The sequence below is a fragment of the Litoreibacter sp. JB4-2 genome, from assembly GCF_055693445.1.
Genome location: NZ_CM146334.1, coordinates 169,878 through 282,731, shown reverse-complemented (window position 1 = coordinate 282,731; position 112,854 = coordinate 169,878). Strand labels below are relative to the sequence as shown.

Here is a 112,854-nt window from a genome sequence, read left to right as displayed (position 1 = left end):
CATGTCGCTAACGACCTTTCGGGGTGTCGCAAAAGATGCATTATTTGACGGTATCAACCGTTGACCTTGAACTGATTTTCAGGCGCAATGCGCGCTCAAGCTAGGGAAAATCGGGACATATCTTACAAAAATTCGCGCCGCCGTCGTGTCGTAGCAGCGGTAAGCGCACCCAGATTGACCAAAAACCGTCACTGTCCAACAGGGAGAAAGACATGACAAAGCACACCACCTTTTCGAAGCGGGTGCATCCGGTAGCCGAGATGTATCGCGACGAATACAAGGCCGGCCACATGGACCGGCGCGAATTTATGACACGTGCCACCATGCTCGGCGTCACATCCGTCGCGGCTTATTCAATGATCGGCGCCACGCCAGCCAAAGCAGCGGCCCACGCACAACAAGGCGGCACGCTGCGGATGGAAATGGAAGTCCGCGCGCTGAAAGACCCGCGCACCTATGACTGGACGCAGATCGCCACCTACACAGCCGGTTGGCTGGAGTATCTCGTAGAGTACAATTCCGACGGCTCGTTCGAGCCAATGCTGCTGGAAAGCTGGGAAGTGAACGACGACGCAACCGTTTACACTTTGAACGTCCGCAAGGGTGTGAAGTGGAACGATGGCTCTGATTTCACTGCCGAAGACGTTGCGCGCAACATCGAAGGCTGGTGCGAGAAAGACGTTGAGGGCAACTCGATGGCGGGCCGTTTCGCTTCCTTGATCGATGCCGATACCAACAAAGCCACAGCTGGCTCCATTGTTGTGCAAGACAGCCACACCGTTGTGCTGAACCTGCCGGTTCCAGATATCACACTGATCCCGGGCATGGCTGACTACCCTGCCGCGATTGTGCCAGCAGGATTTGACGCAGCAAACATGCTCGGCAACCCGGTCGGTACAGGCTACATGCTGCCAGATGGCCATGAGGTTGGCGTTGCAGGTGCATTGGTGCGCAACGAAGGCCACGAATGGTGGGGCTATGCGGCTGGCAAAGGCGGCTATCTCGACCGGATCGAATTCATCGACTACGGCACAGACCCCGCAGCCCACGTAGCCGCTTATGAGGCCGAAGAGGTCGACATGAACTGGGAAAGCCAGGGCGAGTTTATCGACGTCATGAACAGCCTGGGCCTTGTGCATTCCGAAGTGACTTCGGGCGCGACCCTGGTGATCCGCACCAACCAGCTGGCCGAAGACGACAATGGCAACAAGATCTACGAAGACAAGCGCGTGCGCAAGGCGATTGCCATGGCCTGCGACAACGAGCTTATCCTAGAGCTTGGTTTGGCCGGTGTCGGCGAAGCTGCCGATAACTGCCACGTGGGCCCCGTCCACCCAGAATGGGATCCTTCCGTTGGTCGCATCCCATACGATCCGGCTGGTGCCAAGGCCCTGATGGAGGAAGCAGGCTACGCCGACTTCGAGCACGAGCTGATCTCCATCGACGGCGGCTACCGCATGGACAGCACCGACGCCGTGGCAGCCCAGCTGCGCGACGCGGGCATCAACGTCAAGCGGACCATCATGCCGGGCTCGACCTTTTGGAATGACTGGTCGAAATACCCGTTCTCCTCGACCAACTGGAACCACCGTCCGCTTGGCACGCAAGTGCTGTCGCTGGCCTACCGTTCTGGCGAAGCATGGAACGAATTTGGCTGGTCGAACGCCGAATTCGACGCGTTGCTGGCCGAGGCCAACTCGATCGCGGATGTTGAAAAGCGTCGCGAGGTGATGGGCAAAATTCAGGCCATCATCATTGAGGAAGGCGTGACCATCCAGCCCTATTGGCGCAAAATCTCGCGTCACCACGTGGAAGGGCTGGTCGGCGTCGACATGCACATCGCCTACCTGCCACAAATCTATAAGTGGGGCTTCGCAGCCTAAGCTTACACCCTGATTTGGGCCGCACATGATTGTGCGGCCCTTTTCACATCTGGGATGGTCACTCAAAAAAAGCGCGCCATAAGAGCCGCAGACCGCCGGACAAACACACCAACGGGGAAATCTCATGGGAACCTTCTTGCTCCGTCGCGTCGGCGTGATGCTGCTGACGGCGTTGTGCCTGACCTTCATCGTGTTCTTCATGACCACGCTCTACCCGAACCTTGAAAAGCTGGCCAAAACCGCAGGCAACTTCCGCATGTCGGATGAGGCCGTCGCATCTTGGCTGGATAAGGAAGGCTATAACGAGCCGATCTTGAAGGGTTACGGGCAATGGCTTGGGGTGCTGCCGGGCCACGTCTTCACCGATGATGAGGGGGTTACCACCGGGGCCTGTATCCGACCTGGCACCGACCCGGCAGATGCCCCGACCTTTTGCGGCGTCCTGCAAGGTGATTGGGGGCAGTCTGTGACTTTCAAGGACGACGCGGGATCGCTCATTGCGACGCGTCTTGGCCTCACCGGTTGGTTGGCCTTGGGCGCCTTCGCGGTGATGATCCCCGCTGCCCTGATCGTGGGCATTCTGGCGGGGATGCGCGAAGGATCGCGGCTGGACCGGTCGCTCTCGACCTTTTCCATCGCCTCCTCCGCCACACCCGAATACGTCTCGGGCGTGATCTTCATCGCCGTTTTCGCCGCCGCCGCATCGCCGCTGAATGTCTGGCTGACCGATATAGGGGTCTTGGGCAAGGAAGGCTGGATCGCCGGCAAAACGCTGCTCAAGGGATCGGCCACGTCGGCCATGAAAGACATCACATGGGCCAACTTCACCCTGCCCGTCGCGACCATCGCGCTTTACGGCGTGGGCTATATCGCGCGGATGACGCGCGCCTCCATGGCCGAGGTCATGACCGCGCAATATATCCGCACGGCGCGCCTGAAAGGCGTGAACTTCCGATCTGTCGTGCTGAAACACGCGCTGCGCAACGCGCTGATCGCGCCCTTCACGGTGATCATGCTGCAATTCCCGTATCTGCTGACGGGCGTTGTGATCACCGAGACGCTGTTCAATTACAAAGGCTTCGGCTGGCTTCTGGTGCAAGCTGCCTCGACCAATGACATCCAGCTGTTGCTGGGCTGCTCGGTGGTCGCCGTCTTCGTTGTTCTGGTCACCCAGCTGATATCCGACATCGGCTACGTGTTCCTGAACCCACGCATCAGAATGTCTTGAGGGGAGAATAGTCATGGACCCATTGACCTGGACAGGCAGCCTCGGCAGCTTTTTGAACCCGCTCTTCTTCTTTGCCTTCTTCGCCTTCGTCGTGTCGGTGCTGGGCTTTGTCTTGTTGAACATCGTCAAGCCGGAGCCGCAAATCCGCGCCGTGAACTCGCAGATGGCACTGGAAGCCGCAGGCGGCCCAAGCCACCTTTTGGGCATGGCGTTGCGATACAGCTTCTTCGCGATCCTGGCGCTCATCGTGATCTACCTGCTCGCAGGCATCGTCACGCCTTACGGCTACGCCGGCATTGTGGGCGAGGTCGGCGCACGCTTCCTGCCCGTCTGGGTGGCATTGGTGCTGACCTTCGTCTTGTCGATCATGTTCAAGCGCAAGCTCGGACTCTACGGCAAGCTCTTCGATTCAATGATCGGGATGGTCGGCTTCGCGCTTGTGATGTTCTGGGTCTATACCGCCATCTTCGCCGGGCTCTTTGATATGATCATTACCCATCCGGTTTTGGATCAGGTGTCCGGCATGAAGAACAAGGTCCCCGGCACCCCACTACGCGCACCGGAAGAAGGTGAATTCCCGCATTACCTGCTGGGCGGCGACACGCTGGCACGCGACGTCTTCTCGCGCATGGTGTTTGGGGCCACCTCCGTGCTGGTCATCGCACCGGCAGCAACAGCCTTCGCCTTCATGGTGGGCATCACATTGGGGCTGCCCGCAGGCTATTATGGCGGTCGGTTCGACACCATCATCAGCTTCATCGCCAACCTCGTTTTGGCCTTCCCGGTCATCTTGCTGTTCTTCTTGTTGGTGACACCAGAAATCCGCGAATACGTTCTGTTCTCGCTCTTTGGCAATCAGGTGACATTTCCGAAATTCATGGCCGCCGTGCTGTTCGCCTTCCCGATCGTGTTCCTGCTGGTGCTCTGGCAATCGCGCTTTTACACTCAGCCATCCAAGCGCAACCTCTATGTCGGTCTGACCGTCGCCATTGGCGGATACATCTATCTTGGACTGGCTTGGGATGCGGATCCTTTGGGCTACATATCGCTCGATAGCGGCGTCTTGATCGTCTTCGTCTCCGTGGTCTTCGTGAACGCGCCGACAGTGTTCAGGATCGTGCGGGGATTGGTACTGGATATCAAAACCCGTGACTATGTCGCCGCTGGGCAAACCCGTGGCGAAGGTCCGTGGTACATCATGCTATGGGAAATCCTGCCCAACGCGCGTGGGCCGCTGATCGTCGATTTCTGCCTGCGCATCGGCTACACCACAATCCTTCTGGGCACGTTGGGCTTCTTCGGTCTGGGGCTGAGCCCTGAAAGCCCGGATTGGGGCACAACCATCAACCAAGGCCGCAGATTGCTGGGCGTCTACCCGCACCCGGCTATCGTCCCCGCGCTTGCACTGATGAGCCTCGTGCTTGGCTTGAACCTGCTGGCCGACGGCCTGCGTGAAGAGTCGTTGAAAGACTAGAGATGGCGCAGCTTCAGAACCTAAAAACAAAAATAGTTAACAGCGCGTCGGCACGCGCTGTCACGACAGGGTGTGTACGCCCTGTGTACGGGTTGTGTACGCCCGAATTTGCGACAAAAGGAAAAGGTTAATGGCAGAGAAAAAGGCATATGACGGCCCCATTCTGGAGATCGATCAGCTCTCCATTTCCTTCTTCACACGGCTGCGCGAAATCCCGGCGGTGATGGATTTTTCCTGCTCTGTCCTGCCGGGTGAGGCAATGGGTCTGGTCGGCGAGATCCGGGTGCGGTAAATCCACCGTAGCCCTTGGCGTCATGCAGGATTTGGGCGTCAACGGGCGCATCGTCGGAGGCAACATCAAATTCAAAGGCGAAGACCTTGGCGAGATGTCGCTTGAGCAGCTCAGCAAAATCCGTGGCTCCGATATTGCCATGATTTATCAAGAGCCTATGGCAAGTTTGAACCCCGCCATGAAGATCGGCAAACAGCTGATGGAAGTCCCAATGATCCACGAAGGCGTCGGCGAGAAAGAGGCCTACGCCCGCGCCCTCGAAGTGGTCACAGATGTGAAACTTCCTGACCCCGAACGCATGCTGAAAAGCTACCCGCACCAACTGTCGGGCGGGCAACAACAACGCATCGTCATCGCCATGGCCTTGATGTCAAAACCGTCCCTGCTGATCCTTGATGAACCCACAACCGCGCTAGACGTGACGGTGGAGGCCGCTGTTGTCGAACTGGTCAAAGACCTCGGCAAAAAATACGGCACCTCGATGCTTTTTATCAGTCATAACCTAGGCTTAGTGCTTGAGACCTGCGACAGACTTTGCGTGATGTATTCGGGTGAAACGGTTGAAACAGGACGCATCAACGACGTGTTCGACAAGATGCAGCATCCCTACACGCAGGCGCTGTTCCGGTCGATCCCACTGCCCGGTGCCGATAAGAATTCGCGCCCGCTGGTGGCGATACCGGGCAACTTCCCCCTGCCCCATGAACGCCCACCGGGATGCAATTTCGGACCCCGCTGCGACTATTTCGAAGAGGGTCTGTGCAATGAAGACAAACCCATCTCAATGTACCCGGTTGAAGGCGGTGACCGCCACGAAACCCGCTGTTTGAAATTCCAGGAAATCGACTGGAACGCGCCTCTTGAAATCGAAAGGAAAGGCGAAAAAGCAGCCCCCGGAAAAGTCGTCCTCAAGATGGACAACCTCAAAAAATACTACGAAGTAGCGGCCAATGCGATGTTCGGCGGCGGCGACAAGAAAGTCGTCAAAGCCAATGAAACCCTCAGCTTTGAGGCGCGCGAATCCGAGACCCTCGCCATCGTCGGCGAGTCAGGCTGCGGCAAGTCCACCTTCGCCAAAGTTCTCATGGGACTGGAAACGGCAACAGACGGTGAAATTCTGTTAGACAACCAAGCAATCGGCGACATCCCGATTGAGGATCGTGACACCAAAACCGTCTCAGACGTGCAGATGGTGTTCCAAAACCCGTTCGACACGCTGAACCCGTCGATGACCGTCGGCCGCCAAATCGTGCGCGCCTTGGAAATCTTCGGCATCGGCAACACGGAGGCCGCCCGCGAACAGCGCATGCTGGAGCTGCTCGATCTGGTGAAACTGCCACGCGAGTTTGCAACCCGCATGCCGCGCCAACTTTCAGGTGGTCAGAAGCAACGCGTGGGCATTGCGCGCGCTTTCGCCGGTGACGCGCGCATTGTTGTGGCTGATGAACCTGTCTCCGCGCTTGACGTTTCGGTACAGGCCGCCGTGACCGATCTGCTGATGGACATCCAGCGGGAGAATAAGACGACGCTGCTGTTCATATCGCACGACCTATCGATTGTGCGGTATTTGTCGGACCGTGTGATGGTGATGTATCTGGGGCATGTGGTCGAAATGGGCGCGACCGATCAGGTCTTCCAGCCGCCCTATCACCCCTATACCGAGGCTCTGTTATCCGCTGTGCCTATCGCGGATACGTCTATTGAAAAGCAGCATATCGTTCTGGAAGGCGACATCCCGTCCGCGATGAACCCGCCCCCCGGCTGCCCGTTCCAAACGCGCTGCCGCTGGAAGGATCAGGTGCCTGACGGTCTTTGCGAAAAAGACCTGCCACCGGTACGCCATCTGGCGGAAGGCCATCAGGTCAAATGCCACCTTGCCGATGACATTCTGGCGCGCATGGAGCCGGTAATCAAAATCGCGGCGGAATAATCAGGCCGGCGCAATCTTTGGGTGGCGCGATATACGTGCCCCCCATGCCATCGTCGGCTTTTCAACCGCAAGAAAGCTGAGCGTCGCGGCCACAAGCGTCACTGCAAACACCACCAGAAAGGTCCAATGCCGGTCCCAGCCGCTTGGCAGGTCCAGCAATTGCAGGACCATGACATGCAGCAGATAGACAGAATAGCTGATGGTGCCCACGAAGATAAATGGCGTGCTGCCCAAAATCCCGGTGCCGCGATGCCCCAAGATCATCAACATGGTTGAAACGCCCACAACGGGCCGCATGTAGGGCAAGCCTGCGCAAAACGCGAAACACAAAACCAGCGCGCCCGACCAAAAGGCGAGCGGCGCCCATTTGCCCATCTTGTCGCGCCACATCATGCACAGCACGCCCATCAGGAAATATGGCCCGTAACTGGTCGGAAACCACCGCGCCGCCCGGGCGGTGCCAGTGTGATCGAGGATGAATTTCGTGGTAAAGGCCAGCACGATCAAGCCAATCATCACCCAAACCGCCTGTTTCCAACCATAGAGCCGCTCGATGATCAGGGGCAGCAGAAGGTACCAGAAGACCTCAATCGGGATGGTCCATTCCACACCAAGGATTGAGTTGGCAATTTTGTAGTCGAACATGCTTAGCAGCGCGTAATGCATCAAGACGTTGTAGCTATCTATCGGCACGTCGAAGTAATCGGCCCAGTAATTATAGGGGGCCAAACCGGTCGCCATCAGCAAGATCGCAAGCGCCAGCACGAAGAAGTAAAGCGGCAAAATGCGCGCCAAACGGCGCACCAGATAGGCCATGTAATTTGGCGCGGCAGCATAGGACACGGCGACGGAGAACCCCGAGATCACAAAGAACATCTGCACGCCCGAAAAGCCAAGCGAGGTGATGTTCGCGCCAACCCACCCCAAATCACGCAGCCCGCCGGTGTGAAACATCATGACCATGACCGCCGCGATAGCGCGCAGGCCGGAAATGAAATCCGTGTCACCGTACCGGCGCAGAAAGGTAGCGTGTCCGCTAGAGCCCATAGAGCGCCCCGAATTTTTCGTCGAGATAATCCAGCAACGGCGCTTCCGTGGGTTCAAACCCGCAGGCATGGATGATCGTGTCGCGGGGTTCCCGCAACCCGCCGAATTTCTGTAGGTTCTCGCGTAACCAGCGTGTCGCAGGACCGGTATCGCCAACGGATAATTCATCATCCAACCCCGGGACCGCAGCGCGCAACGACTGATACAAACAGCCCGCATAGACATTTCCCAGACTGTAGGTCGGGAAATATCCAAACAACCCGAAAGACCAGTGCACATCTTGCAGAACGCCATTGGATGGCTGATCCACAGCGACGCCGAAATCGCTTTCAAACCGGTCGTTCCATGCGGCTTCAAGATCAGCGACCTCAAGATCGCCCGCGATCAATTTGCGTTCCAGATCAAAGCGCAACATGACGTGAAGGTTGTAGTGCACCTCATCCGCCTCGGTGCGGATATAGCCCGAGCCCACACGGTTCACGACGCGGTAGAATGAGTCCTCATCCGCCACGCCGAAATCGCCGAACTGATCGCGCATTTTGCCATAAATCCAACCGGTAAAGGCGCGTGAGCGACCCAGCTGGTTTTCATAAATCCGGCTTTGGCTTTCATGGACCCCCATCGACACGCCGGACCCCAGCGGGGTCAGCTGGTAGGCCGCGTCAATTCCTTGTTCATAGCAGGCATGGCCCACCTCATGGATGGTCGAATAGAGGCAATTGAACGGATCGCGCGGGCTAGTGCGCGTGGTGATCCGCACATCCGTGCCGGACCCAGAACTGAACGGATGCACCGCCTTGTCGATCCGGCCAATCGTCAAATCATAGCCAAAGCTCTGCGCAAGCATCTTGGTCAGCGCCATCTGCCCGTCCTCGTCGAACGCATGATCCAACGGCGCGGGCGCCTCAGCGTCCAGAACGCGTGCACGCAGATCGACCAACCGCGGCCGCATCCGGTCAAACATCGCCGCCAGCTCTGCGCCGGTCATCCCGGGCTCATAATCCTCCAACAATGCATCATAGGCGTCGCCGCCATCCGCGAGGCAAGCGGCCTCTTCGCGTTTCAGGCGGATCATCTCGGACAAGACTGGCGCGAATTTGGCGTAGTCATTCTCCGCCCGCGCTTCTGCCCAGATCCCCTGCCCTTTTGAGGTATGACGCGCCATGGCCGTCGCCAGATCAGCCGGAATTTTCACCGTCCTATCATAGCGCCGCCGGATAAGCCGCAGGTTAGCACGGGCGACATCGGTGTCAGCCACAGCCGTCTCCAGCAGATCGCCGACCACCGGGTCGGTGCGGCGCGCGTGCAGCACTTCCTCCATAGCAGCCATTTCTTCAGACCGCAGGTCAGCGGCGCCAGCAGGCATCATCGTTTCCTGATCCCAACCCGTGCGCCCCGCGACGGAGGACAGAGCCTGCGTGACCCGCTCATAGGCCATCAAATCATCATATGCGCTCATCGTCTTAGCCTCGTTTCACGGTTTGGGCGGTTGGGTACATTGCGCGGAACCGGGCACGCAGGATCAGACAAATCAAAGCAACCGCGCCCAGCTGGTGGGCAATCGCCAACTGCCATGGGGCTGCGTAAAGGATGGTCCCAATGCCCAAGACCATCTGGCCAAACAGCATCACCATTACCCAATCAAAGGCCTGCTTGGTTGCCAAATTGCCCGACCGGCGGGAAACACGCCAAACAACCAATCCGAAAATGAAAACAAGGTAGCCCAGCACCCGGTGGTTGAACTGCACCAATGCCTCACCTTCGAAGAAGTTGCGCCACCACGGCTCAAACTCAAACGCGAGCGTTGGGAACACATCGCCGCCCATCAGCGGCCAATCCGTATAGGTGCGCCCGGCATCATTGCCCGCGACCAAAGCGCCAAGAATGATCTGCAGATAGCTCGCATGCATCAACCCGGTGACCATGCGCTTGAGCTTCGGCTCGCCATTGCGGCGAGCCTGCATCAAGTCAGCTTCCGGCCTGCCAAGGCGCAGCACGTACCAACAGATGAGCCCGAGGATGATGAAGGCCAGCCCCAGATGCGTAGCCAAACGGTAGGGTGCAACATCAAGCATTCCGTCTTCAAGGCCGGAGGATACCATCCACCAGCCAATGAACCCCTGCAATCCGCCAAGCGCGCCCAACAGCAACAGCCGCCCGTTCCAGCCGGTTGGGATTTGGCGTCTTGCGGCGAAGTAAGCAAAGCCCAGGGCCCACACCAAACCGATCACGCGGCCCAGCTGCCGGTGGCCCCATTCCCACCAATAGATCACTTTGAACTCGGCCAGTGACATGCCCGCATTCTGTTCCTGGTATTCCGGGATTTGTTTATATTTCTCGAATTCTTCGGCCCAGACTTCCGCGCTCATTGGCGGGATCGCTCCGGTCACGGGCTTCCATTCGGTGATCGAAAGACCGCTATCTGTCAGCCGCGTTAGGCCGCCCACGGCGATCATCACAACCACCAGCGCAAACAGCACCATGAGCCAACCGCGTATCGCGCCGCGCGCGCCCGGGGACTTTGCGCGGTCGATCACGCCTGCCTGCGCCTGCGGTTTTTCAGCGCTGTCGACCTCTTCAAAGATGGAGCGTTTCTGTGCCATATCAGCCTCTTATCTCTTTGTGCTCAACCTAGTCCTGCGGCACGGTGGCGGCAACTAATCGTCACGGGTTTTCCAGCGCACGAATTGCCGCAGCATACCGTGGAAAATCTGCACGTCCTGCGGGGTCAGCGGCATGCGCGACAACATGTTGCGCAAATGCAGTTTCATCGATGCGGCCTTCGTTTCGGGAAAGAAGAAGCCTGCGGTCTCCAGCCTTTGTTCGAAATGGTCGTATAGCTTTTCAACCTCCAGCTGCGACGCACTTGCGACTTTCGGAACCTCAATGACGCCCGCCTCCGATTGGCGGCGCCATTCATAGGCGGTCAGCAGCACGCATTGCGACAGGTTCAGGGAAGCAAATCCCGGGTTCACCGGGACCGTGACAATCGCATTTGCAAGCGCGATATCGGCGTTTTCCAATCCCGAGCGTTCCGCCCCGAACAAAACGCCCACGCGCTTGTCGTCTGAGATCAGGGCGCGGGCCTCCCCCATGGCCTGTTCCGGCGTGACGACGCGTGTGGTCATGTCGCGGGGCCGCGCCGTGGTGGCATAGACATAATCCATGTCGCCGATAGCACTGGCAGTCGTGTCAAACACCCCCACCTTGTCGAGCACCTTCGCGGCGCCTGACGCCGTCGCCGTCGCTGCAGGGTTCGGCCACCCGTCGCGCGGCGCGACCAGACGCATATGCTCGAGCCCGAAGTTCAACATGCCGCGCGCCGCCGCGCCGATATTCTCGCCCATTTGCGGGCCAACCAGTACCATCACGGGTTGCGGGCCGCCCCAGTTGGGTTGCGCCTGATGATCTGTGCCTGACATGCCTATTCCCTCAGTGTTGCGCGGGGTTTACGCCACCGGGGCAAAGGCGCGCAATGCCCTTGTGAGGCGCCGTGGCGGCTTGTAAGACAAGCCAAACAAAAGGCAAAGCCCATGACCGATGCGACCGACGACCAACAGGTCCCGCAAATCTACTTGATCACGCCCTCTGATTTTGAGCTGTCGAGCTATCCCACGCAGCTGGCGCGCATCATGGACAACGTAGATATCGCATGCGTCCGGCTGGCATTGGCCGCCACTGACGAGGATGATGTCAGCCGTGCCGCCGATCTTTTGCGCGAAACCTGCCACGCCCGTGATATCCCACTGGTGTTAGACAGCCATGTGCGCCTGGTCGAAAAACTGGGGCTGGACGGGGTGCATCTGCAAGACGGCGCGCGCACGGTTCGCTTCGCCCGAAAGGAGCTGGGTGCCGATGTCGTTGTCGGGGCCTATGCCGGCACCTCGCGTCATGAGGGAATGAATGCGGGCGAAAGCGGCGCGGATTACGTGGCACTGGGCCCGCTTGGCGATACGGGTCTTGGCGACGGCGCCTTGGCACAAAAAGAAGATTTCGAGTTTTGGTCCCAGATGATCGAATTGCCCATTGTGGCCGAGGGCGGCTTGACGCTGGACAATGTTGAGGCCTTCGCGCCGTTTACCGACTTCTTCGCCATCGGATCGGAGATTTGGAAGTCAGATGACCCGCTGACGGCCCTTAAGGCTCTGACAGCGCCGCTGGTTTAACACCGGCACGCACAGCGTCCTCACAGACGGCCGCAAGCGTTTTTCTATCGGCATAATCAGCGACGCGCAGCGGTGGGTGGTAGACCACCTCGATATGCCCCTGCCGCGCAGCACCTAGCGTTTGCAACAAATGCGGCGCGAAATCCATATCGCCCCACCAGCCGTAAAACCGTGGCGATTGGTCAGCAGGCGCGGAGTAGCTGACGGAAACCGGCTGAATATAACAAATATCGCGCAATTCGGGTGCGAAGAATGCCGCGAAGAGCGTCGATTTAAATGGTAAAACACGACGCCCGTCGCTGCTGGTTCCTTCTGGGAAAAAGAGCAGCTTGTGACCGGCTTGCAGGCGTTGTTCAAACAGCGCTTTCTGACGCGCAGCGTCCTGCCGGTCGCGACGGATAAACACCGTCCCAACGGACCGCGCAAGCGCGCCAATACCGGGCCACTTTGCCACCTCAGCTTTGGAGACGAAATAGAGCCGATCAACTGCATTAAGCGAGAAAATATCGAGCCAGGAGGCATGGTTCGCCACCACCCCACCCTTTTGCTTCATCGGCGCGCCCTGTGCGCGAAACCCGATACCCAGAATCCGCAGCCCATTGCGGCACACAAATCGCGTGATGAAGGGTGTAATTGGTCGGTTTAATCCAAAAAACGGTTTTTCGACCAGTCGCAGCGCCAGCAAGATCAGCACACCGACCAAAACCAACAAAGCCAAAGGAACGCCGCGCAACACCGCGCGCGTATAGCCCGCTGGCCCCAGCGGCGCGATTTCTGCCTCTGGCACATCGTTCCACGTCATCGCCGCGCCCGCGTGTAAAGATCACGATGCTTGGCCGACATCTGCGCAGTGTCCATCACCAGGCAGACATCAATCGTATTGAAGTCATGATCCACAAAGGCGCCCTCGCCGACCACACCGCCGAGGCGCAGATAGGCCTTTATCAGGGCGGGCGTGTTTTTGATGGCGTGGGGGCGGTCGATCTCGGATTTCGGCAGCAAATCCATGCTTTGAAACGCTTTGGATCGCGGGCGCAGCTCGGCGGGCGCAAGATGTGAATGATGCAGGTTGGACAACGCATGCGCCAAGGGCTTTACGTCCGTGCCATGAAAGCTCGCCACGCCAAACAGGATTTCAATCTGATGGGTGGTGACGTAGTCCGCGAGCCCTTGCCACAGCTGAAACATCGCCGTGCCCCCCGATGTTCCGCCTCTACGCAGGACCGTCCCAATTCCAAAAGTTTCCGGCCCGAAGACTTCAATGCCGTTAGGTCATATTCAGTTTCGCTATAGTAGCGCCCGGCTTTCGCGCAGGCCTCATCTCGCAGGAGGCGATATACCCCAACCACATGGTCAAACTGCGCGGCATCGCGCGCCGGATTCACCAAGATCAGCTGGTCCATGAACGGGTCAAACGCGTCGCGCTCAAACCGCCCCGCATGGTCAACCAATGCGCCATCACCGCCCAGCTCTTCGACGAAGACCTTGTAGCGCAGCCGCTCCGCTCCGCGCAGATCCGGCTCCGCGCAGGCAAGGCGCAATTCAAGTTCCGGCGTCATCGGCACGTTAACGCCCGAACTTTGGGATTTGGGTGCCCAGTTCGAAATTCGCCTTGTCGGGTGCCTTGCGCAGTTGGTAGCGTCTGGTCATGAAACGATCTCTGTTTCTCTTTTTATTTCTTAACCAATAGGTTGCTCGATCGTGAGCACAACTTGAAACCCGTTTATCGTCACCTTGCCTTGATGCTCGAAGTTAACTGTAATTTTACCATTTATGTTGGATTGAACCTGTCCAAGCCCCCAGTCGGGCGCGCCCGGGTGGCGCACCAGCATACCCGGCTCCAAAAGCGAGTTTAATTCTTCCATTATGGCACAACCCCTCGGAACTGACCTGATGACCACGAATATTAAAGACAGCGCGGCTCTGCTCGGCTCACGCATTTGCCATGACCTTATCAGCCCTTTGGGCGCGATCAGCAATGGGGTGGAGCTTTTGTCAATGACCGGCGCTGCCAGCTCGCCCGAGATGAAGCTGATCGAAGAAGCCGTGGCGAGCGCAAATGCGCGGGTCAAATTTTTCCGCGTGGCCTTGGGTGCTGCGAATGGCAACCAGATGATGGCGCGCGCCGAAATTCTGAAACTGCTTGATGGCTGCTATGGCGGCGGGCGTCTTGTTGTGCGTTGGGGGCCGTCAGCTGACCCTAGCCGCACGGAGGCAAAGACCGCGTTGCTGGCGCTCATGTGTTTGGAGACCGCCCTGCCCCAAGGCGGCGAAATCGTCATTGCCGAGGAACGGGGAAATTGGCAAATGCAGGCCTACGGCCCATCTGTGCGCTACGATGCCGGGCTTTGGAACATTTTGACGCGCGGCGCTGAGGAGGAACTGCCTTCCAGCCAGGTGCAGTTCCAGCTGCTGCATGACGCGTTCCAACAGATGCAGCTGTCACCGCTTGTCGGGCATTCGGACAGCGCGGTGTCGCTGCGCTACTAAAGCGCGACCAGCCCGTCGCGGAACCGGCGCATATTGGCTTGATAGTTCTCAGCAGATTTTATCAGTGACGCGATTTGAGCGGCATCAAGGTCACGCACCACCTTACCCGGTGAGCCCAGTACCATGGTGCCATCAGGAATGGTTTTGCCTTCGGTGATCAGAGCGCCTGCGCCGATCAGACAGCCTTTGCCAATCACCGCATTGTTCAAAATCGTGGCCCCCATGCCAATCAGGGAACCAGCCCCAATCGTGCATCCATGCAGCATTGCCTTATGGCCAATCGTGCAATTCGCGCCAATCGTCAGCGGACAGCCGGGATCCGTGTGCAACACGCAGTTTTCCTGAATATTGCTGCCCGCACCCACGGTGATCGGTTCATTGTCGCCGCGTATCGTCACGCCAAACCAAACGGAGGTCGCGGTTTCAAAGATCACGTTCCCGATGACGTTTGCGTCTGGGGCAACCCAAAAATCTCCATCTTCCGGCGTTACCGGGCTGTGCCCATCAAGGCTGTAAAAAGTCATGTATTCCGCTCCACAAATTGAGTGTTGAGATCGTCAACAAAGCCTTCCAGCCCCGATTGACGCGTCCGACGCAAACGCTCCGCGGTCAGGATCGCCTTGAGTTGCGCCTCGCTGTCGGGCAGATCGCGGTTGATGATACAGTAATCATATTCGCGCCAATGGCTGATCTCATCCGCGCTCTTCGTCATCCGGTTGGCAATCACTTCGTCACTGTCCTGAGCTCGACTGCGCAGGCGCTGTTCCAACTCCCCAATCGACGGCGGCAATATGAAGATCGTAACCACATCGCCGATCAGCGCGGCCTTGTCTTTGATCTGCTGCCCACCCTGCCAGTCGATGTCAAAAATCACGTCTTTGCCATTGTTCAGCGCGGTTTCAACCGGGCAAAGAGGGGAACCATAGAAATTTCCAAACACTTCCGCATGTTCAAGCATTTCGCCATTGGCGACCATCTGTTGAAAGGCCTCACGGGTCCGAAAAAAATATTCGCGCCCATCTACCTCGCCGCTGCGTGGGGCGCGGGTGGTGGCAGAGACGGAGAAGCTGATCGTCGGGTCCCAGGTCATCAACCGCTTGGATAACGTCGATTTTCCTGCCCCAGAGGGCGATGACAGGATGATCGGGATGCCGCGCCGTTGTGCCATGATTACTCCACGTTCTGGACTTGCTCGCGCATCTGATCAATCACCGCCTTGAGGTCAAGCCCCACGCGCGACAACTCGGTCGAGCCCGATTTGGAACAAAGCGTATTCGCCTCGCGGTTGAATTCTTGCATCAGAAAGTCGAGCTTGCGGCCCACTGCGCCAGGCTGTTCCAGCAAGGCGCGCGCCGCGTCGACATGCGCCAAAAGCCGGTCTATTTCTTCGGTCACATCGGCTTTGACGGCCAAAAGCGCCAGCTCTTGCGCCACGCGGTCCGGATCCGCGCCATCCACATTGCCCAACACGCGCGACAGGTTGGACTTCAGTGTTTCAGCCATTTGATCCTTGCGCGCCTCCGCCAAAAGCGCGGCTTGTTTGGTTAGGGCGGCGACGTCTGACAAGCTTCCCTCCAGAACCAACGCAAGGGCTGCGCCTTCTGCTTTCCGCATCGCAACAAAGGCGTCCAAAGCGCTATTCACGCTGGGCAATATCGCCTCAAAACTTGGCCAATCATCGCTGTCATCTGTGCCATTCATGACGCCGCGCAGGCCCAAAACCTCCGCAGCCGAGGTCGGGCGCATTTCCAGCCCCGCGGCCGCAGCGCTGTCTTGCACTTGCTTACAGGCCTCCATAGCACGCTGCAGGGCGTCTTCGTCCAATTGTGACGCTTGGCTATTGCGGTCTTGTTCAACCCGCAGCGTGGCGTTCACATTGCCCCGGTGCAGCTTCTTCTGAATGTGCGCCTTAAGCTGCTGATCAATGCCGACCATTTTCTCAGGCGCGCGCACCCGCACGTCGAGGCCTTTTGCATTCACGCTGCGGACTTCAAAGGTCCAGGACAACCCAGGCTGGGCGCCGGTTTCCGAGGCGAACCCGGTCATGGAATGAAGCATCACGCGTTAACCCTTTAACGGTTTAGAACATGCAATTTCTTTAAAAACTGCGCTATTAAGAACATGTTAAGTTTTCGCAACGATGGTTCACAAGAGCTAAGGTTAATAAGACCTAAACGTTGCGGAACGAATGACAGGGCCCCGGTGGGGTGGGCCTTATATTTTTGAACCGCGAGGAAACATATGTCCGGGCCAACCCATGGCACACCTGATGCCCCCGAGAATCTCGTCCCATTTAGGACACATAGAAAAGAGATGACTCAAACCGCTCAAAGCCACATCCGCGCGCATTGGGAAGATATGCGCGCCGGACGCAAGATGCCGTTGCGCTCGGAAATTGATCCGCGTGAAATGTCGCCCTTTCTTTCCAACTGCTTTATTTTGCACCAGGCCAGCACCGGCGACGTCCGCTTTCGCCTTGCGGGTATGGCACTGAACGACCTTATGGGCATGGAATTGCGCGCTATGCCGCTGCGCTCGCTGATTGTGCCGGAAGAGCGCGCGACTTTCAGCGCCATCCTAGAACAAGCCTTTTTGGAGCCTGAAATTCAGGAATATCGCCTGATCTCGGAACGCCCCGGCACCGCACCAATGACAGCGCAAATGTTGATCCTTCCCCTTAAGGGCGATTTCCCAAATTCGGACCGCGCCATGGGTTGCCTGACGACTGAAGGCCCAGCTGGTATCCCGCCACGCCGGTTCCGTATCGAAGACGTTTTACGCACGTCGCTCAACACGGGCATGATGAGCCGTGAGCCCGAGATGCAACGCAAAGCCGCGATGCTGGAACCCGCAGGGTTTGCCGAACAGCAACAACCCTTCACGCGTGAGACCAAAGTGCCTTACCTGCGTGTCGTAGAATAGCGCTATTGGCACACAAAAAGCCCCGCTAAGCAGCAGCTTGCGGGGCTTTTTTTATGTCTTTTGGTTCAACTAGATAGCGGCGCGACGCGCCTCCGCCCGGTTGGACAGCTCTTCAGCAACCAAGAAAGCCAGTTCCAATGATTGTGACGCGTTCAAACGTGGATCGCACGCTGTGTGGTACCTATCCGACAGGTCCTCGTCTGTGACTGCACGGACGCCGCCGGTGCATTCGGTCACATCCGCGCCGGTCATCTCGAAATGTACGCCGCCGGGCACCGTGCCTTCTGCTTTGTGGACACCAAAGAAGTCCTGAACTTCGCGCAACACAGAATCGAAAGGCCGGGTTTTGTAGCCGGAGGCCGCTTTGATCGTGTTGCCGTGCATCGGGTCGCAGGTCCAAACCACGTTGGCGCCTTCTTCCTGCACCGCCTTGATCAAACGCGGCAGATGCTCGCCGACATTCCCCGCCCCGAAGCGCGCGATCAGGGTCAGACGCCCTTCCTCATTGTTCGGGTTCAGCGTGTTCATCAGCGATTTCAGATGCCCGCTGGTCATGGTTGGCCCGCATTTCAGCCCAATCGGGTTCATCACGCCTTTGGCAAATTCAACATGTGCGCCGTCCGGCTGCCGCGTGCGGTCGCCGATCCAGATCATGTGGCCGGAGCCCGCCAGCCATTTGCCAGAGGTTGAGTCCACGCGGGTCAGCGCTTCTTCATATTCCAGCAAAAGCGACTCATGCGAGGTGTAGAAATCGACCGTCGCAAGCTCCGCGTTGTTGTCTGAGGTCAGGCCAGCCGATGCCATGAAATCAAGCGAGTCCTGGATACGGTTTGCCATGTCGCGGTATTCTTTGGCCTGCTCTCCGGCGGTGAAGCCCAGCGTCCAAGCGTGAACCTGATGAATATCGGCATACCCACCTTTGGAAAACGCGCGCAGCAGGTTCAGCGTTGCCGCCGCTTGTGTGTAGGCCTGCAGCATTTTGGCCGGGTCAGGTATGCGGCTTTCCGGTGTGAAATCCAGCTCATTGATGATGTCACCACGGTAGCTTGGCAGCTCGACACCATCTTTGACTTCTGTCGGTGCAGAACGTGGCTTGGCGAACTGCCCCGCCATACGGCCAATTTTCACAACAGGCACTTTTGCGCCGTAGGTCAGGACCATCGCCATCTGCAGCATGACTTTGAACGTATCGCGAATACCGTCAGCCGAAAAATCTGCGAAGCTTTCGGCGCAATCGCCACCTTGCAGCAAAAACGCCTCGCCACGGCCAACCGCGCCAAGCTGATCTTTCAGCGTGCGGGCCTCACCGGCAAAAACGAGCGGTGGATACTTAGACAACTGGGCCTCAACTGCGGCCAGTCTTTCGGCGTCAGTATACTCGGGCATCTGGATCCGCGGTTTGTTGCGCCAGTCCGATTTGGTCCATGTCTGTGCCATGCTCGTGTTCCCTTGCTGAGTGAGCGGTCTGATATAAGAACGCCTTGTGTAGAACGCATTCGGGGGCTTGCCAACGGTGAAAACTCAGCTAAGGGTGGAATCCTTCACGGTTCGTCAGAACTGGGGGCATTTTGTCGGATTGGGAGTTCCGCCATGTCTACGCCGAGCGCGATCACCGGCCGCCCCGATGGCGGCAATCCCCCGAGTGCCGGGCGTTACGTCTTCGTGTTGATGAACAACTTCACGATGCTCAGTTTTGCGGGCGCAATCGAAGCGCTTCGGATCGCCAATCGCATGGCGCCCGATAGCTATGATTGGGTTCTGGCCGGTGAAGGTGGGCAGATCGCAACCTGCTCAGCAGGGATCAATTACGGCCTCGATATAGACCTTGATGAGCTGCAGCGCGACGACATCGTCATGCTCTGCGGAGGGGTCGATGTACAAAACGCGACGACCAAGAAATTGCTCAACTGGTTGCGGCGCGAGGCGCGGCGCGGCGTCAAAATAGGTGCGCTTTGCACGGCGAGTTACGCGCTCGCCAAGGCCGGTCTTCTGGACGGCAAGAAGGCCACTATCCATTGGGAAAATCAGGACAGCTTTTCAGAGGAATTCGAAGATGTTGAGCTGACCAAATCGGTGTTCGTTGTCGACGGAAACCGGATGACCACGGCTGGGGGTACGTCATCGATTGATTTGATGCTTAGCATCATCGCCAGCGATTTGGGCGAAGAGGTCGCAAATCTGGTGGCCGATCAGCAAATCTACAGCTCGATCCGAACCGATCGGGACCAGCAGCGCCTGTCGATCCCAACGCGTATCGGCGTACGCCACCCACGGCTCAGCCGCGTCATCCAGATGATGGAAGCCAACATCGAAGAACCGATAAGCCCGTCGATCCTAGCCAAGGAAGTCGCTATGTCGACCCGCCAGTTGGAACGCTTGTTCCGGCGATATCTGAACCGCTCACCCAAGCGTTACTATATGGAAATACGGCTGCAAAAGGCGCGTAACCTGTTGATGCAAACAGATATGAGTGTGATCAACGTCGCGCTTGCCTGTGGCTTTGCGTCACCGTCGCATTTCTCAAAATGCTACCGGGCGCATTACGATACGACGCCCTACCGCGAACGCGGTGCCCACGCGGCGAAGCTCGCGGCCGACTGACCTTGCGTCATTTACCCCAAATTGACCAAGAATGCCGCGTCCTCGCCGCTTTCCTGACCCATTTCGACGTGATCCTCCCCAAATACAACTTTAATACGGGGACGTTCCAATGGGCCAAGCACAGCCGATCGAAACCGGTGAAGTTACTGAGTTAGCGTTTTTCAAATCAAACCGCGACATGCGCAAGCCGAGCCTTGTTGCCAAATCGCCGAAGCAGTTCGCCGATCCCGGCGGCTCCGCATTTGACGCTTTCGCACGAAGAGTGGCAACGCTGAAGGCAGAACAGGCGCGCGTCGGATAAACGCAGCCGCGCGCTATACTTTACGCAGCGCCAAAACCGCGTTGAGCCCACCAAAGGCAAAGGCGTTCGACATCACCACGTCGACCTTCGCCTCACGCGCCTCATTGGGCACCACGTCGAGCGCGCATTCAGGGTCAGGCTCTTCATAACCGACCGTTGGCGCGATCACGCCGTCTTTCAGCGCCATGATGCAGGATAGCAGCTCAATAGCGCCTGTCCCGCCGATAACATGGCCATGCATCGACTTGGTCGATGAGATCATCAGATTGTCCGCATGCGCCCCAAAAGCGTCGGATACTGCCGCACATTCTGTCTTGTCATTTGCGGCTGTCCCTGTGCCATGCGCATTGATATAGCCCACGTCACTGGCATTGATCTTGGCGTCTTTCATTGCGCCTGAGATAGCCCGCGCGGCCCCTTGGCGTGACGGCATCACAATGTCGGACGCGTCAGACGTCATTGCAAAGCCAATGACTTCCGCCAAAATCTCAGCGCCGCGTGCGCGGGCATGCTTATATTCTTCCATCACAAAAACGGCAGCGCCCTCACCCTGCACCATTCCGTTGCGATTGGCTGAAAATGGGCGGCATGCGTCTTTAGACATCACGCGCAGACCTTCCCATGCTTTAACGCCACCGAAACAAAGCATGGATTCAGACCCGCCCGTGACCATTACCGTGGCAAGCCCCGCGCGGATAAACTGAAACGCTTGCCCCATCGCGTGGTTTGACGATGCGCACGCCGTGGCCACCGTAAACGATGGTCCCTTTAGGTTATATTGCATGGAGACGTGACTCGCCGCCGCGTTGTTCATCAGCTTGGGCACGACGAACGGGTGAACCCGGTTCTTGCCCTCTTCATAAACCGCGCGGTAATTTTCATCCTGCGTATTCAGCCCGCCGCCAGACGTGCCAAGGATAACGCCCGATTGCGCGGCCAACTCACCCGAAAAGCTCAGGCCCGACTGGCCGATCGCCTCACGCGCCGAATGCAGCGCGAACTGAGTGAACCGGTCATAGAGCGCAATTTCCTGGCGGTTGAATTCGGATTGCGCGTCATAGTCATGCACCTGCCCACCAATTTGGATGGCCAATCGGTCAACATCACGAATATCAAGCGGCCCGATCCCGCATTTTCCTTCGCGAAATGCTTCAAACGTCGCGGGCGCGGAGATGCCCAGCGCATTGATCGTGCCCTGCCCGGTGATGACAACGCGGCGCACGAGCTAGCCCTTTTGCTCCGCGACCAGTTTCTCGACCGCCGCGACAACCGCCTTCACACTGGACACATCGAATTCGCTATCGCTGGGGTCATTGGCATTGAAGGGCACCGAAATATCAAACGCTTCTTCAATAGCGAAAATACTTTCAACCAAGCCCAGGAGTCGATCCCCAAATCCTCAAGCGAAGCCTCAAGTGAGACGTCGGAGACGTCCAAAACAGCCTGCTCAGCGACGATCTCGATGACCCGCTCTGACACGGAAGCTGACATGATTGCACCCCTTTTGCGTGACCTCGCCCCCGATCTAAGGGGCTTTCGCCGCTATTGCGAGGCCCTATTTACGTTCCTGAGCAGCTTTCATGAAGCGCGGCAACCGACGCAGCGCCTTTTGCATCTCAACATGCGTCTCCATTTTCACCGCGGGCGAGCCCAGCAAGACGCGACCCGCAGGTGCGTTGGTGAAAATCTTGGTCCCACCACCCGCGATGACACCTTCGCCCACGAAAATATTGTCCGATACGCCGGCTTGGCCGCCCAAAACAACCCGGTCCCCGATCTTGGCCGATCCTGCGACCCCCACCTGCCCACACAGCAGACAGTCGCGCCCAACCTGAACGTTATGTCCAAGATGCACGAGATTATCGAGCTTGCTGCCGTCGCCAATCTCGGTGTCGCGGATCGTACCGCGGTCAATCGTGGCATTGGCGCCGATCTCGACATCATGACCAATCGCGACACTGCCCAGTGAATGAATGCGTGTCCAGCTTTGCGCCTTCGCATCACCTGCGTCGCCCAAAGACTTGCGCGCATTTTCGACGGCGGAGGTTTCGGGCGTCACAAATGAAAACCCATCCGCCCCAATGACCGCGCCCGGCTGACAAATGAACCGGTCCCCGATGCGAACGGAATGTCCGATGCGCGCGCCTTGTAAGATTAACGCGTCGTCCCCGATTTTAGCGTTCTCGGCAATGCTGACATGGGAGGCTACCCGCGCACGGGCACCGATCTGCACCCCGCGCCCAATCACGACGAACGGCCCAATGGCAGCGCCCTCCCCGACTATTGCGCTTTCATCGACGACAGCCGTGGCATGAATACCCGGCGCAATCTCTGGCCCCGGATCCATCAAACGCGTAAGGCCCGACATGGCGTAGCGTGGGCGCGGGACAAAAATCGCCGCAGACAATCCAATAGATTGCCAATCCGCGCCGTCCCACAGGATCGCAGCGCGCGCGGACCCATTGCTGAGCCCGTCACCATATTTGGGATCCATCGCCAAAGCGATTGCGTCAGGCCCGGCAGATTGCGGCTCGGAAGCGCGGGTAATCTGCACGTCGCCGTCGCCTTCAAACCGCGCGTCGAGCGCAGCTGCGATTTGCGATACCGTAAAGCTCATGTTTTGCCTCAACGTCTGCGATCAAGCGCGCAACCGGTGCGGCGCCTTTTGGCGAACTTATGCTTTGGCAGGGCTCTGCGTAACCCCTGCCTTCGACAAGGCTGCAAAAATGCGCTTGTCACGCCGATAGACGTCGCGCCGGTAATGGGGCTTACCCTTGGCATCCACCCAGGCCGTGAAATAGGCCAGATGCACGGGCAATGGCGTCTGCAGATCGACCCGTTTTTCCTTGCCCCGTTGCAACGTAGACTGGAAAAAACCTTCTGCGTCGCGTTCCTGAGCTTTGAGCAGTGCATAGGCGAATTCGAACGGTTTATGGACCCGCACGCAGCCATGGCTGTAGGCGCGAACTTCCCGGCCAAACAGGTTTTTGGACGGAGTGTCATGCAAATAAATATTGTGCCGGTTCGGGAACATGAATTTCACCAACCCCAACGCATTGCCTTTGGAGGGCGGCTGTTTCATCGAAAACGGGAAGGTGCGCGCATTGTACTTATTGAAATCAATCGCCGCTCGGTTTACCTGACGCCCGTTTGACGCAATGATCTGCAACTGCCCTTGCGCATTCGGGTTGCGCTGCATCAAGGGCAAATATTCCTTGGTCACAATCGAGCGCGGCACATACCAACTGGGATTAATCACCATGAATTCCATCACGTCGGAAAATTCTGGCGTCCGGCGGTCATCGGTGTCTTTGCCGATCACGACGCGCGAGCGGAAGGTCGACTTGCCCTTCTCCATAAGATCGACATGGAAATCGGGCAGGTTGACCCAGACATGTCTCTTTTCAAGCGGTTTGGGTGACCAGCGAATACGCTCCAATGCCACAAGCACCTGACCTAGCCTGTCCTTTGAAGACGTGTTGATTTCACTTATTGTGCCTGCGCCCGCGACGCCATCCGCCGCAAGCCCATGAGCGATCTGGAAATCCTGAACCGCTTTTTGCAATTTCGCATCATAGGTCTGGCTGGCCGATTTGCGCATATGTCCCATGCGGATCATGCGGTTGCGCAGTTGCACGACAGCGCCGCCGGACTGGCCAGGTTTCAGCGACTTGGCGGCAATCTTCTCGCCCCAGCCGCCTTTCGCGATCAGCTTTTCGAGGCGCAGCTTTTCTTTTTGCAGCCGCACATATTCGGGCTTAGCTGGCGCCAGCTTTTTGATGAAACCACGCGGGTTGGATTTGGCGAACGCATCCAATGTTGCAGCTGCATCATAGCGCAAGACATCGACCACAATGGTCGGATCAACAGAACGCGGATCGATAACCCCTGAGCGAAGATCATCGGCATAGGCCAGAAACCGGCGCGCCGCTTCAACTTCGACGCGGCCCATGTCTTTGGGAGTTTCGGCACTGCTGAACAATTCTTTGAGCGCAGCCGCATCATAGCGTTGGGCCGGCAAGCCGTGATCAGATGCCGCGGCAAACGCCTTCAACATAGCGGAGCGACGGCGACCGTCAGATTTTGAAACAAAGATCGGCTTGAAATTGCGCGCGCGGTAGAAAGCGGCAAGACCGGCATCCCGCGAAGCAGCCTCAGCAATTGATTGCTTAAGTGCTGTGACCGCTGCGTCGGCGCGCCCGGTACCAAACCCCGGCATCACAAGCGCGGCACCTGCGGCGGCAAGCATCTTCAAAGTCACACGACGCGTAAATTGCACGGCCATCAAGGTCCCTCACTCATTCATATCTAGAATACTCATATGGATTATTTTTAGCGCTGCCCTCTGTCCATTCACAATCCGCTCATATCGGAGGTTTTTAGCATCGCACGCCAACCGGGTCACCAATCTGCAACAGATCTGTGTCAAAAAAGCATGCGCAATTTCCCGCTCATTTGCGCCATTTTAACAGCTTTATTCCACAGTGCCCTTGGTCAGAGAATCGAGCTGTGTAATAACCTTCGCATCTGGGGATAGATAAACATGGCCATTTAGATGGCCGGGGCGATACGGGACAGGCAAACTCATGAGTGAGAAGAAATCCGCGATGGTAACGCGCCGCGCATTGCTGGGAGCTTTTGCAGCAACCACAGTGACAGCAGCGCCAGTCTATTCAAACGTATTCGGTTTCCTCAAAGGCGCAGGCGATGTGCGCCGCATCAAAATGTATTCGGGCCGCACTGGCGAAAACATCGACATGATCTACTGGATCGAAGGCGGATACATCAAAGAATCCCTAAAAGAAGTAAATTACTTCATGCGCGACTGGCGGCTGAACTCAGCCACAAATATGGACACGCGTACGCTCGACATCATGTCCGCCGCACATAACCTGTTGGACGCGACGGAGCCTTACACGCTGCTGTCTGGCTACAGGTCCCCAAAAACCAACGCCATGTTGCGATCCAAATCGCGCGGCGTTGCGAAAAACTCGCTTCACATGAAGGGCCAGGCCGCCGATTTGCGTTTGAAGTCACGTAGCGTCGGCCAAATCGCCCGTGCTGCAGCGTCCTGTTCAGCTGGCGGTGTCGGCAGGTATTCAGGCTCAAACTTCGTCCACATGGATTGCGGCATCGTGCGCACCTGGGGACGCTGACCCAATAAAAACAACCCCTCCAAAGAAAAGGCCGCCCCGTAGGGGTGGCTTTTTTCTTGGCCCAAGTCCAAAAAGCTGACATCGCGACACAAGAGGGACGGACGCAATGGCCGATGTCATTTTGACGATCAATGCTGGCTCCTCCAGCCTCAAATTTGCGCTCCACCCGGTCGCGGCACCTGAAACGCCAGTGTTGCGCGGTAAAATCACGGGCCTTAAACGCGCGCCAGAATTCAAGATATCGTTGCCGTCGCATCTTGGTGCAACTGTTCCAACGCTCAACGCATCCGATACGCATGACGACGCCATCGAACACCTTTTCAATTGGCTCAGCCGCCACGCCACAGAGCATCAAATCAAAGCTGCCGGGCACCGTGTCGTACATGGTGGCAGGGATTTTACGGCCGCCACACGCATCACTGATGATGTTCTTTCTCAGCTCGAAGCTTTGACGCCGATGGCCCCGCTGCACCAGCCGCATAACTTGGCCGCCATCCGCAAAACCGCCTTGAAGCTACCAAACCTGCCGCAAGTCGCGTGTTTTGATACAAGCTTTCACCGCAGCCAAGACCCGCTCGCGACGCGTTTCGCTTTGCCCCAGCACCTGACCGACGCCGGCATCATTCGGTACGGGTTCCACGGCCTGTCTTACGATTTCATTGCCAGCACATTGCCGAAAAAACTGCCCGATGCAGCGCGGGTCATCGTGGCCCATCTGGGCAATGGCGCCAGCCTGTGTGCAATGAAGGATGGCAAAAGCGTTGCCACAACCATGGGCTTCACCGCGCTTGACGGGCTGGTGATGGGGCGACGTTCCGGCGCGATTGATCCGGGCGTTATCCTTCATCTCGTCCAACAACGCGGCATGAGCGTGCCGGAGATCGAAAAGCTGCTCTATCAACAATCTGGCTTGCTTGGCGTCTCAGGAATTAGCAACGCAATGCAGGACCTGGAGGCGTCTGACGCCCCCGAAGCTGCGCTTGCGATTGATTTGTTTTGCTACCGCGCTGCATGTGAAATGGCGGCGTTGATCCCGGCACTGGGCGGGCTCGACGGCATCGTTTTCACTGCAGGTATCGGGGAAAATTCGGCCCAGACGCGCGCCAAGATTTGCGCGCGCTTAGGCTGGATGGGAATCTCGATTGATCACAAAGGCAATGACCGCAACGCAGAGCAAATCTCGTCAGCCGACAGTGCCCTGCCCGTCATGGTGATCCCGACCAATGAGGGTGCTGTTATCGCCAAAAGCACCCTTGCTTTGATGTGAGCGATTGCACGTCTTCAAACGCTTGCGTATAGAGGCACGAGGCACCCGTAGCTCAGCTGGATAGAGCGCTGCCCTCCGAAGGCAGAGGCCAGAGGTTCGAATCCTCTCGGGTGCGCCACCTTCAACTTTCCGACTGGTTTGAAGGGTATAGCGCCGGCTCAGGCAAACAGCTCGTGGCACAGCTCCAATGCGTCGATCAATACATCGACCTCGGCCTCTGTATTGTACATCCCGAAGGACGCGCGGCAGGTCGCGGAGACACCCAAATGCTCCATGAGCGGCTGCGCACAATGATGGCCCGCACGCACCGCGACGCCGCGCTTGTCGAGCACGGTGGAGATATCATGCGCATGCGCAGCACCTTCCAGCGTGAATGAGAAAATCGCTGCCTTTTCAGCGGATTGGCCCTGCACATTCAACCAGTTCAACCCGTCCAGCCGCGCCCGCGCATAATCGCGCAAGCCGCGCTCATGGGCCGCGATATTTTCCATCCCGATGCCCATCATGTAATCCAAGGCGACTCCAAGCCCGATGGTTTGCACGATACCGGGTGTGCCCGCTTCAAACATCATCGGCGGGTCATTATAGGTCACGGTGTCTTTATGCACCTCGCGGATCATATCGCCGCCCCCCATGAACGGGCGCATCTCGGCCATGCGTTCAGACTTGCAATAGATCGCGCCAGAACCGGATGGGCCGTATAGCTTATGGCCGGTTACAGCGTAAAAATCGCAGCCGATTTCCTGCACATCGACGGGCATATGCACCGCAGCTTGGCTGCCATCGACCAGCACAGCGATGCCCTTCGCACGCGCGCCGTCGCAAATGGATTTCACATCGATCTGGGTCCCAAGAACATTGGACAACTGAGTGATCGCGATCAGTTTTGTGCGGTCCGTGATTGCGTCGAGCACCTTTTGCGGGTCCAAGTCACCATTGCTGTCGACATCAACCCAGACCAGTTCGACGCCCAAACGTTCGCGCAAGAAGTGCCATGGGACGATATTGGCGTGGTGCTCCATGACGCTCAGGATAATTTGGTCACCGCGCTGCATCCGCGGCATGGCCCAGCCATAGGCGACCATGTTGATCCCCTCGGTCGTGCCGGAATTCAAGACGATCTCATCTTCAGAGCCTGCGTTTAGGAAGCGGGCAACAGTGCCTCGCACGCTTTCATATTTCTCAGTTGCCACATTAGAAAGGTAGTGCAAGCCCCTGTGAACATTTGCATATTCATGGCTGTAAGCGGTGTTTATTGCATCAATCACCACCTGCGGCTTCTGCGCCGAGGCCCCGTTGTCGAGATAGACCAACGGCTTGCCGTTCACCTGACGCGAAAGGATCGGGAAATCGGCACGCACAGCATCAATATCGAACTCTACTGGTTTAAGCATTGGGTAACTCCACCCCGAATATTGTCGCTATCAGCCCAGCCAAAAGGCTAAGCCCGAAGATCACGCCAAACAGCGCTCCGAATATACCAAATAGAACCATGACCCGGCTTTTAAACCCGTGCAGCACGGCCACATAGGTCACGAAAATCCAGATCGAATACACCCCGACGGCCAGACCAACATATGCTGCCAAAACGGGCGATATCACCGCGATAACAAGCTGGATCAGCTGCGCAAACAGCAACACCGCCTGAAGCCAGGTTACTAACTTGAGGCTATCAATGAAATAGCCCTGCCCGCCAAACATCCGTCCGACATAGTGTGTACAGAACACGGTTAGGACCAGAAGCCCCCACATCACCACCGCAAACATCAAGGGCGACGACGTGAAACGCATTCCGATGACCTCGGCCTCGCCGGTATCTGGCAATAACCCATTCATCATCCACGCGCTGATGACTGAAAGCGCAATGACGACCGCAAGCAAGCTCCAAACCGCCTGACGCGACATGTTGATTGCCAGCAGTTGCTCAGCGCTCCCTTTAGGGTCCGCAAATGTCAGCTTCACTAGGTCCAGCCAGTAAGTCATGCCACCTCCGCCTGTCCCGGCGCTTCCAGCGCTGTAAGGCTGTTCAACCAAATAAACAAAAAGGCTGCAAAAACTAGTAGAGACGTCGCATTTAGCGCAGCCCCAGCGCCTATAAACCCGGCAACCAACCCTTGAAACAACACCACAGGCGACACGCAAAGCAGTGACCAGAACAGCGCAAGTCGCGCGTCCAACCAGCGTCCTTTACCACCAAAAACCCGTGCAACAAGATGCGAGGCCGCCGCGACTAGCAAGAACATCAATGGCGCCAGCAGCACGGTCCCGTAGAAAGTCGGCAGCGCAAGGCTGGAAAACGGCGTCTCAATGCCTTCAAGCCCTGCAAAATGCGCTTGCCGCGAAAGCTCCGGCAGCCGCGCCACAAAAAACAGGATGCAGGCAACAAAGAGCCACGTAAGTCCCGTAGCCTCATCCGCGCCCGAACTGCGATGTGTACGGATCACCTCACGCGGGGCACGATAGCTGCGCAATATGGCGGAAACGGTAGACATCGTTGACTAACCTTTGCTCCGCTTTGCCAGCCATTTTTCCAGACGCAACCGCAACGACTCCGCCAAGGCGTCATTCTCGATCTCCTCAAGCGCCTCGGCCAAGAAAGCCAGCACCAGCAAGTCTTGTGCGGCCGTTTTTGGCACACCGCGCGACTGCAAGTAGAACAACGCATCTTCATCGATCGCGCCAGAGGTCGAACCATGGCTGCACGCCACATCATCGGCATAGATTTCCAACTCCGGCTTGGCGAGAAACTGACTGTCCTCATCCAAAAGCAGCGATTGGCTAATCTGATACCCATCGGTCTTCTGCGCGCCCTCTTTAACAAGGATCTTACCCTGAAACACGCCCACGGCACCGTTTCGCAGTACCTTCTTAAACACCTGCCGGCTTTCGCAATTCACCGCGTCATGGGTGATAAAGACCGTGTCATCATGGTGAAAAACGCCGTCGCCGACCGCAGCACCCGCAACGGTGGCATGCGCGTCGTCGCCTGTCAGCTCGATCACGCATTCGTTGCGTGTCAGAACGCCGTTTGCGGTCAAGGTAAAGGACTTGAACGTGCTGTCACGACCGAGCCGCGCGAACGTATGTGTCACTGCGCGCCGCTCATGATCACGCCCCTGCCCGCGCACGTGATGGAACGATGCGCCATCGGCCACATCGACTTCCATCACCTTATTGAACCGCGCGGCAGCCGGGCCGTTCTCAGTCAAAGTCAGCTCAGCGCCGTCTTCAAGCTTGACGACATGGTGCAGTACCGCGTCGGACCGTTCGTCCAGATGCTTGTAAATAAGGCTGACAGGCTTGGGCGCCTTTCCCGTGACCCGGATCAGCACACCGTCTTGCGCAATGCATGTATTGAGCGCCGCCAATGGCCGTGCGACTGGGTCCTGGCCGTTCGTTTCCAACGCGCCGTAGAGCGGTTTGGCCCAGTGGAAATCCGCCACTGACGCCTCGGCCAGTCGCGATATTTCGACATCCGCCATGCTCAGATCATCGGATGCATCTGCGTCAAAAACACCATCGACAAAAACAATCTTGAGGCGGTCCACGTCGTCAAACAACGGCGTGTCCGATTCAACATGCAATGCCGCCATTGGGGCGTCGTCTGACGCAAGTGTGCTGGGATCAGTGTATTTCCAATACTCATCGCGCTTGTTGGGCAGCCCCATTTGACGCAAGCGCGCAAGGGCCTGGGCGCGCGGCTTCGCACTCCAACCGGTGGCGATTGGGGTGATCGCGTCCAGCCGGTTTGCCTGTGGTTTTGCTTCGGCGCTCATCAAGCCACCTCAGCAAGCAAATCGGCATAACCGTTGTTTTCAACTTCAAGCGCCAGCTCTGGCCCGCCAGTTTTGATGATTTTCCCGTTCGCCATGATATGCACGACGTCGGGTTTGATATGGTCGAGCAGACGTTGGTAATGCGTGATCACAAGGAAGGACCGCCCAGCGTCGCGCAACGCGTTCACGCCGTGGCTGACCAGCTTCATTGCGTCCACGTCCAGCCCAGAATCCGTTTCATCAAGAATGCACATTTTCGGCTCAAGCATGGCCATTTGCAAAATCTCGTTGCGCTTCTTCTCGCCCCCCGAGAAGCCAACATTGACTGGGCGCTTAAGCATATCGGCGTCGATTTTCAGGTCTTTCGCCTTGGCGCGCACGACTTTCAAAAACTCACCAGCCGAGAGTTCTTCTTCACCACGCGCCTTGCGCTGTGCGTTTACGGCGGTGCGAAGGAACGTCATGTTGCCGACGCCTGGGATTTCAACTGGGTATTGGAAGGCCAGAAACAGCCCCGCCGCAGCGCGCTCTTCGGGCTCCATATCCAAGATATCGGCGCCTTCCAACGTAGCCCCACCGCCCGTAACCTCATAGCCGTCTTTTCCCGACAGGACATAGGACAATGTCGATTTGCCTGAGCCATTCGGCCCCATAATCGCATGCACTTCACCCGCGCCGATCGTCAGATCCACGCCTTTGAGGATTTGCTTGTCCTCTTCTTCAAGACCGACCTGTAGATTTTTGATTTCAAGCATATTTTGCCCCTTCATACGTGCCAACACGGCGCGCGCGAAGAGCGGGCACCGTATCAAGGTTATTCAAATTCGAGATATGAGTTTTTAGAAGCTTATCTTCAGCAGCGCTTCTGGATCCGTGCTCTGCATGACCATGAACAGCCATTGAAGCGAGAACAGCTCCGCGAAGAACTCCGGGAAACGGTACACCGCCCAATGCATGCCCAAAAAGCTGGCTGCGGCACCCGCGACTTGCGACGCGACCATGATCCATGAGTTGATTTTGGTTGAGACCATGATGATAAGCACCATCAACAGCGATCCGCCGCCATCCAGAATGACACCTTCCAGACTGGTCAGGTCTGCGCGGTCGATGCCAAAGATTTGGAACCGCCCGTAGCGGATCAGCATCACACTGATCATGCCGACCAGAAACAACAGAACGAATGTATAAAGCGTTCCGAACCGAATGAGCCTGCGGCGTTTGATCTTGCGCTGCCGATGCAGGTCCTTGGGCACAATGTAATCCGCGACGTATTGCTCGCCGCGATTGATGCGCTCCAAACGATCCTGAAATGTGGCAGACTGTGTCATAGCCGAGCTCTTGTGAACGGATGAGTCTGTTCGTTAGATCGCAAATTTGGCGAAAATTTGACACAACTCCAAAAATCACACCGCTAACCATTGTAGTCGAACGCGCCCCGCCCGAACTAACCAGTTCTTGCGCAAAACGCTTATTTTTAAGGCATGTTTCTCGTACTGCACGCCACAGGCTAACCCGATGCGCTGCGCTCGAATGCAGCCGCAGATCACAGGTCATGTCACTATGAGTCCTTAATCCGTCGCTCATCTTATCCATATCGCAGCGCCCACCTTTGGACCCGCTCTCTTTTGTCAAAACCTGCATCGTTCAGCGTACCGGTATGACAAAGAAATTTTCATTTGTTTTGTAGCGCCTGAACCTGCGCTGAACTTTGTAGCCATGATCCGCGACCCAAGCATGGAACGCATCCGCATTCGCATCGTCCACCTCGACCAGCATATTGGGACGATGCGTCGTGACCGTTTGCTCCAAGCCACGCAGCGCATCAAGCTCCATCCCCTCGACATCGATCTTGATCATCGAGGGCGCAACGCCGCGCAGCATCTCATCGCCTGAGCGCACTTCGATATCGCCTTGGCCTTCGAGCATCCGAGCCCCGCCCAGATTGGTCGTGCGTTCCTGCATCGCGTAGCCTGACGCCGCCTCGGCAGAAACGCCAAAGCCAAGGTGGCGTAGATCAAACACGTCGCTGAACCCATTCAACACCACATTCGCGCGCAACAAACGATAGGCCAACGGATTAGGTTCAAACGGTATAACCGCCGAAGGTTGCAAAAACCGCGACACGAACAGGCTGTGATTGCCCACATTCGCACCAATATCGACGAACACCCCGCCCTTTGGAAACCAGCGCCCGAGTACTTTCAATTCGTTATACTCGTAGAAGCGGCCATGCCTGTGGTGCCGCTGGATCGGGTCATTCTCCATATCGACCGCAAACAGCATTGGTTTGCCATCAATGCTGCAGGACACAACATCGACCCCGGCGAATATCACCGGTTCAGGCACGATATCTGCGCCCTGTTGCGTCATGAGATACCGCGACTGTGATTATCACTGTGGTCTCCGTTCGACGGAATCCGTTTTTGCATTCGCCAACTCAACGCGTCACCCTCGGTACATTCGAGTTTTTCTCGCGCATTTCATCTATTTTCTTTTGCACTTCGGCTTCGCGTTTGTTCCGATAGCTTTTCGCCTCCAATTCGCGTTTCGCATTTTCGATCCGAATGACGGTCTTTCCTAAGAAGCCCGAAACACAATAGGCGATGATTGAAGCGATAATAAAACAAACTAAAATTGCCACCCCAGGAAGCAAGGCTAGCAAAGCTGAAAAAGCTAGGACCCAGGCAACGAGAAAGGAGGCGCCGACTGCGAATTGGAGCAGCGCGGAAGCCTCGCTACCCCGCGTCGCAGTGCCAAACCGAAAATTCACCCAACCGACCCCTCAAGCGAGATTGCCACCAAGGCCTGTGCCTCCATCGCAAACTCCATCGGAAGCGCTTGCAACACGTCCTTGCAGAACCCGTTGACGACCAAAGCCACAGCTTCCTCTTCATCCATGCCTCGTTGGCGGCAATAGAAAAGCTGATCGTCATCCACCTTGGAGGTCGTCGCTTCATGCTCAACCCGCGATGAGTTATTTTTGACTTCGATGTAAGGCACCGTATGCGCCCCGCATTTGTCGCCGATCAGCAAGCTGTCGCATTGCGTGTAGTTGCGCGAGTCCTTCGCACGCGGGTGCATGGACACCAGCCCTCGATAAGTGTTCTGCGCCTTGCCCGCTGAAATGCCTTTCGACACGATCCGCGACTTGGTGTTTTTGCCCAGATGCACCATTTTTGTGCCGGTATCGGCCTGCTGCATGTTGTTGGCAATCGCGATCGAGTAAAACTCACCTTGTGAATCATCCCCACGCAAAATGCAGCTTGGGTATTTCCACGTCACGGCTGAGCCGGTCTCCACCTGCGTCCACATCACCTTGGACCGCTTGCCCCGGCAATCAGCGCGTTTGGTGACAAAGTTGTAAATGCCGCCCTTGCCGTCCTCGTCACCGGGGAACCAGTTCTGCACGGTGGAATATTTGATCTCCGCATCATCCAACAACACCAGTTCCACCACAGCGGCATGCAGCTGGTTGGTGTCGCGCATCGGCGCGGTGCAGCCCTCAAGGTAGGACACGTAAGACCCCTCATCCGCGATAATCAGCGTGCGCTCAAACTGACCGGTATTCTCTGCGTTGATACGGAAATATGTGCTCAGTTCCATCGGGCATTTCGTATTCGGCGGGATGTAGACAAACGACCCGTCCGAAAACACAGCCGAGTTCAGTGTCGCATAGAAATTATCCGTCTGCGGCACGACCGAGCCAAGGTATTTTTTCACCAGCTCCGGATGTTCTTGAATAGCCTCCGATATCGAGCAAAAGATCACGCCCGCCTTCTTCAGCTCTTCCTGAAAAGTCGTGCCCACCGAAACACTGTCAAACACCGCATCCACGGCGACCTTACGCCCCTCAGCAGGAACGTTTTCGGCCCCTTCGACGCCCGCCAGGATCATCTGCTCCTTCAGCGGAATGCCCAGTTTCTTGTAGGTCTCCAACAGCTTCGGGTCGACCTCATCCAAGCTCTTTGGCTTCTCCGCCATGCTCTTGGGCGCGGCGTAGTAGTAGATGTCCTGAAAATCGATTTTGGGGTAATCCACCATCGCCCATTCGGGCTCTTTCATCTGCTTCCAACGCGCAAAGGCCTGCAGACGCCACTCGGTCATCCACTCTGGCTCTTTGTTCTTTTCCGAGATCAGGCGCACGATATCTTCGTTCACCCCGATAGGGGCGTAATCCATCTCGATTTCGGTGTCCCAGCCGTATTTATAGGCCCCACCAACTTCGCGCACCGCATCGACCGTTTCCTGGTCCACACCTTCTTTGACTTCACCGTCAAATGACATGGTTTTCTCCTCACTCATGCGGCTTTCGCCCGGAATTTCTTCTCTGCGCGGCACCAGGCTTCAGCGAAGCGCAGTACCTCTTCTTCTGTCGTCTCTGGTCCCAAAGAGACCCTGACCGCGCTCGCGGCGGTCTCCGCGTCATAGCCCATCGAAAGCAAAACCCGGCTCGATTTCACCTTGCCGCTGGAACAGGCAGACCCCGCGCTGATCGCAAACCCCGCCAGGTCCATCGCCATCACTTGCGTCTCACCCTTCCAGCCGGGCGTCGCGAAGCAACACGTATTCGGAAGCCGCTCCACGTCATGTCCGACTAAAATAGTCTGTTTAGCCTCAGCCTCAATGGCTAATTCTAGAATCTTTCTAAGTTTTTTCACACGATCCCAAACGCCTGCCTCAAGATCACGCTGCGCAGATGCCGCCGCCGCACCAAACCCGGCAATACCTATGACATTTTCCGTGCCAGAGCGCCGTCCCATTTCCTGCCCGCCGCCTTTGATTTGCGCGGGCACATCCAGACCTTGGCGCAACACCAAAGCACCAATACCCTTTGGCCCGCCCAGCTTATGTGCCGAGATCAACGCCATCTGCGCGCCGGACCATGAAAACGCGTCGGGCAATTTTCCGAAACTCTGCGTCATGTCGCAAAGTGCCACTCCGTCGGGCACAGGTTGCAAAACACCCGTCTCGCTATTGGCGCGCTGCACGGCGCTCTCACCCGCGAACTGCACGGCCACCCTGCCTGCCTCATCAACAGGTAGATCCCCGCTGGTCCAGGCACCAACCGCGTCATGTTCAATCGCGCCGCTTTTCAACGCGCGCCCAGCGCAGGCAAGGGCCGCAGCCTCTGTGGCAGAGGACGTGAAAACAATATCCGCACCTGACGCACCAAAAGCCTCAGATATCTGCGCGCGCGCGCGCTCGATTACGCCCTTCGCAGCCCGCCCTTCGGCATGCACCGACGACGGGTTGCCCACCACATCCATCGCCGCGATCATCGCGGCGCGCGCCTCGGCTCGCAGCGGCATGGTCGCGTTGTAATCCAAATAGACCCGGCTCATGTCTTCATTGTTTCAAAAATATTCCGGGGGTTTGGGGGCTGGCCCCCAACCATCGCGACGCGCGCAAGCGCGGCGCAAAACCGAAATCCCTTATTCATCAACCAGCTCAAACAGGTTCGGAACCGCAGGGCATGGCGTTAACCCATTGCCAACCACATCGGACAACCGCGTTTGGTGCAAAAACACGTAAACATGCGCCGACAAGCCTTCCCACAACCGGTTGGTCATCGATTGCGCGCGGGAGCCTGACAAACCACCCGACGCGCCCTCCCCCGTGTGCAATGCGTTGACCGTTTCATCAACAGCTTCCAAAATTTCCGACACGCGGATCGCATCTGGGGATTTGGCCAGCTTATATCCACCACCCGGTCCGCGCACCGATGACACCAGCCCGGCGCGGCGCAATTTCACGAAGAGCTGTTCAAGATAAGCCAACGATATATCCTGCCGCTTTGAAATCTCGCCAAGCGAGACGAGACCCGCATCCGAGGACAGCGCCAAATCTGCAAGCGCAACCATCGCGTAGCGCCCTTTTGTGCTTAGTTTCATGGCTCAGCCCACCGCATTATCAGCCCTTTAACCATTGACGCTTGCGCCCGCGCCGCTTAGGTCAGTCTGACCCAACACGGCGGGCGCGCCCGTCAACTTAGAACGTTTCTAAATTACCCGCGCGTAGCCGTCAAGATTTTACGCGGCCCGGCGCTGCATAAAGGACGAAGAGAAGCCCTATGCCCGAAGTGATTTTCCCCGGACCCGAAGGGCGTCTGGAAGGCCGCTACCACCCGCACAAAGGCATGAAGGACGCGCCGATCGCGATCATCTTGCACCCGCATCCGCAATTTGGCGGCACGATGAACAACCGGGTCGTCTACAATCTGCACTACACGTTCCACAACATGGGCTTTAACGTCTTGCGGTTCAATTTCCGCGGCGTCGGGCGCAGCCAGGGCGAATATGACCAAGGTATTGGCGAACTGAGCGACGCCGCCTCGGCGCTCGACTATTTGCAGTCAATGAACCAAAACGCGAAACACTGCTGGGTCGCGGGCTTCTCCTTCGGCGCGTGGATCGGCATGCAGCTGTTGATGCGCCGCCCGGAAATCACAGGTTTCATCTCCGTCTCGCCGCCCGCAAATATGTATGACTTCTCCTTCCTAGCGCCCTGCCCGTCATCAGGCCTGATCATCAACGGGTCCGGCGACCGCGTGGCACCGCCCGCAGACACGGAAGCTTTGGTCAACAAGCTGCATGAGCAAAAAGGCATCACCATCACCCATCAACAGGTCGATGGCGCCGGTCATTTCTTTGAAGAAGACCATATGGACACGCTGACGGGATCGGTCGAAGACTATGTCCGCCGTCGCCTGACAGAGACCACGCGCTAATCATGGGCGTTACCGACGACATCGCCGATGAGCTGGCGCAGCAAGCGTTGAAGATCGAGGCGGAGACCGGCGACGAGAAAGTCGTCAAAAAAGTCTCCGAAATACTCGGTGCGTCATCCCAAACCACGCAGGAGGCCTATCTGACCTCCGTGCGCGTCCGCCGCGCCGAGCAGCGCGCGCGCACCTATTTGGCGGAATTCAAATCAGGCGACAGCTAATAGGTGCTGCGCCCGTAAAACCCCAACTGCTCCGTCTCGGTAAACATCGCGCCGGGCTGTTCATAATATGTCAGCACCGCAATCATTCGCGCGCGCGCGCCTTTCACAGGGGTGACGCGATGCGGCGTGTTGACCCCGCGAAATACGTTTAACGTGCCGGGCACAACACTCATCCGTTCCATTTTTGGATCCGCACCAGCCAGTAGCTTCACAACGCCATCGTAGTTCGGATCATCGGTGCTGCGCAGGTCGGTGCGGTATTCAAACGCGCCGCCCTCTTCCGGGGCCTGCAACAGCAAAGTCACTGTGAATTCAGACCGGTCGAAATGCCAATTGAGCGCTTGGCCCTCCTGATAAGCCATCACGTTAAACGCAGCGAGCGGGTCCTCCATCGGGTAAAGCGCGGGCTTGCCCATGACATCTGCCAGAAAATCGGTCAAAGGGCTCCAGTTGTAAATCTGCGCGACAAGGCTCCCATCCAGCTGGTCGGCGCACAGCGTATTGTTTGACGTCTCGAACAATTGCAAAGCCGGGTGATCCGCGCTCAGCCCCGGCACATCCTTCTTGAAATAGATATTGTGCTGGCGCGCGTGGTTGAACGATTCCGCCGCCATCTTGGGCGCATGCCGGTCAGCCTCTGCTTGCGCTGCATCCTCGCGAAGAAAACCATCAAGATTGAACATGCCGCCCTGTTCGAGATCATTCAGACAGCGCGCCCGCAACGCCGCATATTCCGCACTTTGCGGCCGGTCCAATGGAAAGCTGTCCAGGTCCAGGTACTCGCGCATGTTGTCCTCCCGATAATAGCAGATGATTTTGATCGCAGAGCTGTTCCATTGTCCAGAGATAAGCCCTTGATGCGCGTCTCAAAAAGCGACTAAATCCCCTTGGGGGCCAGTCATGATCTAAGGAATTGCCTTGTGAGAACGAATTTTCCCAAAACCCACCTTTCCGCACTTTGCCTAAGCACGCTTGCACTACCTGCTTGCGCGGATGTGACCTCGCAACAGGTTTGGGGGGCGTTCAAATCGCAATTGGCGCTACTGGGCACGATCTCTGCAACAGAAAGCAAGGTCGGCGACAGATTGACTGTGTCGGCCATTCAGTTGGGCGCCGCGCAAGGCGATATCTCCGGCGCGGCCGCATTGAACGGCACGTTGATCTTCGTAGAAAACGCGAATGGCACCGTCAGTGTTTCGATACCAGATGGGCTTGCAGGACGCGTCACAATAGACGGCCCACTCGGTCCAAGTTCCTTTGATTACGCCATGATTTCGCAGGGTTTTTCGGCAATAGCCAGCGGTGACGTCAACAATTTATCCTATGCGCTGACGGCTGATACGATCACCCACAGCATCAGCAATTTCGACATTGACGCCGAAGATGGGCTCGACGGCACCATCGAGCTGCTCACAAGCGGCCTATCGGGCGGATGGAGCAGCTCCGAGCGGCCCGCGGCAACAGCTTATACTGGTCAATACCGCTACGACTGGATCGCGCTGAACGGCACGCTGACTGACGACGACGGCCCAAGCTTTGGCATCGATGGCACTGGTACCGGCATCACTGTCGCAGCCAATGCATTGGTTCCCGACGGTGTCGCCCTGTCCGGACCTGACGGGTTGCTGATATCCGGCATTACCTTCGACAGCCGTACCGCCTATGACAGCTTATCTTATGACATCGACGGGCCCGGCGTCGGGATGAAAGCCGAGATCGGCAGCGGGTTTTTGAAGGCTACTCTTGACGAGCAAGCGCTTGATTATGTCACTGAGGCCAATGACTTAAACGTAGCGGTAGAGATGCAGCAAGGGTTTCTGCCACCGATTGAGATGGCGTTTGGCGGGACATCCTCGCAGGTGCGCGCGACCAGACCCGAAGCGGGCGGAACTCAGAAAATCACAGGCAAGCTCGCTTATCGCGATGTGACACTGAACGACGCCGCCTGGGGAATGTTTGACCCGCAGGGCCATCTGCCGCGCGACCCGATCACCCTGTCACTCGACACGGTATCCGAGGGTGGCGTTGACTACTTGAAAGAGGCCGCCCCGCTGACCTATTTGCTGCTCAACACCGGACGCGCATCTCCTTTAGAAGGCGTGATTTTGAAAGAGCTCTACCTGACAGCCGCCGGGGCAGAACTGACGGGCAAGGGCGCATTCACATTCGACAATAGCGATTTAGACAGTTTCGGCGGGATCCCACGCCCGGCCGGAAGCATTGATCTTGAGTTGAACGGTGGCTTCGGGCTGATCGACAATCTGTCCAAAGCGGGGTTGCTTCCCAGCGCTCAGGCCCAAGGAATCAAGGCTATGGCTGGCTTTTTTACCAAGCCCGGCGCTGGGCCCGATGCGCTGACATCCAAGCTTGAGATTACGCCCGACGGGCGCATCTTGGCCAATGGCGTGCCGATCCAGTAACTAACTGTCCTGATGCGCCATAAGGGAAATTTTGTACCGCGCCCGCATTTTTGAAGGCGTCATACCGTACTCTTCCCGAACCGCCTTGGCCAGCGTGTCGGAGGACCCGAAGCCCGTCGCAATCGCGATATCCACGATCGGGAGCAGCGTTTCTTCGATCATGGCGCGCGCGCGGCGGGCGCGCAGGCGCTTATAAAATCGCGCGGGCGTCTCATCAAACACCTTGCGAAACACGCGCTCAAGATGGCGCGTTGAAAGTCCGGCTTTCGCCGTCAGCTCCGCCATGGACAGAGGCTCTGAAATACTTTCTTCCATCAGCTTGATCGCTTGCGTCACACGCGCATCGAACAGGCTGGCATTGTCGGCAATATGTTTGGGCTGTTCAGCATCCGCCTTGCGGATTGTGTGCAGCAGCAGTTGGCTGCCAAGCTCTGCCACCTGCGGCGCGGTCAGGTCAGACGCGATTAGCCCAATGATCAGCTCCGTCGTCGCACCCTGCCCTGCCGCTGTGATAATGCCGTCGCTGTTTTCCGAAAACCGGTTGGTCAAATTGTCATGATGGCCGGTTTCTTCCAACGTTCCGACGTCGCGCCAATGCGTCGTCACCTGGCCGGGTGGGTTGCGTACCGATTTGATATAGGCCGTCGCGGCGTCTGACAGCAAAACCACGGGTCGCCGCAACCGCTGCATTTTTCGCGCACGCGCAAGCCACGCAGTAGGGTCCACGCGGCCACCCGGCACAACCATCACATCACTAAACCCATGGTCCTGAATGGCCGGTTCGGCACGCAGCAACATGCCGTCCTGCCCTTTCAAAAGCCCAGGCATGTCTGAGACGAAACTCCAAACAAACCGCTCTTGCGCCAGCACCGCATTCGCCACGCTGAGCACCTTAGTCACCGATGTCAGCTCAAACGCATCAAACCCTTTGCCAACGAACAGCTCAAAGCTGCGCTGCACCGGTTGGCCGTCAGTATTTTGGCTCGATTGCGTCAACAAAATAGGCTCCGAACAAGAAAACAAGGTCCTGTACTACATCGCTATTTTTATAGGTCAAAATATGGCAGCGGCAAAGCATCCGGGGCAGAAAAGATTTTTCCGAGTATTTCAATCAACTATCTTGCCTTTTGAGTCAGATTAAGTAATTGAGTAAAACTATCGGAATTACTCATACGGAGACACCCATGTCCCTTCGCACACAAAGCTCCACGCTCGCCTTGGCTGCCGTAACAGTGTTAGGCGGCGCTTTCGCCGCATTCGCAGACGGGCATTCGAAGGAGCTGAACCTCTACTCCTCCCGCCACTACGACACGGACGAACGCCTCTATTCGGATTTCACTGACGCCACTGGCATCAAAATCAACCGCATCGAGGGCAAAGCCGATGAGCTGATCGCCCGCATGAAAGCGGAAGGCACGAATTCGCCTGCCGACATCTTGCTCACGGTCGACACATCGCGGTTGGAACGTGCGAAGAACGAAGGCGTGCTGCAATCCATCGACAGCGCCGTTTTGGAAGAAAAAATCCCCGGCAACTTGCAAGACAGCGACAACCAGTGGTTTGGCTTCTCGCAACGTGCACGGATCATTTTTTATGACAAAGCCAGTGTAGACAATCCGCCCGCGGATTATGTGTCGCTTGCTGACCCGGCCTATAAAGGCATGCTGTGCCACCGGTCTTCCTCCAACGTCTACAGCCAGACCCTGCTGGCATCGATCATTGAAAATCACGGCGCTGAGGCAGGCAAGACTTGGGCCGCAGGCTTTGTCGACAACTTTGCGCGCGACCCAGAGGGCGGTGATACCGACCAGCTGCGCGGCATCGTGTCAGGCGAATGCAAAATCGCGGTCGCCAACAGCTATTACTTCGCGCGCGGCTTGCGCAAAGACGTCAAGGGCCTGACATCTGACATCGACAAGATTGGCTGGGTGTTCCCGGCGCAAGACGCCGAAGGCGCGCATATGAACCTGTCGGGTGGCGGTGTCGCCGCACATGCGCCCAACCGCGACAACGCGATTGCCTTCCTGGAATACCTGGCCTCCGATCAGGCGCAGCAGTATTTCTCCGCTGGCAATGACGAATTCCCGGCCGTGCCATCGGTCACACTCAGCGAGAGCGTCGCAAAGCTTGGCGCGTTCACAGCCGATGACGTTGACCTGTCAGCTGTTGCGAAAAACGTCCCAGAGGCTCAAAAAATCTTCAACGAAGTTGGTTGGAAATAAGCCGCGACCACTCACGAAAAAACACGAAGGCCCGCTTGGTTTCAAGCGGGCCTTTTTCGTTGCTCAAAGCAGAAAGTTTAGCCGTCCAAACCCAGCGCCTTCTTACGATCATTGGCCCATTTCAGCAGCACCATGTCAAAGGTCAGCGCCATCAGCGACACGCAAATCCCCAGAACAAAATTCTTGCCCAGATCGGTACCCGCCAGCGTGCGTTGCAGCTCTTGACCCAGATCCTGGGTGCCAATGAAAGCCGCTATAATAACCATGAAAAACGCAAACATGATGGCTTGGTTGAACCCCACGGCCATAACCGGCATCGCCAAAGGCAGCTCGACACTGAACAGCTTTTGCATGCGCGTGGCACCCGACATATCGGCGGCCTCGGTGATTTCTGGCGGCACCGTGCGCAAGCCCTCAACCGTGTAGCGTACCAGCGGCACCATGGCGAAAATCAGGATCGAGAAGATCACAGCGATATCAGTGATGCCGAACAGCATGATTGCCGGGATCAAATAGACAAAGCTCGGGAAGGTTTGGGCGGTGTCGCAGACCAGCAGAACCCGCTTCGACCAACGTTCGCTGCGTGCCGCCGAGATCGCGATTGGCAGACCAATCAGCGCCGCGAGTGTCACCGCCGAAATGACTGAGTAAAGCGTGATCACCGAGCGATCCCACCACCCTGACAATGCCACCAGAGAGAAAAACACCGCAGCCAAAATCGCCTGCCTACGACCACCCAACCAAAGTGCGAACGCCGTGATCAGCAGGATGAAGGCAGGCGTCGGAATGGACAGAAGGAAATTGCGGAACGGGATCAGAATTTGCACGTTCAAAAAGGCGCGCAAAAACCCGGTCGTCGCCTTCACAGCGTCGATATTGAGGAAGCTTTTGATCAGCGTGTCGATCTCTTTGCCCTGGCTGAAGTTTTGTTTACGTCCCAGCTCCTGCGCCTCGGGAACGAATTGCGACAAGATCACGAAGAACACAAACAAACCCGTGCCAATCACCAGCATCAGGTGTTTCTTCCACCAAGGCGTGCCCTTCTCAAAATGTTCAGGCTGCTTAACAACCCAAGCCTTTGACATGCGGTCCAGCGTGACCGCCAGCAGAACAATTGTCACCCCGATCTCAAAAGAGCGCCCCAACTTGAAGCTACCCATCATCGCCAGCAGCTTTGCGCCGAGGCCCGGCATACCGATAAAAGCGGTCAAAACCACCATCGCCAGGCACAACATTATCACTTGGTTCACACCGACCAAAATCTCGGTCCGCGCCGAAGGGATGTATACGTGGCGCAACAGCTGCCATTTAGTGCAGCCGCTCATATTGCCCGCCTCAACAACTTCAGGTGAGACTTTTTGTAGCCCCAGTGTTGTCATCAAGATCATCGGTGGGATTGCGTAAACGGTTGTCGCAACCGCGCCCGCTGTTGGGCCCACTTTGAAAAAGATCACTGCGGGCAAAAGGTAAGTAAAGAACGGCAACGTTTGCAGGACCGACAAGATCGGTTTCAACGCCGCGTCGACCCATGGCTTTTTCCAGGCCAGAATGCCCAAGCTTAGCCCGATGATGAATGCCAAAGGTGCGGCCACGACCAGCACTGACATCGTTTCCATCGCGATTTTCCATTGGCCGATCAACGCCGTCCAGGTGAACGTGCCTGCCGCCAGCAACGCCATGCGCCACCCGCCCAGATAGTAGCCTGTCACGCCTGCCACAGCGGCAATGGCGGTCCAAGGGATCGGGCCTAAATTGGGCCAACGACGCTTGCCGAAAAGCAAGTTCGCCGTCACATCAAGGGTCCATTGCAGCCCCTCGGTAAGCGTGCGTGTCAGCGCAAGCACGCCCAGATCATCCTTAACAAAGGTAAAAATAGCGTCGAGCCAAACGGCAAAGGGTGGAACCCATTCCGCAGGCAAGCGGTGCAAAACATCAGGCAAAAGCCCGGCATATCTGATCGCAGTCAACACGACGGCAACGGCTACAAAGATCAACGCAAGGCGCCTACGTGACAGCCCTACCTTAGGCCTCGAAAGCTGCGCTATGTCGCCGGTTATTTCGGCCATCAGCCGGTCTCCAACAGGATTTCAAGCGCCTCCGACCGGTCCAAACCACCCACAAGCTTGCCATCTGCCTCAACCGGGATCACATCGCGCGGGTCGCGCACCAGCAGGCGAGCAAGCTCTTGCACCGATGAGGTTGCCGAGACGGGTTCGCCGGTGCCCTGTTGATCTGCCTTTGCCAAAACGCCCGCATGGACCACGCGCGCCTTGTCGATATCTTCGGTGAACTTGCGGACATATTCAGTGGCCGGGTTTAGTACAATCTGGTCTGGCGTGTCGCATTGCTCAACCGCGCCGTCCTTCATGATCGCGATGCGATCCGCAAGGCGCAGGGCTTCGTCAAAATCATGGGTGATAAAAACAATCGTTTTGCCCAACATGTCCTGCAAACGCAAAAACTCGTCCTGCATCTCGCGGCGGATCAATGGGTCGAGCGCCGAAAACGGTTCATCCAGAAACCAGATATCGGGCTCAATCGCCAAGGATCGCGCGATACCCACCCGCTGCTGCTGGCCGCCAGACAATTCGCGCGGGAAGTAGTCCTCGCGCCCTTCAAGCCCGACAAGTTTGACGACTTCAAGCGCGCGCGCCCGGCGCTGATGCTTGTCTTGGCCGCGCATCTCTAAGGGGAACGCAACATTGTCCAAAACGGTGCGATGCGGCAGCAGGCCGAAGCTTTGAAAGACCATGCCCATCTTGTTGCGGCGCAGCTCGATCAGCTCTTTCTCGGACAGGGACATGATGTCTTGCCCTTCAACTTCGATCGTACCGCCTGTAATCTCATGGAGTCGCGAGAAGCAGCGCACCAAGGTCGACTTGCCCGAACCCGACAGCCCCATAATAACCAGCATCTCGCCGCGCGTCACCTCTATGGAGACGTCTTTGACCCCGGCAATATACCCGTCCGCGCGGATGTCATCGAAGCTGTGACCCTCGGGCATGTTGGCCAGATATTTTTCTGGATCATTGCCGAATACTTTCCAGACGTTTTTGCAGGAAATGACGGTCTCTGCGGACATGCGTGGCTCTCCATTGACCGGGTTCGCTCCCAGTATCTAATAAACGCCCGCCCAGGAAATGTCCCGGGCGAGCGCCAGATGTTGCTTTAGGAAGGTTCGGTTACGAGCTGATCCAGCCCTGCCAAACGCTTGGGTTGGCCTCCAGCCAGACTTCTGCTGCCTCTTCTGGCTCCAGTTCGTCCACATCGACCAGTTTGGCCATCTCAGCGATCTGTGGGTTGGTGAAGGAGATTTTGGTCAGCACCTCGTAGGCCGCTGGCCATTTGTCCTTCATCCCATCCCATGCTGCTTTCTTCAGGTAACCTTTGGCCGGGTTGCCGCAGTCATAAAGCGCATCGGGGTTCGGACCCACGGATGGGTCCTTGTCGCAGCCGTCAACCCATTCAGGGAATTCGACAAACTCACCGGGCCACACGGCTTCGGCAAAGTTTGGCGTCCAGTTGAACACAACCACCGGCTTCTTGTCAGCTTCAGCCGCGCCAATTTCAGCCCAAAGTGCGGCGGCCGAGCCCGCATTCACCACAACGAAGTCCATACCCAAAGCGGCGACACGTTCCTGGCCATGCTTCAACCAGTCAACTGGGCCGTCCAGGTAGCGACCTTTGTCGCCTGTCTCAGCTGTCGCGAAGATTTCCGCACAATCGTTCAGCGCTTCCCAAGATGGCAGGCCCGGGCAGGCATCTTTCGTCCACATCGGGTACCACCAGTCTTCGCGTGTTACAGCGTCGTGGTCGCCTGCGTCATGCAGACCGCCCTTTTCCAACGCTGCGCGGAACGAGGCACCGAATGCGCCTTCCCAGACTTCCAATTCAAGGGCAACGTCGCCCAGACGCACCGACTCGTAGACCGCTTGACTGTCTGTCGTGACGAATTCGACATTATTGCCCATCTGCTCAAAAATCTGGCCAACCACGTGGCTCATAACGATTTGCGAGGACCAGTTATGGATCGGAATGACAATCGGGTCGCTGCTATCAGCCGCAACCGCGTGAAGCGGCATACTCGCCAGGACACCGGCGCATAATGCTGTTGTAAATTTTCTCATCGAGTTCTCCCAGTTTGACGCGGCTGTTGGCGCCGCTTTTTTGACTCGTAGTCGCGCGAGGACTCATGACAGCAAGCAGAATGCCGATCAGATCCCCAGTGCTGACGCTAGTCTCATCACATTTTCCTAACAATCAAGTTTTTTTCTTATCAGGACATGTTTAAATTTTGGATACTCTGATAAATAATCGAGCGAGGAGTCCGATTTGAAGGTCGCCACGTCGTGTTAAAACAAGCAATTCCGTTTGTTTTCTGACAGGCTGAGGGGAAGGGAGTCTGATCAATGCGCTATTCCGGACTAAAGGTCATAAAAGAGGCACTTACAGGTCACAAAGGTTGGACGCCCGCCTGGCGTGATCCCGAACCCAAACCGCACTACGATATCATCATCATCGGTGGTGGCGGGCATGGGTTGGCGACGGCGCACTACCTGGCGAAAGTCTTCGATCAGAAAAGCATCGCGGTGATCGAAAAAGGTTGGATTGGTGGCGGCAACGTCGGTCGCAACACAACGATCATCCGCTCAAACTACCTGCTGGACGGCAATGAACCCTTCTACGAATTCTCCCTCAAGCTTTGGGAAGGTCTGGAGCAGGACCTGAACTACAACGCCATGGTGTCGCAACGCGGGATCATGAACCTGATCCATTCCGACGCGCAGCGCGACGCGTTTATCCGGCGCGGCAATGCCATGATGCTGAACGGTGCGGACGCGGAATATCTCGACCTTGCCGCGATAAAACGTGAATACCCGTTCCTCAATTTCGACGACGCCCGTTTCCCGATCAAAGGCGGCCTCGCTCAAAGGCGCGGCGGTACAGTACGCCATGACGCCGTTGCTTGGGGGTATGCACGATCAGCAGACTCATATGGCGTCGACATCATCCAGAATTGCGAGGTCACGGGCTTCAAGATCGAAAACGGCAAATGCTCGGGCATTGAGACGACCAAAGGCTTCATCGGCGCGAACCGCGTCGGCTGCGCTGTGGCCGGTTCCTCCGGTCGCCTCATGTCGAAAGCGGGCATGCGCTTGCCCATTGAAAGCCACGTGCTGCAAGCTTTCGTCTCAGAAGGGCTCAAACCCGTCCTGCCCGGCGTCATCACCTTCGGCGCGGGGCATTTCTACGTCTCCCAATCCGACAAGGGCGGGCTGGTTTTCGGCGGCGATATCGACGGCTACAACTCCTACGCGCAACGCGGCAACCTGCCCGTCGTCGAAGACGTATGCGAGGGCGGCATGGCCATCATGCCCATGATCGGCCGCGCGCGGCTGCTGCGCATGTGGGGCGGCATCATGGACATGTCGATGGACGGCTCCCCCATCATCGACCGCACCCATATTGACGGGCTCTATTTCAACGGCGGCTGGTGCTATGGCGGTTTCAAGGCCACACCCGCCTCCGGCTACGCCTTTGCGCATCTCTTGGCCCGCGACACCCCGCACCCAACCGCAACGGCCTACCGGTTCAACCGGTTCGAGACGGGCCATATGATTGACGAAAAAGGGATGGGCAATCAGCCCAATTTGCACTGATGATCATCAACCACCCCATTCTCGGACCGCGTGACAGCGCTGAATTCACCTATCTCGGCGACGCCTCAATGATCGACCGTCCCGACCCGGAAACCGCCACCCCGCAGGACTGGCACGACTATGCCTACCTACGCGACAACCCGGCAGGCACGCATCGCGAGCTGTGGTTTCATGAAGGCGGCGACCGCTCCTGGCTGGTCGTAACGCGCAACACGCTGACCCATGAGATCAGCAAAGTCGAACTCGCCCGCGATGTGGCCCGGGCAAAGGGGCGTTCCAAATGAGCCAAAAGAACCGGTTAGAAGGCGGGCAAATCGACCGCGGTACACCTTTGAAATTCACGTTCGACGGCAAGCAATTTCAGGGTTTCCAAGGCGACACTCTGGCCTCCGCTTTACTGGCCAACAACGTCCGGCTTATGGGCCGGTCTTTCAAATACCACCGCCCACGTGGACCGCTGACCGCAGGGTCAGAAGAACCAAATGCAATTGTGGAACTCCGAGGCGGCGCGCGACAGGAACCCAACACCCGGGCCACAACGGCGGAGCTGTACAATGGCCTGATGGCCAAATCGCAAAACCGTTGGCCGTCCCTCGCCTTTGACGCGATGTCCATCAATGACCGTTTCTCAAACTTTCTGACGGCAGGCTTTTACTACAAAACCTTCATGTGGCCCGCCGCGTTTTGGGAGAAGATATACGAACCTATCATCCGCAAAGCCGCTGGCCTCGGGTCTCTGTCGATGAAGCCCGATCCCGACGCCTATGACAAAGGGTTCCGCCATTGCGACCTGCTGATCATCGGTGCCGGGCCTGCTGGCTTGATGGCCGCATTGACCGCTGGGCGAGCGGGCAAAGAGGTCATCCTCGCCGACGAAGATTTCCGCATGGGCGGGCGTTTGAACAGCGAAACACTGATGATTGACGACGCATCAGGCGCCGATTGGGCTGCACAAGCAGTCGCCAAACTGGGCACCATGAAAAACGTCCGCATGATGCCCCGCACCACCGTCATCGGCGCGTTTGATCACGGCATTTACGGCGCTGTAGAGCGCGTCTCAGACCATTTGCACAGCCCAGATGAAGGCAAGCCGCGCCAAATCCTGTGGCGCATCTACGCCCCCAAAACGCTGCTTTGCGCGGGTGCTACGGAACGCCCGATTGCATTTGAGAACAATGACCGCCCCGGCATCATGCTGGCCTCAGCGATCCGCAGCTACGCCAACCGCTGGGCCGCAACGCCTTCCGGGCGCATTGCAATTTTCACCAACAACGATGACGGGCATCGCACCGCCGCAGACCTGCGCGCAAAAGGCGTCAAGATTGCCGCAGTGGTCGACACCCGCCCCGATGCGCACTTGGCCAAGAATTACGAGGTGCTACGCGGCGCGCAGGTCGTCGACACAAAAGGCCGACTTGGCCTCACCTTCGCGGAGGTCAAACAAGCCGATGGCACGATCCGCACTCTCGAATGCGGCGCGCTTGGCGTTTCAGGCGGCTGGAATCCGAATGTGCATCTGACCTGCCACCAGCGTGGCCGCCCTGAATGGAATGAAACGCTTGCCGCCTTCGTGCCCGGCGGCACCCTGCCCCCCGGCATGACAGTCGCGGGCGCCGCCAATGGAGATATGTCGACCCACGCGGCACTGACCACGGGTGCCGCAGCCGCCAAGAAAGCGCTCGGCCTGAAAGGCAAAGCCGCGAAGACACCAAAGGCGGAGGATGCCCCCGTCACCCAAACCCCGTTCTGGTATGTCGAAGGCTGCTCCCGCGCATGGCTCGACCAGCAAAACGACGTCACCGTCAAGGACGTGAAGCTGAGCCATCAGGAAGGCTTCCGCTCCGTCGAGCATCTGAAACGCTACACCACGCTCGGCATGGCAACCGATCAGGGCAAAACCTCCAACATGGGTGGGCTCGCGATCATGGGGGAGCTGGCCGGCAAAGCCATTCCCGAGGTCGGAACAACGATCTTCCGCCCGCCCTACACACCTACCGCAATTGGCGCTTTCGCTGGTCGCATCCGTGGCATGGACTTCCACCCGACGCGCCTGACGCCGTCGCACTACTGGGCAAAGGAACGCGGCGCTGTCTTTGTCGAGGTCGGCAACTGGCTGCGCGCCCAATGGTTCCCCATCGAGGGTGAAACCCATTGGCGCGAAAGCGTCGACCGGGAGGTCACAGCAACCCGCAATTCGGTCGGCGTGTGCGACTGCACCACGCTCGGCAAGATCGACGTGCAAGGCACCGATGCCGCCGCATTCCTGAACAAGGTCTATTGCAACGGCTTCGCCAAGCTAGCGGTCGGCAAAACGCGCTACGGGTTGATGCTGCGTGAAGATGGGATCGCCATGGATGACGGCACCGCCGGACGCTTGGCCGAGGATCATTTCGTCGTCACAACAACCACGGCAAACGCGGCAAAAGTCTACCAGCACATGGAATTCGTGCGCCAGTGCCTGTTCCCGGATATGGATGTGCAGCTGATCTCCACCACGGAAGCTTGGGCGCAATACGCCGTTGCCGGGCCAAACTCGCGCAAGCTGCTGCAAAAGATCGTCGATCCGGAATTCGACATTTCAAACGAAGGCTTCCCGTTCATGGCCTGCGGCAACATCACTGTCTGTGGCGGCCTGCGCGCGCGGCTCTTCCGTATTTCCTTCTCCGGCGAATTGGCCTTTGAGATCGCGGTGCCTGCGCGCTACGGCGACGCGCTGATGCGCCGCCTGATGGCCGAGGGTGAGGAATTCAACGTCACCCCCTACGGCACCGAGGCATTGGGCGTGATGCGGATCGAAAAAGGCCACGCAGCGGGCAATGAGCTGAACGGGACAACCACGCCTAACAATCTAGGCATGGGTCGGATGGTGTCAAAAGCCAAGGACAGTATCGGGTCGAAACTGTCCGAACGGCCCGGCCTGAATGAGGAAGACGCGCTCAAGCAGGTTGGTATCAAGCCGCTTGATCCGTCACATAAAATTACCGCAGGCGGGCATTTGATGAATGAAAACGGCCCGGTCGATGCCGCGCATGATCAGGGATATGTCACGTCTGCGGCGTTTTCCCCGAGCCTCAATAGTATGATCGGGCTGGGCTTTTTGAAAAACGGGTCCGACCGGATGGGCGAAACCATGCGCCTCGTCTCCCCGCTGACCGATCTGACGGTTGAGGTCGAAATCACCTCCGCCCATTTCATTGACCCAGAGGGGGAGCGTGTCCGTGCATAGCTTAGCACCCATCACCGCCCTCGGCGGCGCCGCACCGCAGATCGACACGGTTGCAGGGCTCACCTGCACGGAAGTCACAGACCTTGCCCTTGCCTCCGTCACGGCGCGATTGGGTCAGGAAAAGCTTGCGCCGCCGCGCTTAAGACACTGATAGGCACGACACCGCCCGGGCCAAACAAGGCCGCCGTGGGCACGCCCTATACCGCCGTCTGGGCCGGGCCCGATCAATGGATGCTTGGCGCGTCTTTCGAAACCCATGAAGATATCGCGGCACTGGTGAAAACCGAACTAGGCGATACCGCATCTGTGACAGAACAAACCGACGCTTGGGCCGGGTTCGATCTGGCGGGCGCAGGCATAGAGCCGGTGATGGAGCTGTTGAGCAACATCAACATGCGCGCCTTTGCCCCCGGCGACGCGCAGCGCACATCGATCCACCATCTGGGTTGTTTCGTGATCTGCGGCGACCCTGAAAGCTTTGTGCGCATCCTGGGACCGCGCGCCTCAGCAGGCTCGCTCCATCATGCCATCCTTACTGCGATGAAATCGGCGCTTTAAACCGACGGCACGGGCACGCCCGCCTCGACCCGAAACGCATTGATCCGCGCGCGGTCTTCCTGCGGGCTGACCCCAAACGCGGACCGGTAATGCGCGTTAAGCGGCGTGACGGAGCTGTAGCCAACGGCGAACGCAATATCCGCGATGCTGTCTTTGGTATAAAGCACAAGTTGCCGCGCCGCCTTCATCCGCATCGCACGGTAAAACTGCGTCGGATTTTGCCCTGTCGCTTTCTTGAAAGCGCGCTCGACCTGGCGCGGGGTGACACCCAGCTGCTGCGCGACATCCCCGACAGCGACAGGCTCGCTGATGCGGTCTGCGAAAAGCTGGATGGCCCGGTTGACAAGGGCTGGCAGCTCCGCCCCGTCCTGTAGCTTTACAGGGACCCGCTGCGTCACACCCAATTCACGCATCTTAGGATGCTGGAACCAGCACGCGACCTCATGGGCAATGCCCGCGTCGAGCTGCGCATCGATCAAATGCAACGCCAGATCAAACGCCGCGGCGGCGCCGGAAATTGTGTAAAGACGGCGGTCTGTGACGATCACCTCATCAGTGGCATCCAGATCAGGAAATTCCGCGCGAAAGGCGGCCTCATAGCACCAATGAACCGAGCATCTATGCCCTGACATCACGCCAGAACGCGCCAAGGGGAACACGCCACCACTGATCGCGCCAAGCACCGTGCCGCCACGCTCCAGCCGCCGCAATATCGCGTTGCCGATCTTGGGCTGCGCAAATGTGCTGGTAGGGGCGCTTAGCAAGAACAGGAAATCCACAGGCTCAGATTCAACCAAGGCGCAATCAGGCTCAAACACCACGCCCGCACTTGCTTGAACCTTGTCGCCGGTTTCAGACAGGATTTTCCAGCCAAACCGCTCTTGTTCAGAGATTTCATTGGCAGCGCGCAACGGCTCGATCACGGATGTCAGGCACGCCATCGGAAAGCCCGGGAAGACAAGAAAGCCGATTTGAATTTTTTTACTCACAGTCAACTTTTGGGTTCTTTCAGGAATAATCCCGCCTATATTGATCGCAGCATGCTGCGGATGTGGCGGATCGAGGCCAGAGGCAGGCCCCAAAGGATAGTGAATGAATATTGAAAAAATAAGCGCGGATATGGCCAATAAGCTGACCCAGAACCCCCACAGCACCCGCGACGGCGATCGTGAGAAAAACCTTGAAGTGGCCATCGGCCGCGAGGTGCGCGCCTACCGCCGCCAGCAAGAAATCACTGTGGCCGAGCTTGCTGGCATCACCGGGCTGTCGATTGGGATGCTCTCCAAGATCGAGAACGGCAACACCTCGCCCTCGCTGACCACATTGCAAACGCTGGCCAATGCTCTGTCGGTTCCGCTCACCAGTTTCTTTCGTCGCTTTGAGGAAAGCCGAGAGGCGGTCCACACCAAATCTGGCGAAGGTGTGGAGATGGAACGCGAAGGCACGCGCGCCAACCATCAATACAACCTTTTGGGCCATATCGGATCGAACGCATCGGGCGTCATTGTTGAGCCCTATCTGATCACTCTCACAGCAGAATCCGATATTTTTCAAACATTCCAGCATGGCGGCATCGAAACAATCTACATGCTGGAAGGCGAGGTTGATTACCGACATGGCGATGACGTCCATCTGTTAAAGCCCGGCGACACGTTGTTTTTCGACGCCGACGCACCGCATGGGCCCGAAAAACTGGTCAAACTGCCGGCGCGCTACTTGTCGATCATCAGCTACCCGCAGCACACCTGATCCAAATGCGCGCCTGCGGCGCCCACGATTATTTGTTTGGGGGCCAGTCCCAAACATGCTTTCATGGGGGTCAGCCCCCAAACCCCCGGAGTATTTCAGACAAAACGAAGCAGTTACTTTTGCAATGCAGGCTCGGTGTCTTCATCCGGGAAAACGCCGGGCGATGTCGGCAACCCGTCATCGAATTGCGACAAGTAGTCCAACATCATCGGGCGATTGTCGATGAAGCCCTTATAGGTCGCCAGCTCCTCAGGCAGATCGCGGATCACGCGATGCAGGCGACGACCCCATTTCGGTTTGGTCATAAGGTCCTGGAAGCTGCATAGGTAACACCGGATTGGGAAGACCAACGCATTGGACCGTGGCAGGCGGAAAAAGGTTTGCAACTCAACCCGCAAGTGCTGCTTTTCACCAATATTTTCAGGGGTCAGTGTGGTCTTTTGCACGCCCCACTTGTGGTAGTTCTCCGGGCTGGTGTCCAAAAGCGGGTTCACTGTCATCGTCCAGTTCAGCCGCCGCGCAGGAGCACCTTGCTGGATGTTTAGAAGGAACTTTAGTGCACGGACAAAGATGCCCTTCTCATGAGCAAGCGGCACCGGCGCGTGCCATTCGAAAAAGTTCATGCCGATGTCGAAATCAAGCGACCAGTCGGCCTGCGTCGTCACGATGCCCGCGTCCATCCACAAGTTGTCTTCACGCTGGTCCAGCACGCAGAAATCCCCCTGCGTCTGGCGCGTGATATATTCCATCGGACCATAAGGCAGCGTGGTTTCATCCATGAAAGTGAAACTATCATCAATGCCCAAAGGCTTGTTGACCCAATGCCAGTTGTTGCCGTCACGGTGCAGCTCGAATAGGTCGGGATAGTCCTCAGATTTGCTGACCATGATCAGCTCCAACAGGTCCCAGCCCGCCAGCGTCATATGCGGCAGGGACTGGCAGCGCAGCGGGTCATCGGCCAGCACCATCGCGCGGTCGCGCATTTCGGCCACGTAATGCTCATCGACATCGAAGCGTTTTTCATAGACGGAGCCATCAGGCCCGCCGCGATGCTGCTCCATATTGACAGCATACATATAGCTGTCTTCATGGAACGGGAACGGGAACCGGCTGATGGCCCAATCGGAATTGCGGAACGTGTAGTCGTCGCGGAAGGTCTCGTCGTTGAATTGAATGGTCATCTGTCTAGCTCCAAAGATTTGCCAACAAAGCGGCTGACACAGGGCATGATTTTCTTGCCGGAGGCGTGCTCGCCCTCATCGAGCCAATGGTCGCGATGAACAAATTCGCCGTCGCTTGAAACGACGTCGGTTTCACATTGCCCGCAGGACCCACCGCGGCACAAGAACGGGGCCTCGACCCCTGCCCGCTCGATCGCCTCAAGCAGGCTTTCATGCTCGCCCACTGTGATGGTTTTGTCGGATTTGCACAGGCGCACCTCGAACGGCTCACCGGGTGCTGGCGCGAGGAATTCCTCAGAATGTACATTCGCATCGGGCCATCCGGCGGCAGAGGCTGTGGCATGCACCCAGTCGATCATGCCTTTCGGGCCACACACATAGGCATTGGTGCCCAAAGGTTGCCCATCAAGCAAATCTTCCAGATCAATCGCCTGCTTCTGATCGTCGTAATAGATGTGGACCTTGTTGGGGTACTTGTAGGTCAGCTGATCGACATAGGTTCCAAGGTTTTCGGTGCGGCAGGCATAGTGCAGCTCCCAATTGCCATTACTCTGCTCCAGCTGTGCAATCATCGCCATGAAGGGCGTGATCCCGATCCCGCCAGCAAAGAAGATATGCTTCTTGGCCCGCAGGTCGAGCGAGAACAGATTGACCGGATAGGTGATGGTCATCGTATCACCTACCTTGACGTTGCGGTGCATAAACAGCGAACCGCCCCGCCCCTCATCATCGCGCCGCACCGAAATGGCATAGCTGCTCAGATCATTCGGATCGGACATCAATGAATACGGGTTCAGCCGGGTGCGGCCATCGTCATCCATTGTCACGACCGTATGCGCGCCGCCTGAAAACGGCGGAAACTGCGCACCATCGGTCCGAGTAAATTCAAACCGCGTCACCAGATCGTTCAACGGCACAACTGCGCTGACGGTCACTTCGATTTTTTCAGCGCCGGGCTTGGCTTTCTGTGGGGCGGCACTCATTCGTAAATCCCCTTCGAAGGTGGTACATTTCCCGGGTCCTCTGCGTCAATGCACACGCCCTGATAGGCGGCAAGACGGCGCGAATAGTGATCGCGCACAAACAGGTTCAACCCACAATGCGAACAGACAAACGGGTCAATCTCCACATCCTCGGTGATGCCCTTGCAATGCACGCATTGCATTCGCCGCGCGACGCTGCCGCGATGTTCTGTCTGTATTGCTGTAAACGGATAGCCCGCCTGCATTGCCTCGTTCTGGGCTTGCCCCATCAATCCTTCGGTGCCCGTTAGGTAGATTTGCAGCCCCATATGCGCGTCCTGCAAAACACGCTGAATACGCGTCACAGAGGCAGCATAGCTTGGCCCCTCATAAAACTGCGCTGGGTTCAGCGCGCGCAGCTTGTCAGCGTAATCGGTGCCGCGCGGGATGTAGATGATATGGGTGTTTGCCATCAGCTCTGGCGTCGCAATGGCCATGATCGCCTCGGCCCCTTCGGCATCGGCAATCATCAAATGATGCTTGCCCGGACGGGCCTCCAGCGTGCCATAGACCGGCCTGCTTTTGATAGATGGCGGGAATTCAAACTTCGACATGTTTGTCCTCTGGCAGAAATTATTGGGGCGCGAACCGACGTCCGCGCCCTGCCCCGTATCAGCCTTTGGCTGTGCGGATCGCTTTGTCTTTGTCGTAGAACGGCATCTCTTCCGCCGTCGCGGCTAGCTCTGTTCCGTCAGGCTGGACAACGGTCAGCTTGGTGCCTGCCTTCGCCACGCTCGGGTCAAGCCGCGCAATCGCGACGGAGTAGTTGTTCAGCTCAGACGACAGGCCATAAGTGATCACGCCGACATCTTTGCCATCTGCGTGGACCCGGGCGAACATCTCCATCTGGTCCATGCTGTCGGACAGTTGAACACCGAAGATCTTGAAGCGCTCTTTTCCCTCCATGGCGTAGTGGTTCTCCGCCCCGATGAAGCCTTCCTTGCCGGGGGAGACGACGAAATCGAGCCCCAACTCCCAAAGGCTATCGCCCGCTGGGGTTCCGTCCTCAAACGGGAACGTCTCGGAGTTATCGCCCGGGTAGAACAGCAGATAGCTTTCAATCCGCAGCATATCGAGCGTGCTGAACTGCGTCGGGCGAATGCCCATCTCCGCACCATCCGACAAGATGTTGTCCCACACATGCACCGCATCCTTGCGGCCCACAAAAATCTCGTAGCCGCGCTCGCCGGTATAGCCCGTGCGGCTGATCATCACGTTCTTGCCGAACAGTTTCGTGTGCATAATCCCGAAATAGGCCAGATCGCGGATGCCATCGATATGTTTGGCCAAAAAGCCTACGGCGACGGGCCCCTGCAGCGACATGTCATGCAGATCGTCGTCCATAATGACAGAGCAGTTCTTGGCAGCGGCCACTTTAGTCAGCTGTTCCATCCCGGTACCGGTGCCATGCACCACCATCCAGGAGTTCACCGCGAGGTGGTAGATCACGCAGTCATCCACAAACAGCCCGCGCTCATCCAGCATCGCCGCATAGGTCGACCGACCCACGCCGATTTTTTCAACATTACGGGTGGTCACCCGGTCGATCACATAGGCCGCATCTTCGCCAACAACATGCACTTTCTTCAGACCAGACACATCCATCAGGCCAGCTTTGGTGCGGATCGCCTCATAGTCGGCCTTCGCGCGCTCTGGGGTATTGTCATAGAACCAGGCGGTTCCCATCCCGTTCCAATCTTCCAGCTCCCCGCCAATTTCAGCGTGCCGTCCGGCAAGCGCGGAATGTCTCCAAAGAATGGCCATGATCGTTCCCCTGTCTGTTTGAGTCTTTGTTGCCCGTATTCAGCCCCAGCACATTCTAAAAAGCAAGAATGCTATGCAACTTTTTTTCCTGTCAGGCAATTTTTTAAACAAGAAAAGGGCCGCCCAAATGGACGGCCCCTCTGCAAAAGGTTTGACTTACTTGTCGAAGCGTTTCGCTTTCTTCTTCTCTGACGCATTGCCGACCACAAGGACGGCGGCGCAGATCACGGCTGCGATCAGAGTATATAGGCCCGGTGCGGCAGAACCCCACCCCATGAACATGGCGCCGTCAACAACCGACCAGCTTGCTTCGTCATATGGAAAACCCATGGCTCTCTCCTTCTCTGATGATTATTCAGCTGGCGCTGGTGAAGATGGAATGCCCTCAGGGTAGCCCTGAGCTGGCACTTTGACGGTGTCCATACCGGCAAGCTCTGCCCCTTCCGGCACACGCAGCATACCCATGCCTTTCAGCACAAGGGACACAACGTAGCCCGGCACAAAGCCCAGCAGGAAGAAAACCACCGCACCGACAATCTGACCCACAAGGCTGATCGTTGGAACCTCACCTGCGGCCCCTTGCAGTGCCGGGAAACCAGACGCAAAGATGCCCAGCATAACCACACCGTAAAGACCGATGGTGCCGTGGACAGTGACCGCACCAACCGCATCATCAATGCCGCGCTTCTCAAGCCAATTTGCGCAAGACTTGAGGATCAGACCGGCGGAGAACGCGATAATGAAGGTCAAGGCAGGGTAGTAGATATCCAGACCAGACGCGGTCGAGATGATCCCAGCCAAAGCACCGGACATCATCCAGAACGGGTCCTTGGTGATGATCCAGGCGCCGATGATGCCACCCGCAACCGCCATCAGGATATTGAAGGCCAAGGCCGACAATGTGATAGGTGTGCCGTAGATGGTGGACGGCTTGTCCGCGAACCAGCTCCATGCCTCGCCCGGTACGATCACACAGGCCATGAGGAAGCCCCAGAAGCCGACGATAATCAGCATCAAGCCGACGACTGTCATGGGCATGTTGTGACCCGCAATATCATTGGCCGAACCGTCTGCGTTGAACTTGCCAATCCGTGGCCCGAGGTTGATCAGAACACCCAGTGCGAAGAAGCCGGCAACAGCATGAACAAGGCCGGCGGCCCCGAAGTCATGCACACCCCATTGGGTTACGAGCCAACCGTCCGCGTGCCAGCCCCAAGCGGCAGCGACTACCCAAGCAAAAGAGCCGAGGACAACAGCAAGGATCACAAATCCTACAGTCTGAATACGCTCGATCACGGCGCCAGACATGATGGACGCGGTGGTAGCGGCGAACAATGCAAAGGCTCCGAAGAAGACGCCAGATGCTTGGTCGGCGATGTTTGGTCCCATATATTGGGCACTGTCGCCCCAGCCCCAAGCAATCGCATTGGCATATTCAATGCCCGAAATGCCTGCCGGTCCCGGTGCGCCGGGAATGCCCGTTGGGAACCCCCAATAGACCCACCAGCCGAAGAAGTAGAATGTCGGGATCATGAAAGCGAAGGCCAGGATGTTTTTCACACCTGAAGACAAAACGTTCTTCATCCGCGAAGCGCCCATCTCATAGGCCAAAAAGCCCGCATGAATGATAATCATCAGCGGGATCGTCAGATAATAAAATGTCTCGGCGAACATGGTGTTGGTGACTGTCGCACCGGCCCCCGCCGCCTCTAGCTCGGCCACTTTGGCGACAAGCTCCGCAAGTTGTTCTTCCACGTCTAAACCCCCGTGTTTGGCTTTTGTGTCATGCGCGCCATCGTATGCAGTCGCGTGGCGCTGACGAAAATGAACCACGTGACGCCGCATCTGGCCACTCTTTTTTTAACTGATGTGAAAAATAGTTTCCCGTGGGTTGAGTGCTAAATTAATTGCTGCTAGCGTTTGAGTCGGAATTTTGAACACCTGTGGGAGGGATCCAAGCATGTGCGGGATCGTCGGACTTTTTCTGAAAGACACGTCACTCGAACCCCAACTGGGCGACATGTTGACGGATATGCTTATCACCATGACGGATCGCGGGCCTGACAGCGCCGGCATCGCGATTTATGGCGATAAATCAGAGGGTAACGTAAAGCTGACCGTGCAGTCGGACACGCCGGATGTGGATTTCAACAAGCTCGACACCGAGCTTGGAAAGCTGATTAAAGGCAAGATCGCGATGCGCACGAAAGACACCCATGCGGTGCTCGACATTCAGGCCGATCAGGTTGCTGCGGCGCGGATCGCTTTGGGCCAGATACGCCCCACCGTCCGGGTGATGAGCTTCGGCGAGACGCTGGAGATCTATAAGGAAGTCGGCCTTCCCAAAAATGTGGCAGAACGCTTCGAAGTTAGAAAAATGAGCGGATCGCACGGAATCGGGCACACCCGCATGGCCACTGAGTCGGCCGTCACAACCATGGGCGCACACCCGTTCAACACGGGCTCGGACCAATGCCTTGTCCATAACGGCTCGCTGTCCAACCACAACTCCCTGCGCCGCAAGCTGCGTCGGCTGGGCGTTCATATCGAAACCGAGAACGACACGGAGGTCGGCGCCGCATATCTGACATGGAAAATGCAGACCGGTTCCACCTTGGGCGAGGCTTTGCAATCGTCGCTGGATGATCTGGATGGGTTCTTCACTTTCGTGGTGGGCACCAAAGACGGCTTCGGCGTGGTGCGCGACCCGATTGCCTGCAAACCTGCCGTCATGGCGGAGACCGACCAATATGTGGCGTTCGGCTCTGAATATCGCGCGCTGGTCAACCTGCCCGGTATCGAAGAAGCCCGCGTCTGGGAGCCCGAGCCCGCCACCGTCTATTTCTGGTCGCATAACGCGGCCCCAACCGCGCAAGAGAAAGCGGCATAAATGCAAACATTCGACTTGGAAGCGCAGGGTCTGCGCGCGCTGAACTCCACCCTGCACGCACAGGCGGAAACGACCAACCAGACGACATGGGAAATCGTGAACCCCAAAGGCAGCCACGCAATCGCCGTGGGCCTTGATGCGCCGATTGAGGTGAATGTCAAAGGTTCCACCGGCTATTATTGCGGCGGCATGAACAAGCAGGCCACCGTGCATGTGCATGGCTCTGCCGGTCCGGGCGTGGCCGAAAACATGATGTCGGGAACGGTCGTGATCGAAGGCGACGCATCGCAATATGCAGGTGCCACGGGCCATGGTGGCACGCTGATCATCAAGGGTAACGCATCATCGCGCTGCGGCATTTCGATGAAGGGCATCGACATTATTGTACACGGCAGTATCGGCCATATGTCCGCCTTCATGGCGCAGTCCGGCAACCTGGTCGTCTGCGGTGATGCAGGTGACGCGCTGGGTGACAGCCTCTATGAGGCCCGCCTCTTCGTGCGCGGATCGGTTAAATCGCTCGGCGCCGATTGCATCGAGAAAGAGATGAGGCCCGAGCATATCGCGATCCTGGAAGAGTTGTTGGAACGCGGCGGCTGCGACGCGAAAGCGAGCGAATTCAAACGCTACGGCTCCGCCCGCCAGCTCTACAATTTCAACATCGACAACGCTTACTAAAAGGGACGGCCATGAAGGACGATCACTCCGGCGCGACCCCGCGCACCACGCCGATCCAGTCGGCGACATTTTCCAACCCGGTCAACGCCGAAATTCGTCGTGCAGCAGCCACGGGCATTTATGATATTCGCGGCGGCGGCGCGAAGCGCAAGGTTCCGCATTTCGATGACCTGCTCTTTCTGGGCGCGTCGATCTCGCGCTACCCGCTCGAAGGCTACCGCGAGAAATGTGAAACCTCCGTCACGCTCGGCACACGGTTCGCCAAGAACCCGATTGAGCTGGACATCCCTATCACCATCGCGGGAATGAGCTTTGGCGCTTTGTCCGGTCCCGCCAAGGAATCGCTGGGACGCGGTGCCACCATGGCGGGCACGTCGACCACCACCGGCGACGGCGGCATGACCGAAGAAGAACGTGGCCACTCCAACAAGCTGGTCTATCAATACCTGCCCTCGCGCTACGGGATGAACCCCGACGACCTGCGCCGCTGCGACGCGATTGAAATCGTTGTCGGCCAAGGTGCGAAACCAGGCGGCGGCGGCATGCTGTTGGGCCAGAAGATCTCAGACCGTGTGGCGCAAATGCGCAATTTGCCCAAGGGCATCGACCAACGTTCTGCGTGCCGTCACCCCGACTGGACCGGCCCCGACGATCTGGAAATCAAGATCCTGGAGCTGCGCGAAATCACCAATTGGGAAAAGCCGATCTACATCAAGGTCGGCGGCGCGCGCCCCTATTTCGACACCACTTTGGCGGTCAAAGCGGGCGCAGATGTCGTCGTGCTGGACGGCATGCAAGGCGGCACAGCGGCCACGCAGGACGTGTTTATCGAAAACGTGGGCCAGCCGATCCTGGCATGTATTCGTGAAGCCGTGCGCGCGCTGCAAGACCTCGACATGCACCGTGAGGTTCAGCTGGTTGTCTCAGGCGGCATCCGCACCGGCGCGGATGTGGCCAAGGCCATGGCAATGGGCGCCGATGCGGTCGCGATTGGCACCGCCGCACTGATCGCGCTTGGCGACAATGACCCGAAATGGGAGGCCGAATATAACGCGCTGGGCACCACGGCGGGCGCCTATGATGACTGGCACGAAGGGCAAGACCCCGCGGGCATCACCACGCAGGATGCAGAGCTGATGAAGCGGCTCGACCCGATTGAAGGCGGGCGCAGGCTCAACAACTACCTCAAGGTGATGACGCTGGAGGCACAAACCATCGCGCGTGCCTGCGGCAAGAACCATCTGCACAATCTTGAACCAGAAGACCTGTGCGCGCTGACACTGGAAGCCGCCGCCATGGCCAAGATTCCGCTGGCCGGCACCGACTGGTACCCCGGAAAACCCGGCACCTCATATTGACCTAAACGAAGGGCGCGACCAGCATGGTACGCGCCCTCACCTTTGACGAACAGGGAAAGACACGATGACCACAGACCTCGCCAATTTTGCCGAAGAGAACGGCGTCAAATACTTCATGATCTCGTTCACCGACCTCTTTGGCGGGCAACGCGCCAAGCTGGTCCCGGCACGCGCAATCGCGGATATGCAGGAAGACGGTGCGGGCTTTGCGGGCTTTGCCACATGGCTCGATCTGACGCCTGCCCACCCTGACATGCTGGCCGTGCCCGATCCGGAGGCCGTGATTATCCTGCCGTGGAACAAAGAAATCGCCTGGGTGCCCGCCGATTGCGTGATGGAAGATGAACCGGTCGAGCAGGCCCCGCGCAATGTGTTGCGCAAGCTGATCGCAGAAGCCGCCGAACAGGGCATGCACGTCAAAACCGGCATCGAGGCAGAGTTCTTCTTGCTGACGCCCGAAGGCGATCAAATCTCGGATCAATACGACACAGCCGCCAAGCCCTGCTACGACCAGCAGGCGTTCATGCGCCGCCTTGATGTGATCCGCGAAATTTCCGACCACATGCTGGAACTTGGCTGGAACCCCTACCAAAACGACCACGAAGACGCCAACGGCCAATGGGAAATGAACTGGGATTTCGACGACGCCTTGCGGACAGCCGACAAGCATTCCTTCTTCAAATTCATGGCCAAATGCGTCGCCGAAAAACATGGCTACCGCGCCACCTTCATGCCCAAGCCGGTTGAAGGCCTGACCGGCAATGGCTGCCACGCGCATATCTCGGTTTGGGATGCGGCGGGCTCCGACGCCAAAACCAACGTCTTCGCGATGGAGCCGAATGACAGTTCCCAAACGGCTGAGCTGGGCTTGTCGGAACAAGGCCGCCACTTCCTGGGCGGGATCATGAAACACGCCTCCGCCCTGGCCGCGATCACCAACCCGACAATCAACAGCTACAAACGTATCAACGCGCCGCGCACCATGTCAGGCGCAACCTGGGCCCCTAACACGGTGACTTGGACCGGCAATAACCGCACGCATATGGTGCGCGTCCCCGGCCCCGGCCGTTTTGAGCTGCGCCTGCCCGACGGCGCGACAAACCCGTATCTGTTGCAAGCCGTGATCATCGCCGCCGGCCTGTCCGGTATCCAGTCCAAAGCCGATCCGGGTAAACGCCACGACATCGACATGTATGCCGAAGGCCACAAAGTGCGCGGCGCGCCTAAGCTGCCGCTGAACATGCTCGACGCTCTGCGCGAGTATGACAAGGATAAGGGCCTGAAGGCTGCTATGGGCGAAGAATTTTCAAAGTCTTACATCAAGATGAAGATGCAGGAATGGAACGACTTCACATCGCACTTCTCTCAATGGGAAAAAGACAACACGCTCGATATCTGAGCGAATTGGACCATCAAAAAAACGAAAGGCGGGGCATTTCCCCGCCTTTTTCTATGTCAGCCAGCCTTTGCGCCGGGCAATCGTCGCATACCAAAGCAACGCCCCCGCCATAAGCACCGACATCAAGGTCGCTGGATCGACACCCAGCACCCGGTAAGTGAAAAAAGCGATCACAAACGTGCCCAGCAATGACAGCCAAAACAGCTGAACCGCAACCCGGCGGCGCAGTAGCAACAAGATACATCCAACGGCCCCGCCGAAGACAGAGACAGCAAACCCCGCCGTTGCCCATGCAGGACGTCCATTGATAACCAGCTGATAGACTTCTGGCATTTGCGCGACGATCTCAGGTGATCCTTGAAAGATGAAATTCAAGCATCCGGCAAGGTTCCAGAGCAGGCCGATCACGGCCACGATCCAATAGGTGAAATGCGGTTTTGAATTCATGTGCATCCTCGCGCCTTTACTGTGCAGCCATCGTCAAAGCCAGCTTTTTCTCGTTTACTGAGGGTTAAATTTGTTGACACAGAGGAACATCAAAGGTGCAATAAGATCAACAAAAACACGACTGAGGAGCCTCCCAAAATGACAAAACGTATAGCGATCATCGGCGCCGGACCCTCCGGCCTCGCCCAGTTGAGAGCATTCCAGTCTGCCAAGAAAAATGGCGAGGATATCCCCGAAATCGTCTGCTACGAGAAGCAGGCCAATTGGGGTGGTTTGTGGAACTACACGTGGCGCACCGGTGTCGATCAATATGGTGAGCCTGTGCATGGCTCGATGTATCGCTACCTGTGGTCAAACGGCCCAAAAGAGGGTTTGGAATTCGCCGACTATTCCTTTGAGGAGCATTTCGGCAAGCAAATCGCGTCTTACCCGCCGCGCGCCGTGCTGTTCGACTATATCCAAGGCCGCGTGGAAAAAGCAGGCGTGCGCGATTGGATCAAGTTTGAAACCGTGGTGCGCCGCGTGGACTATGAAAACGGCAAGTTTTCCGTCACCGTGAAAGACCTGCCCGGTGACACGGAAAGCACCGAAGAATTCGACCACGTGATCTGCGCCTCGGGCCATTTCTCCACGCCCAACGTGCCGCAATTCGACGGGTTTGAAAGCTTCAAAGGCCGCGTCCTGCACGCGCATGATTTCCGCGACGCGTTGGAATTCAAAGACCAAGACATCTTGATCGTGGGCACGTCCTACTCCGCCGAGGATATCGGGTCGCAATGTTGGAAATACGGGGCCAAGTCGATCACTGTTTCGCACCGCACGGCGGCCATGGGCTACGACTGGCCGGAGAATTGGGAAGAGGTGCCCCTGCTCGTCAAAGTCGACGGCAACACTGCCCATTTCAAAGACGGTACCAGCAAGCATGTTGATGCGGTGCTGCTCTGCACGGGCTACCAGCATCACTTCCCGTTTATGGCGGAGGACCTGCGCCTGAAAACAGCCAACCGGCTTGCCACGGCGGACCTTTATAAGGGCGTGGCCTGGGTCGACAATCCGGCGCTGTTTTACCTCGGCATGCAGGACCAGTGGTTCACCTTCAACATGTTCGATGCGCAGGCCTGGTGGGTGCGGGATGCGATCTTGGGCAAAATCTCGATGCCGGATCGCGCCGCGATGCAGGCCGATGTGGTGGACCGGATCGCGCGCGAGGATGCGGGTGAGGATGATTATGATGCGATCTGGTATCAGGGCGACTATATCAAGGAACTCATCACTGAAACCGACTATCCAAGCTTCGATGTGGAGGGCGCCTGTCAGGCCTTCAAGGAATGGAAGGGCCACAAGAAAGCGGGCATCATGACCTTCCGCGACAACAGCTATAAATCGGTCATGACGGGCACGATGGCGCCGGTTCATCACACGCCCTGGAAAGACGCGTTGGATGACAGCCTGGAAGTCTATTTGCAGAACTAACCACGTTCCCCCGCATGCGGGGAATCCGGTAACAAACTGATCTAAAAGGCCTTTTGAAATCTGTTAGGGGTTTCTTAAGGCCTTTTTCGTTCAACTATTGCACCAAAACCGCCCCACATCAGTTCCCGCATTTGACCACAAAAATGCTACATTCTAGCGCCAGATAAGAGCACCAATTGACCCGGTTAATTTGGGAGCTTTCTATGGCCCGCATCATCGTCCTGCTGAGTGCATTCCTATCGCTCGCATTTCCCGTAGTCGCGCAATCAGATGCATGCGTTCAAATCGGCACTATCTGCCAAAAACCCACCGACAAAAGCCTTAGCCTGCGAAAGGCAGAAGACCTGGCCGCCCTTGATGCAATCGCGCAAGCGCCTTGGATCACCTTTCTTGTGATAGACGCCGTCGATGATTTCGAAGGTGAGATCGACCTCGGCCCGCTCGCCACCCTGAACCACCTTGAACTGTTGAAGCTCGGTGGGTTGGGCCCGTTCGATGCCGCTGGTTTGCAAGGCCTGCCCGTCAAAAGCCTGACCCTGACGGACAGCCAGCCCAACAGCTACGAGTTCGTGGCCACCCTGCCCCAACTGTCAACGCTCAGGCTCAACAATTCCCTCACCCAGCTGTCCGACTTACCGCTCGATGCGCTCAGCACTTTGAAAGACCTCAGCCTCATCAACAGCGCGGTTGCATCGCTGTCTGGCATTGACGCACTCACAGGTCTCGAAAGCATTGCCTTGACCAATGCGGGCGTCCAGGATCTAAGCCCCCTAGCCGCGCTCGATCTGAAACGCGTTACAATTATCAGCGACACGCCGTTGGATTTATCACCGCTGGCAACAAGCACGGGCTTGACCCATTTGCGCCTGGGCGGGGCTGGCATCACCAGCCTTGACGGGATGTCGCTGGGCCCTGATTTGGCCCAATTCGATGGGTCACGTTCAGGACTGGAAAACATTGCCGCACTTGCTGGTGCGACGCGGCTTCAACGCGTGAACCTACGCGCCAGCACTGTGACCGATATCGCGGCGCTGACCGGTAAATTGCAATTGCAGGAACTCGACCTGCGCGAAACGCCGTTGGTCGATATTCAACCTCTGTCAGAGCTGCCCAAGCTGGAGCAGCTTGATCTGAGCGACACAATGATCACTGACCTATCGCCGCTGGCGCAGCTGGATAGTGTCGAGATGACATCCCTGTCGCGCCTGCCCGCGACCGATCTTAGCCCCCTGGCAGATATGGAAAACCTCAAAGGCCTGTGGTTGAATGACACGAAAGCATCGGACCTGTCGCCCCTGCTGCAGATCCCGTTGATCGAGGCCTTTATCGTGGACGACCAAAAGATGCTGACCAAGGACACCCTGCCCGCCTATATGGAAACGCGCCCCGATCCAAACCAACAATAGCAGCAGATTTTCGCGCGCCAAAGTTTCTGCGTATCAAATCCGGATCGTGTCCAAGGCGGCCCGGCATAGCACCAGTTACTCCAACGGTGTGATCCGCAAAAACACATAGGTCTGCTGCAACGCGCCTTTGTCTTTCAGCGACAGGCCCACTTCCCCTTTGGGCGCTTGAAACAACCGCAAATCGTAGAAATCCGGGTGGTTGACCGCCTTGTCTTGCGCCCCTTCCGTTCCTGCGTCCGGGCAGGCCTGCAAGGCCGTCAATGCCCTTTCAAACGCCGCCTGCGCCGTCCCGTCACGAAACGGAAACGCCCAAGCGCAATTCAGCGCCCGCGCGCCAGACAGATCGAGCGACGTAGAACACGCGCCCGCGCCCGCTGCCGGCAGATCAATTTGAACGACCTCCGTAACCCGGCTCTGCAAGACCGCCGCCACCTGCCCACAAAACGAGCCAGCCCACACTGGGGCCGCAAAACCGATGAGACATAAGGAGGCAAAGAAACAACGCATCGGGCAGACTATGCCCTGCGGCCGCGAAAATTGCCAAGGGATGGTTTGAGCCCTTTCTAACTGAATTGCCCCAGGATGGCGAATGGCGGCTTCTGCTGCGCGTGTTGCCTACTGCCATCAATGAGAATGCAATTGCCGGGGCCATTCCGCATTTTCAGTGGCAATATTCTCATATCCAGTTCAACAATTGCGCAAGTTTGAGCAGTTTTTTGGAGAATTTGAGTGACAAAGAAGCCTGAAACTACTGCGAGAGAAATTATCGACTTCTGGTTTCCAGACGGACCAAGCCCAGAACCAAAGGCCCATATGGATTTGTGGGCGTGGCGTATGAGGGGCGGCGCGAATGATGAAATCATCGCGAAATACACAGACGCCACCGAACGCGCGTCGCAAGGAGAGTTTGACAGTTGGGCCGACGAGCCAATCGGGCGATTGGCTCTGATTATCTTGCTAGACCAGTTTCCAAGAACGATATGGGCCGGGACATCAAAGGCTTATGCACAGGATCCCAAAGCTTTACACATCTGTCTTGAGGGGCTTGAGAACGGCCATTTTGACGCGCTTGAAAATGTTTGGTTCAAATCAGTTTTTAAGTTGCCCATGGAACATTGTGAGTGCCCAAATCATTTGGCCAACTTGGACCGTGTCATCGCCATTGCAGATCAAATCAAGCAAGATGCGCCCGATAGCTTGAAAAATGTGTACGAGTTTGCCGCTCAGCAGCCGAGGAAACATCGGTCGGTCATTGCTCAATTTGGGCGTCACAGCCATCGAAATGAAGTATTGGGGCGCATTTCTACTCCTGAAGAACTAGACTACATCGCCAACGGGGTCTTTCCGCACGAAAGTGAGCTAAAAATCTAACTGTTCTTACGTTGTAAAGCTTTGGTGCCGGTCACCTTATTGCCCAAGATGACCGCCTAGCGGGAGCAGACATTACCCTGCCTATGTCGAATGGCAGCAATCTCCCGCATAGCGGACCTTCAGGCTGTTCCTAAGACTGTAGTGACTAACCCAACCCTCTCGCCCAAGTCAGATGCACAGACCAAAAGACACGGTTCACGCGCTAGGGTGCCGCGTCAGCGGCTACGTCTCCTCTGGGGTTAAGAAAACCCTAATCTTTTAGAAAAGTGGCCTGCAATCAGTTGGATAGCAGCATCCCCGCATGCGGGGATGCTGATTTAGCCGTTCACATCGACAACCACGCGGCCTTTGACCTGACCTTTCAGGATATCTTTCCCCAGCGCCGGAAGGTCGCTCAAAACTGCGGGCTGAACCATCGCTTCCAGCTTGTCCATCAGCAGGTCTTTGGCAATCCGATCCCAGGCGCGCACCCGGTTTTCATAGGGCTGCATCACGCTATCAATGCCCAGCAGGTTCACGCCGCGCAACAGAAATGGGATCACCGTCGCAGGCAGGCCCGCGCCCCCCGCCAGCCCCACGGCCGCAACAGACGCGCCGTATTTCATCTGCCCCAAAACGCGTGCCAGCATTTCGCCGCCCACCGCGTCGACGCAGCCGGCCCAGGTTTCGCCTTCAAGCGGGCGTTTGGTGGTCTCGTTCAGCTCCTCACGTGCAACAATCTGCGTGGCCCCCAGCGATGTTAGATAATCTGCGGTCTCAGGCCGTCCGGTGACGCCCGCGACCTCATGGCCCAGCCCCGCCAGGATCGCCGTTGCAACCGAGCCCACGCCGCCCGCAGCCCCCGTGACCAAAACCGGCCCGTCTTTGATGCCGTGATCTTCCAAGGCCATCACCGCCAGCATCGCGGTGAACCCGGCGGTGCCCACGGCCATGGCCTGACGCGTATCCAGCCCCTTGGGCAGCGGCACCAGCCAATCGGCCTTCACGCGCGCCTTTTGGCTGTAGCCGCCCCAATGCGCCTCCCCCACGCGCCAGCCTGTCAGCACGACCTTGTCGCCCGGCTTGTAGCGGCCGTCGCTGGAGGTCTCGACCGTGCCCGCAAAATCAATGCCCGGCACATGCGGGTAGTTGCGCACCAAGCCGCCCCCCGGCCCAATGCAGAGCCCGTCTTTGTAGTTCACCGTGGAATATTCGACGGCGACGGTCACTTCGGCCTCGGGCAGCATATCTTCGGAAATTTCGGTGACGGAGGCGCTCGTTTTGCCCTCGTCATCCTTGTTTACAAGCAATGCATTGAACATGTCGTCTCTCCTGTTATAGCCAAAAATTCTCTTGGACGATGGCGCGGCGCGGCCCGTCCTGTGTTTCAATCTGCACTTCGGTGCCCGCGTCCCAATGGGTCATGCGCACCATACCAATTGCCACATTCGTCTTGAAATCGGGGCTTTTGGCGGCTGAGGTCAGCTGCCCGATCACCGTGCCCTTGCCCGGCGCCGTGATAGGCCACAGACGGTCGCAAGGCGGAATGTCCCCGTCAATCGCAATGGCGCGCACTTGCTTCACCGGGCCTTCTTTGGCCACCCTGAGCAGCGCGTCGCGCCCGACGCAGCCAATCGCCGTCTGGGTCGAACAAAACCGGCCCAGACCGCATTCATGCGGGGTGTTGTCGCGGTTCATGTCGTTGCCGTAGCTGAGAAGTCCGCCCTCGATCCGCTCAATCAGGTTCGGGCAACCGGCATAAACATCCAGGTCTTTGCCCGCCTCCATGAGCGCGTTCCACAAAGGCATCCCGTTGGCAGACCCTTCGACATAGACTTCAAACCCGCCCTGCTTGGAATAGCCCGAGCGTGCGACCAGCATCTGTTTGCCTTGGAAGTCGAAATACCCGTAGCGGAAGAACCGCAGGTCCTTCACGGCGTCCCCAAAAATGCGCGCCGCCAGCGTGTCTGCATGCGGGCCCTGGATCGCCAGGGGCGATACATCGGGCTCTTCTACGATCACATCAAGGTAAAGCGCATGCGCCAAACCCTTGACCCATAACAACAAATCGCTATCCGCAATCGACAGCCAATAGCGGTCATCGGACAGCATCAACGCCACCGGGTCGTTCAACATGCCGCCCGTGCCGTCAACCAGCGGCACGTAGTAACACATACCGGGCAGCATCCCACGCAGGTCACGCGGGGTTAGCATCTGCATCAAACGCCCGGCATCCGGCCCGCGCAATTCGACCTGCCGCTCAACCGAGACGTCCCAGACCTGCACCGCCGATTTCAGATGGTGGTAGTCTTCCTCTACGCTGCGGAACACCGTCGGCAGCAACATCCGGTTATACACCGTGTAGCTTTTGACCCCGGCGGCTTCGACACCGTCAGAGAAAGGCGTGCGGCGCACGCGGCGGGAGGGGGCAATCGTCGCCATGTTTTACTCCGGCATAAAGGCAAGATCCGAGCGCTCCGTCTCGTACCCGGCATCGGTCAGCATTGCGTGGATTTGACCACGGTGATGCGTCTGGTGGTTGAAAAAATGCGTGATGCACAGCGACTTTGGCTTTGTCATGGATTTCCCCGTCGTCGCAGACACCCACACCAAAGGCCCCACCAGATCGATATGCTTCACCTTGCTGGCCCATCTGACAATGCGCTCATCGGTGCGTAGACGGTCATCCAGAAGCGATTGCAGCGTGTCGTGCAAACCGGTGCTGTCTGGGATACCGCCCGGCGGGACCGGGCCATTGTCAAACCGCGCCATCCAGATCTGATCCCCCCAAAGGAGATGATTGGCGGTCTTGAACAGCGATCCGAAGAAGGCCCTACGGTTCTTCATCACCTCTTTCTCGGGCAGGCTTTTCAAGGCCGTGGTCACTGCTGTATTCTGCCACGCGTTGTAGCGCGCCATGGTTTGGCAGTACTCCGCCGTGATCATGGACCGGACCACTCAATCGGGCAAATCTCTGCCGATTTGCCGCCAAAATCCCAAACGCGGCCGTAGTCGCGAATTCGCGACCGCGTGCCCACAGCCGCAATAATATCCGGCCCCATCCAGTATTTGGAGTTGCTGACCATCACCGGATGCTCATCCGATTTACCGGCAATCATCTCAATCTCGCCCTGCAATTTGCGCCCTATATTGATCGACCGTTTCTTGCCGTCGCGCACGATCTCAACAGGCGCGCGTTCCGCCCCGATGATCTCGGAGACCAGCATGGTGAACAGCCCCGTCGTCCCGCCCGCCGAGCCGGAGAAGATCTTCAGGATACCATTATAGGCCTTTTGGGTGGCGCGTTCATCAACATAGGCCGCAACCTTCCAGTCGCCTTCGCCCATGCGTCCGGGGATATCAACCAGCAGGCCAATGTTCAGGCCCGACAGGTCCTCCCCCTCGAAATGGCCCTCATCAATCGCGACCGCCATCCAGGCGTGGCAATGGCCTTCCGTCGGCGGGTGCGCGCCCAGCGACACAACGCAGGGACAAAAAACGGTGCAAGAACAGTTCAAAAACAGCTCGCCCTTGATGCTCCAATCCGTGGGCTCCTTGCGGCGCCGGGTCGGGCTCATCCGGGCGTCAATCTTCTGCATCACCTGCAGTTTGTCAGACGGTTTGCGGTCCTTCTTGGCCATGTTCAAAGCCTCCCTGTTAAGCGATCACGCCGTATCCGGCGACCCCGAGGCCCGCCGCGATCAACGCGACGCCTGCAGGTTTTGTTACATATTGCCCCAATTGCGGGAGCTTTTCGACCACCATGAACAGCGTCGCGAGCCCCATCCACAACAAGCTCATCACGCCGCCGACAAATCCCAGCGCCATGAAGCCCCAGCAGCACCCTACGCAAAACGCGCCAAGGCCCAGGCCCATACGCAATCCGCCCGCAAAGCCGGTTTTCCAATGCCCCAGAAAATACATGCCGGGCGCATGGCACACGCCATGGCAAATCTCTTTGGCCCGCGTGAACTGAAACGCGCCCACGACGATCAAAAGCAGCCCCGCAAACCAAAGCGAATTCGATATCCCCAGATCATCAATAAAATCGGATGCCATCAATGCGATCTGCGCGCCCGCGATCAGCGCCGCAAAGCCCACCCAAACCACGAAATAGCCCAGCACTACGCCCAGCCAGCCCGCGCGCGTGCCGTTGGCGCTTTTCATCAAATCTTCATAAGCGCGCAGCGTCGGCACAAGCGTCGGCAACATCATCGCCGCCATCATGATCGCCCACATCGGGAACAGCGCGCCGAATGTCGTCATCTGCATCATCGGCATGTCGCCCATCGGGGCATCTGCGCCGTCTGTCATGGCGCTGCCCATTTGGCCGCCCATATTCGCGCCCGACATGCCGCCGCCCATGGACATCATGCCTTGCGGGCGCCCGATCCAGTCGACCCCCATCATTTGCGCCATCGAGAACATCACCCACCACGCAGCCAAAATCGCCGCGAAAAACGACAGCCATAAAATCGATCTGGTGATACCGGCCATGAGACCTCCCGACTCAAAACATCTGATTTTCATGTCAGATTTTCAAATGTCTTACAATTAAAATCGCGCATGCTATAACGCTGATATGAAAATCGATCCTGACTCCGGCAAAGACCTCAGCGCCCAGATCGCGCAAGCCATTCGCGACGCCATCATCTCGGGCCAGCTGCCCGTCGATGAACGCCTCCCGTCAGAGGCCGAACTGGCCGAACATTTCGACGTCTCCCGCCCCACCGTGCGCGAGGCGCTCAAACGCCTTGCCGCCCAAAGCCTGATCCGCACGCAGCGTGGGGCCACAGGCGGCGCTTTCGTCAACCGGCTCACCTTTGAAGACGCCTACGGGCAGCAAATCACCACCTCGACGCTGCTTTTGTCGATGAATTCCGTCAGTTTTGAAACCGCATGCGAAGCGCGCTATGCGTTGGAACGCGCCTGCGCGCCACTATCAGCCCAACGGCGTGAGGCCGATCACCTCGCCACGATGCGCGCCGAAATCCACCGCCAGTCCCAGCCGGGTCTCAGCGATGAGGCGTTTTGCGCCTCCGACGTCGCCTTCCACCGCGCGCTCGTCGACGGCGCGGGCAACCCGGTGTTGTCCTATCAGCTCGCAGGCGCCGTCGAGGCGATGCAGCCCTCCATGAACATGATCACCTTCACCGCCCGCTCCCGCGAGGCGATCATCGCGCTGCACACCCGCATCGCCGACGCGATTGAAGCGCATGACCCGGTCACAGCCGATGCCGCGCTTGCAAAGCTGCAAAGCTACACAGTAGATTTGGCACATGAAGTCGCCCAAGCGCGCGCCAAAAACAAAACCCGCGGCGCGGCGCAATAAACGCAAAAACAATTTTAGGTCGTTTTGTGAAAGCTCACTGCTTCGTCGTCGCCTGCGCCATGGCGCTCTTTCCTCCTGCCGCCATCGCCGACCCGCAAAGCGACGCCACATATATCGCCAGCCAAACCGTTACGCGCGACATCATGGAAGGCGCCATTCAAGCGCAACGCCCGCTTATCATTGGTGCCATCCAAAACGACATTGCTCAAAAGGGCATCAAACTGACCGACCCCGACCGGTTTTTCGATCTGTTTCTAGCCGAATTCATCACGGAGTTTACGCAATCCATGCAGGCGCAAACTGCGCCGATCTATCTTGATAAGTTTTCTGCGCAAGAACTCAGCGATATCACCGCCTTCTACAATACGCCATCGGGTCAGGCCTTGCTGAAACAAACACCAAAATTAATGTAGGCCAGCGCTCAACTTGGGGCGCAAGCTGGTCGCGACGCTGGTCTCAATGCCGGACCGCGCTTGGCCAAACGCATCCAAAACGAAGGCCTGATCGAGGTCGAAGACAAAGGTATGATGCAAAAGCTGCTCGACGCGCTGCGCTAGAAAGACCTCGCGCGTCCCAACACTTCATTGTTTCACAAATATTCCGGGGGACGGTGCGCAGCACCGGGGGCAGAGCCCCCACTTACCTCTCGCCCCTATCTCTCACCAAAATCCCACCATACCCCCGCCAAAATCCTCTTGTCCGCCCGCCCCGTTTCGCCCTAGCCTTGCGGCTGGAAAAATCACCGCAAAACAAACCGCTGGGAGCGCTGCAAATGAACCCTCTTACCAAACTCCTGGGCACTGCCGCCCTTGCCCTGAGCACCACGACCGCTTTCGCCGCCGACCCGGACCTGCTGGTCTTCGACTGGTCCGGCTATGAAGAAGACGGGTTTTTCATCAATTATGCCGCCAAATACGGCTCCGGCCCAACCTATGCTTTCTTCGGCGAGGAAGAAGAGGCTTTTCAAAAGCTGCGCTCCGGCTTCCGGGCTGACGTGGCCCACCCCTGTTCGCAGTCGGTCGATAAATGGATCCAGGCCGGCCTGATCGAGCCTTGGGACATCTCGGAGAATCCCCACCTACGCCACCTTGGCCGATCTCTATAAAAACGATCCGACCTTTGTGCGCGACGGCGAAGTTTATTTCATCCCCGCCGATCTGGGCATGACCGGGTTGATCTACAACACCGAAGAAATTACCGAAGACCAGGTCGCCTCGCTGCAAATCTTCGTCGATCCCGCCATGGCCGGGCGCACGTCGCTGCCCGACAATGTCGAAGACGCTTATGCGCTTGCCTATCTCGCGACCGGCGTTTCCGATTGGACCAAAGCGACCGAGCAAGACATGCAAGCCGCCTCCGCCTGGATGCGTCAGGCCCATGCGAACGCGCGCGCCTATTGGGCCGACGGCGCTGAGCTGGCGCAGCTGATGGCCACCGGCGAAGTGCTGGTCGCGTGGGGCTGGAACGAAACGCCTGTCCAAATGACTGGGGACGGCTACCCGATCGGTTTCCAGCGTGAAGCCGCTGAGGGGTCGTCTAGCTGGTTCTGCGGCTATGTGAACCTGGTTGATGGGCCCGGCTCCGAAGACAAGGCGCATGATTTTGTGGAAAGCTTCCTGAGCCAGGAAACAGCCGACTACATCGTCAATGAATGGGGCTACGGACATTCCAACACGGCTGCGATGGGCTCGTTTGGCACCGAGACATTGACCGAGGTCGGCCTAAACGACATCTCCGCCCCACAACTGGCCCAGCTGCCCATGGACAACGCGCTACGTGAAGCCATGATCAAGGAATTTGAGCGTATCAAAGCAGGCTTCTAGACCTTTCAAAAAATTCTGCTGCGGCCCGCTTTTCTTGGGCGGGCCGCCCGGCACCACATTAAGCGCTCTTTCTTACGTCTTCCGCGTTACAAACCAAAGCCCGCGCAGCCTCCAGACTCATGGGTTTTCCGAAATAAAATCCCTGCACCGATGCGCAGTTTTCTGATTTCAGAAAATTCAGCTCTTCCTCCACCTCGACACCTTCGGCCAGCACAGGGATGTGCAGTGCATCCCCCAGCAAAAGCGTCGAGCGGACAATCGCCGCACTTTGCGCATTCTTGTGCACATCGCGCACGAAGCTACGGTCTATTTTGATCTTGTCGAAAGGGAAGGCTTGCAAGGTCGCCAGCGATGAGTAGCCCGTCCCAAAATCATCCATCGCGATGCGGATGCCCATCCTTTTGAGTTCATGCATGACCTTCAACGTATTTTTCTGGTCATCAATGATGCTGGCCTCAGTCACCTCTAGTTCAAGACGCGCAGGAACCAACGCGCTTTCGATCAAAATGTCGGACACATGTTCAAGGAAAGACGGCTGTACAAGCTGCTGCGGGGCGACATTCACAGCGATGCTAAACGGCCGATCCCATGTGGCGGCTTCCAGACACGCGGTGCGCAAGACCCAAAGCCCGATCTCGCGGATCAAGCCGGTTTCTTCTGCAATCGGTATGAATTCACCGGGTGAGATCAAGCCTCGCTCTGGATGGTTCCACCGCAACAAAGCCTCGAAACCCACGGGAGAGAGCGAGTGGATATCATTTTGAAGCTGGTAGACCAGCTCTAGCTCTTCGTTGGCAATAGATTGCCTGAGGTCATTGACCAGCAAAAGACGATCTCGGCTCTGACGGTCCATTTCGTGATTGAAGAAACAGACTTTCTTGTCGCCACCGGACTTTGCGCGATACATCGCCAGATCAGAGCGGTGCAAAAGCTGTTCAACATCAACACCGTCTTCAAGGCTTGATGATACGCCAACACTCGCGCCAACAACGCAATCGCCTTGCTCTGAGGCAATGGGTTCGAGAATTTGAGCACGTAGTTTTTGTGCAAAAGCTTGCACCTCATCAATGCGCCGAAAGTTCGATTTGATGGCCACAAACTCGTCGCCACCAACGCGGGCGATGAATTCATCTGCGCCAATGACCGCGCTGAGCCGCGTCGCGATGGTCGTCAACACCAGATCACCGATCGCATGACCGTGAAGGTCATTCACCTCTTTGAACAGGTCTAGATCAATGGTCAGCACGGCCACCCGGGCGCTCGGCTGCTGCTCCAACATTTCAGAGAAGTCGGCAATTTTCTGTTTGAGCTTCAACCGGTTCGGAAGCCCTGTCAGGGGATCATGCAGCGCGGCGCTTCGCAGCATTTGATCCGTCTCTTGCTCCATCTCGGTTTCGATCAAAACGGAAGCAAGACCGATCAACAGCAATGCGCCTGTGACACCCAATACCAAGAAACCCAAGGTCGTATCAGAGATTGCTTTTGGTGGGACAATCACTCTTGGATCAAACTCCACCTCAATCGCGGCCATTCCGGTGAAGTGCATGCTGCAGATCGCAAGCACCATCAAACCTGCCCCCCAACGCCATGAATAGCCCGACCGCGCGTAGGTGATTACATGAAAGGCCGCGACACCGCCCAAAATACCGATGATTTTCGAAGCTGTGACCATCGACATATCCCACACAATCACCCCTGGGATCAGATAAGCCGACATGCCGACATAGTGCATAGTGCTGACGGTAAGGCCGAATAAGGCCCCGCCAGCCAGCTGTACCAAGCGGCGTTTTCCCAGAACTGCCAACGCAACGGCGACAGACATTCCGACCATGGCCACCAGTAGCGAGGCGGTTGTGGCGACAGGTTCATAGCCAGTGTCATAGACGGGATCATAGGCCAGCATGGCGATGAAATGCGTGGACCAGATCGTCGCGCCTGAAATCATCGCAGTTAGGAGAAGTTTGACGGTCTTCTGGTGCGATGTGGCCTGAATCGTCCGCGACAAAAGCTTGACCGACAGACCAGACCCCACAATGCAAACGAGCGCGGCTAGCAAGACCAGAACATGGTCATGGTCATAACTCAAACACTCGATAACGCGGTACATATGCGGGCCCCAAATATTGACCGCATCCCTCTAAATGCTCAATTGATAACAATTTCTATATTCAAACCAGCCGGGAATGGCAGATATGTCTCGAATTGTCGCAATTCCGGTAACCTTCGATAAATCACAGACAATCTGGCGGTCTGGGTCGGCAATCATTGAAACCCCTGGCGGCATTCCTTATATGTGGGTTGTCCTTCGGGACTATGGACATAAACGCGCTCGTAATAAGCGGATCGGACCCGGGGGCGGTACCCGGCGACTCCACCAACATCTCCTTCGTTTGGGGAGCATGGGGTCGAAATAGGATCGACGAACGTCTAAAGGGGTTAGCTTTGTCTCGGTGAGATACCACCGTTATCGGTTCATTTAAGCTAGTTGCAAACGACAACAAAGCTCCAATGGCGATGGCTGCGTAAGCAGTCGGAACTATTGAAATCTTAAGCCCTTAGGCCTAGCAGCTTAAGGCGGGGTTCGCAGGTACCTGGCAACAGAAACCTGCACTTTCCGCATCTTAGACGAAGCTGAACCGCGCGCGGTTTCCTCACACGTCAACTTACCAAAAATTTACGAAATGGGTTTAACGGATGGTCACGTGTCATTCGAAAGGCCACAACCAAGTGTCAAACGAAGAGTTCCTGCTCAACTGGTATCGCACCGTCTGGATCGACCGCGATTTCGAGCGTGGATCTAAAGCCTATACAAGCAACACCAAGACCGCCGTGGTCGCAGGTGACCTGTCCTTCAGCCCCAGCGATTACGAGACTTTGGTGCAATTCATGTGCCGCGATTTCGAACCTGATGAGATCGAGCTGTCGCATGTCGTCACCGCTGGTGAGGAAATCTCGGCCGTTGTCTCCATCAAGGGCAAATGCACAACAGATGACCAGGCCGCACGGCTGGATGTTCACGTGTACCGGCGCATCATTGATGGCAAATTCGTCGCCGCGCACTCCAGCGCCGACCATATGGGGTTCTATGAACGCATGGGTCAGTTGCCTGACGACATGATGGGCAGTTTGATGATGGGCGGCCGCTTTACCGACTAGCGCTCAAAGCGAAAATGCCTTGCTAAAGGCCCCGGCACCCAGCGCGCTGAACCGCACGATACGCGTGCCCTCGACACGCGTGGCCCAGCCCTGCGCATAGATATGATCCAAAATTCCGCGCCCCAGACGCCCCGCCAGATGCGACCGGCGCTCTGACCAATCCAGACATTCTCGGCACATCGGCGCGCGGCTTTTTGCATCGACCGCAACCCCCAAAGCCGTCATCTTTGCCTGACCCTTTGGCGTCAATTCCAAAGCGTCGGCTTTGATATGCAGAAAACCTTGCGCCATCAGCCCGTCAAACAACGCGACCCCCATGTCACCCGCCAGATGGTTGTAGCATACCCTCGCCTGTCGCAATTCCAGATCGCGCGGCCCGGTGCGGGTGCGCAACTGTCCACGTGCGGCGGCCACCCCCATCAACGCCTCCAGCACCTGCGCAACGTCCTCGCCGGTCAGTTTGAAATAGTGATGCCGTCCTTGCCGCGACCGGGTGATCAACCCGCCCTGCTCCAAGCTTTGCAAATGGCCGGAGGCCGTCTGCAACCGCACCCCCGCCTCCGCCGCCAATTCACCCGCCGTCAGGGCCTTGCCGCTCATCAAAGCCGCCAACATATTGGCGCGGCCCGGATCGCCAATCAGCGACGCAATCCGCGCGATGTCCGGTCCGTCTTTCATGGTGCTCTCCCACATAGTTCGACTTTCAGTGAACTGTGCCGGAAATCACGGCAAAAAGCAACGCGTACAGTTCGGCCCAGGCCGAACCTTCAACGACACTAAACACGGTACAACGCTCCAAAACCAAGGAGCACCGCCATGTTGACCTGCATCATCCGTTACCAGATCGCCCCGACAAAACGACCCCAATTTGTACAATATGCGCAAAACTGGGGTCAGGCGATCCCGCGCAACGGCGCCGAGCTGATCGGCTATTACGCCCCGCATGAAGGCTCCAGCACACTCGCCTATGGCCTCTACAACATCGCGTCTTTGGCAGATTACGAAGCCTACCGCGCCCGATTGGCCGCTGACCCTTTGGGCCGTGAAAACTATGAATTCGCAATGCGGGAGAAGTTTATCTTGCGCGAAGACCGCACCTTCCTGAAACTGGCCTCAACACCGCATGGAGAGCCCGCATGATCGCCGTAATGTTCGAAGTCACCCCCGAAAAAGGCCAAAAAGACAGCTACTTACAAATTGCCGCCCAGATGCGGCCGCTGTTGGAACAGGTGGACGGTTTCATCTCTGTCGAACGGTTCCAGTCCATCACTGATCCTGACAAGATGCTGTCCCTGTCCTATTTTCGCGATGAGGAAGCCCTGAAAAACTGGCGCACATTGGCCGAACACCGCGCCGCCCAGAAAGCCGGGCGCAGCGGGCTTTTCGCGGGCTATCGGTTGCGCATCGGCGCTGTGATCCGCGACTACGGCCTTGATGAACGCCGCGATCAGGCCCCCGACGACAGCAATATCGCCCATGGCTGCCCCTTCAAGGCGGACGCTTGACCTGGCTTGACGGGCCAAGCTTTCCTGCCGTATCAATGCCTTATGGGGTGACGCGAATACCCCGTGAGGCGCCAGCCCAAGTTTCGCATCCCACAAACTGACACACGGGGTGCATCCACATGGCAGGCTTTAACGAAATCTCTCCCACACAACTTATGCGGCTGCTCGGCACGCCGGACGCGCCAACATTGATCGACGTTTGCATCGATGATGACTTCAATGCCGATCCACGTCTTATCCCAACGGCACGTCGCTGCGCTCATGACAAGATCGCGACGTTAGCCGCTGAATTAAAACACAGAAACACCGTCATCATTTGCCAGAAAGGCAAAAAACTCAGCCATGGTGCGGCTGCAATTCTGCGCGCGCAAGGCATTAAAGCCGAAGCGCTTGAAGGCGGCAACTACGCATGGCGCGACGCAGGCCTGCCGCTGATCCCGGCGGCAAAAATTCCCAATCCAACCCTCTGGGTCACGCGGCACAGACCCAAAATTGACCGCATCGCCTGCCCATGGCTGATCCGCCGTTTCATCAGCCCAGAGGCACAATTCCTGTTTGCGCCGCCGGGCGATGTCATTGAAATAGCAGCGAAATTCGGCGCAACGCCTTTTGATATGCCGGACGGCCCGTGGTCGCATGACGGCGATCACTGCAGCTTCGATGCGTTGATCAAAGGCTTCGCGCTCGACATACCCGCGTTACAAACGCTCGCCACAGTAGTGCGCGCGGCTGACACGAACCGCCATGACCTTGCGCCCGAAGCGGCGGGGCTTTTGGCAATTTCGGTCGGCCTCAGCCGCGCCCATAAAGACGACAACGCGCAATTGGAGGCGGGTATGGCAATCTACGACGCGCTCTACCGTTGGGCGCGCGACGGCCAGAATGAAGGCCATTCTAGATGACCCTCTCCGAATTGACGGCCGTTTTCTGGCGGATCGGCCTGTTGTCCTTCGGCGGCCCCGCCGCGCAAATCGCCCTGATGCACAAAGAGCTGGTCGAAGACCGACCCTGGTTAACGGAGCAACAATACCTCCGCGCGCTCAGCTTTTGCATGCTGCTTCCGGGCCCGGAGGCGATGCAACTGGCCACCTATGCCGGATGGCGTTTGCGCGGCGTCACCGGGGGCCTGATTGCGGGGCTTTTATTCGTGTTGCCCGGCGCCGCAGTGATCCTCGCCCTCGCCCTGGGCTACGCCTATCTGGGCAACCTGCCCGTCATCCAAGCCCTGTTTCTGGGCATTAAAGCCGTCGTCGTCATCATCGTCATTGAGGCGCTTCTCAAAATTTCAAAACGCGCCCTAACCCGTTCGTATCATTGGGCTTTGGCCGCTATCGCCTTTGTCGCAATCTTCATTTTCTCGGTCCCGTTTCCTGTGATCATCCTCGCGGCAGGCCTGATCGGCGCTTGCTTACCGGGCGAGGCACCGACAGAGGCCAAAATCACCGTGCCGCTGTCGCGCACCCTGCGCACCGTCGCGATCTGGGCCACCATTTGGCTGGCCCCATTGGCCATAATCTATGCGCTCGACCCGGATTTCCTGGGCCCGCTCGGCGTGTTCTTCTCGAAACTTGCGATGGTCACATTCGGCGGGGCCTATGCGGTGCTGGCCTATATGACCCAAGCTGTGGTCGGCGATCTGGGCTGGCTGACAACGGTGGAAATGATGGACGCGCTGGGCTTGGCGGAAACCACGCCGGGGCCGCTGATCCTGGTCACTGAATTCGTCGGCATTCTCGCAGGGTTCCGCGAAGGCGGGCTGGCATTGGCGATCACCGCGGGCATCGTCACGCTTTGGGTGACCTTCGCGCCCTGCTTTTTATGGATTTTCGCAGGCGCGCCCTATATCGACTGGCTTTCAGGTCAGGCGCGGTTGGCTGCAGCGCTATCGGCAATCACGGCCTCCGTCGTGGGCGTCATTTTGAACCTCACCATCTGGTTTGCCCTGCATGTGTTTTTCACCGAACTGACAGCGCAGCCTTTGGGCTTTGGCACGGTCATCTGGCCGACCCTCAGCAGTCTGAACATACCCGCTGCGTTGATCGCTTTGATAATGGGCTATTTGCTGTTGATCCGAAAAATTCCGCTGATTTGGGGGCTCTGCATCGGCGCAATCTGCGGATTGGTGACATTGGCTGTGTGATCGCCTCTTCCCCTGCGCCCCGAATCCCGTATGTTTAGAGTAAAGCGGATCGGGGGACGCAGCAGCACATGACCGACACGATCGACTATGGGAAAAAGATGCACAATGCGATGCGCGCGCTCATCGCAGAGGTATTGCAAGACGTGGCGGATCACGGCCTGCCGGGCGAGCATCATTTCTTCATAACCTTTGACACCCAGCACCCCGATGTCGTGATGGCCGATTGGCTGTTCGACCGCTACCCCGACGAGATGACCATCGTCATCCAGCACTGGTATGACGCGCTGATCGTGGCCGAAGACGGTTTCCAGATCACTCTGAATTTTGGCGACAACCCCGAACCGCTCAGCGTGCCGTTCGACAGCCTACGCACCTTTGTCGACCCCTCTGTTGAATTCGGCCTGCGGTTTGAAACCCATCCGGGCGATCTGCATGAAGTGGTCGAGCTGCCCGAATTCGAGCCGGAGGAAGAGCCCGCCGCGCCTGAGACCGCCGCAGAAGAAAAGCCCGCCGAGGACGAAAAATCTGGCGACGTCGTCAGCCTCGACAGTTTTCGCAAGACCTGAACACCGCTGCGAGCGCTAACGTAGACGCCGCGCACCGGCGCCTTGTTGTCATGGCCCCGCCCGCCCCTTATAGCCAGTTGTGACCCGCAGACTTGCCAACAGGAAACATAAGATGAGCGATCAATTCCGCACCGAGACCGACAGCTTCGGCCCCTTGGAGGTCCCTGCCGACAAATACTGGGGCGCGCAAACGCAACGCTCCATCATGAATTTCCCCATCGGCTGGGAAAAGCAGCCAACCGCCATTGTGCGCGCCTTGGGCGTTATCAAGAAAGCCGCCGCGACCGTGAACACGGAATTTGGCGATCTCGGCGCCGATCTGGCCCCCGCCATCCAACAGGCCGCGCAAGAGGTCATTGACGGCAAGTTTGACGACAATTTCCCGCTGGTCGTCTGGCAAACTGGGTCGGGCACGCAAAGCAACATGAACTCGAACGAAGTCATCTCGAACCGCGCCATCGAAATTCTGGGCGGCGAAATGGGGTCCAAAACGCCCGTCCACCCGAATGATCACTGCAATATGGGGCAGTCATCCAACGACACCTTCCCGACCGCGATGCATGTCGCCATCGGCATGGTCGCCCGCGATACGTTGCTGCCGGGCCTACGCAAGCTTCAAGCCGCTTTGGCCGCCAAGTCGGAAGAGTTCAAAGATATCATCAAGATTGGTCGTACCCACACGCAGGACGCGACGCCTTTGACCTTGGGCCAGGAATTTGGCGGCTACGCCCATCAAATGACCAAAGCCATCGAACGGATCGAGGCCTGCCTGCCCGACATCTACGAGCTCGCCCAAGGCGGCACGGCTGTCGGCACCGGTCTGAATACACGCAAAGGCTTCGCCGAAAAAGTTGCAGCCGAAATCGCCGCGATCACCGACCTGCCCTTCGTGACCGCCCCCAACAAGTTCGAAGCGCTCGCCGCCCATGACGCGATGGTCATGTTCTCCGGCGCACTGAAAACGGCCGCCGCGTCCATGTTCAAGATCGCCAATGACATGCGCTTGCTGGGCTCCGGTCCCCGCTCCGGCCTTGGCGAATTGATCCTGCCGGAAAATGAGCCCGGATCGTCGATCATGCCCGGCAAGGTAAACCCCACGCAGGCCGAAGCGCTGACCATGGTCTGCGCCCATGTCATGGGCAACGACGCCGCCGTGGGATTTGCCGGCAGCCAAGGCCATTTTGAGCTGAACGTCTACAACCCAATGATGAGCTACAATGTCATCCAGTCCATGCAGCTTTTGGGCGATGCCGGGTCTTCCTTCACCGACAACATGGTCGTGGGCACACAAGCCAATGAGGAACGGATCGACAAGCTGATGAAGGAATCGCTGATGCTGGTCACGGCGCTCGCCCCCACCATCGGCTATGACAACGCCACCAAGGTCGCCAAAACCGCGCACAAGAACGGCACCACGTTGAAGGAAGAAGCGATTGCGCTGGGCCTCGTTGATGCCGAAACCTTCGACCGCGTCGTCCGGCCAGAGGACATGATCGGGCCAAAATGAAACCGGTCAATCTGAACCAAATCAGAAAACAAAAAGCGCGGGCTGACAAAAAAGCCCGTGCCGATGAAAACGCGGTAAAGTTTGGGCGCACAAAGGCGCAAAAAACGCTCGAAGACGCGCAGAAACAGCACAACCTGTCCCACCTCGACGCCCATAAACGCGACACATGAGCAAGCCGAAGAAACGCTCCCTTACGCTCAAAGGGCACCGCACCAGCGTGTCACTGGAAGATGCGTTCTGGGCAGAATTCCGGCGCATCGCGGCAGAACAATCACGTCCGATCAATGACTTGGCGTCTGAGATTGATGCGGCTCGCGATCCTGACATTGGCCTCGCCTCGGCGATCCGGCTCTATATTCTAAACCGTCTCACCGGCGGGGCCGTCAGGTAGCACGATCCGCTTCCCAATCAGCCAAATCCCAGCCATCCAGAACGTCAGCCCAAGCGACGTCAGCAGCCACAAGAACATCGACGTGAACATGCGCCGCTCAAACAGCACATCGATCACAATCGCCCGGCCACCGTCGCGCAACGCGACAAAAACCGGCTGATCCATGCGCACCCGTCCGCGCCAAGTGCCGCGCGCCGGTTCCATGATCTGCACTGCGCCAGCGGCATCGCGAAACGCCACTTTTGGCACGCGCACAGCGTCGCGTTGATCGGGCAAACGGTAGCTACGTATATCGACCACCAACCCCGGCATCTGCGCCCCGTGCGAAGTTACCCGCCATAGGATCCGGTCCGCATTGCCGAAGCCCACAAGCGAAATGCCCACTGCGATGACAACAGCGATCACCGACCAACCGGGCCGCTCCGGCGCAGTCATGATCTGCGACAGCCGCTTCATGCTGCGCGCCTTTCAAGCGCTAACCATATCCCGTCTTTCGCCCGCACCGTCAGCTGCGCCTCTGGCACAGGCACGTGACCGCCCGGCGCAAACCGAAAGGCGCGCACCAGCATTGACAGCAACAGCGGCCCTTCGAACATCGCAAACCCCGCTCCGGGGCACACTCTTGCGCCCGTAGAGAACGGAATAAACGCATCGCGCGCGCAGCTCTTGCCGTTCTCCGTCGTCCACCGCCCCGGATCAAACCCGTCCGGGTTCTCCCAAAGCCGTTCCTGCCTGTGCAAATGCCAGGGCGAGATCACGATCATCGCGCCTTTCTTAACCTCCCGATCTCGAAAGTTCTCCGGGCAGGATGCTTGCCGCACCATCATCGGCACCGGCGGATACAGCCTCAGCGCCTCGCGAAACACATCCCGGCTGACCCGCAATTTCGAGACGACCGAAACATCATTGTCATCCGCCAAAGCGAGAGCTTCAGCAGCGACCTTTTCCTGCCAATCGGGATGCGTGGCCAACAAGTAAAGCGCCCATGACAGAGCCGCAGCACTCGTCTCATGCCCCGCCAAAAAGAAGATCGCGACCTGATCAACCATTTCCTCAGGCGTGAACCGCTCCCCCGTTTCCGGATCCGGCGTCGTCATGATCTTGGTCGCCAAGTCATCCGGCGCCGTCCCGTCCACAATCTCCGCCATCCGCCGTGCAACCAGATCCGAAATCAGCTCGCGTATCGCCCGCGCATTGTCCCGTGTGCCCGGTCGAAAAAAGCGTGGTGCCCAGGCTGGGACGGGCAGAAACGCCGCCAAATTCAGGATCGGTTGCGCACGTTGATAGGCGCGAAACCGGGTAAACACATCAGACGCCGTCGCATCTTCAATCGGGATCGAAAACAGCGTGCGGAAGATCACATCCGCAGCAGCAAAACTGGCCGCTTCTTCGATCTCAACGCGCCCCGGTTCAAGCCGCGCGACGCAGGCCTGCCCCGCCGCCCACATCGCCGGAAACGTGTCGCGCAATCGCCCGCCTTCAAACGCCGGGTCAATGATCCGCCGCTGCCGTTTCCACGTCTCGCCATTGGTCACAAAAACCGAATTGCCCAAGAGCGGCCGCAGTCCTTCGCTGACCCGGTCCGATTTGGGGAAATCATCGGGCCGCGCATTCAAAACCTCACGGATCAGCGTGGGTTGATTGATCAGAAAACTCCGGAAAAACGGCGTCCGAAACTCCGCCATCCAGGCGCGATACAGTTTCGCGGGTTGCGCCGACAAAATATCGCGTCGAAACAGCCGCAGGTATCGCAGAAACGACACCCTCTCGGGGCGTGCGGCAGGCTTGGGCGGCATCATCTTACGCGGCCATCGACACGTGGGGCGACACAGCCGCCTCTATCCGCGATGCGGATGCTTTGCGCGCGCCATACCGCGCCGCAAGCGTCATCGGACCGGCTGTGATCTGAAAGTAATCATAGTCCTTGGGTCGATCAAACGCGCATAGATACTGAAAATGAAGTCGGAAAAAACGCCACCGAAGCGCCTTCCATCTTTCCGGGCTTAAGCTTTGCGTGAAGGCGGCAGAGAACACTAAAGGCCAGCGTTTTGTCTCAGGCGCAACACCGCTGACAGCCACCGGATCACAAAGCGCAAACGCGCACCCATCCCCGGGCGCGGTCACATCAATCCATGTCAGGCCATCACAGGTCGACAGGAAATGAAGGTCGCGCCGTAACCTACTGGCTTCAGGCAGGAAAGAGACCATAGGAACGACCTGCCCCAGCGACAAAAAAGACAGTTCTGCCCCGGTTTTTTGCCCCGTACCACTGCGGATCACATCCGCCAAAACGGACACTGCCAGATGCGCGCCCGACGAATGGCCAACGACCAAAACCTCGTCTACATCGCCCTGCAAAGCCGCCGCGATTGCCTGTGAAAATTCGCCCATCCGTGCCTCCAGATCAGGCGGGTTTGCGCCCCGCCAGCGGGCTGAAAACGCGTAGTCATGCATCAGGTAATGGGCAAAAAACTTGTTGTCGCGCGCCTTGAAAAACCGCAGCAACCCGTAGCTGACACCGGCCCAGATAAACGCGCGCAGTGCAGCGCCCAAACCGCCCTCAACCGGGATGAGGGAGGCTGCAATCCCCGCCAACAAAACAGCAATCGCCAGCTGCACCAACAGCATTACCACAGGGTAAAACGCCGCCAAAACCGGCCCCTTGCGCAACCCTGTCAACCGCCATAGTGCGCCGGTGCTGATGTAAATCCAAGCGGTGCGCAGCAACTGCCAATAGGTCTGAAAAACGCCTCTTTCCATGCTGTTCTGAACGATGTCGGACCAGACCAGAACCTCAATTTCCGTCGCAACCGTGGCGCCGTCCATCTGCGCCGTGACATGCCACCCAAAAGGTCCGGGCCCCGATTTAGGCTGCTGGGATATCTCATAACCACTGATCGCCGCCTGCGCCGCGCTTTCGGTGCGGTAAAGCTCCCGGTAGCGGCGCGGCGGGAACGGGTCGTAGCCGGGGATGTAGAACACCCGCCGCCGTCTCACCCCAGTTTTGTCCTGCGCGCTCGCCATATTGGCGAGACTATAGGCATGATTTGGCAAAAGTAAGGTAAATTGCCGCGTGGACTTGCGCCCAATCGCCACCTAAATGGAGCATATGGAGATCGCACACACACTCGACGCCACCGGGCTGCTTTGCCCGCTTCCCGTTCTCAAGGCACGCAAGCGGCTCGAAAGCCTCACGTCCGGTCAGGTTTTGCAGGTCATTGCGGACGATCCCGCGGCGATCATCGACGTGCCACATTTCTGCGCGGAGGCCGGCCATGAACTAGCGGGCCAATCTGAGGATGGTGCCGTCCAGACCTACCTGATCCGCAAGGGCTAGGCTATTCAGCCGCCTGTTTGGCCGCGATCTGATTGAGCATCGCCAGCAATTCTTCGCGCCGCTTTGAGGCCGCACGCTCATTGGCTTCCTTCACAGGGCCAAATCCACGAATTTGCAAAGGCAATTCCGCCAAGGCAATCGCCGCCTCAGCATTGGTCGCGGTCATCATGCGCTGCAAATCAGCCTCATATTGCTTGATCAAAGCGCGTTCCATCTTGCGTTCCGCCGTATATCCAAACGGATCAAACGGCGTGCCCCGCAGGAGTTTCAACTTGGCCAAAATCCGGAAATTGCGCGCCATCGACGCACCGTATTCCTTTTTGACAGGCCGCCCATTCGCCCCGGTCTTTGAAAGCATCGGCGGGGCCAAATGGTAAGTCAGTTTCAGCTCCCCATCAAAGGCCTCCTGCGCCTTTGCCTCAGTGTCCATATGCAGGCGCGCAACCTCATATTCATCCTTGTAAGACAAGAGCTTATGGTAGCCTTTTGCCACGGCCTCCCGCAGTGCGGAGTCTTCAATCCGGTCCAGTGCCTTGCGGTAGCGCTTGGCCAACCGCTTGCCCTGATAGGCCACCAAATGATCGGCGCGCAGCGCGATTTTTTCGCCCAAGGACGCAGGCAAATGCACGACCGTTTCTTCCAGATATTTCGCGGCCTCCGCCGGGTACAGAACCGCCCAACGCCCCAATTCAAACGCGCGCAGATTGCGCTCAGGCGCGGCACCGTTCAGCCGGATCGCTTGGTTGATTGCCGCCAAGCCCACCGGGATCAGCCCGCGCTGCCAAGCCGCGCCGAAGATCATCATGTTGGAGAAAATGGAATCGCCCATCAGCACCTTGGCCAGATCGGACGCGTCAAACAGGTCCAGGCGGTCGCGCAGTTTCGCTTCAAGAGAGACCCGCAAACTATCGGAAGGCAACGAAAATTCGGTATCACGGGTGAAATCGCCCGTGATAATCTCATGCGCGTTTACCACAGCGCCCGAGACGCCCGGCTTCATCAAACCCAGCGTCTTCGCCCCCGCGCTGACCACCAGGTCGCCACCAATCAAAGCGTCTGCCTCACCCGTGGCCACGCGGATCGCGGAAATATCTTCGGGCCGGTTCGCCAACCTGCAATGGATATGCACCGCGCCGCCTTTTTGCGCCAGGCCCGCCATCTCGATCATGCCCGCGCCTTTGCCGTCGATATGGGCGGCCATCGATAGCACGGCACCAATCGTCACAACCCCGGTCCCGCCGACGCCGGTGATGATGACATTATGCGTACCTTTGATCTGCGCCATCTCGGGTTCTGGCAGGTCCGGCAGCTCCAGATCAACGGCTTCCCGCTTTTTCGGTGTCGCGCCTTGCACCGTCACGAAGGAGGGGCAAAACCCGTTCACGCAGCTGAAATCCTTGTTGCAGCTCGACTGGTCAATCGCGCGTTTTCGGCCCAGCTCTGTCTCCACCGGCACGATGGAAACGCAATTTGATTGCACGCCGCAGTCGCCGCAGCCCTCGCAGACATCGGTGTTGATGAACACACGTTTATCCGGGTCCGGGAACAGCCCGCGCTTGCGACGACGACGTTTCTCAGCCGCGCAGGTTTGAACATAAACAATGGCCGTCACACCTTTGATATCGCGCAATCTTTCCTGAACAGACTGCAGCTCCGCACGTTCATGCATCGCGATGCCTTTGGGGAAGCTTGCCGCATCGACATCTTCCTTCTCATCGTACACCACGACGACCTCGCGGCACCCCATCGCCTGCAATTCGCCTGCGATTTGTGGCGCGTCCAATGCACCTTCATTGCTCTGCCCACCGGTCATCGCAACCGCGTCATTGTAGAGCACTTTGTAGGTGATATTCGTCTCAGCCGCGATTGCCGCGCGGATCGCCAATGTGCCCGAATGGTTGTAGGTCCCGTCACCGATATTCTGGAACACGTGGTCACGAGTCGAAAACGGCGCCTCACCGATCCAATTCGCGCCCTCGCCGCCCATCTGGGTAGAACCGATCGTTTCCCGATCCATCCATTGCACCATGTAGTGACAGCCGATCCCGGCATAGGCGCGGGAGCCTTCGGGAACCTTGGTGGACGAATTATGCGGGCAGCCAGAACAAAAATACGGCAGCCGCGCCGCGATGTCCTGCGCGTTGTCAGACCGGCGCGCCTCATCCAGCATTGCCAGCCCGGCCTCAATCCGGTCGGTACGACGGCCCTCTTCGATCAGAATGTTGCCAAGCTTTTCGGCGATATCAATCGGGTCGAGCGCGTATCGTGTCGGGAACAATTCCAACCTGCGGCCATTTTCCCAGCTATCGCCCTTGTGCCAGCCATAGACGCGCCGACCGCCCCGGTCGTCAAAAATCGCCTCCTTGACCTGCACCTCAATCAGCTTGCGCTTCTCTTCCACGACGATGATCAGGTCGAGCCCCTCGGCCCAATCATGGAACGTATCAACATCCAGCGGCCAGACCTGCCCAACCTTGTAGGTGGTGATGCCCAGACGCTCGGCTTCATCCGCGTCAATACCCAGCAACGACAGCGCATGTACCAGATCAAGCCAATTTTTCCCGGCGGCGACAAAGCCAATTTTTGCGCCGGGTTTACCCCAAACGCGTTTGTCCATTTTATTCGCCTTTGCAAAGGCTTCCGCGGCGAACCTCTTGTAATTGATCATCCGCGTTTCTTGCGCGACCGGCGTGTCGATCAGCCGCACACCAAGCCCACCCTCAGGCATCGCAAAGTCAGGCGTCACAAACGTCATCCGGTCCGGGCGTCCATCCACCACAGATGTCGCCTCCACCGTATCTTTCATGGTTTTCAGCCCGACCCAGACGCCCGCAAACCGCGATAGCTCCCAAGCATAAAGCCCGTAATCCAGGATCTCCTGCACACCGGCGGGCGAGACGATAGGCATATACGCATCCACCATCGCCCAGTCTGATTGATGCAATGTGGTTGAGCTTTCGCCCGTGTGATCGTCCCCCATTGCCATGATGACCCCACCATTGGCAGACGTGCCCGCCATATTGGCGTGCCGCATCACGTCGCCGGAACGATCCACCCCCGGCCCTTTGCCATACCAAAGTCCAAAGACGCCGTCATAGCGTCCTTCGCCGCGCAGCTCTGCCTGTTGCGCGCCCCAAAGGGCGGTTGCAGCCAGGTCTTCATTCAATCCGGGTTGAAAGGTGATTTGCGCGGGCTCTAGCAGCTTGGCAGCGCGGCTCATTTGTTGGTCAACGGCCCCAAGCGGCGATCCGCGATAACCGGTCACAAGCCCTGCCGTGTTCAGCCCAGCCGCCGCATCCCGCGCCCGCTGCATCAGGACCAACCTAACCAAAGCTTGGGTGCCGTTCATCAATACCGGGGACTTTTCCAAATCAAACCGGTCGTTAAGCGAAATCTGTTCGACTGCCATCCGGGGCCTCCCAACCTTGAACGAGCTTAGCACAAAGCATAGGTCATATTTGCTGACCTACAAATAAATAATTGTGATGCCCCACGTGAATAAATGCTGCACTTGATCCGACGACGCGATATGACCCTTAAGACATCATTTAAGGTAAAGTTGTTCTCCTATGGACTGGGACAAGCTCAGAATATTTCACGCTGTCGCCGATGCGGGCTCACTGACCCACGCAGGCGACACGTTGCATTTGTCGCAATCTGCGGTCTCGCGTCAGGTGCGCGCCCTAGAGGAATCGCTGAACACCATCCTGTTCCACCGCCATGCGCGCGGACTGATTCTCACCGAACAGGGCGAGCTGTTGTTTGACGCGACCCGCTCTATCACCAAGCGGCTCGACGCGGCATCCGCGCGCATCCGTGACAGCGAAGAAGAAGTCTTCGGCGAGCTGCGCGTCACCACCACCATCGGGTTCGGCACGCTCTGGCTGGCTCCGCGCCTCTCAAAGCTGTTCGAAACCTTCCCGGAGCTGAACATCGACCTGATGCTTGATGAACGCGTTCTGGACCTGCCAATGCGCGAGGCTGACGTCGCCATCCGCATGAAGGAACCCAGCCAGGCCGATCTGGTGCGCAAGAAGCTGATGAACGTCACCATGCAGCTGTTCGCGGCGCCAGCCTATCTGGAACAGCACGGCACGCCCGAAACCATTGAAGACCTGCGTGACCACCGGCTGATTTGCCAAAATACTCGGTCCGAGCAGGTCAGCGCCGGTGCAATGCTGGTGCGCGAAATTCTCAGCCATGACCTGCCAAACATGCTGACCGTGAACAATTACTTCGGTTGTCTACAGGCCGTGCATCACAATCTAGGGGTGGGTGTTTTGCCCAATTACGTGGCTTTGGACGAGCCAAACCTGATCCGGGTGCTGCCGGATGTCGAATCGAATGATGTGCCCGTTTTCCTCGCCTACCCAGAGGAATTGCGGCACTCAAAGCGCATTTCGGCCTTTCGGGATTTCGTCCTGAGCGAAATCAATTTGCAACGAAAGAAGGCGCAATCGGGCGCAACCGCCTGAAATTGTTGCGCTATGCAAACTCCGCATAGCGGCTATGTGCAAAATTTGGGCGATAATTCTTGAAACGGTACCTGTCAGGGCATAAATCAAATCTCGAAGGCGGCAGAGCCGCTTTCACCTCCCTGTTGGACTTTGGCCGAGCTTTTCGCTCGGCCTTTTTTTGGTCTCTGGCGGCGCGCCCTGCGGGTCACTCTCATGATCCCAGGGCTAGCGGCGACGCTGCTGCCCAGTGTAGCAAAATGGTTTGAAAAACAACGCATTGCCGAAACAGATAAGATCGTGGCAACAGCAACTCTGCCCGGCGGCTATGCTGTATGGCGCGTCTCCGCACTGTTGGTGACGACCCTTCTGATCTGCCTCGCATTCAACAACCTTTTCGGGTTCTTTTGGGTCGCAGCCTTCGCGCTGGTTGAGGCTTATGATCGGCGCACCTGTTTCGAACTGACACGCCGGCGCACGGTCTCAGGCTACTACAAGGCCCAATTTCTGTTTGCGGCGACGCTAATCACCTTCCGATCAATGGTGGTCTATTTGTGGTTCTACGACCATCCCAGCTCGGCCTATCTGGCGCTTGTTGTGATGCTGGTGGCGACCCGTTCCTCGTCGGCCTCACTACATGATCTGATGAGCCGCCTGTTGATGAGCGCCTCGGCCGATATGGCCGTCTTGCTGTTTCTAGGCGTGCAATTCGCGTGGTACAGCCCAGACGTTCAGGACGGCGCTTATGTCGGCATCGCGCTGTTTGGGTTGGTGGTCTACTACGTGATCTCTACCGTTCAATCGATTGAGAAAATCCGCAGCATCGAACGGCTTGAGGTCAAAACCCGACAAGCGCAGAAAATGGAAGCCGTAGGCCGTCTCACCGGCGGGGTGGCGCATGATTTCAACAATATTCTGACCGTGATCATCGGAAATATTGATCTCGCGAAGGAAACGCACCCCAACCAGGACACGGACGATCTGCTCACCAAAACTCGCGAGGCCGCAACCCGCGCCGCCGAATTGACCTCGCAGCTACTGGCCTTTTCGCGCCAATCGCCACTGGTCCTGCGCGAGCATGATGTGACACAAATCCTACAAAGCTCGATCAACATGGCCAAGCGGCTGTTGCCGCCCAATATCGAAATTGACCACAAGCCGACGCCAAGCATTTGGAAGATAGAAACCGATAGGCTGCAGCTTGAAACAGCCATTTTGAACCTTGTCCTCAATGCGCGCGATGCAATGCCCCAGGGCGGCACCATCTCCATCAAAGCGCAAAACCTGCTGATAAATAGCACCACCCCCGACCTCCCCAATGGCCCCTATATTGAACTGTCCATCACCGACGAAGGCTACGGCATTCCCGCCAAATTGCTGGCCCAGGTCGCAGAGCCGTTCTTTACAACCAAGCCCGTCGGCAAGGGCTCCGGTTTGGGGCTGTCGATGGTGAAAGGCTTCGCCGAACAAACCGGCGGCAAGATTGACATTCAAAGCGTCCCCGACCGGTTCACAACCGTGACGCTGATCCTGCCCGCAACCGGTGAGATCAGCTCTTTCCCCGCCGCCGACACTGGCATATGAAGCCCGGGATACTGGCTGCCACAAAGGTTGGGGAAACGACCACATGACTGAACCTGCTTTGACCGATGACCTGATCGCCGCGCACGGGCTCAGCCCTGACGAATATGCAAGCGTGCTGGAGATTATCGGCCGGGAGCCCACATTCACCGAGCTTGGCATTTTCTCCGCCATGTGGAACGAGCACTGCTCTTACAAATCCTCTAAGAAATGGCTGCGCACCCTGCCCACCGAAGGCCCGCAGGTCATTTGCGGCCCCGGCGAAAACGCAGGCGTCGTCGATATTGGCGACGGCCAAGCCGTTGTCTTCAAAATGGAAAGCCACAACCACCCAAGCTATATCGAGCCCTATCAAGGCGCTGCCACCGGTGTTGGCGGCATCCTGCGTGATGTCTTCACCATGGGCGCGCGCCCTGTGGCCGCGATGAATTCGCTCAGCTTTGGTGAGCCGTCGCATCCCAAAACCAAATCACTTGTCTCTGGTGTCGTTGCTGGTGTCGGCGGGTACGGCAATTGCTTTGGCGTCCCCACAGTCGGGGGCGAGGTGCGCTTCCATTCCGCTTATAACGGCAACTGTCTGGTCAATGCCTTCGCCGCCGGTTTGGCCGATGCGGACAAGATTTTCTACTCCGCCGCCTCCGGCATCGGCATGCCAGTCGTCTATCTGGGCGCCAAGACGGGCCGCGACGGTGTCGGCGGTGCCACCATGGCCTCCGCTGAATTTGACGACACAATCGAAGACAAACGCCCCACCGTGCAAGTCGGCGACCCCTTCACCGAAAAGCGCCTGATGGAAGCCACGCTAGAGCTGATGCAAACCGGCGCGGTGATTTCAATTCAGGATATGGGCGCCGCTGGGCTGACCTGTTCCGCCGTCGAAATGGGCGACAAGGGCGGCTTGGGCGTCAAGCTGAACCTTGAAGACGTGCCCCAGCGCGAAGAAAACATGACCGCCTATGAGATGATGCTCTCAGAATCCCAAGAACGCATGTTGATGGTTCTCAAGCCAGAACTAGAGGCCGAGGCGCGCGCCGTCTTCGTCAAATGGGATCTCGACTTTGCCATCGTTGGCGAAACAATGGCCGAAGATCGTTTCTTGATCATGCACAATGGTGAGGTGAAGGCCGACCTGCCATTGTCAAAGCTGTCCTCTACAGCCCCCGAATATGACCGCCCTTGGGTGGAAACACCTGCAGCCGCGCCTTTGGCGGACAAGATCGCAATTGACCCGATCGAAGGTTTGCATGCGCTGATCAGCTCCCCCAACTACGCGCGCAAGCACTGGGTTTGGGAACAATATGACAGTCAGGTCATGGCCGACACGATGGCCACACCCGGCGCAGGCTCCGGCATCATCCGGGTGCATGGCACCAACAAAGCGCTCGCATTTACCTCCGACGTGACCCCGCGCTACGTCAAAGCCAACCCGTTCGAAGGCGGCAAACAGGCCGTGGCCGAAGCCTACCGAAACCTGACAGCGTCAGGCGCCAAGCCATTGGCCACCACAGATAATATGAATTTCGGGAACCCCGAAAAGCCTGAAATCATGGGCCAGTTCGTCGGCGCAATCAAAGGCATCGGCGCCGCGGTTGAAGCGCTGGACATGCCCATCGTGTCGGGCAACGTGTCGCTCTACAATGAAACCGACGGCACCGGCATCCTGCCGACCCCCACCATCGGCGCGGTCGGCCTGATTGACGACGCCAGCACCGTCATCGCCGGTCACGCGCAAGACGGCTATGTCGCGCTGCTATTAGGCAACGCTGGCAAGCATCTCGGCCAATCCGCCCTGCTGAAAGAGGCGTTCGGGCGCGAAGATGGCGACGCACCCGCCGTCGATCTGGCAACGGAAAAAGCCCATGGCGATTTCATCCGCGCCAATGCAGCGCTGATCGATTGCTGCACCGACCTCGCCGATGGGGGGCTTGCGCTCGCCGCGTTTGAGATGGCCGACGCCGCAGGTCTTGGCGTCACGCTGGACGCCAGCGACACCGATACGCTCTTTGGCGAAGATCAGGCCCGCTACCTCATCGCCTGCACGCCAGACCATGCGGAAGCGCTGTTGGCCAAAGCGGGCGACCTACCGCTCGCTCAAATCGGCACTTTCGGCGGCAACGCGGTCACATTCGGCACCGCCAAAGCGCCCCTCGCCCAGCTCAGCGCCACCTACCGCTCAAGCTTTGCGGATGCGGTTGCCTAGATTGACCAAGCGCCCTTGCCACGCCCCCGACCGCTTCCTAGGTTAAGAAAAACAAAGGACGACACCTAAATGGCCATGACCCCGCAAGAGATCGAGGACCTGATCCGCACCGCCTTCCCCGACGCCACGATCCAGATCGAGGGCGCAGATGGGGTGCATTTTTCGGGCGTGGTCATCGATGAAAGCTTCCGCGGCATGAACCGCGTCCAGCAACAACGCGCCGTAATGGCGACCCTCAAAGCCAAGGTCGATAGCGGCGAATTGCACGCGCTGGGCCTGACAACCAAAGCTCCGGAGTAGCAAACATGACCGACGCAACCGCGCAGATTAAAGACAAGGTTACCAACACCGATGTGGTGCTCTTCATGAAGGGCACGAAGGAGATGCCACAATGCGGGTTCTCCTCAAAAGTAGCGGGTGTGCTGAACTATATCGGCGTCGACTACGCAGATGTGAACGTGCTGGCCGATGACGCGATCCGTTCCGGCATCAAGGAGTTCTCCGACTGGCCCACGATCCCGCAGCTCTACGTCAAAGGCGAATTCATCGGCGGCTGCGACATCATCACCGAGATGACCCTGTCGGGCGAGCTGGACACGTTGTTTGAGGAAAACGGCGTCGCCTTTAACAAAGAAGCCGCCGACACGATCAGAGAGCATAATTCTTAATAACGTTCAAAAATCCCCGAATTTTTGAACGCGTGCGACCAAGCGTATGGCAAAGCCATGCGCCGGGAGGCACCCGGTAGCTACCCGACACAAAAAAGCCCGCTCAATCAGAGCGGGCTTTTCTCATTCTATCTCAATTACTTCAGGACAGAAGCTCACGCACTTTTGCGGCCGTATCTTTCGCCGTAATCCCGAAATGTTCATACAGCTCCCCGGCCGGTGCGGATGCGCCAAAGCCCTCCATGCCCACAAAGCCCGCCTTGTTGCGGTTGCCGCGCTCGCCCAGCAGCCATTGATCCCAGCCAAACTGAACGGCCGCCTCGATGGCCACGCGCACGGGCCCCGCTGGCAGCACCTTGCGGCGGTAGCTTTCTTCCTGCGCCGCGAACAGCTCCCAACACGGCATGGAGACAACCCGCGTCCCAATCCCGTCCGCTTCCAATAAGGCCTTCGCCTCCATTGCAATCGCCACTTCGGACCCGGTCGCCATCAAGATCGCCTGACGCTTATTCTCGGCCTCGGCCAGGACATAGGCACCCTTCGACACTTCGTTGCGGGTCGTGTGGGTCAGGCGCAACGTCGGCAGCCCCTGACGCGACAGTGCCAGCACCGATGGCGTCTTGTCAGAGGTCAACGCGACCTCCCATGCCTCAGCCGTTTCAACCGCGTCCGCCGGGCGGAACACGTTCATATTCGGTGTCGCGCGTAACATAGCCAGATGTTCCACTGGCTGGTGTGTCGGGCCGTCTTCGCCCAGCCCGATACTGTCATGCGTCATGACATAGGTCACCGGCACGCCCATCAGCGCGGACAGGCGCATCGCGCCGCGTGCATAATCGGTAAAGCACATGAATGTCCCGCCGTAAGGCTTTGATCCGCCATGCAAAGCCAGCCCGTTCATGGCCGATGCCATGCCATGTTCACGGATGCCGTAATACATGTAGCGGCCCTTGCGATTTTCCGGGCTGAAAACGCCCATATCGCTGGTCAGGGTGTTGTTGGAGCCCGTCAAATCAGCCGATCCGCCAAAGGTTTCCGGCATGATCGGGTTGATGACTTCCAATGCCATTTCCGACGCTTTGCGCGTCGCCACTTTCGGCGCGGCTTCCGACAATTGCTTCTTCAACGCTTTGATCGTGGCTGACAGCTTGCGCGGCGCTTCCCCGGCCTGCCCACGTGCGAAGCGGGCTTGCTTGTTGGCCGACACGCTCTCAAGACGCGCTTCCCACGCGTCGCGGTCTGCCGCGCCGCGCGATCCGATGGCTTCCCACGCGGATTTCACATCTGCGGGGATCACGAAGGGGCCGTGCTCCCAGCCGTAAACCTTGCGGGTATCCGCGATCAGCTCATCGCTGGTCAGCGCGCCGTGGCCTTTCGATGTGTCCTGCGCGGATGAGCCCAGAGCGATATGCGTTTTGCACGCGATCATCGACGGTTTGCCGGTCTTCTTGGCCTTGGTCAGGGCGGCGTCAATCGCATCCGGGTCATGCCCGTCGATTTCCTGCACATGCCAGCCCGACGCCTTGAAGCGCATCACCTGATCGGTCTTGTCCGAAAGCTCAACCGTGCCGTCGATGGTGATGTTGTTATTGTCCCACAGCACGATCAGCTTGCTCAGCTCATGCTTACCCGCGATGCCAATCGCCTCTTGGCTGACGCCTTCCATCAGGCAGCCGTCGCCCGCGATCACATAGGTGTAGTGATCGACCAGCTTCTTGCCATAGGTCGCGCGCTGCACCTCTTCCGCCAAAGCGAAGCCCACGGAATTCGCAATGCCCTGCCCCAACGGCCCGGTCGTCGTCTCAATGCCGGTGGCGTGGCCATATTCCGGGTGACCTGCCGTTATCGCGCCCAGTTGGCGGAAGTTTTTGACCTGCTCCAGTGTCATGTCGGCGTAGCCCGTCAGGTGCAGCAACGAATAGATCAGCATTGATCCGTGACCGGCAGACAGGATGAACCGGTCGCGGTCAGGCCAGTTTGGCGCGGAGGCGTCAAATTTCAGGTGCTTTTCGAACAAGACCGTGGCGACATCCGCCATGCCCATCGGCATCCCCGAATGGCCCGAATTGGCGGCGGCGACAGCGTCCAAAGTCAACACGCGGATCGCGCAGGCCTTTTTCCAATGTTCGGGATGGTTCTGTTGAAGGCTGGCAATATCCACGGCGACGGTCCCCCTAAGGCCTGTATTTTGGTTGCCGCCGTGATAACAGCGTGACGGCGGAGTTCAAGCAGAACGGGCAGTTCGCCGCGCAAGACGTTTGATTCCGGCGACAAATTCCGTAACCTGCGTAAAAATTGACCCGGCGAAGCGCCGCTTTGCGATTCGAGCATGCGCGCCACACGACGGGTTCTGGGGTTTAAGAAGGGGCTAAGATGTCAGACATTTCCGAGTTGGAGAACCGGATCACCGCAGCGTTGGACCGGATTGCGTGGTCGGTGGAAAACCAACCCTCAGAGGCACCGGCTGCACTTGTCGAACAACCCGCTGCAAGCGGCCCAGACGATGCCGAACTTCTTGAAGAGCTTGAGATTGAGCGCGCAACAAATGCCCGCCTTGTGGCCTCGCGCGAGAAGCATGTCTCCCGTATCGAACGGCTCGAAACCCGCGTGCTGCGCATGACCGACCGGCTGCAAAATGCCGAGATGGAGAATAAGCGCCTAGAGGCCGTCGTAGCCGCGCTCAGCGAAAACAACACCGCCCTGCGCGAAGCAAATGCCTCCACCACCCCCGCCGGTGAGACGATCAATGCGGGCATGGCCGCCCAGCTCGAAAACCTGACCGCGCTGCGCAAGCAAGACCTTGCCGATTTTGACGACATTCTGGCCGAGCTGGCCCCACTCGTGAAGGAGGCTTAAGCCATGCCCGAAGTAAATATCGACATTGGCGGCCGCACCTTTCAGGTGGCCTGCCAGACCGGCGAAGAACATTTCCTGCAATCCGCCGCCAAGCTTCTCGACAATGAGGCCAGCGTCCTATCCGAACAGATCGGCCGCATGCCCGAGACGCGGATGCTGCTGATGGCGGGCCTCATGCTGGCCGACAAAACCGCCGGTCTGGAAGAAGAACTCCGCGCCGCCGAGGCCCGGATCGAGGCGCAAACCAAAGAGCTGACCAAGATGAAGTCAGCCGCCCCCGAACAGGTTGAGGTCGCCGTGATCCCGCCCCATGTCACCGACACAATGGCCGAAATCGCAGCCCGCGCGGAAGCTTTGGCCGACAGCATGGAAGCCAAAGCGGGGTAGTCCGACTCACTCCGGCCCGCCTGGAAACAGTTACCGCTAACACCCGAAACTGCGTTTTCGCATAGCATACAAACCCGGCATGTTAACGCTATCATGCTGTCATATAACGATAATTTTCCTTCCCGGACCCGGCGCACCGCTGTATACCTCGCCGCAGGGGCACCAGCCGGGCGTAGGAGTTAACGGGTTATGACAACAACAGTCGCAATTAACGGGTTTGGTCGCATTGGCCGCTGCACATTGGCACATATCGCGCAAAGCGGGCGCAATGACGTCCAAGTCGTCGCCATCAACGCCACCGGCCCGATCGAAACCAACGCCCACTTGCTGAAATATGACAGCGTACATGGCCGCTTCCCCGGCGAGGTCCGGGTAGAAGGCGATACGATGGATCTGGGCCGCGGCCCGATGAAGGTGTTCTCAACCTATAACCCCGAGGATCTGGATTGGGACGGCATCGACGTCGTCATGGAATGCACCGGCAAGTTCAACTCCAAGGAGCAGTCGCAGGTTCATATCGAACGCGGCGCAAAGCGGGTGCTGATCTCCGCCCCGGGCAAGAATGTCGACAAGACCATCGTCTACGGGGTGAACCACCGTGATCTGCTGCCAGAGCATGGCGTCGTCTCCAACGGGTCCTGCACCACGAACTGCCTCGCGCCACTCGCCAAGGTCTTGAATGACGCTATCGGGATTGAACGCGGCATCATGACCACGATCCACAGCTACACCGGCGACCAGCCCACGCTGGACCGTCGCCACGATGATCTCTACCGCGCGCGTGCCGCTGCAATGGCGATGATCCCAACCTCCACCGGGGCCGCCAAAGCCATCAGCCAGGTCCTGCCAGAACTCGAAGGCAAGCTCGACGGCACCGCGATGCGCGTGCCCACGCCGAACGTTTCCTGTGTCGATCTGACATTTGAGGCCAGCAAGGATGTCACCGTCAACGACGTGAACGAAATCGTTAAAGAAGCCGCCGCCGGTCATATGGGCGCGGTGCTCAGCTACGACCCGGAACCCAAAGTCTCCATCGACTTCAACCATACCAATTTCAGCTCAATCTTCGCCCCTGATCAGACAAAGGTTGTCGGCGGGCGCACGGTTCGGGTATTGGCGTGGTACGACAATGAATGGGGCTTCTCCTGCCGCATGGCCGACGTGGCCTCTGCAATGGGACGCCTCTAAGCTTTTAAAGCCTGAGGCCACATGACCAACAAAATCGCGATTGCTTTGGGCGTGGTCATTCTGGCGGTCATCCTATTGGATGCGTTGGTTTACGGCTGGGATCTGCACATATTCCTCGGGCGCAAACTCATCGACCTCATCGAATATCTCGCCTTCTGGCGTTAGCAGTAGCTCTGGCGCGACCAACGGCCTACCGGCCGCGCGGATAATAACAGGCGCGTCTTCCAGCAATTCAAGCACCGCTTCCGGCTCTGGCGCCCCCTCAAACGCAGGTTCAGGCGCACCCCGCCGACGGCCCAGCCAGACCGCTAGAATGATACCGGTGTACAGCGTGAACAAATACGCCGGATATGCCAGCAGCACCCAGTCGAACTTTCCCACCGAAAACGCTGCGCAGATTGACGCCGCAAGTGCCATGACCCAGGTGCTTAGCGTTTCCGTTTCCGGTTTCAGGTAGGCTTTGTGTACCGTCACAACGCCGCCCAGCAGGCTGATCGTGATCGACAGCGCAAGCGCGTAGATCGCGTTGTCGGTATAGTACCACGCCACCAAGCCCAGCGTCGCAAGCAACAAGACCGCCCGGTTCTTGGGGTTCAGATAGGCCCCCTCCCCGCGCCGGATCGACAACAGACAAATCAGGATAGTGCCGCCAACCTGCACGCCAACAAACCACAAAGACTCGGTCGCTCCTTCGGCGATTTGTGAGAAAAAGGCGATTGATCCCAGAACAGACCAGATCAACCAGGACGCTCGAGCCGGTTGGGTGCGCCCACGTATGGTGTCAAAAATATAGGGCAGGAAGCACATCAGGCTCAGCACGCCTGAGAGAATACCAAAAGCCGTAAGCGCGCCCGCGCTCCAAGGCTGCATCAACTGTTCAAACATTCACTTCCCCAGCACATCGAGGCACTCTTATGATGCCTTCATGCGTCAGGACTATTCACGCCGCGCTAACGTTTCGTCAGCGCACCGTGAAACAGATGTAAAAAGAGTGACGTTGGGTCAATTAATTTCCCATTTGCTGAATTCGAATGCAGCCAGGAAAAGCGCGGCGGGTCACACGAACCCGCACCTGCCCCTGTTGACCTTTGGTCGAAAATATCTTTGTTAGCGGTAACGGCGGGCAAAAACTGCCCCATCCAATTCAATCAGGAGATCTCAATGACCGTAAAAGTCGCCATTAACGGGTTTGGTCGCATCGGACGTAACGTGTTGCGCGCCATCATCGAATCCGGCCGCACCGATATCGATGTCATCGCGATCAACGATCTGGGCCCGGTCGAGACCAACGCCCATTTGCTGCAATATGATTCTGTTCATGGCCGTTTCCCGCAAGAGGTCGTCGTCAAAGGCGACACAATCGACGTAGGCCGTGGCCCCATCGCTGTCACAGCGATCCGTAACCCCGCCGATCTGCCTTGGGCGGATGTTGATATCGTTCTGGAATGTACCGGCATCTTCACCAGCAAAGACGCCTGTCAGGCGCATCTGGAAAACGGCTCGTCGCGCGTTCTGATCTCGGCGCCCGGCAAAGACGCCGACAAAACAATCGTTTATGGCGTCAACCATGACAGCCTGACCGCCGAAGACCTGATCGTGTCCAACGCGTCCTGCACCACCAACTGCCTGTCCCCTGTCGCCAAAGTGTTGAACGACACAGTCGGCATCGAAAAAGGGTTCATGACGACGATCCACAGCTATACAGGCGACCAGCCGACGCTCGATACGATGCACAAAGACCTCTACCGTGCGCGTGCCGCCGCTTTGTCGATGATCCCAACCTCAACCGGGGCTGCCAAAGCCGTGGGTCTGGTCCTGCCGGAACTGAACGGCAAGCTCGACGGCGTCGCGATCCGCGTGCCAACCCCCAATGTCTCCGTTGTCGACATGACATTTGAATCCAAGGAAGCCACCTCCGTTGAGGCCATCAACGACGCGATCCGTGGCGCCGCTGAAGGGTCCCTGAAAGGCATTCTGGCCTATACCGAGAAAAAGCTGGTCTCCTGCGACTTCAACCACGACCCGCATTCCTCCATCTTTGCCGCTGATCAGACCAAGGTGATGGACGGCAAAATGGTCCGCATTCTCAGCTGGTACGACAATGAATGGGGCTTCTCGAACCGCATGGCAGATACGGCTGTCGCGATGGGAAAATTGATTTAACAGCTGGTTAAAATTTTTGGAATTCCATTCCAATTCATAAGCTTATAGGAATCCCCGCATGCGGGGATTTCGCATTTTTGGACCTTTGGAGCGTGAAATATGAGCTGGAAAACCCTTGATGACATGGAAATCAACGGCAAAACCGTCCTGATCCGGGTCGATATCAACGTCCCCGTCGAGGACGGAAAAGTCACCGATGACACCCGAATCCAGCGGATCGTCCCCACCGTTCAAGAGGTCATCAAAAAAGGCGGCACCCCGGTCCTGATGGCCCATTTTGGCCGCCCCAAAGGCCAGGTCGTCCCAGAGATGTCCCTCGCCCAGATTGTCCCCGCCGTCGAAAAATGCCTCGGCCAGCCAGTGACTTTTATCGCCGGAAATTACGGCGCCGCGGTCGCCGATCTTGAAACGGGTCAGATCGCACTCCTGGAAAACCTCCGCTTCAACCCCGGTGAAGAAAAGAACGACGAAGGCTTCGCCCAGCGCATCGCCTCGCTCGGCGGTATCTACGTCAACGACGCCTTCTCCGCCGCTCACCGTGCCCATGCCTCGACCGAAGCAATCGCACGCCTCCTCCCCAGCTGCGCCGGACGTCTCATGCAGGCCGAACTCAGCGCGCTGGAAGCCGCCCTCGGCACCCCCAAGCGCCCCGTCGTCGCCGTCGTGGGCGGCGCGAAAGTGTCCACCAAGCTGGACTTGCTCGGCAACCTCGTCGAAAAAACCGACCACCTCGTGATCGGCGGCGGCATGGCCAACACCTTCCTCGCCGCCATGGGCATCGACGTCGGCAAATCGCTGGCCGAACACGATATGACCGACACCGCGACCCAGATCATGGAGAAAGCCAAGACCGTCGGCTGCACCATCCACCTGCCCAGCGACGTGGTCGTCGCCCGCGACTTCAAAGCCCATGCGGAGAACGAAACCGTCCCAGCCAATGAATGCCCCGGTGACGCGATGATCCTCGACGCGGGCCCAGCGACCGTTAGAACGCTAGAAGGCGTTTTCGATCAATGCGAGACGCTGATCTGGAACGGCCCGCTCGGCGCGTTCGAAATCCCTCCCTTCGACATGGCCACCAACGCCGCCGCAGCGAAAGCGGCCGCGTTGACCAAAGCTGGCAATCTGATCTCCGTCGCAGGCGGCGGCGACACCGTTGCGGCCCTCAACGTCAGCGGCGCGGCGCAAGATTTCACCTATATCTCAACCGCCGGCGGCGCGTTTCTGGAGTGGATGGAAGGCAAAACCTTGCCTGGCGTTGCCGCGCTACAAGCATAAAGATTTGTCACAGGTGGCGTGGAAACACTGAATTTCCTCTCCCTGTTAGCGCCACCATAATTGCATCAACGCCGCCGCTCCCCTAGACCGGCGGCAACTGCGCCCCGCTGCGCATCAACAGTTTAAGGTGTTTTAGATCATGCCCAATCAAGCCCAGCTCGACCAAATCGTAAATGGACCAGGCTTTATCGCCGCTTTGGATCAATCGGGCGGCTCAACGCCAAAGGCGCTGAAGCTCTACGGGATTGAGGAAGACGCCTATAGTTCTGAAAACGAGATGTATGACCTGATCCACGAGATGCGGTCGCGCATCGCTTTGGCGCCGGAATTTACCGGCGAGAAAGTGATCGGCGCCATCCTGTTCGAAAAGACAATGGATCGCGAAATGGGCGGCAAGCCGTCTGGGCACTATCTTTGGGAAGACAGCAAGGTCGTACCATTTCTGAAAGTCGACAAAGGCTTGGAAGATGAAGTTGACGGTGCAAAACTGATGAAACCTATCGCAGGTCTTGATGATCTGCTGAAACGTGCCGTTCAAGCGCAGATGTTTGGCACGAAGATGCGGTCCGTCGTGGAAGCGGCAAACAAGGCCGGGATCGCGGCCAATGTGGCGCAGCAGTTTGAGATTGGGCGCCAAATCCTAAGCCATGGTCTGGTTCCAATCCTGGAGCCTGAGATCAACATCAACATGGACAACAAGGCCGATGCTGAAGCGATGTTGCTGGACGAAATTGGGGCGCATCTGGATACGTTGAAGCCCGGCGAAGACATCATGCTGAAGCTAACCCTGCCCGAGAACGCGAACCAGTATAAACCGCTGGTCGATCATGACCGCGTATTGCGCGTTGTGGCCTTGTCGGGCGGATACTCACGCGATGAAGCGAATGCGCGGTTGGCCAAGAATGCCGGCGTGATTGCCAGTTTCTCACGCGCGCTGACGGAAGGGCTTTCGGCCGGTCAAGACGATGCCGCATTCCGCGCACAACTGGCCGGGACAATCGATAGCATCTACCAAGCATCGATCGCGGGCTAAATCGTATCGGGCCAATCAACGCAGGGCTGAGCGCAAAAAACCGCTCAGCCCAAACGATTAGGACGAAAAGCTCACAAAAGGGATTCACAAAGCGAATCACCTGTTCTATGATTCTCTCAAGCCGCAACAAAAGACGGCATCTGAGGTGAATTTTTACATGTCCCGCTCCAGCAGAACATTCGGTTTAACGACACTGGCTATTGGCACAGTGCTGTTCTGTGCAGGTGGGTATTTTACCTTCGCTGCAGTTCAGGGCGATTACGGTATCTTCCGACGCGTACAAGTCGAGGCAGAGATCAATCAGTTGCGTCTGGAGCTGGACAGCCTTGAGACCCAAGTCGCCGAAATGCGCAACAAGACACGGCGGCTGTCCGACGGCTTTCTTGATCTCGACTTGCTGGATGTGCAAGCCCGCGAAATTCTCGGCTTGATGCGCGCCGACGAGATTATTATCCGCTAACACCCCTCTTCCGTTCGGTGCTTTCCGCAAGGGCAAGCTATGCGGATCGCGCATAGCAGGTCCAAAAAAACTGGACGTGCATTCTAGCCCATGCTCTGATAATATATAGTTTAACATTAAACTACTTTTGGAACACCGGGAGGAAGACGCACAGTGGCTGCCAGAAAACCTGCGAAGAAACCGAACGTATCGAAGGAAGAACTCCTTCAATATTATAAAGACATGCTTTTGATCCGCCGATTTGAAGAAAAAGCGGGCCAGCTTTATGGGATGGGGCTGATCGGCGGTTTTTGTCACCTCTACATTGGACAAGAGGCAGTTGTTGTGGGCCTTGAGGCTGCCGCGAAAGAAGGCGACAAACGCATCACTTCCTACCGCGACCACGGACATATGTTAGCCTGCGGGATGGATCCCAAGGGCGTCATGGCCGAACTGACGGGCCGCGCAGGCGGATATTCCAAAGGCAAGGGCGGCTCCATGCACATGTTCTCGAAAGAGAAGCATTTCTATGGCGGCCACGGCATCGTCGCAGCGCAGGTGCCATTGGGTGCGGGTCTGGCTTTTTCAGACAAGTATAAAGGCAATGACAACGTCACATTCACCTATTTCGGTGACGGCGCCGCCAACCAAGGCCAAGTCTATGAGGCCTACAACATGGCCGAGATTTGGAGCCTGCCAGTCGTTTTTGTGATTGAGAACAACCAATATGCGATGGGCACATCGACCAAGCGCTCTACGCATTCGCCGTCTTATTGGGAACGCGGTGCAGCCTACGGTATTGAGGGCGAAGAGGTCGACGGCATGGATGTGCTGGCCGTAAAAGCTGCAGGCGAGAAAGCGGTCGCCCACTGCCGCGCGGGCAAAGGGCCCTATATCTTGGAAATCAAAACCTATCGCTACCGCGGACATTCCATGTCTGACCCGGCCAAATACCGGACGCGCGAAGAAGTACAGAAAATGCGCGACGAGCGCGACGCGATTGAACAGGTCCGCGACATCCTCTTGACCGGCAAACACGCCACTGAGGACGACCTGAAATCCATCGACAAAGATATCAAAGCGATCGTCAATGAGGCCGCCGAATTCTCGAAAGAGAGCCCGGAGCCCGCTTTGGAAGAACTTTGGACAGATATTTATATGGAAGCGGAGGCTTAATCATGGCGACCGAAATACTGATGCCCGCCCTTTCGCCGACCATGGAAGAAGGCACTTTGGCGAAATGGCTGGTCAAGGAAGGCGACACCGTCTCTTCCGGCGATATTCTGGCCGAGATCGAAACCGACAAAGCGACGATGGAATTCGAAGCAGTCGACGAAGGTGTGATTGGCAAAATTCTAGTGGCCGAAGGGTCTGAAGGCGTGGCCGTGAACACAGCGATTGCTGTGTTGGTTGAAGACGGCGAAAGCGTCGATGACATCGCGGCCCCTGCACCCGCAGTAGCTGAGGCCGCACCGTCCGACGCCCCTGCCCCCGCCGTTGCAGCAGCGCCCGTCGAGATTGTGACACCCAAGGAGATGGACATCCCCGAAGGCACCGAGATGAAGCCAACAACGGTGCGTGAAGCCCTGCGCGATGCCATGGCAGAAGAAATGCGCAGCACCGAAGAGGTTTTCCTGATGGGCGAGGAAGTCGCCGAATATCAGGGCGCCTACAAGATCTCGCAAGGTTTGTTGGATGAGTTCGGTGAGAAACGCGTCATCGACACACCGATTACAGAGCACGGCTTTGCCGGGATCGGTGTTGGTGCGGCCTTTGGCGGTTTGAAACCAATTGTCGAGTTCATGACGTTTAACTTCGCCATGCAAGCAATTGATCATCTTATTAACTCAGCCGCCAAGACGCTTTACATGTCGGGTGGTCAGATGGGCGCGCCCATCGTTTTCCGTGGTCCTAACGGCGCCGCAGCGCGCGTCGGTGCACAACACAGCCACGATTACGCAACATGGTACAGCCAGATCCCCGGCCTGAAGGTTGCAATGCCCTATTCAGCCGCTGACGCGAAGGGTTTGCTGAAAAGCGCGATCCGTGACCCAAACCCCGTGATCTTCCTGGAAAACGAAATCCTCTACGGCCAAAGCTTCGACGTGCCGCAGCTGGACGACTACACAGTACCCTTCGGCAAAGCCAAGATCTGGCGCGAGGGCAGCGACGTGACCATCGTCAGCTTCGGAATCGGGATGAAATATGCATTGGAAGCCGCAGATGAGCTGGCCAAAGATGGTATCTCAGCAGAGGTCATTGACCTGCGCACCCTGCGCCCGATGGACCTGCCAACGGTCATCGAAAGCGTCAAGAAGACCAACCGCTGCGTCACCGTTGAGGAAGGCTTCCCGGTCTGCTCCATCGGCAGCTATCTCAGCTCACGCATTATGATTGAGGCGTTTGATTACCTCGACGCGCCCGTTTTGAACTGCACAGGCAAGGACGTGCCGATGCCTTACGCCGCCAACCTCGAAAAGCTTGCGCTGACGACGACCAAAGAGGTCATCGACGCCGTCAAAGCTGTCACATACCGCTAAGGAGAGCCGGACATGCCTATAGAAATTCTCATGCCCGCCCTCTCGCCTACGATGGAAGAGGGCACTTTGGCCAAATGGTTGGTCAAGGAAGGCGATACAGTCAGCTCGGGCGACGTCATGGCCGAGATCGAAACCGATAAAGCGACAATGGAATTTGAAGCCGTCGACGAAGGAATCGTTGGCAAAATTCTGGTTCCAGAGGGCTCAGAAGGCGTGGCTGTCAATGCCCCAATCGCTGTGCTTTTGGAAGATGGCGAAAGCGCCGACGATATTGGCGCGGCCTCATCCGCACCCACGCCGGAGGCGCCAAAAACGTCCGACGCGGCCGCTGAGGTGTCGGCGCCAGCCGCCGCCGAAAAGGCCGCCCCCCGGCCACGGCGCAAGATGGGACCCGCGTCTTCGCCTCACCTTTGGCACGCCGCATCGCCGCTGACAAAGGCCTTGACCTCAACGCAATCAAAGGCTCGGGACCTAAAGGGCGTATCGTGAAGGCCGATGTCGAAAACGCGCAACCTGGCGCAAAACCAGCGGCCGCTCCTGCTGCTGCGAAACCTGCAGCCGCGGCACCAACTCTCGCCACAGGCCCATCGACCGACGCTGTGCTCAAAACCTATGCGGACCGGGAGTATGAAGAAGTCTCCCTCGACGGCATGCGCAAAACCATTGCCGCGCGCCTGACTGAGGCCAAGCAATCTGTACCGCATTTCTACCTGCGCCGCGATATCGAGCTTGACGCGTTGCTGAAATTCCGCAGCCAGCTCAACAAATCGCTCGAAAGTCGGGGCGTCAAATTGTCGGTCAATGACTTCATCATCAAGGCCTGTGCGCTTGCGCTGCAACAGGTACCCGATGCCAATGCTGTCTGGGCCGGTGACCGCGTTCTGTCACTGAAACCATCTGACGTAGCTGTGGCCGTGGCAATCGAAGGCGGCCTCTTTACACCAGTGTTGAAAGACGCTGAAATGAAGTCTCTTTCCGCTTTGTCAGCGGAGATGAAAGACCTCGCCACACGTGCCCGCGACCGCAAACTCGCGCCGCATGAATATGTCGGCGGCAGCTTTGCGATTTCTAACTTGGGCATGTTCGGCATCGACAATTTCGACGCCATCATCAACCCACCCCACGCAGCTATCCTAGCCGTGGGCGCAGGCGCTAAGAAACCCGTTGTCGGCGAAGATGGTGAGATCAAGGTGGCCACCGTCATGTCCACAACGCTCAGTGTTGATCACCGCGTCATCGACGGCGCACTCGGGGCGAACCTGCTCAATGCGATCAAAGACAACCTGGAAAACCCGGTCATGATGTTGGCTTAACCCCATCTAAAACACAAAAAAACGGCCGCTGCACAACTGCAGCGGCCGCTTTCGTTTGGTATCAAAAAGTCTTAAATCTCGCCTGACAGCAACTGATCCATTGTAATCGACGGCTGGGAACAGCCCGCCTCGCCCACAATTTTCGCAGGCACGCCAGCGACGGTCTTCATCGGCGGTACAGGCTCCAAAACAACTGAGCCCGCCGCGACACGTGAACAGTGACCGACAGTTATATTGCCCAAGACCTTAGCGCCCGCACCGATCAAGACGCCATTCTCGATCTTTGGATGACGATCATCATCTTCCTTGCCGGTCCCGCCAAGCGTCACCGAATGCAACATCGAAACGTTGTCGCCAACCACTGCCGTCTCACCAATCACAATGGAATGGGCGTGGTCGATCATGATGCCTTTTCCGATGGTCGCCGCAGGATGAACATCGATGCCAAACACCTCGCTCACCCGCATTTGCACGAAATAAGACAGGTCCCGCCGCCCTTGCTCCCACAGCCAATGCCCGACCCGGTAAGCTTGAATAGCCTGAAATCCTTTGAAGTAGAGCAAAGGCTGCAAGAACCGATGGCAGGCAGGGTCACGTTCAAAAACAGCAACGATATCAGCACGCGCCGCTTCACCTAATGTGGGATCACTCGCATAGGCCTCATCTGCGATCTCGCGCAAAATTTGTTCGGACATCTCCGCCGATGCCAGCTTTTGCGACATACGGAAAGATAGCGCACGTTCCAGCGATTTATGGTGCAGGACTGTCCCGTGGATCATGCCACCCAGAAGCGGCTCCTGCGTTATAGCATCGCGCGCCTCGCGGCAAATGCGCTGCCAAACCGGATCAATCTCTGCAAGTTTTGCTCTGATTTGTGTCATGATGCGCTCCTTAACTCTGGGCCTTGATTACACCAGATGGGGCGTGATCGCCAAGTTGAAAGGCGGCAACGCGCAAAAAGGTGAAAACTCCGCCGAACTAAATCAACTCGCCTCTGGCAAATCAAAGCGCATCAAGTTGATGCAAAGCCGTATTGTACCCCCAGAAAAGTCACCGCCATTGGCTGACAAGCGCAACGCCGTGTCCGAATAGTATGTAAGCGGCTGACCTGTGAGGCCACGCAACCAAGCACCTGTGCCAGTTCCAAGTCCCGACCCGTAGCGATCTTCAAATCCAGCAACGCCAAGCGACCAATCGCTCAAACTCCCTGTAACTTCCGACAACACACGCCCCGTCACTCCCCAAACGCAACTCTGTTCGGGAATGATCACCGAAGTCTCTTCCTCTGCGCTTCCGCCGGCCAAAACATAGTCGATCTCAATGATCTCACACCGCATGGCTGCTCCGGACGGAGCTTGAGCCAAGACATTTGCGCGCCATTCTGAGCCGTCAAAGCTTAAGCGAGCAGCCTCATCCATAACCCAAATACGCCAGCCAACGACAGGCGACAGAAAATGCCATCCCCCATTAATGAAGCAAGCGATCTCCCCATCAGCGCCAAGCCACGCATCTGTGCCGCCATCGGCGACAACATAGGTATCGGCCTCTGCTGGCGCAGATGGGGGCGTTGCCAAGCCACGCGACAGTGCCGAGATTTGGACAGTCGCATCGATCCGTGCGAGCGCCTCATTCACCGTGACATGTTTTTGCGCCTGCGAAGGTGCTATGAGCGGAAGTTTCAGGTTGGTGGTCTCAGACATGGATCGTTTTCCTTACAATTGGGCCGGGGCCAAAGCTCTGTGAAATTTGGGCGACTTGCACATCAAACGGGACAATCGCGCCGTCAGCGGCAGCGTCCGACGCGGCATAGCTCCACACCGGACTCGCAACATCTTCCTCGCGCAGCACGACATCATTCTTGGTGACACGGACGCGGTAGCTTTCGACATCCTCGCCCAGCGGAACGTCAACAGACACCCAGCTATCGCCATCCAGCCGCGTGCGTCTGATCCAATTGAAATCCCAACCAATAGCGTTGCGCTGAAACCTGAGATGCACCGGCGCGTAGGGCCGCAAGCCAATCCCCGAAAACGCTTCGACATAGTACCGGTAGGACGGGTCATCATAGGGTCGCAAATCCGGGCCGATCAAAAAGTGCCGGTCCAGATCACGTTGAGCAAGCTCCTGCGAAATTTGTGCAGGAGCACCGTTCAGAAAAACGATCCGCGAGTTCACAGGCCAGCTGTCAGGCATCACGCCATCTGTGCCGGCCTGACCACGCAGCAAATCGGACAACTCATAGGTGTCAGGCGCTACAAGCTCGGCGCGGGCGAACTGAAACACCTCCCACCGGTCATTGCTGCCGTCGCCAATTGCAGCCGCATTCGCGCCCGCCAAAACGCGCGCACGGCTTACGGAACTCAGTGCGCCGCTTTGAAGCTTGACGCGCAACTGGCGGCCATTCGACCACAGCCCAGATTTTGCAGCCGGTAAAATGGTCTCGCTCACACCGAGGATGGAGGGGCGATCAACAAGAATATTGACCTGATAGTCACTGTCATCGATTGAACTCAAAATCGCAGCCGAGCCTGGCCAAGGGTCGGCAGAAACTGCTACATGCGGCGCATGCGGAACCTCTTCACCAGTCAAAAGCGGTAAATCCAGAAACTGGGCTGTAATTGGCAAAGGTACGTTGAAAGCCCGGTATTCCGGTAGCGTCTCGCTCGCCTCGCTGGGGTCGTAGACCTGTTTTTCAACCCGGGTCGCCTCCAACATA

Annotated in this window: 109 protein-coding genes, 1 tRNA gene, 1 other RNA gene and 4 pseudogenes (1 of these 115 cut by a window edge); 59 read left to right on the top strand and 56 right to left on the bottom strand. The window is 57.7% G+C overall.

What is annotated here, in order from left to right:
- Positions 1-212: 212 nt before the first annotated feature.
- From ACZ1G7_RS01465 to ACZ1G7_RS01450, 4 genes and pseudogenes are all read left to right on the top strand, one after another.
- Entirely contained in the window at positions 213-1,883 is a 1,671-nt protein-coding gene (locus tag ACZ1G7_RS01465; protein ID WP_472661734.1) for an ABC transporter substrate-binding protein, read from the top strand.
- 124 nt (positions 1,884-2,007) lie between these two features.
- Complete coding sequence (locus ACZ1G7_RS01460) at positions 2,008-3,111, top strand: ABC transporter permease (RefSeq protein WP_472661732.1); 1,104 nt, start codon at positions 2,008-2,010, stop codon at positions 3,109-3,111.
- A gap of 13 nt (positions 3,112-3,124) precedes the next feature.
- A complete protein-coding gene (locus ACZ1G7_RS01455; RefSeq protein ID WP_472661730.1) occupies positions 3,125-4,585 on the top strand; it encodes an ABC transporter permease in 1,461 nt (486 codons plus the stop codon).
- Positions 4,586-4,715: 130 nt separating this feature from the next.
- A pseudogene (locus ACZ1G7_RS01450) lies at positions 4,716-6,807 on the top strand (dipeptide ABC transporter ATP-binding protein).
- Here ACZ1G7_RS01450 and ACZ1G7_RS01445 read toward each other — a convergent pair.
- Genes ACZ1G7_RS01445 through ACZ1G7_RS01430 form a run of 4 tightly spaced genes read right to left on the bottom strand, consistent with a single transcriptional unit; the run spans position 6,808 to position 11,276 of the window.
- Complete coding sequence (locus ACZ1G7_RS01445) at positions 6,808-7,854, bottom strand: acyltransferase family protein (protein WP_472661728.1); 1,047 nt, start codon at positions 7,852-7,854, stop codon at positions 6,808-6,810.
- A complete protein-coding gene (locus ACZ1G7_RS01440) occupies positions 7,844-9,313 on the bottom strand; it encodes a carboxypeptidase M32 (RefSeq protein ID WP_472661726.1) in 1,470 nt (489 codons plus the stop codon). Before ACZ1G7_RS01440 ends, ACZ1G7_RS01445 begins: the two co-directional genes overlap by 11 nt.
- A gap of 4 nt (positions 9,314-9,317) precedes the next feature.
- A complete protein-coding gene (gene ctaA / locus ACZ1G7_RS01435) occupies positions 9,318-10,457 on the bottom strand; it encodes a heme A synthase (protein ID WP_472661724.1) in 1,140 nt (379 codons plus the stop codon).
- A 54-nt stretch (positions 10,458-10,511) separates the two neighbouring features.
- Positions 10,512-11,276: an RNA methyltransferase gene (locus ACZ1G7_RS01430; RefSeq protein ID WP_472661722.1), complete on the bottom strand. Its 765-nt coding sequence runs from the start codon at positions 11,274-11,276 to the stop codon at positions 10,512-10,514.
- A 111-nt stretch (positions 11,277-11,387) separates the two neighbouring features.
- Here ACZ1G7_RS01430 and ACZ1G7_RS01425 point away from each other — a divergent pair, with 111 nt between their 5' ends.
- Positions 11,388-12,020, top strand: a complete 633-nt coding sequence (locus ACZ1G7_RS01425) for a thiamine phosphate synthase (protein WP_472661720.1) — start codon at positions 11,388-11,390, stop codon at positions 12,018-12,020.
- On the opposite strand, the gene olsA is transcribed toward ACZ1G7_RS01425, so the two are convergent.
- The 3 genes and pseudogenes from olsA to ACZ1G7_RS01410 all read right to left on the bottom strand — a co-directional run bounded on the left by olsA (position 11,992) and on the right by ACZ1G7_RS01410 (position 13,885).
- The gene (gene olsA, locus ACZ1G7_RS01420) at positions 11,992-12,822 is read right to left on the bottom strand and encodes a lyso-ornithine lipid O-acyltransferase (protein WP_472661718.1); all 831 of its coding nucleotides are present in this window, start codon (positions 12,820-12,822) and stop codon (positions 11,992-11,994) included. The genes ACZ1G7_RS01425 and olsA overlap by 29 nt on opposite strands.
- A pseudogene (olsB, locus tag ACZ1G7_RS01415) lies at positions 12,819-13,579 on the bottom strand (L-ornithine N(alpha)-acyltransferase). Before olsB ends, olsA begins: the two are co-directional and overlap by 4 nt.
- A 120-nt stretch (positions 13,580-13,699) precedes the next feature.
- Entirely contained in the window at positions 13,700-13,885 is a 186-nt protein-coding gene (locus tag ACZ1G7_RS01410) for a DUF3553 domain-containing protein (RefSeq protein ID WP_472661716.1), read from the bottom strand.
- A 28-nt stretch (positions 13,886-13,913) separates the two neighbouring features.
- On the opposite strand from ACZ1G7_RS01410, the gene ACZ1G7_RS01405 reads away from it, so the two are divergent.
- Positions 13,914-14,510, top strand: a complete 597-nt coding sequence (locus ACZ1G7_RS01405) for a histidine phosphotransferase family protein (protein ID WP_472661714.1) — start codon at positions 13,914-13,916, stop codon at positions 14,508-14,510.
- Here the strand turns inward: ACZ1G7_RS01405 and ACZ1G7_RS01400 are convergent.
- The 3 genes from ACZ1G7_RS01400 to ACZ1G7_RS01390 are packed head-to-tail and all read right to left on the bottom strand — an operon-like array spanning position 14,507 to position 16,568.
- Complete coding sequence (locus ACZ1G7_RS01400) at positions 14,507-15,034, bottom strand: gamma carbonic anhydrase family protein (RefSeq protein WP_472661712.1); 528 nt, start codon at positions 15,032-15,034, stop codon at positions 14,507-14,509. The two genes, ACZ1G7_RS01405 and ACZ1G7_RS01400, sit on opposite strands and share 4 nt — an antisense overlap.
- Positions 15,031-15,678 carry a guanylate kinase gene (gene gmk / locus ACZ1G7_RS01395; protein ID WP_472661710.1) on the bottom strand — a complete coding sequence of 216 codons (648 nt, stop codon included), beginning with the start codon at positions 15,676-15,678 and terminating at the stop codon, positions 15,031-15,033. The genes ACZ1G7_RS01400 and gmk overlap by 4 nt, the downstream gene beginning before the upstream one ends.
- Positions 15,679-15,680: 2 nt before the next feature.
- Complete coding sequence (locus ACZ1G7_RS01390) at positions 15,681-16,568, bottom strand: YicC/YloC family endoribonuclease (protein ID WP_472663645.1); 888 nt, start codon at positions 16,566-16,568, stop codon at positions 15,681-15,683.
- Between the two features lie 255 nt (positions 16,569-16,823).
- Between ACZ1G7_RS01390 and ACZ1G7_RS01385 the strand changes: the two genes are divergently transcribed.
- The gene (locus tag ACZ1G7_RS01385; protein WP_472661708.1) at positions 16,824-17,432 is read left to right on the top strand and encodes a PAS domain-containing protein; all 609 of its coding nucleotides are present in this window, start codon (positions 16,824-16,826) and stop codon (positions 17,430-17,432) included.
- Between the two features lie 69 nt (positions 17,433-17,501).
- On the opposite strand, the gene ACZ1G7_RS01380 is transcribed toward ACZ1G7_RS01385, so the two are convergent.
- Complete coding sequence (locus ACZ1G7_RS01380; RefSeq protein ID WP_472661706.1) at positions 17,502-18,869, bottom strand: class II 3-deoxy-7-phosphoheptulonate synthase; 1,368 nt, start codon at positions 18,867-18,869, stop codon at positions 17,502-17,504.
- A gap of 153 nt (positions 18,870-19,022) precedes the next feature.
- Between ACZ1G7_RS01380 and ACZ1G7_RS01375 the strand changes: the two genes are divergently transcribed.
- Together ACZ1G7_RS01375 and ACZ1G7_RS01370 are read left to right on the top strand one after the other, a co-directional pair.
- Complete coding sequence (locus tag ACZ1G7_RS01375) at positions 19,023-20,033, top strand: GlxA family transcriptional regulator (RefSeq protein ID WP_472661704.1); 1,011 nt, start codon at positions 19,023-19,025, stop codon at positions 20,031-20,033.
- 109 nt (positions 20,034-20,142) lie between these two features.
- Positions 20,143-20,334: a hypothetical protein gene (locus tag ACZ1G7_RS01370; RefSeq protein WP_472661702.1), complete on the top strand. Its 192-nt coding sequence runs from the start codon at positions 20,143-20,145 to the stop codon at positions 20,332-20,334.
- Positions 20,335-20,347: 13 nt separating this feature from the next.
- Here ACZ1G7_RS01370 and ACZ1G7_RS01365 read toward each other — a convergent pair whose 3' ends face one another.
- From ACZ1G7_RS01365 to ACZ1G7_RS01350, 4 genes and pseudogenes are all read right to left on the bottom strand, one after another.
- Entirely contained in the window at positions 20,348-21,556 is a 1,209-nt protein-coding gene (locus ACZ1G7_RS01365) for a beta-ketoacyl-[acyl-carrier-protein] synthase family protein (RefSeq protein WP_472661700.1), read from the bottom strand.
- A gap of 3 nt (positions 21,557-21,559) precedes the next feature.
- A pseudogene (locus ACZ1G7_RS01360) lies at positions 21,560-21,825 on the bottom strand (acyl carrier protein).
- 64 nt (positions 21,826-21,889) lie between these two features.
- Positions 21,890-22,951 carry a UDP-3-O-(3-hydroxymyristoyl)glucosamine N-acyltransferase gene (lpxD, locus tag ACZ1G7_RS01355; protein WP_472661698.1) on the bottom strand — a complete coding sequence of 354 codons (1,062 nt, stop codon included), beginning with the start codon at positions 22,949-22,951 and terminating at the stop codon, positions 21,890-21,892.
- Between the two features lie 57 nt (positions 22,952-23,008).
- The gene (locus ACZ1G7_RS01350; RefSeq protein ID WP_472661696.1) at positions 23,009-24,619 is read right to left on the bottom strand and encodes a L,D-transpeptidase family protein; all 1,611 of its coding nucleotides are present in this window, start codon (positions 24,617-24,619) and stop codon (positions 23,009-23,011) included.
- Between the two features lie 301 nt (positions 24,620-24,920).
- Here ACZ1G7_RS01350 and mepK point away from each other — a divergent pair, with 301 nt between their 5' ends.
- The 3 genes from mepK to ACZ1G7_RS01335 all read left to right on the top strand — a co-directional run bounded on the left by mepK (position 24,921) and on the right by ACZ1G7_RS01335 (position 26,875).
- Complete coding sequence (gene mepK, locus ACZ1G7_RS01345) at positions 24,921-25,490, top strand: peptidoglycan L,D-endopeptidase MepK (protein ID WP_472661694.1); 570 nt, start codon at positions 24,921-24,923, stop codon at positions 25,488-25,490.
- A 106-nt stretch (positions 25,491-25,596) separates the two neighbouring features.
- The gene (locus ACZ1G7_RS01340; RefSeq protein ID WP_472661692.1) at positions 25,597-26,757 is read left to right on the top strand and encodes an acetate/propionate family kinase; all 1,161 of its coding nucleotides are present in this window, start codon (positions 25,597-25,599) and stop codon (positions 26,755-26,757) included.
- A gap of 41 nt (positions 26,758-26,798) precedes the next feature.
- Positions 26,799-26,875, top strand: a tRNA-Arg gene (locus tag ACZ1G7_RS01335).
- 40 nt (positions 26,876-26,915) lie between these two features.
- Here the strand turns inward: ACZ1G7_RS01335 and ACZ1G7_RS01330 are convergent.
- The 11 genes from ACZ1G7_RS01330 to iscR form a co-directional block, all read right to left on the bottom strand.
- A complete protein-coding gene (locus tag ACZ1G7_RS01330; protein WP_472661690.1) occupies positions 26,916-28,151 on the bottom strand; it encodes a cysteine desulfurase in 1,236 nt (411 codons plus the stop codon).
- Positions 28,144-28,740: a Yip1 family protein gene (locus ACZ1G7_RS01325; protein WP_472661688.1), complete on the bottom strand. Its 597-nt coding sequence runs from the start codon at positions 28,738-28,740 to the stop codon at positions 28,144-28,146. The genes ACZ1G7_RS01330 and ACZ1G7_RS01325 overlap by 8 nt, the downstream gene beginning before the upstream one ends.
- Positions 28,737-29,249, bottom strand: coding sequence for a YIP1 family protein (locus ACZ1G7_RS01320; protein ID WP_472661686.1), 513 nt, complete (start codon positions 29,247-29,249; stop codon positions 28,737-28,739). Before ACZ1G7_RS01320 ends, ACZ1G7_RS01325 begins: the two co-directional genes overlap by 4 nt.
- A 6-nt stretch (positions 29,250-29,255) precedes the next feature.
- Entirely contained in the window at positions 29,256-30,533 is a 1,278-nt protein-coding gene (sufD, locus tag ACZ1G7_RS01315) for a Fe-S cluster assembly protein SufD (protein WP_472661684.1), read from the bottom strand.
- The gene (gene sufC, locus ACZ1G7_RS01310) at positions 30,533-31,288 is read right to left on the bottom strand and encodes a Fe-S cluster assembly ATPase SufC (protein ID WP_472661682.1); all 756 of its coding nucleotides are present in this window, start codon (positions 31,286-31,288) and stop codon (positions 30,533-30,535) included. The genes sufD and sufC overlap by 1 nt, the downstream gene beginning before the upstream one ends.
- Positions 31,289-31,372: 84 nt before the next feature.
- Positions 31,373-31,861 carry a hypothetical protein gene (locus tag ACZ1G7_RS01305; RefSeq protein ID WP_472661681.1) on the bottom strand — a complete coding sequence of 163 codons (489 nt, stop codon included), beginning with the start codon at positions 31,859-31,861 and terminating at the stop codon, positions 31,373-31,375.
- Between the two features lie 316 nt (positions 31,862-32,177).
- Positions 32,178-32,903, bottom strand: coding sequence for an FkbM family methyltransferase (locus ACZ1G7_RS01300; protein ID WP_472661679.1), 726 nt, complete (start codon positions 32,901-32,903; stop codon positions 32,178-32,180).
- A 67-nt stretch (positions 32,904-32,970) separates the two neighbouring features.
- Positions 32,971-33,303, bottom strand: a complete 333-nt coding sequence (locus tag ACZ1G7_RS01295) for a hypothetical protein (protein WP_472661677.1) — start codon at positions 33,301-33,303, stop codon at positions 32,971-32,973.
- Positions 33,300-34,817, bottom strand: coding sequence for a Fe-S cluster assembly protein SufB (gene sufB, locus ACZ1G7_RS01290; RefSeq protein WP_472661675.1), 1,518 nt, complete (start codon positions 34,815-34,817; stop codon positions 33,300-33,302). Before sufB ends, ACZ1G7_RS01295 begins: the two co-directional genes overlap by 4 nt.
- A 14-nt stretch (positions 34,818-34,831) precedes the next feature.
- Complete coding sequence (locus tag ACZ1G7_RS01285; protein WP_472661673.1) at positions 34,832-35,875, bottom strand: cysteine desulfurase family protein; 1,044 nt, start codon at positions 35,873-35,875, stop codon at positions 34,832-34,834.
- A gap of 90 nt (positions 35,876-35,965) precedes the next feature.
- Positions 35,966-36,424 carry a Fe-S cluster assembly transcriptional regulator IscR gene (iscR, locus tag ACZ1G7_RS01280; protein WP_472661672.1) on the bottom strand — a complete coding sequence of 153 codons (459 nt, stop codon included), beginning with the start codon at positions 36,422-36,424 and terminating at the stop codon, positions 35,966-35,968.
- Positions 36,425-36,603: 179 nt separating this feature from the next.
- On the opposite strand from iscR, the gene ACZ1G7_RS01275 reads away from it, so the two are divergent.
- Positions 36,604-37,260, top strand: coding sequence for an alpha/beta hydrolase (locus tag ACZ1G7_RS01275; protein ID WP_472661670.1), 657 nt, complete (start codon positions 36,604-36,606; stop codon positions 37,258-37,260).
- A gap of 2 nt (positions 37,261-37,262) precedes the next feature.
- On the top strand, positions 37,263-37,478 hold the full coding sequence (locus ACZ1G7_RS01270) for a hypothetical protein (RefSeq protein WP_472661668.1): 216 nt from the start codon (positions 37,263-37,265) through the stop codon (positions 37,476-37,478).
- Here the strand turns inward: ACZ1G7_RS01270 and ACZ1G7_RS01265 are convergent.
- Positions 37,475-38,266, bottom strand: coding sequence for a HalD/BesD family halogenase (locus tag ACZ1G7_RS01265; RefSeq protein ID WP_472661666.1), 792 nt, complete (start codon positions 38,264-38,266; stop codon positions 37,475-37,477). The two genes, ACZ1G7_RS01270 and ACZ1G7_RS01265, sit on opposite strands and share 4 nt — an antisense overlap.
- 132 nt (positions 38,267-38,398) lie before the next feature.
- Between ACZ1G7_RS01265 and ACZ1G7_RS01260 the strand changes: the two genes are divergently transcribed.
- Positions 38,399-39,898 (top strand): DUF2125 domain-containing protein, encoded by a 1,500-nt coding sequence (locus ACZ1G7_RS01260; RefSeq protein WP_472661664.1) that lies wholly within the window; start codon positions 38,399-38,401, stop codon positions 39,896-39,898.
- Here the strand turns inward: ACZ1G7_RS01260 and ACZ1G7_RS01255 are convergent, their stop codons facing one another.
- Positions 39,899-40,894 carry a GlxA family transcriptional regulator gene (locus ACZ1G7_RS01255; RefSeq protein ID WP_472661662.1) on the bottom strand — a complete coding sequence of 332 codons (996 nt, stop codon included), beginning with the start codon at positions 40,892-40,894 and terminating at the stop codon, positions 39,899-39,901. It abuts the gene before it with no gap.
- Positions 40,895-41,082: 188 nt separating this feature from the next.
- On the opposite strand from ACZ1G7_RS01255, the gene ACZ1G7_RS01250 reads away from it, so the two are divergent.
- Entirely contained in the window at positions 41,083-42,120 is a 1,038-nt protein-coding gene (locus tag ACZ1G7_RS01250; RefSeq protein ID WP_472661660.1) for an extracellular solute-binding protein, read from the top strand.
- Between the two features lie 77 nt (positions 42,121-42,197).
- On the opposite strand, the gene ACZ1G7_RS01245 is transcribed toward ACZ1G7_RS01250, so the two are convergent.
- From ACZ1G7_RS01245 to ACZ1G7_RS01235, 3 genes are all read right to left on the bottom strand, one after another.
- Positions 42,198-44,186: an ABC transporter permease gene (locus ACZ1G7_RS01245; RefSeq protein ID WP_472661658.1), complete on the bottom strand. Its 1,989-nt coding sequence runs from the start codon at positions 44,184-44,186 to the stop codon at positions 42,198-42,200.
- Positions 44,186-45,202, bottom strand: coding sequence for a quaternary amine ABC transporter ATP-binding protein (locus tag ACZ1G7_RS01240; protein WP_472661656.1), 1,017 nt, complete (start codon positions 45,200-45,202; stop codon positions 44,186-44,188). The genes ACZ1G7_RS01245 and ACZ1G7_RS01240 overlap by 1 nt, the downstream gene beginning before the upstream one ends.
- Before the next feature lie 100 nt (positions 45,203-45,302).
- Entirely contained in the window at positions 45,303-46,247 is a 945-nt protein-coding gene (locus ACZ1G7_RS01235; protein ID WP_472661654.1) for an ABC transporter substrate-binding protein, read from the bottom strand.
- Between the two features lie 282 nt (positions 46,248-46,529).
- On the opposite strand from ACZ1G7_RS01235, the gene ACZ1G7_RS01230 reads away from it, so the two are divergent.
- From ACZ1G7_RS01230 to ACZ1G7_RS01210, 5 genes are read left to right on the top strand one after another with little or no spacing between them, the layout of a single operon-like run.
- Positions 46,530-47,780, top strand: a complete 1,251-nt coding sequence (locus ACZ1G7_RS01230) for a sarcosine oxidase subunit beta family protein (RefSeq protein WP_472661653.1) — start codon at positions 46,530-46,532, stop codon at positions 47,778-47,780.
- Positions 47,780-48,064 (top strand): sarcosine oxidase subunit delta, encoded by a 285-nt coding sequence (locus ACZ1G7_RS01225; RefSeq protein ID WP_472661651.1) that lies wholly within the window; start codon positions 47,780-47,782, stop codon positions 48,062-48,064. The genes ACZ1G7_RS01230 and ACZ1G7_RS01225 overlap by 1 nt, the downstream gene beginning before the upstream one ends.
- Positions 48,061-51,006, top strand: a complete 2,946-nt coding sequence (locus tag ACZ1G7_RS01220; protein ID WP_472661649.1) for a sarcosine oxidase subunit alpha family protein — start codon at positions 48,061-48,063, stop codon at positions 51,004-51,006. The genes ACZ1G7_RS01225 and ACZ1G7_RS01220 overlap by 4 nt, the downstream gene beginning before the upstream one ends.
- A complete protein-coding gene (locus ACZ1G7_RS01215) occupies positions 50,999-51,157 on the top strand; it encodes a hypothetical protein (RefSeq protein ID WP_472661648.1) in 159 nt (52 codons plus the stop codon). The genes ACZ1G7_RS01220 and ACZ1G7_RS01215 overlap by 8 nt, the downstream gene beginning before the upstream one ends.
- A 35-nt stretch (positions 51,158-51,192) precedes the next feature.
- On the top strand, positions 51,193-51,564 hold the full coding sequence (locus ACZ1G7_RS01210) for a sarcosine oxidase subunit gamma (protein WP_472661646.1): 372 nt from the start codon (positions 51,193-51,195) through the stop codon (positions 51,562-51,564).
- On the opposite strand, the gene ACZ1G7_RS01205 is transcribed toward ACZ1G7_RS01210, so the two are convergent.
- The gene (locus ACZ1G7_RS01205) at positions 51,561-52,553 is read right to left on the bottom strand and encodes a GlxA family transcriptional regulator (protein ID WP_472661644.1); all 993 of its coding nucleotides are present in this window, start codon (positions 52,551-52,553) and stop codon (positions 51,561-51,563) included. The genes ACZ1G7_RS01210 and ACZ1G7_RS01205 overlap by 4 nt on opposite strands.
- 103 nt (positions 52,554-52,656) lie before the next feature.
- Here ACZ1G7_RS01205 and ACZ1G7_RS01200 point away from each other — a divergent pair, with 103 nt between their 5' ends.
- The gene (locus ACZ1G7_RS01200; protein WP_472661642.1) at positions 52,657-53,313 is read left to right on the top strand and encodes a helix-turn-helix domain-containing protein; all 657 of its coding nucleotides are present in this window, start codon (positions 52,657-52,659) and stop codon (positions 53,311-53,313) included.
- A gap of 113 nt (positions 53,314-53,426) precedes the next feature.
- Here ACZ1G7_RS01200 and ACZ1G7_RS01195 read toward each other — a convergent pair whose 3' ends face one another.
- The 6 genes from ACZ1G7_RS01195 to ACZ1G7_RS01170 all read right to left on the bottom strand — a co-directional run bounded on the left by ACZ1G7_RS01195 (position 53,427) and on the right by ACZ1G7_RS01170 (position 59,035).
- Positions 53,427-54,494, bottom strand: a complete 1,068-nt coding sequence (locus ACZ1G7_RS01195) for a heme-dependent oxidative N-demethylase family protein (RefSeq protein WP_472661640.1) — start codon at positions 54,492-54,494, stop codon at positions 53,427-53,429.
- Positions 54,491-55,477 (bottom strand): PDR/VanB family oxidoreductase, encoded by a 987-nt coding sequence (locus tag ACZ1G7_RS01190; RefSeq protein WP_472661638.1) that lies wholly within the window; start codon positions 55,475-55,477, stop codon positions 54,491-54,493. The genes ACZ1G7_RS01195 and ACZ1G7_RS01190 overlap by 4 nt, the downstream gene beginning before the upstream one ends.
- Positions 55,474-56,070, bottom strand: a complete 597-nt coding sequence (locus ACZ1G7_RS01185; protein WP_472661636.1) for a dimethylamine monooxygenase subunit DmmA family protein — start codon at positions 56,068-56,070, stop codon at positions 55,474-55,476. Before ACZ1G7_RS01185 ends, ACZ1G7_RS01190 begins: the two co-directional genes overlap by 4 nt.
- A 58-nt stretch (positions 56,071-56,128) precedes the next feature.
- Positions 56,129-57,280 (bottom strand): aminomethyl transferase family protein, encoded by a 1,152-nt coding sequence (locus ACZ1G7_RS01180; protein ID WP_472661634.1) that lies wholly within the window; start codon positions 57,278-57,280, stop codon positions 56,129-56,131.
- A gap of 156 nt (positions 57,281-57,436) precedes the next feature.
- Positions 57,437-57,610: a hypothetical protein gene (locus ACZ1G7_RS01175; RefSeq protein ID WP_472661633.1), complete on the bottom strand. Its 174-nt coding sequence runs from the start codon at positions 57,608-57,610 to the stop codon at positions 57,437-57,439.
- Between the two features lie 21 nt (positions 57,611-57,631).
- On the bottom strand, positions 57,632-59,035 hold the full coding sequence (locus ACZ1G7_RS01170; protein ID WP_472661632.1) for an ammonium transporter: 1,404 nt from the start codon (positions 59,033-59,035) through the stop codon (positions 57,632-57,634).
- A gap of 205 nt (positions 59,036-59,240) precedes the next feature.
- Here ACZ1G7_RS01170 and ACZ1G7_RS01165 point away from each other — a divergent pair, with 205 nt between their 5' ends.
- The 4 genes from ACZ1G7_RS01165 (at position 59,241) to glnT (ending at position 63,605) form a co-directional block, all read left to right on the top strand.
- A complete protein-coding gene (locus tag ACZ1G7_RS01165; protein ID WP_472661631.1) occupies positions 59,241-60,170 on the top strand; it encodes a class II glutamine amidotransferase in 930 nt (309 codons plus the stop codon).
- The gene (locus tag ACZ1G7_RS01160; protein WP_472661629.1) at positions 60,171-60,848 is read left to right on the top strand and encodes a protein GlxC; all 678 of its coding nucleotides are present in this window, start codon (positions 60,171-60,173) and stop codon (positions 60,846-60,848) included.
- Positions 60,849-60,859: 11 nt separating this feature from the next.
- Positions 60,860-62,206, top strand: a complete 1,347-nt coding sequence (locus ACZ1G7_RS01155) for an FMN-binding glutamate synthase family protein (RefSeq protein WP_472661627.1) — start codon at positions 60,860-60,862, stop codon at positions 62,204-62,206.
- 64 nt (positions 62,207-62,270) lie between these two features.
- Entirely contained in the window at positions 62,271-63,605 is a 1,335-nt protein-coding gene (gene glnT / locus ACZ1G7_RS01150) for a type III glutamate--ammonia ligase (RefSeq protein WP_472661625.1), read from the top strand.
- 51 nt (positions 63,606-63,656) lie between these two features.
- On the opposite strand, the gene ACZ1G7_RS01145 is transcribed toward glnT, so the two are convergent.
- On the bottom strand, positions 63,657-64,052 hold the full coding sequence (locus ACZ1G7_RS01145) for a hypothetical protein (protein WP_472661624.1): 396 nt from the start codon (positions 64,050-64,052) through the stop codon (positions 63,657-63,659).
- Positions 64,053-64,190: 138 nt separating this feature from the next.
- Between ACZ1G7_RS01145 and ACZ1G7_RS01140 the strand changes: the two genes are divergently transcribed.
- Together ACZ1G7_RS01140 and ACZ1G7_RS01135 are read left to right on the top strand one after the other, a co-directional pair.
- Positions 64,191-65,525 carry an NAD(P)-binding domain-containing protein gene (locus tag ACZ1G7_RS01140; protein ID WP_472661622.1) on the top strand — a complete coding sequence of 445 codons (1,335 nt, stop codon included), beginning with the start codon at positions 64,191-64,193 and terminating at the stop codon, positions 65,523-65,525.
- A 203-nt stretch (positions 65,526-65,728) separates the two neighbouring features.
- Positions 65,729-66,931 carry a leucine-rich repeat domain-containing protein gene (locus ACZ1G7_RS01135; RefSeq protein ID WP_472661621.1) on the top strand — a complete coding sequence of 401 codons (1,203 nt, stop codon included), beginning with the start codon at positions 65,729-65,731 and terminating at the stop codon, positions 66,929-66,931.
- A gap of 75 nt (positions 66,932-67,006) precedes the next feature.
- Here the strand turns inward: ACZ1G7_RS01135 and ACZ1G7_RS01130 are convergent, their stop codons facing one another.
- On the bottom strand, positions 67,007-67,351 hold the full coding sequence (locus ACZ1G7_RS01130; RefSeq protein ID WP_472661619.1) for a hypothetical protein: 345 nt from the start codon (positions 67,349-67,351) through the stop codon (positions 67,007-67,009).
- Between the two features lie 309 nt (positions 67,352-67,660).
- Between ACZ1G7_RS01130 and ACZ1G7_RS01125 the strand changes: the two genes are divergently transcribed.
- Positions 67,661-68,302: a DUF924 family protein gene (locus tag ACZ1G7_RS01125; RefSeq protein ID WP_472661617.1), complete on the top strand. Its 642-nt coding sequence runs from the start codon at positions 67,661-67,663 to the stop codon at positions 68,300-68,302.
- A gap of 317 nt (positions 68,303-68,619) precedes the next feature.
- Here the strand turns inward: ACZ1G7_RS01125 and acuI are convergent, their stop codons facing one another.
- Genes acuI through ACZ1G7_RS01100 form a run of 5 tightly spaced genes read right to left on the bottom strand, consistent with a single transcriptional unit; the run spans position 68,620 to position 72,778 of the window.
- On the bottom strand, positions 68,620-69,603 hold the full coding sequence (gene acuI, locus ACZ1G7_RS01120) for an acryloyl-CoA reductase (RefSeq protein WP_472661615.1): 984 nt from the start codon (positions 69,601-69,603) through the stop codon (positions 68,620-68,622).
- A gap of 13 nt (positions 69,604-69,616) precedes the next feature.
- Positions 69,617-70,723: a dimethylsulfoniopropionate demethylase gene (locus ACZ1G7_RS01115; protein WP_472661613.1), complete on the bottom strand. Its 1,107-nt coding sequence runs from the start codon at positions 70,721-70,723 to the stop codon at positions 69,617-69,619.
- Positions 70,724-70,726: 3 nt separating this feature from the next.
- Positions 70,727-71,227, bottom strand: coding sequence for a DinB family protein (locus ACZ1G7_RS01110; protein ID WP_472661611.1), 501 nt, complete (start codon positions 71,225-71,227; stop codon positions 70,727-70,729).
- The gene (locus ACZ1G7_RS01105) at positions 71,224-71,922 is read right to left on the bottom strand and encodes a DUF1326 domain-containing protein (protein WP_472661610.1); all 699 of its coding nucleotides are present in this window, start codon (positions 71,920-71,922) and stop codon (positions 71,224-71,226) included. Before ACZ1G7_RS01105 ends, ACZ1G7_RS01110 begins: the two co-directional genes overlap by 4 nt.
- A gap of 16 nt (positions 71,923-71,938) precedes the next feature.
- Entirely contained in the window at positions 71,939-72,778 is an 840-nt protein-coding gene (locus tag ACZ1G7_RS01100) for a DUF2182 domain-containing protein (protein ID WP_472661608.1), read from the bottom strand.
- 85 nt (positions 72,779-72,863) lie between these two features.
- On the opposite strand from ACZ1G7_RS01100, the gene ACZ1G7_RS01095 reads away from it, so the two are divergent.
- The 4 genes from ACZ1G7_RS01095 to ACZ1G7_RS01080 all read left to right on the top strand — a co-directional run bounded on the left by ACZ1G7_RS01095 (position 72,864) and on the right by ACZ1G7_RS01080 (position 75,436).
- Positions 72,864-73,613: a FadR/GntR family transcriptional regulator gene (locus ACZ1G7_RS01095; protein WP_472661606.1), complete on the top strand. Its 750-nt coding sequence runs from the start codon at positions 72,864-72,866 to the stop codon at positions 73,611-73,613.
- A gap of 26 nt (positions 73,614-73,639) precedes the next feature.
- Positions 73,640-74,026 (top strand): DUF2059 domain-containing protein, encoded by a 387-nt coding sequence (locus tag ACZ1G7_RS01090; protein WP_472661604.1) that lies wholly within the window; start codon positions 73,640-73,642, stop codon positions 74,024-74,026.
- A gap of 359 nt (positions 74,027-74,385) precedes the next feature.
- On the top strand, positions 74,386-74,718 hold the full coding sequence (locus tag ACZ1G7_RS01085; RefSeq protein ID WP_472661602.1) for a hypothetical protein: 333 nt from the start codon (positions 74,386-74,388) through the stop codon (positions 74,716-74,718).
- Complete coding sequence (locus ACZ1G7_RS01080; RefSeq protein WP_472661600.1) at positions 74,702-75,436, top strand: ABC transporter substrate-binding protein; 735 nt, start codon at positions 74,702-74,704, stop codon at positions 75,434-75,436. The genes ACZ1G7_RS01085 and ACZ1G7_RS01080 overlap by 17 nt, the downstream gene beginning before the upstream one ends.
- 58 nt (positions 75,437-75,494) lie before the next feature.
- On the opposite strand, the gene ACZ1G7_RS01075 is transcribed toward ACZ1G7_RS01080, so the two are convergent.
- Entirely contained in the window at positions 75,495-77,543 is a 2,049-nt protein-coding gene (locus tag ACZ1G7_RS01075) for a putative bifunctional diguanylate cyclase/phosphodiesterase (RefSeq protein WP_472661598.1), read from the bottom strand.
- 154 nt (positions 77,544-77,697) lie between these two features.
- Between ACZ1G7_RS01075 and ssrA the strand changes: the two genes are divergently transcribed.
- Together ssrA and ACZ1G7_RS01065 are read left to right on the top strand one after the other, a co-directional pair.
- Positions 77,698-78,048: a transfer-messenger RNA gene (gene ssrA / locus ACZ1G7_RS01070) on the top strand.
- A 115-nt stretch (positions 78,049-78,163) separates the two neighbouring features.
- Positions 78,164-78,592 carry a hypothetical protein gene (locus ACZ1G7_RS01065; protein WP_472661596.1) on the top strand — a complete coding sequence of 143 codons (429 nt, stop codon included), beginning with the start codon at positions 78,164-78,166 and terminating at the stop codon, positions 78,590-78,592.
- A 3-nt stretch (positions 78,593-78,595) separates the two neighbouring features.
- Here ACZ1G7_RS01065 and ACZ1G7_RS01060 read toward each other — a convergent pair whose 3' ends face one another.
- Positions 78,596-79,270 carry an ArsR/SmtB family transcription factor gene (locus tag ACZ1G7_RS01060; RefSeq protein ID WP_472661594.1) on the bottom strand — a complete coding sequence of 225 codons (675 nt, stop codon included), beginning with the start codon at positions 79,268-79,270 and terminating at the stop codon, positions 78,596-78,598.
- 138 nt (positions 79,271-79,408) lie between these two features.
- Here ACZ1G7_RS01060 and ACZ1G7_RS01055 point away from each other — a divergent pair, with 138 nt between their 5' ends.
- The 8 genes from ACZ1G7_RS01055 (at position 79,409) to ACZ1G7_RS01020 (ending at position 84,701) form a co-directional block, all read left to right on the top strand.
- Complete coding sequence (locus ACZ1G7_RS01055; protein WP_472661592.1) at positions 79,409-79,732, top strand: NIPSNAP family protein; 324 nt, start codon at positions 79,409-79,411, stop codon at positions 79,730-79,732.
- A complete protein-coding gene (locus ACZ1G7_RS01050) occupies positions 79,729-80,097 on the top strand; it encodes an antibiotic biosynthesis monooxygenase family protein (RefSeq protein ID WP_472661590.1) in 369 nt (122 codons plus the stop codon). The genes ACZ1G7_RS01055 and ACZ1G7_RS01050 overlap by 4 nt, the downstream gene beginning before the upstream one ends.
- Before the next feature lie 119 nt (positions 80,098-80,216).
- Positions 80,217-80,999, top strand: coding sequence for a chromate resistance protein ChrB domain-containing protein (locus ACZ1G7_RS01045; RefSeq protein ID WP_472661588.1), 783 nt, complete (start codon positions 80,217-80,219; stop codon positions 80,997-80,999).
- Positions 80,996-82,237: a chromate efflux transporter gene (chrA, locus tag ACZ1G7_RS01040; protein WP_472661586.1), complete on the top strand. Its 1,242-nt coding sequence runs from the start codon at positions 80,996-80,998 to the stop codon at positions 82,235-82,237. Before ACZ1G7_RS01045 ends, chrA begins: the two co-directional genes overlap by 4 nt.
- Before the next feature lie 68 nt (positions 82,238-82,305).
- The gene (locus ACZ1G7_RS01035; protein ID WP_472661584.1) at positions 82,306-82,803 is read left to right on the top strand and encodes an SspB family protein; all 498 of its coding nucleotides are present in this window, start codon (positions 82,306-82,308) and stop codon (positions 82,801-82,803) included.
- 112 nt (positions 82,804-82,915) lie between these two features.
- Positions 82,916-84,310, top strand: coding sequence for a class II fumarate hydratase (gene fumC / locus ACZ1G7_RS01030; RefSeq protein ID WP_472661582.1), 1,395 nt, complete (start codon positions 82,916-82,918; stop codon positions 84,308-84,310).
- Positions 84,307-84,480, top strand: a complete 174-nt coding sequence (locus ACZ1G7_RS01025; protein WP_472661581.1) for a DUF4169 family protein — start codon at positions 84,307-84,309, stop codon at positions 84,478-84,480. The genes fumC and ACZ1G7_RS01025 overlap by 4 nt, the downstream gene beginning before the upstream one ends.
- A complete protein-coding gene (locus ACZ1G7_RS01020; RefSeq protein ID WP_472661579.1) occupies positions 84,477-84,701 on the top strand; it encodes a ribbon-helix-helix domain-containing protein in 225 nt (74 codons plus the stop codon). The genes ACZ1G7_RS01025 and ACZ1G7_RS01020 overlap by 4 nt, the downstream gene beginning before the upstream one ends.
- Here the strand turns inward: ACZ1G7_RS01020 and ACZ1G7_RS01015 are convergent.
- From ACZ1G7_RS01015 to ACZ1G7_RS01005, 3 genes are read right to left on the bottom strand one after another with little or no spacing between them, the layout of a single operon-like run.
- Positions 84,669-85,157: a hypothetical protein gene (locus ACZ1G7_RS01015; RefSeq protein ID WP_472661578.1), complete on the bottom strand. Its 489-nt coding sequence runs from the start codon at positions 85,155-85,157 to the stop codon at positions 84,669-84,671. The genes ACZ1G7_RS01020 and ACZ1G7_RS01015 overlap by 33 nt on opposite strands.
- Positions 85,154-86,500, bottom strand: a complete 1,347-nt coding sequence (locus ACZ1G7_RS01010; RefSeq protein ID WP_472661576.1) for a cytochrome P450 — start codon at positions 86,498-86,500, stop codon at positions 85,154-85,156. Before ACZ1G7_RS01010 ends, ACZ1G7_RS01015 begins: the two co-directional genes overlap by 4 nt.
- Position 86,501: 1 nt before the next feature.
- A complete protein-coding gene (locus ACZ1G7_RS01005) occupies positions 86,502-87,725 on the bottom strand; it encodes a hypothetical protein (protein WP_472661574.1) in 1,224 nt (407 codons plus the stop codon).
- An 85-nt stretch (positions 87,726-87,810) separates the two neighbouring features.
- Here ACZ1G7_RS01005 and ACZ1G7_RS01000 point away from each other — a divergent pair, with 85 nt between their 5' ends.
- Complete coding sequence (locus ACZ1G7_RS01000) at positions 87,811-88,038, top strand: sulfurtransferase TusA family protein (RefSeq protein ID WP_472661572.1); 228 nt, start codon at positions 87,811-87,813, stop codon at positions 88,036-88,038.
- Position 88,039: 1 nt separating this feature from the next.
- Here the strand turns inward: ACZ1G7_RS01000 and ACZ1G7_RS00995 are convergent, their stop codons facing one another.
- Positions 88,040-91,447 (bottom strand): indolepyruvate ferredoxin oxidoreductase family protein, encoded by a 3,408-nt coding sequence (locus ACZ1G7_RS00995; protein WP_472661571.1) that lies wholly within the window; start codon positions 91,445-91,447, stop codon positions 88,040-88,042.
- A gap of 160 nt (positions 91,448-91,607) precedes the next feature.
- On the opposite strand from ACZ1G7_RS00995, the gene ACZ1G7_RS00990 reads away from it, so the two are divergent.
- The 5 genes from ACZ1G7_RS00990 to grxD all read left to right on the top strand — a co-directional run bounded on the left by ACZ1G7_RS00990 (position 91,608) and on the right by grxD (position 96,941).
- A complete protein-coding gene (locus ACZ1G7_RS00990) occupies positions 91,608-92,513 on the top strand; it encodes a LysR family transcriptional regulator (protein ID WP_472661569.1) in 906 nt (301 codons plus the stop codon).
- A 195-nt stretch (positions 92,514-92,708) separates the two neighbouring features.
- Positions 92,709-94,076, top strand: coding sequence for an ATP-binding protein (locus ACZ1G7_RS00985; RefSeq protein ID WP_472661567.1), 1,368 nt, complete (start codon positions 92,709-92,711; stop codon positions 94,074-94,076).
- Between the two features lie 43 nt (positions 94,077-94,119).
- Positions 94,120-96,273: a phosphoribosylformylglycinamidine synthase subunit PurL gene (purL, locus tag ACZ1G7_RS00980; protein WP_472661565.1), complete on the top strand. Its 2,154-nt coding sequence runs from the start codon at positions 94,120-94,122 to the stop codon at positions 96,271-96,273.
- A 69-nt stretch (positions 96,274-96,342) separates the two neighbouring features.
- Positions 96,343-96,573 carry a BolA family protein gene (locus tag ACZ1G7_RS00975; RefSeq protein WP_472661563.1) on the top strand — a complete coding sequence of 77 codons (231 nt, stop codon included), beginning with the start codon at positions 96,343-96,345 and terminating at the stop codon, positions 96,571-96,573.
- Between the two features lie 5 nt (positions 96,574-96,578).
- Entirely contained in the window at positions 96,579-96,941 is a 363-nt protein-coding gene (gene grxD, locus ACZ1G7_RS00970; RefSeq protein ID WP_472661561.1) for a Grx4 family monothiol glutaredoxin, read from the top strand.
- 142 nt (positions 96,942-97,083) lie between these two features.
- Here the strand turns inward: grxD and tkt are convergent, their stop codons facing one another.
- Entirely contained in the window at positions 97,084-99,102 is a 2,019-nt protein-coding gene (tkt, locus tag ACZ1G7_RS00965; protein WP_472661559.1) for a transketolase, read from the bottom strand.
- Positions 99,103-99,314: 212 nt separating this feature from the next.
- Here tkt and ACZ1G7_RS00960 point away from each other — a divergent pair, with 212 nt between their 5' ends.
- The 3 genes from ACZ1G7_RS00960 to gap (ACZ1G7_RS00950) all read left to right on the top strand — a co-directional run bounded on the left by ACZ1G7_RS00960 (position 99,315) and on the right by gap (ACZ1G7_RS00950) (position 101,372).
- A complete protein-coding gene (locus ACZ1G7_RS00960; RefSeq protein WP_472661557.1) occupies positions 99,315-99,797 on the top strand; it encodes a hypothetical protein in 483 nt (160 codons plus the stop codon).
- 3 nt (positions 99,798-99,800) lie between these two features.
- Positions 99,801-100,184, top strand: coding sequence for a cell division protein ZapA (locus ACZ1G7_RS00955; protein WP_472661555.1), 384 nt, complete (start codon positions 99,801-99,803; stop codon positions 100,182-100,184).
- Positions 100,185-100,373: 189 nt separating this feature from the next.
- Entirely contained in the window at positions 100,374-101,372 is a 999-nt protein-coding gene (gap, locus tag ACZ1G7_RS00950) for a type I glyceraldehyde-3-phosphate dehydrogenase (RefSeq protein ID WP_472661554.1), read from the top strand.
- A 72-nt stretch (positions 101,373-101,444) separates the two neighbouring features.
- Here the strand turns inward: gap (ACZ1G7_RS00950) and ACZ1G7_RS00945 are convergent, their stop codons facing one another.
- Positions 101,445-102,257 (bottom strand): hypothetical protein, encoded by an 813-nt coding sequence (locus ACZ1G7_RS00945; protein ID WP_472661552.1) that lies wholly within the window; start codon positions 102,255-102,257, stop codon positions 101,445-101,447.
- Positions 102,258-102,533: 276 nt separating this feature from the next.
- On the opposite strand from ACZ1G7_RS00945, the gene gap (ACZ1G7_RS00940) reads away from it, so the two are divergent.
- From gap (ACZ1G7_RS00940) to ACZ1G7_RS00910, 7 genes and pseudogenes are all read left to right on the top strand, one after another.
- Positions 102,534-103,535 carry a type I glyceraldehyde-3-phosphate dehydrogenase gene (gene gap / locus ACZ1G7_RS00940; protein WP_472661550.1) on the top strand — a complete coding sequence of 334 codons (1,002 nt, stop codon included), beginning with the start codon at positions 102,534-102,536 and terminating at the stop codon, positions 103,533-103,535.
- A gap of 99 nt (positions 103,536-103,634) precedes the next feature.
- Positions 103,635-104,813 carry a phosphoglycerate kinase gene (locus tag ACZ1G7_RS00935; RefSeq protein WP_472661548.1) on the top strand — a complete coding sequence of 393 codons (1,179 nt, stop codon included), beginning with the start codon at positions 103,635-103,637 and terminating at the stop codon, positions 104,811-104,813.
- A 139-nt stretch (positions 104,814-104,952) separates the two neighbouring features.
- Positions 104,953-105,846 carry a fructose bisphosphate aldolase gene (locus ACZ1G7_RS00930; protein ID WP_472661546.1) on the top strand — a complete coding sequence of 298 codons (894 nt, stop codon included), beginning with the start codon at positions 104,953-104,955 and terminating at the stop codon, positions 105,844-105,846.
- Between the two features lie 157 nt (positions 105,847-106,003).
- Positions 106,004-106,306 carry an FtsB family cell division protein gene (locus ACZ1G7_RS00925; RefSeq protein ID WP_472661544.1) on the top strand — a complete coding sequence of 101 codons (303 nt, stop codon included), beginning with the start codon at positions 106,004-106,006 and terminating at the stop codon, positions 106,304-106,306.
- A gap of 153 nt (positions 106,307-106,459) precedes the next feature.
- Complete coding sequence (gene pdhA / locus ACZ1G7_RS00920) at positions 106,460-107,461, top strand: pyruvate dehydrogenase (acetyl-transferring) E1 component subunit alpha (protein WP_472661542.1); 1,002 nt, start codon at positions 106,460-106,462, stop codon at positions 107,459-107,461.
- Between the two features lie 2 nt (positions 107,462-107,463).
- Positions 107,464-108,825: a pyruvate dehydrogenase complex E1 component subunit beta gene (locus ACZ1G7_RS00915; RefSeq protein ID WP_472661541.1), complete on the top strand. Its 1,362-nt coding sequence runs from the start codon at positions 107,464-107,466 to the stop codon at positions 108,823-108,825.
- 12 nt (positions 108,826-108,837) lie between these two features.
- Positions 108,838-110,138 (top strand): annotated as a pseudogene (locus ACZ1G7_RS00910) (pyruvate dehydrogenase complex dihydrolipoamide acetyltransferase).
- A 71-nt stretch (positions 110,139-110,209) separates the two neighbouring features.
- On the opposite strand, the gene cysE reads toward ACZ1G7_RS00910, so the two are convergent.
- The 3 genes from cysE to ACZ1G7_RS00895 form a co-directional block, all read right to left on the bottom strand.
- Positions 110,210-111,019, bottom strand: coding sequence for a serine O-acetyltransferase (gene cysE, locus ACZ1G7_RS00905; protein ID WP_472661539.1), 810 nt, complete (start codon positions 111,017-111,019; stop codon positions 110,210-110,212).
- Positions 111,020-111,121: 102 nt separating this feature from the next.
- The gene (locus tag ACZ1G7_RS00900) at positions 111,122-111,838 is read right to left on the bottom strand and encodes a DUF2793 domain-containing protein (RefSeq protein ID WP_472661537.1); all 717 of its coding nucleotides are present in this window, start codon (positions 111,836-111,838) and stop codon (positions 111,122-111,124) included.
- Positions 111,831-112,854, bottom strand: partial view of a phage tail protein gene (locus ACZ1G7_RS00895; RefSeq protein ID WP_472661536.1) — the end only. It continues 1,373 nt past the right edge of the window; the window shows 1,024 of its 2,397 coding nt (coding positions 1,374-2,397); its start codon lies off the right edge, out of view — the gene reads right to left on this strand; its stop codon occupies positions 111,831-111,833. The genes ACZ1G7_RS00900 and ACZ1G7_RS00895 overlap by 8 nt, the downstream gene beginning before the upstream one ends.

What these genes read in the sequence shown, in the direction of transcription:
- ACZ1G7_RS01455 (WP_472661730.1), top strand. Translation starts at nt 3,125, where the DNA reads ATGGACCCATTGACCTGGACAGGCAGCCTCGGCAGCTTTTTGAACCCG.
- ACZ1G7_RS01350 (WP_472661696.1), bottom strand. Translation starts at nt 24,619, where the DNA reads ATGGCCGTGCAATTTACGCGTCGTGTGACTTTGAAGATGCTTGCCGCC.
- ACZ1G7_RS01440 (WP_472661726.1), bottom strand. Translation starts at nt 9,313, where the DNA reads ATGAGCGCATATGATGATTTGATGGCCTATGAGCGGGTCACGCAGGCT.
- ACZ1G7_RS01230 (WP_472661653.1), top strand. Translation starts at nt 46,530, where the DNA reads ATGCGCTATTCCGGACTAAAGGTCATAAAAGAGGCACTTACAGGTCAC.
- ACZ1G7_RS00955 (WP_472661555.1), top strand. Translation starts at nt 99,801, where the DNA reads ATGCCCGAAGTAAATATCGACATTGGCGGCCGCACCTTTCAGGTGGCC.
- ACZ1G7_RS00930 (WP_472661546.1), top strand. Translation starts at nt 104,953, where the DNA reads ATGCCCAATCAAGCCCAGCTCGACCAAATCGTAAATGGACCAGGCTTT.
- ACZ1G7_RS01020 (WP_472661579.1), top strand. Translation starts at nt 84,477, where the DNA reads ATGAGCAAGCCGAAGAAACGCTCCCTTACGCTCAAAGGGCACCGCACC.
- ACZ1G7_RS01025 (WP_472661581.1), top strand. Translation starts at nt 84,307, where the DNA reads ATGAAACCGGTCAATCTGAACCAAATCAGAAAACAAAAAGCGCGGGCT.
- lpxD (WP_472661698.1), bottom strand. Translation starts at nt 22,951, where the DNA reads ATGAGCTTTACGGTATCGCAAATCGCAGCTGCGCTCGACGCGCGGTTT.
- ACZ1G7_RS01200 (WP_472661642.1), top strand. Translation starts at nt 52,657, where the DNA reads ATGAATATTGAAAAAATAAGCGCGGATATGGCCAATAAGCTGACCCAG.
- ACZ1G7_RS01240 (WP_472661656.1), bottom strand. Translation starts at nt 45,202, where the DNA reads ATGTCCGCAGAGACCGTCATTTCCTGCAAAAACGTCTGGAAAGTATTC.
- ACZ1G7_RS01155 (WP_472661627.1), top strand. Translation starts at nt 60,860, where the DNA reads ATGAAGGACGATCACTCCGGCGCGACCCCGCGCACCACGCCGATCCAG.
- ACZ1G7_RS01145 (WP_472661624.1), bottom strand. Translation starts at nt 64,052, where the DNA reads ATGAATTCAAAACCGCATTTCACCTATTGGATCGTGGCCGTGATCGGC.
- ACZ1G7_RS01375 (WP_472661704.1), top strand. Translation starts at nt 19,023, where the DNA reads ATGTCTACGCCGAGCGCGATCACCGGCCGCCCCGATGGCGGCAATCCC.
- ACZ1G7_RS01160 (WP_472661629.1), top strand. Translation starts at nt 60,171, where the DNA reads ATGCAAACATTCGACTTGGAAGCGCAGGGTCTGCGCGCGCTGAACTCC.
- ACZ1G7_RS01300 (WP_472661679.1), bottom strand. Translation starts at nt 32,903, where the DNA reads ATGACGCAACAGGGCGCAGATATCGTGCCTGAACCGGTGATATTCGCC.
- ACZ1G7_RS01245 (WP_472661658.1), bottom strand. Translation starts at nt 44,186, where the DNA reads ATGGCCGAAATAACCGGCGACATAGCGCAGCTTTCGAGGCCTAAGGTA.
- ACZ1G7_RS01270 (WP_472661668.1), top strand. Translation starts at nt 37,263, where the DNA reads ATGGGCGTTACCGACGACATCGCCGATGAGCTGGCGCAGCAAGCGTTG.
- ACZ1G7_RS01180 (WP_472661634.1), bottom strand. Translation starts at nt 57,280, where the DNA reads ATGGCCATTCTTTGGAGACATTCCGCGCTTGCCGGACGGCACGCTGAA.
- ACZ1G7_RS00900 (WP_472661537.1), bottom strand. Translation starts at nt 111,838, where the DNA reads ATGTCTGAGACCACCAACCTGAAACTTCCGCTCATAGCACCTTCGCAG.
- ACZ1G7_RS01305 (WP_472661681.1), bottom strand. Translation starts at nt 31,861, where the DNA reads ATGACACAGTCTGCCACATTTCAGGATCGTTTGGAGCGCATCAATCGC.
- cysE (WP_472661539.1), bottom strand. Translation starts at nt 111,019, where the DNA reads ATGACACAAATCAGAGCAAAACTTGCAGAGATTGATCCGGTTTGGCAG.
- ACZ1G7_RS01460 (WP_472661732.1), top strand. Translation starts at nt 2,008, where the DNA reads ATGGGAACCTTCTTGCTCCGTCGCGTCGGCGTGATGCTGCTGACGGCG.
- ACZ1G7_RS01400 (WP_472661712.1), bottom strand. Translation starts at nt 15,034, where the DNA reads ATGACTTTTTACAGCCTTGATGGGCACAGCCCGGTAACGCCGGAAGAT.
- ACZ1G7_RS00990 (WP_472661569.1), top strand. Translation starts at nt 91,608, where the DNA reads ATGGACTGGGACAAGCTCAGAATATTTCACGCTGTCGCCGATGCGGGC.
- ACZ1G7_RS01110 (WP_472661611.1), bottom strand. Translation starts at nt 71,227, where the DNA reads ATGATCACGGCGGAGTACTGCCAAACCATGGCGCGCTACAACGCGTGG.
- gap (WP_472661550.1), top strand. Translation starts at nt 102,534, where the DNA reads ATGACCGTAAAAGTCGCCATTAACGGGTTTGGTCGCATCGGACGTAAC.
- ACZ1G7_RS01430 (WP_472661722.1), bottom strand. Translation starts at nt 11,276, where the DNA reads ATGTCAGGCACAGATCATCAGGCGCAACCCAACTGGGGCGGCCCGCAA.
- ACZ1G7_RS01445 (WP_472661728.1), bottom strand. Translation starts at nt 7,854, where the DNA reads ATGGGCTCTAGCGGACACGCTACCTTTCTGCGCCGGTACGGTGACACG.
- ACZ1G7_RS01015 (WP_472661578.1), bottom strand. Translation starts at nt 85,157, where the DNA reads ATGAAGCGGCTGTCGCAGATCATGACTGCGCCGGAGCGGCCCGGTTGG.
- ACZ1G7_RS01285 (WP_472661673.1), bottom strand. Translation starts at nt 35,875, where the DNA reads ATGAGCCGGGTCTATTTGGATTACAACGCGACCATGCCGCTGCGAGCC.
- acuI (WP_472661615.1), bottom strand. Translation starts at nt 69,603, where the DNA reads ATGTTCAATGCATTGCTTGTAAACAAGGATGACGAGGGCAAAACGAGC.
- grxD (WP_472661561.1), top strand. Translation starts at nt 96,579, where the DNA reads ATGACCGACGCAACCGCGCAGATTAAAGACAAGGTTACCAACACCGAT.
- ACZ1G7_RS01195 (WP_472661640.1), bottom strand. Translation starts at nt 54,494, where the DNA reads ATGACCATTCAATTCAACGACGAGACCTTCCGCGACGACTACACGTTC.
- ACZ1G7_RS00925 (WP_472661544.1), top strand. Translation starts at nt 106,004, where the DNA reads ATGTCCCGCTCCAGCAGAACATTCGGTTTAACGACACTGGCTATTGGC.
- chrA (WP_472661586.1), top strand. Translation starts at nt 80,996, where the DNA reads ATGACCCTCTCCGAATTGACGGCCGTTTTCTGGCGGATCGGCCTGTTG.
- ACZ1G7_RS01060 (WP_472661594.1), bottom strand. Translation starts at nt 79,270, where the DNA reads ATGAAAGACGGACCGGACATCGCGCGGATTGCGTCGCTGATTGGCGAT.
- ACZ1G7_RS01100 (WP_472661608.1), bottom strand. Translation starts at nt 72,778, where the DNA reads ATGGCCGGTATCACCAGATCGATTTTATGGCTGTCGTTTTTCGCGGCG.
- ACZ1G7_RS01135 (WP_472661621.1), top strand. Translation starts at nt 65,729, where the DNA reads ATGGCCCGCATCATCGTCCTGCTGAGTGCATTCCTATCGCTCGCATTT.
- ACZ1G7_RS01465 (WP_472661734.1), top strand. Translation starts at nt 213, where the DNA reads ATGACAAAGCACACCACCTTTTCGAAGCGGGTGCATCCGGTAGCCGAG.
- ACZ1G7_RS01175 (WP_472661633.1), bottom strand. Translation starts at nt 57,610, where the DNA reads ATGGGTTTTCCATATGACGAAGCAAGCTGGTCGGTTGTTGACGGCGCC.
- ACZ1G7_RS01220 (WP_472661649.1), top strand. Translation starts at nt 48,061, where the DNA reads ATGAGCCAAAAGAACCGGTTAGAAGGCGGGCAAATCGACCGCGGTACA.
- ACZ1G7_RS01050 (WP_472661590.1), top strand. Translation starts at nt 79,729, where the DNA reads ATGATCGCCGTAATGTTCGAAGTCACCCCCGAAAAAGGCCAAAAAGAC.
- ACZ1G7_RS01095 (WP_472661606.1), top strand. Translation starts at nt 72,864, where the DNA reads ATGAAAATCGATCCTGACTCCGGCAAAGACCTCAGCGCCCAGATCGCG.
- ACZ1G7_RS01235 (WP_472661654.1), bottom strand. Translation starts at nt 46,247, where the DNA reads ATGAGAAAATTTACAACAGCATTATGCGCCGGTGTCCTGGCGAGTATG.
- ACZ1G7_RS01115 (WP_472661613.1), bottom strand. Translation starts at nt 70,723, where the DNA reads ATGGCGACGATTGCCCCCTCCCGCCGCGTGCGCCGCACGCCTTTCTCT.
- ACZ1G7_RS01225 (WP_472661651.1), top strand. Translation starts at nt 47,780, where the DNA reads ATGATCATCAACCACCCCATTCTCGGACCGCGTGACAGCGCTGAATTC.
- ACZ1G7_RS01320 (WP_472661686.1), bottom strand. Translation starts at nt 29,249, where the DNA reads ATGTCTACCGTTTCCGCCATATTGCGCAGCTATCGTGCCCCGCGTGAG.
- ACZ1G7_RS01275 (WP_472661670.1), top strand. Translation starts at nt 36,604, where the DNA reads ATGCCCGAAGTGATTTTCCCCGGACCCGAAGGGCGTCTGGAAGGCCGC.
- ACZ1G7_RS01330 (WP_472661690.1), bottom strand. Translation starts at nt 28,151, where the DNA reads ATGCTTAAACCAGTAGAGTTCGATATTGATGCTGTGCGTGCCGATTTC.
- ACZ1G7_RS01325 (WP_472661688.1), bottom strand. Translation starts at nt 28,740, where the DNA reads ATGACTTACTGGCTGGACCTAGTGAAGCTGACATTTGCGGACCCTAAA.
- ACZ1G7_RS01390 (WP_472663645.1), bottom strand. Translation starts at nt 16,568, where the DNA reads ATGCTTCATTCCATGACCGGGTTCGCCTCGGAAACCGGCGCCCAGCCT.
- ACZ1G7_RS01105 (WP_472661610.1), bottom strand. Translation starts at nt 71,922, where the DNA reads ATGGCCAAGAAGGACCGCAAACCGTCTGACAAACTGCAGGTGATGCAG.
- sufC (WP_472661682.1), bottom strand. Translation starts at nt 31,288, where the DNA reads ATGCTTGAAATCAAAAATCTACAGGTCGGTCTTGAAGAAGAGGACAAG.
- ACZ1G7_RS01380 (WP_472661706.1), bottom strand. Translation starts at nt 18,869, where the DNA reads ATGGCACAGACATGGACCAAATCGGACTGGCGCAACAAACCGCGGATC.
- olsA (WP_472661718.1), bottom strand. Translation starts at nt 12,822, where the DNA reads ATGACGTGGAACGATGTGCCAGAGGCAGAAATCGCGCCGCTGGGGCCA.
- ACZ1G7_RS01405 (WP_472661714.1), top strand. Translation starts at nt 13,914, where the DNA reads ATGACCACGAATATTAAAGACAGCGCGGCTCTGCTCGGCTCACGCATT.
- ACZ1G7_RS01140 (WP_472661622.1), top strand. Translation starts at nt 64,191, where the DNA reads ATGACAAAACGTATAGCGATCATCGGCGCCGGACCCTCCGGCCTCGCC.
- ACZ1G7_RS01075 (WP_472661598.1), bottom strand. Translation starts at nt 77,543, where the DNA reads ATGTACCGCGTTATCGAGTGTTTGAGTTATGACCATGACCATGTTCTG.
- ACZ1G7_RS00915 (WP_472661541.1), top strand. Translation starts at nt 107,464, where the DNA reads ATGGCGACCGAAATACTGATGCCCGCCCTTTCGCCGACCATGGAAGAA.
- sufD (WP_472661684.1), bottom strand. Translation starts at nt 30,533, where the DNA reads ATGAGCGCCGAAGCAAAACCACAGGCAAACCGGCTGGACGCGATCACC.
- fumC (WP_472661582.1), top strand. Translation starts at nt 82,916, where the DNA reads ATGAGCGATCAATTCCGCACCGAGACCGACAGCTTCGGCCCCTTGGAG.
- ACZ1G7_RS01165 (WP_472661631.1), top strand. Translation starts at nt 59,241, where the DNA reads ATGTGCGGGATCGTCGGACTTTTTCTGAAAGACACGTCACTCGAACCC.
- ACZ1G7_RS00995 (WP_472661571.1), bottom strand. Translation starts at nt 91,447, where the DNA reads ATGGCAGTCGAACAGATTTCGCTTAACGACCGGTTTGATTTGGAAAAG.
- ACZ1G7_RS00935 (WP_472661548.1), top strand. Translation starts at nt 103,635, where the DNA reads ATGAGCTGGAAAACCCTTGATGACATGGAAATCAACGGCAAAACCGTC.
- ACZ1G7_RS01045 (WP_472661588.1), top strand. Translation starts at nt 80,217, where the DNA reads ATGGCAGGCTTTAACGAAATCTCTCCCACACAACTTATGCGGCTGCTC.
- ACZ1G7_RS00975 (WP_472661563.1), top strand. Translation starts at nt 96,343, where the DNA reads ATGGCCATGACCCCGCAAGAGATCGAGGACCTGATCCGCACCGCCTTC.
- ACZ1G7_RS01265 (WP_472661666.1), bottom strand. Translation starts at nt 38,266, where the DNA reads ATGCGCGAGTACCTGGACCTGGACAGCTTTCCATTGGACCGGCCGCAA.
- ACZ1G7_RS00960 (WP_472661557.1), top strand. Translation starts at nt 99,315, where the DNA reads ATGTCAGACATTTCCGAGTTGGAGAACCGGATCACCGCAGCGTTGGAC.
- mepK (WP_472661694.1), top strand. Translation starts at nt 24,921, where the DNA reads ATGAGTGAGAAGAAATCCGCGATGGTAACGCGCCGCGCATTGCTGGGA.
- gap (WP_472661554.1), top strand. Translation starts at nt 100,374, where the DNA reads ATGACAACAACAGTCGCAATTAACGGGTTTGGTCGCATTGGCCGCTGC.
- gmk (WP_472661710.1), bottom strand. Translation starts at nt 15,678, where the DNA reads ATGGCACAACGGCGCGGCATCCCGATCATCCTGTCATCGCCCTCTGGG.
- purL (WP_472661565.1), top strand. Translation starts at nt 94,120, where the DNA reads ATGACTGAACCTGCTTTGACCGATGACCTGATCGCCGCGCACGGGCTC.
- sufB (WP_472661675.1), bottom strand. Translation starts at nt 34,817, where the DNA reads ATGTCATTTGACGGTGAAGTCAAAGAAGGTGTGGACCAGGAAACGGTC.
- ACZ1G7_RS01410 (WP_472661716.1), bottom strand. Translation starts at nt 13,885, where the DNA reads ATGGAAGAATTAAACTCGCTTTTGGAGCCGGGTATGCTGGTGCGCCAC.
- ACZ1G7_RS01010 (WP_472661576.1), bottom strand. Translation starts at nt 86,500, where the DNA reads ATGATGCCGCCCAAGCCTGCCGCACGCCCCGAGAGGGTGTCGTTTCTG.
- ACZ1G7_RS01425 (WP_472661720.1), top strand. Translation starts at nt 11,388, where the DNA reads ATGACCGATGCGACCGACGACCAACAGGTCCCGCAAATCTACTTGATC.
- ACZ1G7_RS01035 (WP_472661584.1), top strand. Translation starts at nt 82,306, where the DNA reads ATGACCGACACGATCGACTATGGGAAAAAGATGCACAATGCGATGCGC.
- ctaA (WP_472661724.1), bottom strand. Translation starts at nt 10,457, where the DNA reads ATGGCACAGAAACGCTCCATCTTTGAAGAGGTCGACAGCGCTGAAAAA.
- ACZ1G7_RS00945 (WP_472661552.1), bottom strand. Translation starts at nt 102,257, where the DNA reads ATGTTTGAACAGTTGATGCAGCCTTGGAGCGCGGGCGCGCTTACGGCT.
- ACZ1G7_RS01185 (WP_472661636.1), bottom strand. Translation starts at nt 56,070, where the DNA reads ATGTCGAAGTTTGAATTCCCGCCATCTATCAAAAGCAGGCCGGTCTAT.
- ACZ1G7_RS01190 (WP_472661638.1), bottom strand. Translation starts at nt 55,477, where the DNA reads ATGAGTGCCGCCCCACAGAAAGCCAAGCCCGGCGCTGAAAAAATCGAA.
- ACZ1G7_RS01370 (WP_472661702.1), top strand. Translation starts at nt 20,143, where the DNA reads ATGGGCCAAGCACAGCCGATCGAAACCGGTGAAGTTACTGAGTTAGCG.
- ACZ1G7_RS01055 (WP_472661592.1), top strand. Translation starts at nt 79,409, where the DNA reads ATGTTGACCTGCATCATCCGTTACCAGATCGCCCCGACAAAACGACCC.
- ACZ1G7_RS01250 (WP_472661660.1), top strand. Translation starts at nt 41,083, where the DNA reads ATGTCCCTTCGCACACAAAGCTCCACGCTCGCCTTGGCTGCCGTAACA.
- ACZ1G7_RS01385 (WP_472661708.1), top strand. Translation starts at nt 16,824, where the DNA reads ATGACTCAAACCGCTCAAAGCCACATCCGCGCGCATTGGGAAGATATG.
- glnT (WP_472661625.1), top strand. Translation starts at nt 62,271, where the DNA reads ATGACCACAGACCTCGCCAATTTTGCCGAAGAGAACGGCGTCAAATAC.
- ACZ1G7_RS01005 (WP_472661574.1), bottom strand. Translation starts at nt 87,725, where the DNA reads ATGGCGAGCGCGCAGGACAAAACTGGGGTGAGACGGCGGCGGGTGTTC.
- ACZ1G7_RS01085 (WP_472661602.1), top strand. Translation starts at nt 74,386, where the DNA reads ATGAACCCTCTTACCAAACTCCTGGGCACTGCCGCCCTTGCCCTGAGC.
- ACZ1G7_RS01340 (WP_472661692.1), top strand. Translation starts at nt 25,597, where the DNA reads ATGGCCGATGTCATTTTGACGATCAATGCTGGCTCCTCCAGCCTCAAA.
- iscR (WP_472661672.1), bottom strand. Translation starts at nt 36,424, where the DNA reads ATGAAACTAAGCACAAAAGGGCGCTACGCGATGGTTGCGCTTGCAGAT.
- ACZ1G7_RS01000 (WP_472661572.1), top strand. Translation starts at nt 87,811, where the DNA reads ATGGAGATCGCACACACACTCGACGCCACCGGGCTGCTTTGCCCGCTT.
- ACZ1G7_RS00985 (WP_472661567.1), top strand. Translation starts at nt 92,709, where the DNA reads ATGATCCCAGGGCTAGCGGCGACGCTGCTGCCCAGTGTAGCAAAATGG.